General features: G+C 68.7%; 89 protein-coding genes, 2 tRNA genes and 3 pseudogenes (2 of these 94 only partly in view). 48 read left to right on the top strand and 46 right to left on the bottom strand.

The window, feature by feature from the left end; genetic code table 11:
• The 9 genes from N2652_05345 to N2652_05305 form a co-directional block, all read right to left on the bottom strand.
• Positions 1-755, bottom strand: partial view of a glycosyl hydrolase gene (locus tag N2652_05345; protein MCX7818619.1) — the beginning only. The gene continues 2233 nt to the left of window position 1, outside the view; 755 of the gene's 2988 nt are visible here — the first part of the coding sequence; the start codon lies at positions 753-755; its stop codon lies beyond the left edge, outside the window.
• Between the two features lie 37 nt (positions 756-792).
• Positions 793-2379 carry a 2Fe-2S iron-sulfur cluster-binding protein gene (locus N2652_05340; GenBank protein ID MCX7818618.1) on the bottom strand — a complete coding sequence of 529 codons (1587 nt, stop codon included), beginning with the start codon at positions 2377-2379 and terminating at the stop codon, positions 793-795.
• Positions 2376-4793 (bottom strand): NAD(P)H-dependent oxidoreductase subunit E, encoded by a 2418-nt coding sequence (locus tag N2652_05335; protein ID MCX7818617.1) that lies wholly within the window; start codon positions 4791-4793, stop codon positions 2376-2378. Before N2652_05335 ends, N2652_05340 begins: the two co-directional genes overlap by 4 nt.
• On the bottom strand, positions 4790-6514 hold the full coding sequence (locus N2652_05330; GenBank protein MCX7818616.1) for a PQQ-binding-like beta-propeller repeat protein: 1725 nt from the start codon (positions 6512-6514) through the stop codon (positions 4790-4792). Before N2652_05330 ends, N2652_05335 begins: the two co-directional genes overlap by 4 nt.
• A gap of 10 nt (positions 6515-6524) precedes the next feature.
• Positions 6525-7835 (bottom strand): 4Fe-4S binding protein, encoded by a 1311-nt coding sequence (locus N2652_05325; protein MCX7818615.1) that lies wholly within the window; start codon positions 7833-7835, stop codon positions 6525-6527.
• A complete protein-coding gene (locus tag N2652_05320) occupies positions 7828-8448 on the bottom strand; it encodes a ferredoxin (protein MCX7818614.1) in 621 nt (206 codons plus the stop codon). The genes N2652_05325 and N2652_05320 overlap by 8 nt, the downstream gene beginning before the upstream one ends.
• Positions 8449-8668: 220 nt before the next feature.
• The gene (locus tag N2652_05315) at positions 8669-9622 is read right to left on the bottom strand and encodes a hypothetical protein (protein ID MCX7818613.1); all 954 of its coding nucleotides are present in this window, start codon (positions 9620-9622) and stop codon (positions 8669-8671) included.
• Positions 9619-11055, bottom strand: a complete 1437-nt coding sequence (locus N2652_05310; protein ID MCX7818612.1) for a PQQ-like beta-propeller repeat protein — start codon at positions 11053-11055, stop codon at positions 9619-9621. Before N2652_05310 ends, N2652_05315 begins: the two co-directional genes overlap by 4 nt.
• Positions 11056-11157: 102 nt before the next feature.
• Positions 11158-11232: transfer RNA gene (locus tag N2652_05305), tRNA-Cys, on the bottom strand.
• Between the two features lie 215 nt (positions 11233-11447).
• On the opposite strand from N2652_05305, the gene glmM reads away from it, so the two are divergent.
• The 4 genes from glmM (at position 11448) to N2652_05285 (ending at position 16034) form a co-directional block, all read left to right on the top strand.
• Complete coding sequence (gene glmM / locus N2652_05300; GenBank protein MCX7818611.1) at positions 11448-12800, top strand: phosphoglucosamine mutase; 1353 nt, start codon at positions 11448-11450, stop codon at positions 12798-12800.
• Between the two features lie 25 nt (positions 12801-12825).
• Positions 12826-14670: a glutamine--fructose-6-phosphate transaminase (isomerizing) gene (gene glmS, locus N2652_05295; GenBank protein ID MCX7818610.1), complete on the top strand. Its 1845-nt coding sequence runs from the start codon at positions 12826-12828 to the stop codon at positions 14668-14670.
• A 77-nt stretch (positions 14671-14747) separates the two neighbouring features.
• Positions 14748-15497 (top strand): rhomboid family intramembrane serine protease, encoded by a 750-nt coding sequence (locus tag N2652_05290; GenBank protein ID MCX7818609.1) that lies wholly within the window; start codon positions 14748-14750, stop codon positions 15495-15497.
• Between the two features lie 48 nt (positions 15498-15545).
• On the top strand, positions 15546-16034 hold the full coding sequence (locus N2652_05285) for a dCMP deaminase family protein (GenBank protein ID MCX7818608.1): 489 nt from the start codon (positions 15546-15548) through the stop codon (positions 16032-16034).
• Here the strand turns inward: N2652_05285 and panC are convergent, their stop codons facing one another.
• From panC to N2652_05250, 7 genes are read right to left on the bottom strand one after another with little or no spacing between them, the layout of a single operon-like run.
• Positions 16035-16895: a pantoate--beta-alanine ligase gene (panC, locus tag N2652_05280; protein MCX7818607.1), complete on the bottom strand. Its 861-nt coding sequence runs from the start codon at positions 16893-16895 to the stop codon at positions 16035-16037.
• 8 nt (positions 16896-16903) lie between these two features.
• On the bottom strand, positions 16904-17707 hold the full coding sequence (gene panB / locus N2652_05275; protein MCX7818606.1) for a 3-methyl-2-oxobutanoate hydroxymethyltransferase: 804 nt from the start codon (positions 17705-17707) through the stop codon (positions 16904-16906).
• A gap of 43 nt (positions 17708-17750) precedes the next feature.
• Positions 17751-19163, bottom strand: a complete 1413-nt coding sequence (locus N2652_05270) for a succinylglutamate desuccinylase/aspartoacylase family protein (protein MCX7818605.1) — start codon at positions 19161-19163, stop codon at positions 17751-17753.
• On the bottom strand, positions 19103-20149 hold the full coding sequence (locus tag N2652_05265; protein ID MCX7818604.1) for an endo alpha-1,4 polygalactosaminidase: 1047 nt from the start codon (positions 20147-20149) through the stop codon (positions 19103-19105). The genes N2652_05270 and N2652_05265 overlap by 61 nt, the downstream gene beginning before the upstream one ends.
• The gene (locus tag N2652_05260; GenBank protein ID MCX7818603.1) at positions 20140-20718 is read right to left on the bottom strand and encodes a nitroreductase family protein; all 579 of its coding nucleotides are present in this window, start codon (positions 20716-20718) and stop codon (positions 20140-20142) included. Before N2652_05260 ends, N2652_05265 begins: the two co-directional genes overlap by 10 nt.
• A gap of 27 nt (positions 20719-20745) precedes the next feature.
• A complete protein-coding gene (locus tag N2652_05255; protein ID MCX7818602.1) occupies positions 20746-21615 on the bottom strand; it encodes a ThuA domain-containing protein in 870 nt (289 codons plus the stop codon).
• Positions 21616-21652: 37 nt separating this feature from the next.
• The gene (locus N2652_05250) at positions 21653-22816 is read right to left on the bottom strand and encodes a 4-phosphoerythronate dehydrogenase (GenBank protein MCX7818601.1); all 1164 of its coding nucleotides are present in this window, start codon (positions 22814-22816) and stop codon (positions 21653-21655) included.
• Positions 22817-22935: 119 nt separating this feature from the next.
• On the opposite strand from N2652_05250, the gene N2652_05245 reads away from it, so the two are divergent.
• The 9 genes and pseudogenes from N2652_05245 (at position 22936) to N2652_05205 (ending at position 36880) form a co-directional block, all read left to right on the top strand.
• On the top strand, positions 22936-25296 hold the full coding sequence (locus tag N2652_05245) for an alpha-N-arabinofuranosidase (GenBank protein MCX7818600.1): 2361 nt from the start codon (positions 22936-22938) through the stop codon (positions 25294-25296).
• 275 nt (positions 25297-25571) lie between these two features.
• A complete protein-coding gene (locus tag N2652_05240) occupies positions 25572-26228 on the top strand; it encodes a DUF1080 domain-containing protein (GenBank protein MCX7818599.1) in 657 nt (218 codons plus the stop codon).
• A 69-nt stretch (positions 26229-26297) separates the two neighbouring features.
• Entirely contained in the window at positions 26298-29417 is a 3120-nt protein-coding gene (locus N2652_05235; GenBank protein MCX7818598.1) for a hypothetical protein, read from the top strand.
• 18 nt (positions 29418-29435) lie between these two features.
• On the top strand, positions 29436-32408 hold the full coding sequence (locus N2652_05230; GenBank protein MCX7818597.1) for a heavy metal translocating P-type ATPase: 2973 nt from the start codon (positions 29436-29438) through the stop codon (positions 32406-32408).
• Positions 32405-33301 carry a protease modulator HflC gene (locus tag N2652_05225; protein ID MCX7818596.1) on the top strand — a complete coding sequence of 299 codons (897 nt, stop codon included), beginning with the start codon at positions 32405-32407 and terminating at the stop codon, positions 33299-33301. The genes N2652_05230 and N2652_05225 overlap by 4 nt, the downstream gene beginning before the upstream one ends.
• Positions 33301-34269, top strand: a complete 969-nt coding sequence (gene hflK / locus N2652_05220; GenBank protein ID MCX7818595.1) for an FtsH protease activity modulator HflK — start codon at positions 33301-33303, stop codon at positions 34267-34269. Before N2652_05225 ends, hflK begins: the two co-directional genes overlap by 1 nt.
• Positions 34266-34724, top strand: coding sequence for a hypothetical protein (locus tag N2652_05215; GenBank protein MCX7818594.1), 459 nt, complete (start codon positions 34266-34268; stop codon positions 34722-34724). The genes hflK and N2652_05215 overlap by 4 nt, the downstream gene beginning before the upstream one ends.
• A 358-nt stretch (positions 34725-35082) precedes the next feature.
• Positions 35083-35967: an SDR family oxidoreductase gene (locus tag N2652_05210; GenBank protein ID MCX7818593.1), complete on the top strand. Its 885-nt coding sequence runs from the start codon at positions 35083-35085 to the stop codon at positions 35965-35967.
• Positions 35968-36475: 508 nt separating this feature from the next.
• A pseudogene (locus N2652_05205) lies at positions 36476-36880 on the top strand (M14 family zinc carboxypeptidase).
• Between the two features lie 543 nt (positions 36881-37423).
• Here N2652_05205 and N2652_05200 read toward each other — a convergent pair.
• The 5 genes and pseudogenes from N2652_05200 to N2652_05180 all read right to left on the bottom strand — a co-directional run bounded on the left by N2652_05200 (position 37424) and on the right by N2652_05180 (position 46790).
• Positions 37424-41401, bottom strand: a complete 3978-nt coding sequence (locus N2652_05200) for a glycosyl hydrolase (protein MCX7818592.1) — start codon at positions 41399-41401, stop codon at positions 37424-37426.
• A 39-nt stretch (positions 41402-41440) separates the two neighbouring features.
• Positions 41441-41869: a prepilin-type N-terminal cleavage/methylation domain-containing protein gene (locus tag N2652_05195; protein MCX7818591.1), complete on the bottom strand. Its 429-nt coding sequence runs from the start codon at positions 41867-41869 to the stop codon at positions 41441-41443.
• Positions 41850-43679, bottom strand: a complete 1830-nt coding sequence (locus tag N2652_05190; GenBank protein ID MCX7818590.1) for a glycosyl hydrolase — start codon at positions 43677-43679, stop codon at positions 41850-41852. Before N2652_05190 ends, N2652_05195 begins: the two co-directional genes overlap by 20 nt.
• Positions 43676-44653: pseudogene (locus N2652_05185) on the bottom strand (endo-1,4-beta-xylanase). Before N2652_05185 ends, N2652_05190 begins: the two are co-directional and overlap by 4 nt.
• Positions 44654-45785: 1132 nt before the next feature.
• On the bottom strand, positions 45786-46790 hold the full coding sequence (locus N2652_05180; GenBank protein ID MCX7818589.1) for a hypothetical protein: 1005 nt from the start codon (positions 46788-46790) through the stop codon (positions 45786-45788).
• A 394-nt stretch (positions 46791-47184) separates the two neighbouring features.
• Here N2652_05180 and N2652_05175 point away from each other — a divergent pair, with 394 nt between their 5' ends.
• The 4 genes from N2652_05175 to N2652_05160 all read left to right on the top strand — a co-directional run bounded on the left by N2652_05175 (position 47185) and on the right by N2652_05160 (position 52861).
• Positions 47185-48783, top strand: a complete 1599-nt coding sequence (locus tag N2652_05175) for a DUF1549 and DUF1553 domain-containing protein (protein MCX7818588.1) — start codon at positions 47185-47187, stop codon at positions 48781-48783.
• Between the two features lie 82 nt (positions 48784-48865).
• Complete coding sequence (locus tag N2652_05170) at positions 48866-50215, top strand: DUF1501 domain-containing protein (GenBank protein MCX7818587.1); 1350 nt, start codon at positions 48866-48868, stop codon at positions 50213-50215.
• Positions 50216-50263: 48 nt separating this feature from the next.
• Positions 50264-52465, top strand: a complete 2202-nt coding sequence (locus N2652_05165) for a PPC domain-containing protein (protein MCX7818586.1) — start codon at positions 50264-50266, stop codon at positions 52463-52465.
• Positions 52466-52582: 117 nt separating this feature from the next.
• The gene (locus tag N2652_05160; protein ID MCX7818585.1) at positions 52583-52861 is read left to right on the top strand and encodes a hypothetical protein; all 279 of its coding nucleotides are present in this window, start codon (positions 52583-52585) and stop codon (positions 52859-52861) included.
• Between the two features lie 21 nt (positions 52862-52882).
• Here the strand turns inward: N2652_05160 and N2652_05155 are convergent, their stop codons facing one another.
• The 6 genes from N2652_05155 to N2652_05130 form a co-directional block, all read right to left on the bottom strand.
• Entirely contained in the window at positions 52883-53821 is a 939-nt protein-coding gene (locus N2652_05155) for a glucosamine-6-phosphate isomerase (protein ID MCX7818584.1), read from the bottom strand.
• Between the two features lie 30 nt (positions 53822-53851).
• Positions 53852-54682: a PIG-L family deacetylase gene (locus N2652_05150; protein MCX7818583.1), complete on the bottom strand. Its 831-nt coding sequence runs from the start codon at positions 54680-54682 to the stop codon at positions 53852-53854.
• An 11-nt stretch (positions 54683-54693) separates the two neighbouring features.
• Positions 54694-55545, bottom strand: a complete 852-nt coding sequence (locus tag N2652_05145; protein MCX7818582.1) for a sugar phosphate isomerase/epimerase — start codon at positions 55543-55545, stop codon at positions 54694-54696.
• Positions 55546-55684: 139 nt separating this feature from the next.
• Positions 55685-57079: a heme-binding domain-containing protein gene (locus N2652_05140; GenBank protein ID MCX7818581.1), complete on the bottom strand. Its 1395-nt coding sequence runs from the start codon at positions 57077-57079 to the stop codon at positions 55685-55687.
• 70 nt (positions 57080-57149) lie between these two features.
• Positions 57150-58334, bottom strand: coding sequence for a Xaa-Pro peptidase family protein (locus tag N2652_05135; GenBank protein MCX7818580.1), 1185 nt, complete (start codon positions 58332-58334; stop codon positions 57150-57152).
• A gap of 13 nt (positions 58335-58347) precedes the next feature.
• Positions 58348-59427, bottom strand: coding sequence for a hypothetical protein (locus N2652_05130; protein MCX7818579.1), 1080 nt, complete (start codon positions 59425-59427; stop codon positions 58348-58350).
• Between the two features lie 111 nt (positions 59428-59538).
• On the opposite strand from N2652_05130, the gene N2652_05125 reads away from it, so the two are divergent.
• Together N2652_05125 and N2652_05120 are read left to right on the top strand one after the other, a co-directional pair.
• Positions 59539-60558 (top strand): exosortase/archaeosortase family protein, encoded by a 1020-nt coding sequence (locus N2652_05125; protein ID MCX7818578.1) that lies wholly within the window; start codon positions 59539-59541, stop codon positions 60556-60558.
• Entirely contained in the window at positions 60555-61343 is a 789-nt protein-coding gene (locus tag N2652_05120; GenBank protein MCX7818577.1) for an EpsI family protein, read from the top strand. Before N2652_05125 ends, N2652_05120 begins: the two co-directional genes overlap by 4 nt.
• Here the strand turns inward: N2652_05120 and N2652_05115 are convergent.
• The 3 genes from N2652_05115 to N2652_05105 form a co-directional block, all read right to left on the bottom strand.
• Positions 61238-62017 (bottom strand): formylglycine-generating enzyme family protein, encoded by a 780-nt coding sequence (locus N2652_05115; GenBank protein MCX7818576.1) that lies wholly within the window; start codon positions 62015-62017, stop codon positions 61238-61240. The genes N2652_05120 and N2652_05115 overlap by 106 nt on opposite strands.
• A complete protein-coding gene (locus N2652_05110) occupies positions 62014-62799 on the bottom strand; it encodes an MBL fold metallo-hydrolase (protein ID MCX7818575.1) in 786 nt (261 codons plus the stop codon). The genes N2652_05115 and N2652_05110 overlap by 4 nt, the downstream gene beginning before the upstream one ends.
• A gap of 272 nt (positions 62800-63071) precedes the next feature.
• Positions 63072-63617, bottom strand: coding sequence for a hypothetical protein (locus N2652_05105; GenBank protein ID MCX7818574.1), 546 nt, complete (start codon positions 63615-63617; stop codon positions 63072-63074).
• Between the two features lie 104 nt (positions 63618-63721).
• On the opposite strand from N2652_05105, the gene ffh reads away from it, so the two are divergent.
• The gene (ffh, locus tag N2652_05100; protein MCX7818573.1) at positions 63722-65065 is read left to right on the top strand and encodes a signal recognition particle protein; all 1344 of its coding nucleotides are present in this window, start codon (positions 63722-63724) and stop codon (positions 65063-65065) included.
• Positions 65066-65098: 33 nt separating this feature from the next.
• On the opposite strand, the gene N2652_05095 is transcribed toward ffh, so the two are convergent.
• Entirely contained in the window at positions 65099-66334 is a 1236-nt protein-coding gene (locus tag N2652_05095) for an MFS transporter (protein ID MCX7818572.1), read from the bottom strand.
• Between the two features lie 115 nt (positions 66335-66449).
• On the opposite strand from N2652_05095, the gene N2652_05090 reads away from it, so the two are divergent.
• The 10 genes from N2652_05090 (at position 66450) to N2652_05045 (ending at position 74250) form a co-directional block, all read left to right on the top strand.
• Complete coding sequence (locus N2652_05090) at positions 66450-67241, top strand: ABC transporter permease (protein MCX7818571.1); 792 nt, start codon at positions 66450-66452, stop codon at positions 67239-67241.
• On the top strand, positions 67238-67888 hold the full coding sequence (locus N2652_05085; GenBank protein ID MCX7818570.1) for a hypothetical protein: 651 nt from the start codon (positions 67238-67240) through the stop codon (positions 67886-67888). Before N2652_05090 ends, N2652_05085 begins: the two co-directional genes overlap by 4 nt.
• Positions 67889-67903: 15 nt before the next feature.
• On the top strand, positions 67904-68878 hold the full coding sequence (locus N2652_05080) for an MlaD family protein (GenBank protein ID MCX7818569.1): 975 nt from the start codon (positions 67904-67906) through the stop codon (positions 68876-68878).
• Positions 68875-69825, top strand: coding sequence for a hypothetical protein (locus tag N2652_05075; protein ID MCX7818568.1), 951 nt, complete (start codon positions 68875-68877; stop codon positions 69823-69825). Before N2652_05080 ends, N2652_05075 begins: the two co-directional genes overlap by 4 nt.
• Complete coding sequence (locus N2652_05070) at positions 69822-70727, top strand: alpha/beta hydrolase (protein ID MCX7818567.1); 906 nt, start codon at positions 69822-69824, stop codon at positions 70725-70727. Before N2652_05075 ends, N2652_05070 begins: the two co-directional genes overlap by 4 nt.
• A 229-nt stretch (positions 70728-70956) precedes the next feature.
• Positions 70957-71286, top strand: a complete 330-nt coding sequence (locus N2652_05065; GenBank protein MCX7818566.1) for a metalloregulator ArsR/SmtB family transcription factor — start codon at positions 70957-70959, stop codon at positions 71284-71286.
• Entirely contained in the window at positions 71283-72665 is a 1383-nt protein-coding gene (locus N2652_05060) for a permease (GenBank protein MCX7818565.1), read from the top strand. Before N2652_05065 ends, N2652_05060 begins: the two co-directional genes overlap by 4 nt.
• A 139-nt stretch (positions 72666-72804) precedes the next feature.
• Positions 72805-73086: a thioredoxin family protein gene (locus tag N2652_05055; protein ID MCX7818564.1), complete on the top strand. Its 282-nt coding sequence runs from the start codon at positions 72805-72807 to the stop codon at positions 73084-73086.
• On the top strand, positions 73083-73520 hold the full coding sequence (locus N2652_05050) for a thioredoxin family protein (GenBank protein MCX7818563.1): 438 nt from the start codon (positions 73083-73085) through the stop codon (positions 73518-73520). The genes N2652_05055 and N2652_05050 overlap by 4 nt, the downstream gene beginning before the upstream one ends.
• A gap of 31 nt (positions 73521-73551) precedes the next feature.
• On the top strand, positions 73552-74250 hold the full coding sequence (locus N2652_05045; protein MCX7818562.1) for a cytochrome c biogenesis protein CcdA: 699 nt from the start codon (positions 73552-73554) through the stop codon (positions 74248-74250).
• Between the two features lie 318 nt (positions 74251-74568).
• On the opposite strand, the pseudogene N2652_05040 reads toward N2652_05045, so the two are convergent.
• The 3 genes and pseudogenes from N2652_05040 to N2652_05030 form a co-directional block, all read right to left on the bottom strand.
• A pseudogene (locus tag N2652_05040) lies at positions 74569-75084 on the bottom strand (radical SAM protein).
• Positions 75085-76212: 1128 nt separating this feature from the next.
• A complete protein-coding gene (locus N2652_05035) occupies positions 76213-77145 on the bottom strand; it encodes a TraB/GumN family protein (protein MCX7818561.1) in 933 nt (310 codons plus the stop codon).
• A complete protein-coding gene (locus N2652_05030; protein ID MCX7818560.1) occupies positions 77142-77951 on the bottom strand; it encodes a hypothetical protein in 810 nt (269 codons plus the stop codon). Before N2652_05030 ends, N2652_05035 begins: the two co-directional genes overlap by 4 nt.
• Positions 77952-78285: 334 nt before the next feature.
• Here N2652_05030 and N2652_05025 point away from each other — a divergent pair, with 334 nt between their 5' ends.
• Positions 78286-78903 carry a YceI family protein gene (locus N2652_05025; GenBank protein MCX7818559.1) on the top strand — a complete coding sequence of 206 codons (618 nt, stop codon included), beginning with the start codon at positions 78286-78288 and terminating at the stop codon, positions 78901-78903.
• 100 nt (positions 78904-79003) lie between these two features.
• Positions 79004-79327 (top strand): hypothetical protein, encoded by a 324-nt coding sequence (locus tag N2652_05020; protein ID MCX7818558.1) that lies wholly within the window; start codon positions 79004-79006, stop codon positions 79325-79327.
• Between the two features lie 30 nt (positions 79328-79357).
• Here N2652_05020 and murC read toward each other — a convergent pair whose 3' ends face one another.
• The 5 genes from murC to N2652_04995 are packed head-to-tail and all read right to left on the bottom strand — an operon-like array spanning position 79358 to position 84890.
• Positions 79358-80773, bottom strand: coding sequence for a UDP-N-acetylmuramate--L-alanine ligase (gene murC, locus N2652_05015; protein ID MCX7818557.1), 1416 nt, complete (start codon positions 80771-80773; stop codon positions 79358-79360).
• On the bottom strand, positions 80751-81860 hold the full coding sequence (gene murG, locus N2652_05010; protein ID MCX7818556.1) for an undecaprenyldiphospho-muramoylpentapeptide beta-N-acetylglucosaminyltransferase: 1110 nt from the start codon (positions 81858-81860) through the stop codon (positions 80751-80753). The genes murC and murG overlap by 23 nt, the downstream gene beginning before the upstream one ends.
• Positions 81857-83269, bottom strand: a complete 1413-nt coding sequence (locus N2652_05005; GenBank protein MCX7818555.1) for a bifunctional folylpolyglutamate synthase/dihydrofolate synthase — start codon at positions 83267-83269, stop codon at positions 81857-81859. The genes murG and N2652_05005 overlap by 4 nt, the downstream gene beginning before the upstream one ends.
• Positions 83266-84138 carry an acetyl-CoA carboxylase, carboxyltransferase subunit beta gene (gene accD / locus N2652_05000; protein ID MCX7818554.1) on the bottom strand — a complete coding sequence of 291 codons (873 nt, stop codon included), beginning with the start codon at positions 84136-84138 and terminating at the stop codon, positions 83266-83268. The genes N2652_05005 and accD overlap by 4 nt, the downstream gene beginning before the upstream one ends.
• 44 nt (positions 84139-84182) lie before the next feature.
• Complete coding sequence (locus tag N2652_04995) at positions 84183-84890, bottom strand: ComF family protein (protein ID MCX7818553.1); 708 nt, start codon at positions 84888-84890, stop codon at positions 84183-84185.
• Between the two features lie 166 nt (positions 84891-85056).
• On the opposite strand from N2652_04995, the gene eno reads away from it, so the two are divergent.
• From eno to N2652_04975, 4 genes are all read left to right on the top strand, one after another.
• Complete coding sequence (gene eno / locus N2652_04990; GenBank protein MCX7818552.1) at positions 85057-86346, top strand: phosphopyruvate hydratase; 1290 nt, start codon at positions 85057-85059, stop codon at positions 86344-86346.
• 55 nt (positions 86347-86401) lie between these two features.
• Positions 86402-86478: transfer RNA gene (locus tag N2652_04985), tRNA-Pro, on the top strand.
• 31 nt (positions 86479-86509) lie between these two features.
• Positions 86510-86995: a PTS sugar transporter subunit IIA gene (locus N2652_04980; protein ID MCX7818551.1), complete on the top strand. Its 486-nt coding sequence runs from the start codon at positions 86510-86512 to the stop codon at positions 86993-86995.
• A gap of 42 nt (positions 86996-87037) precedes the next feature.
• A complete protein-coding gene (locus tag N2652_04975) occupies positions 87038-87931 on the top strand; it encodes a DMT family transporter (GenBank protein ID MCX7818550.1) in 894 nt (297 codons plus the stop codon).
• Between the two features lie 346 nt (positions 87932-88277).
• Here N2652_04975 and metE read toward each other — a convergent pair whose 3' ends face one another.
• Positions 88278-90548, bottom strand: a complete 2271-nt coding sequence (gene metE / locus N2652_04970; GenBank protein MCX7818549.1) for a 5-methyltetrahydropteroyltriglutamate--homocysteine S-methyltransferase — start codon at positions 90546-90548, stop codon at positions 88278-88280.
• A gap of 172 nt (positions 90549-90720) precedes the next feature.
• On the opposite strand from metE, the gene N2652_04965 reads away from it, so the two are divergent.
• The 3 genes from N2652_04965 to N2652_04955 all read left to right on the top strand — a co-directional run bounded on the left by N2652_04965 (position 90721) and on the right by N2652_04955 (position 95408).
• The gene (locus N2652_04965) at positions 90721-92715 is read left to right on the top strand and encodes an ATP-binding protein (protein MCX7818548.1); all 1995 of its coding nucleotides are present in this window, start codon (positions 90721-90723) and stop codon (positions 92713-92715) included.
• A complete protein-coding gene (locus N2652_04960; GenBank protein ID MCX7818547.1) occupies positions 92715-93869 on the top strand; it encodes a hybrid sensor histidine kinase/response regulator in 1155 nt (384 codons plus the stop codon). Before N2652_04965 ends, N2652_04960 begins: the two co-directional genes overlap by 1 nt.
• 69 nt (positions 93870-93938) lie before the next feature.
• Entirely contained in the window at positions 93939-95408 is a 1470-nt protein-coding gene (locus tag N2652_04955; GenBank protein ID MCX7818546.1) for a sulfatase, read from the top strand.
• A gap of 34 nt (positions 95409-95442) precedes the next feature.
• Here N2652_04955 and N2652_04950 read toward each other — a convergent pair whose 3' ends face one another.
• The 4 genes from N2652_04950 to N2652_04935 are packed head-to-tail and all read right to left on the bottom strand — an operon-like array spanning position 95443 to position 100939.
• Complete coding sequence (locus N2652_04950) at positions 95443-96429, bottom strand: FAD-binding protein (protein MCX7818545.1); 987 nt, start codon at positions 96427-96429, stop codon at positions 95443-95445.
• Positions 96426-97025 (bottom strand): cob(I)yrinic acid a,c-diamide adenosyltransferase, encoded by a 600-nt coding sequence (locus N2652_04945; GenBank protein ID MCX7818544.1) that lies wholly within the window; start codon positions 97023-97025, stop codon positions 96426-96428. The genes N2652_04950 and N2652_04945 overlap by 4 nt, the downstream gene beginning before the upstream one ends.
• Before the next feature lie 34 nt (positions 97026-97059).
• Positions 97060-97920 (bottom strand): hypothetical protein, encoded by an 861-nt coding sequence (locus N2652_04940; GenBank protein ID MCX7818543.1) that lies wholly within the window; start codon positions 97918-97920, stop codon positions 97060-97062.
• Between the two features lie 25 nt (positions 97921-97945).
• A complete protein-coding gene (locus N2652_04935) occupies positions 97946-100939 on the bottom strand; it encodes an AIR synthase-related protein (GenBank protein ID MCX7818542.1) in 2994 nt (997 codons plus the stop codon).
• A gap of 200 nt (positions 100940-101139) precedes the next feature.
• On the opposite strand from N2652_04935, the gene N2652_04930 reads away from it, so the two are divergent.
• From N2652_04930 to N2652_04890, 9 genes are all read left to right on the top strand, one after another.
• On the top strand, positions 101140-102012 hold the full coding sequence (locus N2652_04930; protein ID MCX7818541.1) for a CAAX prenyl protease-related protein: 873 nt from the start codon (positions 101140-101142) through the stop codon (positions 102010-102012).
• 18 nt (positions 102013-102030) lie between these two features.
• Entirely contained in the window at positions 102031-105381 is a 3351-nt protein-coding gene (gene dnaE, locus N2652_04925; protein MCX7818540.1) for a DNA polymerase III subunit alpha, read from the top strand.
• Positions 105382-105461: 80 nt separating this feature from the next.
• Entirely contained in the window at positions 105462-108197 is a 2736-nt protein-coding gene (locus N2652_04920; GenBank protein ID MCX7818539.1) for a tetratricopeptide repeat protein, read from the top strand.
• Positions 108194-109264, top strand: a complete 1071-nt coding sequence (locus tag N2652_04915) for a hypothetical protein (GenBank protein MCX7818538.1) — start codon at positions 108194-108196, stop codon at positions 109262-109264. The genes N2652_04920 and N2652_04915 overlap by 4 nt, the downstream gene beginning before the upstream one ends.
• Entirely contained in the window at positions 109261-110121 is an 861-nt protein-coding gene (locus N2652_04910) for a MotA/TolQ/ExbB proton channel family protein (GenBank protein ID MCX7818537.1), read from the top strand. Before N2652_04915 ends, N2652_04910 begins: the two co-directional genes overlap by 4 nt.
• An 18-nt stretch (positions 110122-110139) precedes the next feature.
• Complete coding sequence (locus N2652_04905) at positions 110140-110565, top strand: biopolymer transporter ExbD (GenBank protein ID MCX7818536.1); 426 nt, start codon at positions 110140-110142, stop codon at positions 110563-110565.
• Positions 110562-110999, top strand: a complete 438-nt coding sequence (locus tag N2652_04900; GenBank protein ID MCX7818535.1) for a biopolymer transporter ExbD — start codon at positions 110562-110564, stop codon at positions 110997-110999. Before N2652_04905 ends, N2652_04900 begins: the two co-directional genes overlap by 4 nt.
• Before the next feature lie 19 nt (positions 111000-111018).
• Positions 111019-112359, top strand: coding sequence for a VWA domain-containing protein (locus N2652_04895; protein ID MCX7818534.1), 1341 nt, complete (start codon positions 111019-111021; stop codon positions 112357-112359).
• Between the two features lie 132 nt (positions 112360-112491).
• The gene (locus tag N2652_04890) at positions 112492-114051 is read left to right on the top strand and encodes a sulfatase-like hydrolase/transferase (protein MCX7818533.1); all 1560 of its coding nucleotides are present in this window, start codon (positions 112492-112494) and stop codon (positions 114049-114051) included.
• Between the two features lie 325 nt (positions 114052-114376).
• Here N2652_04890 and N2652_04885 read toward each other — a convergent pair whose 3' ends face one another.
• On the bottom strand, positions 114377-115129 hold the full coding sequence (locus N2652_04885; protein MCX7818532.1) for a nuclear transport factor 2 family protein: 753 nt from the start codon (positions 115127-115129) through the stop codon (positions 114377-114379).
• A gap of 43 nt (positions 115130-115172) precedes the next feature.
• Positions 115173-115343, bottom strand: partial view of a peptidase C39 family protein gene (locus N2652_04880; protein ID MCX7818531.1) — the final stretch only. Its footprint extends 441 nt past the window's final position; 171 of the gene's 612 nt are visible here — the last part of the coding sequence; its start codon lies beyond the right edge, outside the window — the gene reads right to left on this strand; its stop codon occupies positions 115173-115175.

Below are 115343 nucleotides of genomic sequence, written 5' to 3'. Positions count from 1 at the left end.
CCGTGGTGAACGGGGTCGCCGACGGCCAGAACGGAGGCGAAACGGATCACCGCCCATCGGCCGGGAGGGATTTCCCAGGTGAGGCGTCCTTCGGCGTCGTGCTTGTCGGTCAGGTCGAGCGGCTCGCCGGCCACCGGGGTGGGCGCGTTGGTGGCGGGGAGATCGGAGCGCCAATGGGGCGGCCAAGCGGGCGCTGGATGTGCGTGCACGGCCGGTGGTTCCGGTGGGGAGCTCTCGCGGAGGCGCACCGCGAGCAGCGCGATTTCCACCGCGCCTTCGCCCGGGATGGCCGGAAGCCGGCAGTCGAGCCGGGCGGGGCCGACGACTTCGGTGCCGGTCCAGATCAGCTTCTTTGGGGCGTCCGCGCCGGCGGTCGTGGGCCCCATCAGCGCGCCGGCGCACATGCTGAGATTGATGCTGACTTCAAGGCCGAGCCGGTCCGCCTCGCGCAGCGCATGTCTCATCAGTTCCCGCCAGCGTGCGCTCATATAGGGTGTGCGTTCGGGGGGCGGTGGCACGACGGCCTCATGGTAGCCGCGCACGTCAAACTGCAGCAGACCGCCAAAGCCGGCCCATTTCATCGCCTCGAGATCGCGCGTGATCGTCTCTTCGTCCACGTTGCCCTTGAGCCACCACCAGTAGGCCCATGGCCGATGTTCGCGCGGAGGTGAGCGGAAGCGCGCTTCGAGCGGCGGGGCGGAGGAAGCAACGGCAGCAACGCTCCATAGGAGCGCGGCGACAACGGTTGGGTTCATCAGGCGGCTCCTGTCAAGGGTGCGGGCAAGGCGCGGGTCATCGAGATATTCCGGAGATGGGTTCCCAAGTGCGAAAAGCGAGCGCGGCGGTGGGACAGGCGCGAACTGCTTCGTCCGCCGCGGCACCCAGCCCCGCGTCCAGGCCATTGTTGAACGCGGGCGCGACCTGTTGTTCGTAACCGCGGCGCTGGAACGTCATCGTGCCGCGAGATCGCGCGGCGAGACGCACGCAGATGCCGCAGTGGATGCACTTGCCCGGTTCGTAGACCAGGCGCGGATGGTCTCGGCGCAGGATAACAGGGGGGCGCGCGGTGGCCGCGAAGCGGGCGGGGGATGCGCGATACTCGTCGGCAAGGCGGCGCAGGCGGCAGCTGCGGGCTTTGCGGCAGTCGCAGCCGAGGCAGCGGCGCGCATCCGCGGCGGCGCGATCGTCCAGCGCGGTACCGCTCTCCGTGTCCGGCCAGCCGGGCGAGGCAGGCGAGGCATCGGGCAGCCATTGTGCCACTTCGCTGGGGTGGAGAGGACCGATGCGGCTGTCGAATCGGACGGGCCAGGGGGGGGCCGGGCGCAGCTCGAGCCAGACGAGGACCGCCTCTGCGGCAAGACGACCATCCGCCACCGCGCGTACCGCCAAGCGCATCGGTTGAACCATCGCGCCCGCTGCGAACACACCGCGTCGCGAGGTTTGCCGGGTGTTCGCATCCGCGCGGACGCCGCGGGGTCCACTCTCGAGGCCGAGCGCGGCGATGGAGCGCGCGTCCAGCGCACCGCAAGCGAGCACGACCGCATCGGCGTTTTCGATCCAGCGATCGAGCGCGCCCGGTTCGAGCACGTCGGCGCCCGGTTCGAACCGAATGCCGGCGGCGAGCACCTCGCGGATTTCCGCGTCGAGAACGTGGGCCGGCAGCCGATCGGACACCGCCGGATCGCGCAGCGCGCCTCCCGGCTGGAGGGCGCGATCGCGCAAGGTCACCTCGACGCCGGCGCGACGGAGAAACGCAGCAGCAGCGAGGCCGGCGGGTCCGGCACCGACAACCGTCACGCGGGCTGTGCGCGGCGATGTGGCGGCGGGGCGCTGCCGGGCGCCGGCCAGTTCCGGCGATTCGCCGAGCCGCCGGTGCAGCTCGCGGATCGGCAACGCAGCATCGTGCTGGGCGCGTCGGCAGCTTCGTTCGCAGGGGGCGGGGCAGATGCGGCCGAGCGCGGCGGGCAGCACAAGATCCTCCGCGGCGAGACGGGCGGCTTGGGCCCATGCACCGCGGGCGGCGTCGCGCAGCAGCTCGGGGATACGCAGGTGCGCCGGGCAGGCGCGCCGGCAGGGCGCTTCGCAGTCGCCGACGTGTTCACTCAGCAGCAGCTCGAGCACACGGCGCCGGGCCGCACGGACTTCGTCGGACGAGGCGTCCACCTCCATGCCGTCGGTGGCCGGGTACGAGCAGGCGGGGAGCAGGCGGCCGCCCGACAGTTCGCGCACTGCGCAGACCATACAGGAGGTGTAGTGAGGAAGACCGTCGCGGTGGCAAAGGGTTGGCACACGGATGCCCAGTGCGCGGGTCGCCTCCAGAAGCGTGGCGCCATCGGGCAGCTCGACCGCCCGGCCATCCACGATCACACGCACGCTCATCGCTCCGCCGCTCCGGGGGCCGACGCCGTTTGCCGGGGCACAATCCGGATCGCACCTGTCGGACAGGCAGTCCGGCACAGATCGCACCGCACACACAAACCACCGTCAATCACATGGCGGCGCATCGGGTCCGGCCGGATCGCCACGACGGGGCAGACCTGTGCGCAGCGGGTGCAGCCGATGCACTCGGCGCCGACCTCGTACGCGATGAGGTGCACGCAGCGGCCGGCAGGGCAAATGCCGCGCAGGTGCGCCTCGTACTCGTCGCGGAAGTAGCGCAGCGTCGTCAGCACCGGGTTGGGCGCGGTTCGACCCAGGCCGCAGAGGCTCTGGCGGCGGGTGGTCTCGGCGAGCTCCTCCAGTCGCGCGAGGTCGTCCGGCGCCGCGCGCCCTTCGCAGAGGCGGTCGAGGATGTCGAGCATGCGGCGGGTGCCGATGCGGCAGGGGGTGCACTTCCCGCACGACTCGCGGCAGGTGAAGGAGAGAAAATAGCGCGCGACGTCCACCATGCAGTCGGTGTCGTCGAGCACGACGAGCCCTCCGCTGCCCATCATGGCGCCCACTTCGGTGAGCGCCTCGTAGTCAACGGGCGTGTCGCCGAGCGTCGCGGGCACGCAACCACCGGACGGCCCGCCGACCTGCACTGCTTTCCACGGGCGCCCGTTTGCGGCGCCGCCGCCGATCTCCTCGATGATCTCGCGCAGCGTCATGCCCATCGGCACCTCGATCAGGCCGCCCCGCGCCACCTTGCCGGCCAGCGCGAACACCTTGGTGCCCTTGCTGTGGGCGGTGCCGATCGCCGCGAACGCGGCGGGTCCGTGCCGCAGAATCCAAGGCACCATCGCGAGCGTCTCGCAGTTGTTGACGAGCGTCGGCGCGCCACGGAAGCCGCGTTGTGCAGGGAACGGAGGGCGCAGCACGGGCGAGCCTCGGCGACCCTGAATGGACTCGATCAGCGCGGTCTCCTCCCCACAGACGAACGCGCCGCCGCCCTGCACAATCCGCAATTCGAGGGACACCCCGGAACGCAGAATGTCCGGCCCGAGCACGCCAGCGTCGCGCAGCCGGTCGATTGCGGCCTGCACGCGTCGCACCGCGAGCGGATACTCCTCACGAATGTAGAGGATACCTTCCCGCGCGCCAACCGCCCAGGCGGCGATGATCATCCCTTCGAGCACACGATAGGGATAGGACTCGAAGAGCATGCGGTCCATGAACGCGCCGGGGTCGCCCTCGTCGCCGTTACAGATGATGTAGCGGTCACCGGCCGGTGCGTCGCGCACCGCGCGCCACTTTCGGCCGGTGGGAAATCCGGCGCCGCCGCGGCCGCGGAGGCCGGCGGCCTCGATCGCGGCGATCACTTCATCCGGAGAACGGCGGGCGAGGCAGTCCTCCAGCGCGCGCAGGCCGCCGCCGGCGCGGTACTGATCCAGATCCAGCGGATGGAGCGCACCGCACGCCTCGGTGGCGATATGAAGCTGGCGGCATAGGAACGCTTGGACGGGCCCGTCACGGGGGTCGAGCACGGGGGCTGGCCCCACCGCCCCCCGCCCCCGTCCGAGCCACTCGTCCAATGCGTCCGCCGTCTGCGCCCGCCAGCGACGCCATCGCCCGGGGCTGAAGTGGCGGCGCACGATCGCTTCGACATCCGCGGCGCGGACCCGCTCGTAGCGCACGGGTTCGGCGCCGGGGCGCACGACTTCGAGGAGGGGCGTACGGTGGCACATCCCGACGCATCCGACCGGCCGGATGCGGATCGGTACGCCGAGCGATCGCACCGCCGTGCGCAGCGCTGATTCGACCGCCGCACTGCCGCCGGCGATGCAGCAGGAGCCCAGACCAATCCGGATCTCTCCGGCGGCTTCGGGCGGGTCGATCGGCGTGGCCTCGGCGAGGGGGTCCCCCTCGCGGTCGGCCGGTCGGGCGGTAAAATCATCCAGCATCTCGCGGATGTTGTCCGCGGTGCGATGGCCGTAGGTGACGCGGTCGAGCATCACCACTGGCGCCAGCGTGCAACAGCCCAGACAGGCGACCTTGCGAACAGTGAACTCACCGGCGGCGTCCGTGTCCTCCCCCGCTGGCAGTCGGAGTTCGCGCGCAATCGCCTCGTAGACCCGTTCCGCGCCCTTCACGTGGCATGCGGTCCCGACGCATACGCAGATCGAATGTCGTCCTGCGGGCCGATGTCGCAGCTGCGGATAGAAGGTCGCGACGCTCCACAGGTCCGCGGGACGGATTTCGGTGATTTCACAGATTCGGCGCAGCACTGCCTCGGGCAGATAACCGAAGCGCGCCTGCACCGCCTGCAGCAGCGGCAGCGCCTGCTCGGGGGAACGACCGATCGCGTTGACGATGCGGTCGACTTCGCTCAGGTCGGGTGGAGCGGCGGGTGGACGCTGGGCGGCCCGGGTCATGGCGCGGTGGGGGCGGTCGTTGCCTCTTCGATGGCGATCAGCCGGTGTCGAGTACGCAGGTAGAGACGGTCGCCCGCAAGTGCGGGCGTTGCGCCGCACTCCTCGCCCACCGGGTTCTCGGCGATCAGCTCGAACTGGCGCGCAGCACGCACCACCCGTGCGCGACCCGCGCGATCGAGCAAGTAGATCGCCTCACCCGCCGCCACTGGCGAGGCGTAGAACCCTTCCTCCCATTCTTGGCTCCACAACTTTTCGCCGGTTGCCGCATCGCGCGCGGTGACGATCCCCGAGCTGGCCGCCAAAACGACCAGCCCGCGCCAGACCAGCGGAGAGGCGACGTCCGGGAGATCCTCGTCGGTCTCCCAGAGTACGCGGCCGTCGACGTCGTCGGCCGCGACGAACCGCGTGTTGTCATTGCCCGCATACCAACGACCGTCCGCAAACGCGGGAGAGGTGCCGATCTCCGCCTCAAGCTCGGGGACGCGCCACAGCTCGCGCCCGTCCGCCCAGTCGTAGACCGCGAAGAACGGCTGTGCGAGCACCCCGATTCGAAGCCGGCCGTTGTGTTCTGCGGCGACCGGCGTGGACCAGCCGGGCCGAACGTCCCGGCGGGTTTCCCAAATCGTGCGGCCGGTGGCCCCGTCCAGCGCCAGCAGTCGGCCGCCGGTTTCGTCGTCGAACTGGACGATCAGGCGACCGCGCACTGCGATCGGAGAGGAGGAGTGGCCGTAGGGATTTTTCGGCGAGCCGAGATGGCGGGCCCACAGGCGGCGGCCCTCAAGGTCGCAGGCGATGAGATCGCCGGTGCCAAACATTGCGTACACGCGCAGGCCGTCGGTGGTGGGTGTTGGTGCGGCCAGACCCACTTCCTCGCTGGTCTTGGGCGGGGTGCGGGGGGATCCGGGCACATCGCGCGCCTCATGCCGCCAGAGCAGTCGGCCGGTGTCCGCGCAGAACGCGTAGAGTTCGGCGGTGGAGGTGTCCGCGCCGGTGAGAAAGACGCGGCTGTTCCAGAAGATTGGGGAACTGAATCCGGGCCGTGGCACCTCGATGCTCCATCGGACGTTGCGGCCGGTGGGTACATCCCAACGGGTGGGGGCGGGCCTGTCGCGGCCGCCGCGGCCGAAATGGCCGCGAAAGGAGGGCCACGCCTCGGCCAGTGCGGAGTCCTCGGGGAGTGCCGGCTGGTTCGTCGTGGGTGGGGGGGCGACGTCGCCGGGGGCCCCTGCCGGCCGCGCGCGGAGCGTACGGGCGGCCGCGGCACCGCCGGCGATCAGCAACGCGAGGTAGGCGGCCACGGCGCGGCGGGCCGCCCGCGCTTCGCGTTCGCCGACATCGGGGGTTGGCAACGGCGCGGGGGGCGGCGCGACGCGCGGCTCGAGCCAGCGCGCGCCCGCGATCGCACCGAGGATCAGCGCCGCACCAATCCACAGCAGGCGGCCGGCCTGCTCCGCGAGCGTTTGCGCGGAGAAAAATGCTCGGCGTGCCAGCAGGTCGAGACGTCGCGCTTCGGCGACGAGATCAGCGTTGGCCGGTTGCGACTGTGCGGCGCGGATCGCTTCAAGCCGCAGCGGCGAGTTCAACGGGTCCGCCCGACGCAGTTGCACGCAGTTGAGCAGCGCGACTGCTCCGGCGACCGCGCAGACGAAACCGGCACCGAAGAGCAGACCGCGCAGCGCGGCGGCGAGCGTGCGGCTGGCGGGAGTGCGGTCGGCGCTCATGCGGTTTTCTCTACGGGTTTCCGATCGGACCGTCGAGCCGGCCGAGCCGGACGTACTCACGGGGGCAATGCGCGAAGCACCGGCCGCAGCTGAGGCATTCGCCGCGGTCCGGCACCCAGTCGCGACGGTCGCTGCGCCGCAGCGAGGCGACGATGCGCGTGACGCCGACCAGGCCGACGAAACCGCCGGCCCAAAGGCCCGCGGAGGCGAGCCTTCCGCGGGCGGTGGCGGCCGCGGTGGTCGCCGTCTCGCGAGGGGCGCCGGAGAGGCGGAACGCGCGGGTTTCCCAAGTGAGGTCGGGCGTGCCGGCGGCCTCTTCGGCGAGCAGCTGCGCCTCAAGCGTGACGGCAGGGTGAACGTGTGGGGCGAGCGCCAGCAGCACTGTGCGCCCCGCGCCGGCGGCTGCTGCGATCAGAAGCGGCGCGAGGCTCAGCGCGCGAACGAGCGCACGGCGCGCGGCGGCGCGGTCCGGATGGGGCGGCTCGGGGGCGCGGATCGCATCGAATGGACAGGAGGTCTCGCAGAGCCGGCACTCGATGCATTCGTCCGGGGTGATGGTGAGGTGGCGGCGGGCAAGGCGCGAGCACCATCCCAGCAGCACGCCGTAGGGGCAGAAATATCGGCAGTAGGGCCGAGCCACGACGGTGCCGAGCACCAGCAACGCGATGCCGGTGGCGATCATGCCGGCCGAACCGCTGCGCCGGTAGAGCGGAACGAAGGGGTCGTAGCGGCAGATCCAGAAGCCTGCGCCGGCGAAGGTGAGCGCCAGGCCGAACGCGAGCACGGTGGGGCCCAGCATCGCGAGCGCGCGGTTCAGCGGTCGCGGCAGCCGCACCGGCCGCAGGACCACCAGGTCCTGGAGTGCGCCGAGCGGACACACCGCCGCGCAAAAGACCCGTCCCCAGCACAGTGCCGCCATCAGCGGCAGTGCGAAGATCAGCGCGGTGGTCAGCGGGATTGCATGGGTACGGTCAGCGAGCGCAAGCGCGACGTTCTGGATTGAGCCCACCGGGCAGATGCAGCCCTGGCGGACCAGACCGAACCATACGAGCGCGCCGATGGAGAGCGCCCACAGGCCCCGGCGCGAGCGCGCGCGCAGCGCTAGCCATGCGGCGGCGACCAACGCGGTGGCCAGCAACCCGACGTCCGCCCACTCACGTGCGGCGGAGCGTGCGGGCAGAGGGGGGCGATAGACGGGCTGAGTGTAGCCGGACTTGAAATCTGGTTTTGGGAACCGTTGCTCCGCGGCGACTGCGATCGCGGTGACAAGCAGCACCGCGATACTGATCCGCCGGGTCGTGCGGAGACGATACTCACGCATGCGCCGGGGGCTCCGGGTTTGTCCACGCGGCGCCGGCCGGCCCGAATTCGGCCTTCATCCGGTTCCACGCCCTCAGCGGAACGCGCTCGATCGCCTGTGCGGGACAGCGGCGTGCGATCGCACACTCATTGCACTGCGCGCAGCGGTCATGGAGGATCTGAAGCTGCAGGGAGCCGTTGCCGAAAGTGTTACAGCCCTTCACGCACTTGCCGCAGCCGGTACACAGCTGTTCGATGATCGAGTACTCGTAGTATGGCGGCTCAATGAAACGGCGACGGATCGCGCCGGTCGGGCACATCTGATTTTCCGCGGCGCTGTTGAGCTCCGCCGCGCCAGGGTCGAAATAGCCGAAACAGAACCGGCAGTACCCGCACATCGCGTAGGTGTGCACGCATTTCACCGCGGACGGTGTCAGCACACAGTTCGTCATGCAGCGACCGCACTGGATGCACTTGTGAGGGTCGATCTGCCATACCATGCGGTCGCGGGAGGCGGCACCGCGCGCGGCTGCGCCGGCGAGTGTGGCGACCGCAAATCCGGCGGCGGCGGCCGCGCCGCGCAGCAAGAACTGCCGGCGGTCAGAGGTCGGCGACGATGGAGAGTCGGAGTTCATCGAAGGGGTGCTGCTCGCTGCGCACATCGTTGTGGACTGATTCGACAGTTGGCCGCCCAGGGGCAGTGGGCGCAGCCGCTGGCCGCGTCCGGCGCGGTCGCCGGCGTGAAGGAGCGCGCGGCGCGGCCAACTATGGCCACAATCGCCGCCCCGGCGCCGAGGCGGGCGACGTTGCGAAGCCACTCGCGCCGCGATCTGGCCGATGTGGAGGGCTCCGGTCTCATGGCGCCCCCGTTTTTGCGCGGCGCGCGAACACCCGCACCGCCCGCCGGGCAGGATCGGCGACGTAGAGCCGGCCGGCCGCATCCGATGCCAGGTCTAGGCCGACCGTGTCCGGCGCAAACTGGTCCGGTGCCGCGGCGACGCTCTCCAGCGAACCGTCGGCACGGTAGACTTTCACGCGCACGATGCCCTTTTCCGCGGTGGCGACCGAGCCATCGGGCAGGAGGACAATGTCGGTTGGGTTGCAGCAGCCACAAAAGCCCTCGAGGTCCATACCCGGGCGTCCCCAACTGCGAAGGCGGCGGCCGTCGGCGGTCCATAGCTCTACGCGGAGCTCACCGGGATTGACGATCCAGGCCGAGTCGGGTCCGGCCGGTGCGACGTCGAAGTGCGGGCTGGGGATCACGAAGCCGTGGGCGTCTGCGCCGCGGACCTGCGCGCGCAGCGTGCCGGTCCGGTCGAACACCCACACGATCCGTTCGCCAGCGTCGGCAAGCCAGACGTTGCCCGTGGTCACTGCGATCGAGGTGATCCGGCTGGAGATGGAAAGGGGGGGGCCTTCTTCGGGGTCGCCGCCGGGGGGAAACGCGATCCATCCACGGTCGCGGGCGATCCACAGCTGACCGTCCGGTCCGAAGGTAGCGGCGCGGCCGGCGTCGGGCAGTTCGGTGCGGGTGTCGCGCTCCGGTGGTTCGCCGAGAGTGCCGCGGATCAGCGTTCGACCGGCCACGATCGCGAATCGGTCGTCCGTTGCGATTGCGATGGCCGTCAGGTGGGACAGATTGGTGCGCAGAGGTGATTGCTCGTACCAGCGGCGCCACTGCGGAGGCACCGTTTTGAGCGGATCCAGGTTCAGCGTGAAGGCGGGACCAGGGTCCTCGCGTGCCACCGTGGTGACCGCCGTGATCGCGGCGAGCGCCGCATACAACGCGATCGAGGGCAGGGTGTTCATCGGCGCCGCAAGTCCAGGCACACCAACCGCGTCGATTCCCGCGCCAGCAGACGGCCATCCACCAGCGCCATCGGACCCCAGGAATCCCGGGCGTTCGGCAGCACGGTGGCGCGGGCCAGCTCGTGGTAGCCATCCGCCGTCGCGCGCACCATCGTCAACGTACCCTCGTCATCCATCACCAGCAACCGGTCGTCCGCCGCGGCGATCAGCAGTGGTCCGAGTCCGAACCGTCGCTGCGGACCGCTCGACCACACGAGCCGGCCGCCGAGATCATAGCAGACCAGTTGCCGCCGCAGCGCGCCGCCGTCGTTGGGCATCACCGCGAAGAGATGGTCGCGATGGAACAGCGGCGTCTGCTGTTCCGATCCGAACGTGGTTTTGTCCGCTCGCCAGACCAGCTCGGCGCGAAAGCGGTCGCCGTCGGGCCGCAGCTGGAACAGTGCGCTGCCGGCACCGTAACCGGCAGTGATCAGCACTCGGCCGCCAGGCAGCGGCAGCGCGGAGGGCGCCTGCACGCTGGTGCGCCACTCGGAGGTTTTCCAGAGGATGCGGCCGACCTGCGGCCCGTCGGCGGCGACGCCAACGAGCCCGCCGAGCGCCGGATACACATACATGCGTCGGCCGTTAAACTCCATGGGGATCACCGACCCATGGGACATTGACCATCCGTCCTCGTTGGGCGTCTCCCACACCACCCGCCCGGAGGTGACCTCGACCCCCAGCATCAGCACGCGGCCGGCGGGCGCCAGCACCGCAACCTCTCCGTCGAGCAGCGGGCACTGGGCGGTATACCAGAGCGGTTCCTTCGCACCCTGCTCGCGCACCAGGTCCATTCCCCACAGAAACTCCCCGCTAAAGGCGTCGACGCACAGCACGTGGCAGCGAGGGCCGATTGAAACCACCACCCGCTCGGAGACCGCCGGCACCGTGCGCGAGATGCCGTGGTTGCGGCGGATGTCGACCGCATAGAACCGTCGCCAGATCTCGCGCCCGTCATCCAGCGAGAGGCAGCGCAGCACGTCGCCGCGGCGTTCTTCGTCGTAGTCGAGCAGGTAAACGCGGCCGTGCCGCACCGCCGGACCTGCATGGCCGTCGCCGACGGCCACCTGCCAGAGCACGGGCGGTCCGTTGGAGGGCCACCGAGCCGCCAATGGAACTGGCTCGCGCGAGATGCCATCGGCCAACGGTCCCCGGAACCGGGGCCACATAGAGGTCACCACGGAGGGGGTTCCGGGCCCCGCGGAAAAGCTGCCACGCAGATCCACCGTCGGCGCGGTGGCCGGCGGCGTTTCGGGTTCCGGTAGGCGCTCGGCGAGCTCGAACGGCGGTTCGCGGCGGAGCCAGTCCGCGATCCCCCACAGACCGGCGGCGATCACCAGCGCCGCCGTTGCGGTGGCGACGGCCAGCGGACGCAATTCCCGATCGGACGCCATGCGGTGTCAACCGGATGCCGAAGGTCGGTACCGCGCCGCACGCTATCGGGCTGCCGCCACAACGTCAAACCGCGCGGCTCCTTCGTGCTTCAGCGGGAGAAATGGAGGCGCGGATCGGAATCGAACCGATGCATAGAGGTTTTGCAGACCTCCGCCTTACCACTTGGCTACCGCGCCACCGTCGCGGCGGGCCCGCAGGCCCCAAAGACAGTTTCATCATACCCCGCGGCTGACCAGCCGGCAAGCGAGTGGTCGCCGTGAGCCGGCCGGCGGAGCGTGAGGGGAGGCACGCTGGAACTCGCCGGCGGCTACGGCGCCATTTCGTTGCGGCGACGCTTTGTGGTGTGATAAGTTGCAGCCGGCGGACGGGCCATCGCATCGGAGCACCAATCATGGAACGACTGTTCGGAACGGACGGAATCCGCGGGCGGGCAAACTATCACCCGATCACACCGGAGGTCGCGCTGCAGGTCGGGAAAGCGATCGCGCATGTGTTTGGTGCTTCCGGGCATGGAAGTCGCCGCGCGGTGCTGGGGAAGGACACGCGGCTGTCGGGCTACATGCTGGAAACGGCGCTGACGAGCGGGCTGGTCTCGATGGGGATGGACGTGTTTCTGGTGGGCGTGTTGCCGACGCCGGCGGTGGCGCATCTGACCCGCTCGATGGCGGCGACGGTGGGCATCATGCTGACCGCCTCGCACAATCCCTACGACGACAACGGGATCAAGATTTTCGATGGCGAGGGGTTCAAGCTCTCCGATGACCTCGAGCTGCAGATTGAGCGCCACGTGGTGAACGGTGATCTGACCGCGGAGCACATTCGCAGCGACACGATGGGAAAGGCGTACCGGATTGAGGACGCGAGGGGCCGTTACATTGAGTTCGCGAAGGGGACGGTCGGCCATCAGAACCTGTCGGGGCTGCACGTCGTGCTGGACTGCAGCAATGGCGCGGCGTATCGGATCGGGCCGTGGATCTTCGAGGAGCTGGGGGCGCGAGTGACGAAGGCCTATGCCTCGCCCGACGGCTACAACATCAACAACGGCTGTGGTGCGCTACACCCGGAGACGGTTGGCCAGCTGGTGCGGCAGCACAAGGCGGACGTGGGTATTGCGCTCGATGGCGACGCGGACCGCGTGATTTTCACCGATAGTGCGGGCGAGGTGGTGGATGGCGACCGGATTCTGGCAATGTGCGCGCTGGACTTCCATTCTCGCGGGCGGTTGGCGCGCGAGACGCTTGTCGTGACGACGATGAGCAATCTCGGGCTGCACGCGGCCATGGCCGAGCGTGGCATCCGGGTGGTCACGACGAACGTGGGCGACCGCCAGGTGATCGAGGCCATGCGGGCCGGCGGCTACAACCTGGGCGGCGAGAAATCCGGTCATGTGATTTTTATGGACCATGCGACGACCGGAGACGGCATCATCACCGCGCTGCAAGTCTTGCGGCTGATGAAAACGACTGGCCAGCCGCTGCGGGAGCTGGCCGGCTGCATGGTCGAGTATCCGCAGAAGCTGGTGAGTCTGCCGGTCCGCGCGCGCCCGCCGTTGGAGACGGTATCCGGCTTGAGCCAGCGGCTTGACGAGGCACGCCGTGCGCTGGGCACCAACGGCCGTGTGGTGGTGCGCTACTCCGGCACGGAGCCCAAGGTGCGGGTGCTTGTCGAGGGCCCCAGCGCCGAGGCCGTGCAGGAGTGGTGTGGTCGCATTGTGGAGCTGCTGAAACAAGAGATCGGCGCCTGAAGGTCGAGCCGGAGGACGGGCACACATGTGCGGGATTGTGGGTTATGCGGGGCCGCGGCCGGCTCCGGAGACACTGATCGGAAATCTGCGGCGGCTGGAGTATCGAGGGTATGACTCCGCCGGCATCGCGGTGGTGACGGACGGCGCGCTGCAGTGGCTGAAGCTGCCCGGGAAGGTGCAGGCGCTGGCGGAGCGTGTCGCCGCGGAATGGCCCGGCACCCCCGCCGAGCGGGCCGCGTGCGGCATCGCGCACACGCGTTGGGCGACCCACGGACCGCCGACCGAAGCCAACGCGCATCCGCACTTCGATGCGAGCGGGCGGCTCGCGCTCGTGCACAATGGCATCATCGAGAACTACGCGGAGCTGCGCCGCCAGCTCGAGGCGCGCGGCCACACCTTCCGGTCCGACACCGACACCGAGGTGCTCGCCCATTTGCTCGGCAGTCTGGGGTTTGCGCAGGACCCGATCGGCGCGCTGTGTGCGGCACTGCGGCAGGTGGAGGGCACGCTTGGTATCGCGGTCGTGCACGCGGATCACCCGGGTCGTATCTGGGTGGCGCGGCGCGGCAGCCCGATTGTGATCGGCGTCGGCGACGACGAAACGTTGGTCGCCAGCGATGCGGCCGCGATCGTCGCACACACGAACCGCGTGATCTATCTCGACGATGACGACATTGCGGAGCTCGCCGCGGGCTCCATCGATGTGCGGACGGTGCAGAATACGCCGGTCTCGAGGGCGGTGTCGCAGGTGGACTGGGATGTGCGCGCGGCGGAGAAGGGCGGGTTCGAGCACTTCATGCTGAAGGAGATCTTCGAGCAGCCGGAGTCGCTGGAAAACTCCCTTCGCGGGCGTCTGGATGTGAGCGCAGGCACCGCAAAGCTCGGCGGTCTGGCGATGACGCCGCGGGAGATCGCGGACGTGCAGCGCGTGGTGCTGGTCGCCTGCGGCACGTCGTTGCATGCCGGCATGGTGGGCCGGTTGTATTTCGAGGATCTCGCGGACCTGCCGGCGTCGGTGGAGCAAGCCGCGGAGTTTCGGTATCGCAATCCGATTCTGACCCCGCGCGATCTGGTGGTGGCGATCAGTCAGTCCGGGGAGACCGCCGATACGCTCGCCGCGGTGCGGGAGGCGCGGCAGAAGGGCGCGGCGCTCTGCGGGATCTGCAACGTGGTGGGCTCGACGATCGCGCGGGAGACCGGGCGCGGGGTGTACCTGCATGCGGGGCCGGAGATCGGCGTGGCCTCGACGAAGGCGTTTACCTCGCAGGTCGCGGTGTTGCTGATGATGGCGTTGAAATTTGGACGCTGTCGGCGGCTCTCCCGGGAGGCCGGCTTGGACATCATTGCGCATCTGCGTGCGCTGCCGGCGCTGGTGCGCCGGGTCCTGCAGCGCAACGAGGCGATTGCGGCGGTCGCCGCCGAGATCGCCGATGCGCGCGACGCGTTCTACATCGGGCGCGGTCTGCTCTATCCCGTCGCGCTGGAGGGGGCACTGAAACTGAAGGAGATCAGCTATCTCCACGCGGAGGGCTATCATGCGGCGGAGCTGAAGCACGGACCGATCGCGTTGCTGGAGCCGTCGGTGCCGGTGGTGGCGCTCGCGTTGGACGTGCCGGGCCGCGACAAGATGATCGGCAACATTCAGGAGTGCCGCGCGCGTGGCGCGCCGGTGGTCGCGGTGGTCACCGAGGGCGACGACACAGTTCCGGCGATGTCCACGCACACGATCGCCCTGCCGCGCTGCGCGCCGTTGGTGGCGCCGGTGGTCGCCGCGGTCGCGATGCAGCTGCTCGCCTACCATGTGGCCCGGCGGCGCGGCTGCGAAATCGACCAGCCGCGCAACCTCGCAAAGAGCGTTACCGTGGAATAGCTCTCGCCCGACGCGCCGCCCGCCGCCGGGAGCCGCTCCTTGTTCGGCGGCGGAGGCTCGAGTAGGCTTCGGCCGACATGCTGCCACTGCGCGACGAAAACCCGACCGTTCACACTTCGGTGGCGATGGTGCTGATCGTGGCGGCGAACCTGGCCGCCTGGATCTTCGTGCAGGGGCTCGGTGCGCCGGAACCGCTGGTGCGTTCGATCTGCTCCTGGGGAGTGATCCCGGGCGAGCTGCTCGGCACGGTGCGGCCGGGCACGATGATCCCGATTTCGCGCGAGTTCGTGTGCGTGATCGAGGACCATGCGAACTGGTGGACGTTGCTGACCTCGATGTTTCTGCACGGCAGCTGGCTGCATCTGCTCGGCAACATGTGGTTTCTTTGGATTTTCGGCGACAACGTCGAGGACGCGATGGGGCCGGTGCGGTTCACGATCTTTTATCTGCTTTGCGGTCTGGCGGCCGCCGCCGCGCAGATCCTCTCCAACCCCGCCAGTCCGGTGCCGATGGTCGGTGCGTCCGGTGCGATCGGTGGGGTGATGGGGGCGTACGCGATGTTGTTCCCGACGCGGCCGGTGCAGACGCTGATACTCTTCGGGTTCTGGGCGCGGGTGGTCGTGATGCCGGCGATCGTGATGCTCGGCTATTGGTTTCTTTTGCAGCTGCTCGGAACGTTGTTTTCGGTGGGACCGGCGTCGGGCGGCGTCGCGTTCTGGGCGCACGTGGGCGGGTTCCTCGCCGGCGTTGGGCTGGTGCGGTTATTTTGCGACCCGCGGCGTCTGGCCGCCTGTCGCCGACGCCGGCGAGCGGCGGTGTGGTGGTGAGTCGGCTGCGGTTGACCGGCCGCCGTCCTCTGCACACACTCGCGCACGATGCCGCGCCCGCGACGAACCTCAGACCGGCCCGACTGGGACGAGTACTTCATTGACATTGCGCATGTGGTTGCGCGCCGCAGCAACTGCCGCCGGCGGCGCGTGGCGGCGCTCATCGTCTGCGACCGGCGGATTGTCTCCACCGGCTACAACGGCACACCGCGCGGCGTGCCGAATTGCATGGACGGCGGGTGCGCGCGCTGCGCCTCCACGACGGCCAGCGGCGAGCGCCTGGGCGACTGCATTTGCGCGCACGCGGAGGAGAACGCGATCGTGCAGGCCGCCTATCACGGCATCGCGGTGCGCGGCGGAACGCTCTACTGTACGACCAGCCCCTGCCTGATGTGCTGCAAAATGATCATCAATGCCGGCATCCGCGAGGTGGTGTACGAGGAAGAATACTCATTCTCCGACGCGGCGCGCCGGCTGCTGGAGATCGCCGGTGTCACCGTTCGCCGCTACCGGCGGGCGCGGCGCCGCGCGGATTGATTAGCGAGCCGCCGGCGGCCGTAACAGGTCGTTGTCAATCAAACGGGCGGAGGGGAAACGTACCGCGATCGCCGCCAGCACGGGACGATCCACCCAGGCGACCGGCTCGAGCGTCTCGCTGTCCACGATCTCGATGTAGTCGGGCTCTGCGGACGGCGCGAGCCGTCGGATTGTCGCGTCCATCGCAGCGCGAAGCACTGCGGGGTCCCGCTCGCCGGCCGCGACGCGGCCCGCCGCCTCCTCCAACGCACGCCGCAGCGCGATGGCCTGCCGGCGTTCGTCGGGGGTCAAGTACTCGTTCCGCGAGCTCATCGCCAGCCCGTCCGGTTCCCGCACGGTCGGAGCGGCAACAATCTCCACCGGCAGGTTGAGATCGCGGACGATGCGCCGGACCACGCGCAGCTGCTGGGCGTCCTTTTCGCCAAACACGGCCACATGGGGCTGGGTGAGCATGAAGAGCTTCACCACCACTGTGCCGACGCCGCGGAAGTGGCCGGGGCGGCGGGCGCCACAGAGCCCGCGCGACAGCGCGGTCTCTTCGACCCAGACACTGTGGTCGGGCGCGTACATCGCCGCCACGTCGGGCGCGAACAGCACGTCCACACCGTCCGCCTCGCAGATTGCGCGGTCGCGCTCGAAGTTCCGCGGGTACCGCGCGAAGTCCTCGCCGGGACCGAACTGGGTCGGGTTCACGAACAGGGTGACGACGAGTCGGTCCGCCCGCCCGCGCGCGAGCCGGATCAGCGAGCGGTGGCCGTCGTGCAGCGCACCCATCGTGGGGACCACCGCGATCCGCCGACCCTCCGCCCGCCAGGCGAGCGCGCTCTGCTGCATCTGCGCCGGATCGCGGATCACCTCCATGCGCGGCCTCAATAGCAGTGTTCGGCAGTGGGAAAGCGGCCCGTTTCCACATCGTGGCGGAACCGCTGCAGCGCGGCGACCGCCTCCGCGCCGAGCTCCGCGTAGCGGCGGACGAATTTCGGGGCGCGGCCGGCGGTCATGCCCAGCAGATCGTGCAGCACGAGGATCTGGCCGTCGCAGTGAGGGCCGGCACCGATGCCGATCGTCGGCACTTTCACACTCGCGGTGATGCGCCGCGCAACCGCGGCGGGCATCCCTTCCAGCACGATCGCGAACACGCCCGCGGCTTCCAGCGCGCGCGCGTCGGCCAGCAACCGCGCCGCGTCCGATGCGGTCCGCCCTTGCACCGCGTAGCCGCCCATCGCCCGCACGCTCTGCGGCAGCAGCCCGATGTGGCCGAGCACCGGCACGCCGTTGTCCACCAGCCGCCGCACCGTCGCCGCGCGCACGCGGCCGCCCTCCATCTTCACTCCCGCGACGCCGGCCTCCTGCAGAAAGCGGCCCGCGTTATGCAGAGCCTCTTCGTCGGACACCTGGTAGGAGAGGAAGGGCATGTCCGCGATCACCAGCGCGCGGTTCGTGCCGCGCACCACCGCGGCGGCATGGTGCAGCATCGCGGACATGGTTGCCGGCAGCGTGGTCGGGTGGCCGAGCACCGTCATCGCCAGCGAGTCGCCGACCAGCACCAGTGGCAGCCCGGCCTCGTCCGCCCAGCGGGCGGTCACCGCGTCGGTCGCGGTGACGCAGGCGAACCGGCGGCCTTTCAGCGCGCGCACGCGCGCGACGGTCCACACGTCGGAGCCGCTGCTCATGGCCTCAGTGTAGCATGCGGTCGCCGTCCCTGCGCGCCGCCGCTCAGTGGCCGGGCGCCGGCGCGCTCGCGTTGGCGGCGCCTCCGGCCCACTCGATCGCCGCGATCAGTGATGCCGTCTGGCTGCTCGGCAGAACACGAAAAAGCGCTACGCGCCCGCCGCCCGATCTGATGCTCACTGCGCCGGTGGGGCTTGCGGGCGGTGCGCGGACGAACCCGAGCTCCCTGCCGGCGTCTGCGCCGGCGCCGAGCCCCACGTAGCCACCGCCGCTCCGAACGAAGTGGCGAATCCTCTCGGCGACGCGCGCATCGAACTCGGTACGCAGCGCGCCGGCCCGCGTCGTGGGTTCATCCGGCACGACCAGCACATCGAACGCTGCCAGCGCGCTGTCCGCGATCTCGGCCGCGCCAACCGGCATCACGACCCGGCCGGGGGCTTCCAGCTCAGCGAGCAAACCGCGCACCGCCGCCGGCTCGGCGCCCGCATCCGCGTACACCGCGACCCGCAGTTCGCACCCCTGGGGCGGACGAGGGCCGCGTGGCGCCAGCGGCACTTCGGGGCGGACCTCTTCACCGATCATCTCCAGCCGGCGGAGCAGCTCGTGGACCATCAGCCGGTGCTGACGAACACGCAGCGCCAGTGGATACGCCATTGTTGTCTCGAGCGTGATCGCTCGGGCGCCGAGTCGTTCCCATGCCGCGCGCATCAGCCCGCCGGTGACACCGCCGGTCGCCAGAATCGTAAACTGCAGTGAGGGATCGGTGACGGTTGTGTTCACACGGCGCCACAGCTGCGTTGCGATCGCGCGAACGTTTGCGTCGGGGGGCACGATCAACGAACTGCCGACAGTTCCGCGGTTGGTCGCGTGCACACCGCTGCCCTCGTGCAGGTCCAGCACCCAGTCCGGCGGTTCGGCGGAGAGCCACCGCCAGATCGCGGCGGCGAGCTCGCCACGCGGTTCCGGCAGCCGGCCGGTGGGGAAGTTGCGGTTCAGATTCGCGGTCGCGGAGGGCTGATCCGGCGCGGTGCGTCGTCCGGCCGCGATCGCGCGGACGTTGGCGCGTGGCAGCACGCGCAGCCGGCCGCGACACAACGGCCATCGGCGGATCTGATCGGCCGCGATGGCGCCGGCGATCTCGTCGCCGTGTGTGCCGCCGACGAGCACGACGATAGGTCCCGGGGCGTTGCCGTGGGTCTCGTACCATGGGGTCGCCGTATCGGTTGCGTCGAGCAGCACGCCAGCGGGTCCATCGTCGGCAACGGCGGAAAACAGCCGCAGGAGGAGGGCGAGCAGCACGACGGCGCGCGCGTGTTTCTGTCGGTCCAACGGTTGGAAGCGGTACGTCGGACATTTTCCAATGTTTGGACGGGCGTGGCGCAACGGCGCCATGCGAATCAGGGTCGGCGGCGGCGGGGCGCTGGCTCCGACCGCGGCGGGGCGGGCACGGGAACCCATGTGCCCAGCGTCTGCAGTTCGCGGTCGGTCAGCAGCAGCGGCAGACGGGCGCGGGCGGCCGCCTCGACCACCGCGCGGCGCAGATCGTCGCGTTCCGGGTACTCGATGGTGAAGGTCCAGCCGCCCTCCGCGCGCCAGGGCTGCAACAGCTTCAGCCGCCAGGCGATCTCGCGCGGGTCCTGCCGTCGGTGGCCGTCGCTCCACAGGTCTTCCAGCGCCACCGCATCGATCGCGGCACGGTAGTCGGCGGAAGCGAGCAGCGCCTCGCCGTTTTGCGGCACGATCAGCGCACCCGGCCGCAGTTCCCGCGCGTGAGCGGCGATGCGCCGAACCCATTCGATCATGTCAGCGCGATAGGAGCGGCCGGTCTCCGGATTGCGGCGATGGTCGATCCACTGCCGTCGTGCGGCGTCGTACTCGAACGTTTCGAACGCATCCACAATGTCGAGATAGAGACCGTCAAACCCGCTGGCGAGACAGCGGGCGAGTTCGGCGAGCACAATTGCCTGCCAGTCCGGCGACCAGTACCGCACGCGGTAGTTGCCTTCCCAGTCGGGATTCTCGGGAAGGAGCCAGCGCGGCGCACCGGGGTCGGGGCGGCCGTCGCGGTTCGCGTCCCAGGCGGGCACCCAGTAATCGCGATAGTCCTCGGCTTCGCCGATTGAGAGGTACGCGAGGAGACGGCGGCCGGGATGGGCGGCGCGGAGCGCCTCCAGCTCGGTGCGGCTCCATCGTCCGGCGGGACCGGCGCCGGTTTCCCAAGCGGGTTCCAACACGAGCCATTCCCGGCGGGATGCCGCCAGTCGCTGGAGCACTTCCTGGCGGCCGTGGCCGAGGGTCTCGTACTGCAGCACGTAGCCGACCGAGGCGGGTGGGGGGACGGTGCCGGGGGCGCCGGCGCAGTGCAGCGCGCCAAGCGCAGACATCACCAGCACGCTCTTCGCCAGGCGGCGGCCGTTGCGCAAGGGGCGAGCGCTCAGCGCCACAGCACCAGGTCCTCCAGCGGGCGTCGTCGCTCTGCGGGCGGGCGCGGCGGTGCGTCCGGGGCGGGCCGGCCGACCGTGATGACCGCGACCGGCCGTACGGTCGGTGGCCAGCCGAGAAGCCGTCGCAGCGTGCGGGGACGAATCCAGCCGATCCAACAGGTCCCCAGCCCCTGTTCGGTGGCGGCCAGCACGAAGTGTTCGCCGGCGATCCCGATGTCCACCCAGGGGTAGTCGACGCCGGCGACCCCCGCGCCGATGCGATGGGTGACGAGGTCGCGCACCATGCCCAGCACCAGCAACACCGGCGCCTCCGCGGCCCACGCCATGCCCAGGCCGGGCAGGAAGCCTTCGTGCACGATGCGCGCTCGCAACGGGGGATCGCGGACGACCGCAAACCGCCACGGCTGCCGGTTGCAGGCGGAGGGGGCCAGTCGCGCGCATTCGAGACAGAGCCGGATGGTTGCCTCCGGTACTGGCTCCGGCGCGTACGCGCGGCAACTGCTGCGACGGCGAGCCAGCTCGAGCAGGGCCGATGGGGCCGGTTCGCGGTCTGTTGCCACCGCCGCCATGGCGCAAGCGCCCCGCCCGCCGCCTGTTTACCGGGGCCCGGGGCGCGGAGTCGCGTCGGCGGGAAGGTCGCCGAGCGCGAACTGGATGCCGTCAAGGAAGTGCGTGAGCACCGTCGTGTTCCAGAAAATCTCCTCGCGATGGCCGAGCGAGCAGTAAAACACGCGGCCTTCACCGAACCGGCGCACCCATGACACAGCGAAGTCGCGGTCGGTGCGCTTAATGCCCTTCTTCGTCATGTCGATCCGGTCAGGGTCGAGGCTGATCAGCACTCGCAGCCGGCTGCGCGAATAGGGATCGCGGAACTGGTAGATTTCGTCGGTGACTTCGAACCGGTCGCGCCCGCCGAACGCGCGCAGCAGCGGGTGATCCGGCTCTTCGATGCGCAGCACGACCTTTTCGTGCCAGGGATGGCCATCGAAGTAGCCGCCCATCATCTCGCCGAACTCGGGCCACTTGTAGAAGGTGTCCGTCGCTGCGTGAATGCCGACGACGCCGCCACCGGCGCGCACCCAGCTCATGAACGCGGACTTGAGTGCCGGGTCATCGAACAGCTCGCCGGTGGTGTTGTTGAACGCGACCGCGTCGAAGCGCTGGAGCGAGGCGGCAGCGAACACCGCAGGGTCGGTGCTCTCCTCGGCGGTGTACGCGCCGGTTTTACGGCCCATCTCCAACAGCGTGAACGCGCCACACTCGACCGCCGAGTGCCGGAAACCCTTGGTCAGCGAAAACACGAGCAGGCGGCGGGGCTTTCGGGGTGCCACCTGCGGGCGGTCGGGAATCGCCGCGCGGATTTTTTCCATCTGCTCCTCGGTCGGCGGTTTGCCGGGCGCACCGATCACGCCGGCCAGCACCATCAGTAGCGAGCTCATCGTGTGGATCCGGATGTGGTTGTTCATGGTGTCTCCCTGGGTTGTGAGTCTCCCTTCCAAATTATCACGAGTTGAGGCCCTTTGCTGGCTGCACCTGGAAGCCGAGCGCGGCAAGCCGCCGGGCCGGCGGATCGTCGAGCTGGCCGGGCCATAGCAGCGTGGCGGCGGCGAACTCGCGGCGTACGGGGTAGCGCCGCCGCAGCCGCTCGAAGCGGTCCGCGAGCGTCTCGCCCGGTGGCGCGCCGTCGCCGCGCAGTGCGCGGTCATCACGCTCGATATCGTACACGGCGCGAACTGCGGCGCGCAGCGAAGCGTCGGCATCGGGCATGACCTCGATGCGTGGGGGAGGGACGCCCGGCGAAACCTCCGCCGGCCGCCACAGCGGGCGGACCTCAAAGAAGCGACAGCACGCCTGGTAGACCTGAACGGTGCCAGCGAGCTTGCCGTCCCACGAGTAGCCGGCGATGTGGGGGGTGCCGAGCAGCGCGCGCTCCAAAAGACGCGGCGAAATCGCCGGCTCGTGCTGCCAGACGTCCAGCACCGCGTCGCTGACCTGGCCGCTGTCGAGCGCCAGAGTCAGCGCGTCCTCGTCCACGACCTCCCCGCGGGAGGCGTTCACGAACAGCGCGCCCGGCTTCAGCTGCTCGAAGAAACGGCAGTCCGCCATGCCGCGCGTGGCGAACGGGCCCTGGTCGGTCAGCGGAACGTGTAACGTGACGATGTCGGCGCTGGGCAACACTTCATCGAGCGGCCGGAAGCAGGGGTCGCCCTCCGCGAGCGCGCGCGGTGGGTCGTTCAGCAATGGCCGCAGACCGAGGATTTCTGCGCGGCGAGCCACCCGGCTGCCGACTTGGCCGACACCGATCACCGCGATCGAACGGCCCTGCAGCGTCCGCTCGCGGCGCTGGGACCAGACGAGCAATGCGGCGACGAGCCACTCCGCAACGCTGGTCGCGTTGCAGCCGGGGGCGGCGGTCCACGCGATGCCGAGCGCCTCGCACGCGGCGATGTCAATGTGGTCGAATCCGGCGGTCGCGGTGCCGACGAACTTTACAGGCGTGCCGTCGAGCAGCTCGCGCGTGACGCGAGTCTTCGATCGGATCACGAGAGCGTCCGCATCCAGCAGGTGCTCGCGCCGGATGGCGCGGTCGGGCAGCACGGTGGTTTCCCCGAGCGTGGTGAACGCTTCCGCGCCGGCCAGCACGCTCTCCGCGCAGACGATCTTCACGTTGCGATGATGCGCGTTTAGGTGGCTGCTCGCAACCCGCAGGGCGGGCGGGACGGGTTCGAGAGGCTTGACGAGCCTTCGGCCCGCTGCGATGAAGGATGCCCGCACGGAGGTGTGCGATGAAGGCGAGACTGGGATTCGTGCTGGGCGTGGCCCTTGTGCTCGAGGTTGGCGGGCGGCCGCTGCCGTTGCCGGAGGGTGTGGGCGACCGTTCGGGCTTCTGGCGTACATCCGCGGCCGGCGGGGAGGCGAAATTCGACGTGGTGCGGGAGCCCGCGGGCGAGCGCCGGCTGATGGTCAGAGTCGAGACGGGGTGCACGCATGCGGTCTGGCGCCTGGCGGTGGGTGTGCGGCCGCATGCGCGCTACCGGATGGGCGGTCGGCTGCGCGCGGAGGGGGTGGAGGGAGGCGAGGCGCTGATGCGACTCCGCAACCGGCCGGAGCGGTCCGAACCGGCCGGCGGCCCGGGAGAGTGGCGCGAGGTGGGGCTAGAGTTCGACAGCGGCGCGGCGGACTCGGTGGAGCTCGAGGTCGGGGTGGTCGGCAGGCCGCTCGCCAGGGGGGTGGTGGCGGTCGAACGTCTGGCGATCGAACCGGTCGCGATGCCGCCGCTGCCGGCGGGGGCGATTACGGTGGAGGTCGCGGCGGCGGGGGCACCCCTGGACGAGCGGGTGTACAGCCAGTTCATCGAACACATGGGCCGGTGCATCTACGGGGGCATCTGGGCCGAAATGCTGGAGGACCGGAAGTTCTTTTATCCGATCCGCGCGGAGTATGCGCCGTACGGACCGGGAGTGCGCCCGAGCCCTGAGGCGCCGTTCCCGATTTTGCGGGCCTCGCCCTGGCAGATTGTGGCCGAGGGCGGCGCCTCCACCGCGGTGGTGATGGTGACGAATCGTCCGTTTGCGGCGCCGCACGCGCCGAGGCTGAGTGTGGGCGCGGCGATACAGCAGCGGTACCTGGAAATCGAGGTGGGGCGACGGTACGAGGGCTGCGTGTGGGCGCGGGCGGAGGGTCGCGGCGCACGGCTGGGGGTCGCGTTGGAGGGCGCAGTGCCCGAGCGCCACGGCACGTTTGCGATTGGCGCTGGCGATTACGAAAAGATTTCTTTCGCGTTCGTCGCGACGACGACGCTGCACGACGCAGCGTTCCAGCTTCGGGCGGACGGTGCGCCGGTGGTGATCGGGGCGGTTTCGCTGATGCCGGCCGATCACGTCGCGGGGATGCGGCGGGATACGCTGGCGCTGCTGCGGCGTCTCCGCGCGCCGATCTACCGATGGCCGGGCGGGAACTTTGTTTCGGGCTACGACTGGCGCGACGGGATCGGCGAGCGCGATCGGCGTCCACCGCGGGCGAACCCCGCCTGGACGGGTGTGGAGCCGAACGACTTTGGTCTGCACGAGTTCATTCGGTTCTGCCGCGAGGTGGGTGCGGAACCGCTGATCACGGTGAACACTGGCTTTGGCGATGCGCATTCCGCGGCGGCGCTGCTCGAGTACGCGAACGGGAGCGCGCGCGGTACGTATTGGGGGCGGCGTCGCGCGGAGAACGGCGCGCGCGAGCCGTTCGGTGTCCGCTACTGGTGCATCGGGAACGAAATGTGGGGCAGTTGGCAGCTCGGACACATGAAACCGGAGCACTACATGCTCAAACACAACTGGGTGGTGGACACGATGCGGGCGGTGCAACCGGACTTCATCGCGATCGCGTCCGGCCAGATCGGCCGCTGGGACGAACTGATGCTGCGGCAGTGCGCGGACCGCATCGACTGGATTGCGGAGCACTTCTACTGCAGGGAACAGGCGGGCGAGATGAGCCATGTCCGCCAGATTCCCGATGCGATCCGCCGAATTGCCGAGGCGCACCGGCGTTACCGAACGGAGATAGCCGAGCTGGCCGGGCGGGACATCCGCGTGGCGGTGACGGAGTGGAACTACTGGTACGGGCCGCACGTCTTTGGAGAGCTCGGCACGCGGTACTTTCTACGCGATGCGCTCGGCATTGCGGCGGGAATCCACGAGTACGCACGGCAAAGCGAGCTGATCACCGCGGCGTTCTATGCGCAAACCGTGAACGTGATCGGCGCGGTGAAGACCGACCGTTCCCGCGCGGCGATGGAGACGACGGGCTGGGTGCTGGCGATGTACCGCGAGCATTTCCTCGGCGCACCCCTGCGCACGAGCTGCGGACCGTGGATCGATGCGCAGGCGCTCAGGTCGCCCGATGGTCGGACCGTGCGGTTGGGAGTGGTCAACCCATGGAGCGAGCCGCTGCGGGTACCCCTTGAATGGCGGGGCGGCGCGGTGGCGGGCGGTGGCCGCGGATGGCGGGTCGCCGGCAACGATCCCGCCGCACACAACGATCCGCGCCGGCCCGACGTCGTGGTGATCAGTGACGTGACCGCGGTCGGGCCGGACGTTCTCGAACTGCCGCCGCATTCGGCGACGATTGTCGAGTTCCCTCTGGCGCCGGTACGTTGAGTGGCGTTGGGCGGTTCGGCGGCCGCAGGAATATCTGCCCCGCGGGCGGGTCCGGCGGTGGGGGGCCGTGAGAGGGGGCCGCCTTCGGCCGGCGTGACCCTCCATGGAGTGAGTTCACCCTCGCGCAGATGAGGGCGGCGGGAACGCGCCGCGCGTCGCGCTCGGGAGGGCCGGGAAAAGTTCGCGCACATTGGGGTTCGCGCGTATAGTGGCGCGAGAGGCGTGCCGCTTGCCGAATCGGCGCAGCCTCGGAAGGGCTAAAGGAGGTTGTGATCATGAGCCGAGTCCGTCCTCTCGCTGGAGTCTGGGGGATTTTGGCGTTCGCGACGGTCGCGATCGCCGCGCAGACGCTGGCCCCATTTGACCTGGATCAGTGGGACGCATTTCTTGCGGAGCCGTCCGCTCGAAAGGGCGACGTGTGGAGCGTGCGCGACGGTGTGCTGGTGTGCCGGGGCGAGCCGATGGGATATCTGTTCACGAAGGCGGTCTATACGAACCTCCGTCTGCGTCTGGAGTGGCGCTGGGCGCCGGGCAGTGCGCCGGGCAACAGCGGTGTGCTGTTGCGAATCAATGGCGAGCCGCGGCCGCTGCCGCGCTCGATCGAGGTGCAGCTCAAGAGTGGCGATGCCGGCGCGCTGTACGGTTTTCACGGGATGGCGCTTCGCGGTCCGGAGGACCGAACCTTTCGCCGCGAGGGGCACCCGATGGGCGGCACCCTCACGGGCGTGAGAAAGGCGGAGGCGGCGGAAAAGGAGCCGGGCGAATGGAACTCGATGGAGGTTGAGCTGCGGGGCGGGATCCTTCGTGTGATGGTGAACGGCCGGCAGGTGAATGCGGCAGAGGACTGTGAAGTCGTACCGGGGCCGGTGGGCCTGCAGTCGGAGGGTGGTGAGATCCATTTCCGCAATGTGGTGATTGAAGCGCTGCCATGAATTGCACGAGAACGCCGATGAGAGATCGGCCTGAGGTGACGGCACGGAGGTAGCGCGGAGGGTGTCGATATGAGCCGGTGGCTGCGACGATGGGCGCCCCTTGCTGTGGGCGCGGTGGCGCTGGCGGCGATGGTGGCGGCGGCATGGTCGGCGTTTGGCGCGGAGGCCCGCGCACGGGTGGGGCGGCGGCGGACCGTGGTGGGGGGCGGCAGCGGTGGTGCAGAGGAGGCGCCCACCACCTCGCCGCTTCCGGCGGCCGGCCTGACCGTGCTGCGGGTTGAGTTCGGCAGCCGCGGCGCGGCCGGCCGAAAGGAACCGACGGTGTGGGACGGCTCGCTTGAAGTCTCCCCGGGGCGAGTGGTCGCGATTCGCAGCTGGTGGCGGGATCCGCGCGATCTGGTCACCGGGGCGACCTGGAAGGTGACCACGCGGCGGTCCATTCCGTGGAATCGGGAACAGCGACAGCGCGGCCATGAGACGATGCCGCTGCAGGACTCGGCGCTGCTGATCGAGCTGGCCGATACCACCGCGGAGACCGAGCTGCGGTTCCGCACCGCGCAGGGGGACTTTCAGGTGCGGCTCAACGAGCTGGACGGTGGCCGCGCGGTCTGGCGGATGGATGGGCTGGTGGCCGTGTCTCGAGCGGCCGCGGCCACAACGATTCTCTCCGCACCGACCGAGGACGACTGGCCGGCCGTCGCGGTGGGGCCGGACGGTGGGCTGTATGTCGCGTATGTAGCGTTCCGGCACGGGGAGAAGTTCCGGGTGCGCAATGAACCAACCGAGATGCCGGATTCATTTGCGGATCTCGCGGAGCCGACCGGCGGCGACCAGGTTCTGCTGATGCGCTGGAAGAACGGCCGCTGGGATGGCCCCTGGGAGGTTACGCCGGCCGGTGGCGACGTGTTCCGGCCGGCTGCCGCGGTGGATGGACAGGGATCGGTGTGGGTGTTTTGGACCGCAAAACAGGATGGCCGTTGGGATCTCTTCGCGAGACGGCGCGCGGCGGACGAGTGGTCGCCGGCGCAGGCGCTGACGAAGTCGGCCGGCCCTGATCTCTTGCCCGCGGCAGCGAGGGATCGGGAGGGGCGGGTGTGGGTGACGTGGATGGCGTTCCGCGAGGATGGCCATGCGGACATACTGGCCGCGCGGCAGGAGGGGGAGCGGATCGGGTCGCCCCAGGTGGTGAGCGACCGGCCGGGGAACCAGTGGGGGCCGGCAATCGCGGCATCGGAGGACGGTCAGGTCGCGATCGCGTGGGATTCATACGAACATGGCAACTACGACGTGTTTTTGCGGCGATGGGCGGCCGGCCGTTGGGAGGAGATCGTGCCGGTGGCCGCGTCGGCGGCGGGCGAGATGCGGCCCAGCATGGTCTTTGACCGTGATGGGCGACTGTGGGTGGCGTATGAGAAAAGCCCGGAGCTCTGGGGCAAGGACTTTGGTGCGGCGGTGCGGGACAAGGGCGTTGGCTTGCTGATGGAGCGGTCCGTCGAGGTGCGCGTGTGGGATCGTGGAAGCTGGGCGGAGCCGGTGCAGCCGGCGGCGGAGGCGTTTGCGCCGCCCGCGCTAGCCTCGCGCCGGCCGGCGGCGGGCAGCCGAGGAGCCCGACGCCGGGGCACGCTTGCGCTGCCGGTGCTGGCGTATGATCCGGCGGGGCGGGTGTGGCTGGCGGTGCGGACCGCCCGCGCGGGCGGCCGGGTAGGGGTCGGTACGGTATGGCTGACGCATCTGGCCTGGTACGAGGGGGATCGCTGGTCGGACGAAATCATCTGCGACCGCAGCGATCACCTGCTGGACAGCCGGCCCGCGTTTGCGGCGCTTTCGGATGGTGCGCTCGCGATGGTGTGCGCATCCGACGGCCGCATCGAGACCGCGGCGCGTCTGCCCGACTGGTTTGTGCGGGAACTGCGCCGGGAAGGGCAAATGGTGGCAGAGCCGGTGCTAAAGGCTCGTTGGCCGGATCCGGTCAACAGCGAGCTGGTGGCCGCCCGGCTCTCGTCGCCCTTCCGGCCCGCGGCACCGCCGCAACTGCGACCGTTGGCGACGGCGCCGGCGGTGGCGGGCAAGGACGAGCGGGCGCGGAAAGAAGAGCGCGATGTGGCCGCGTTGCGCGCGGCGCGGGTGACGGTGGGTGGGCGGACGTACCGGCTGGCGCGCGGCGAGTTCCACCGGCACACCGAAATCTCCAGCGATGGCGGCGGCGACGGTATGCTGATGGACATGTGGCGCTACGGTCTCGATGCGGCTGCGCTGGAGTGGATCGGCAACGGTGACCACGACAACGGCGGTGGCCGGGAATATCCGTGGTGGATCATCCAGAAAACGACGGATCTATTCCGAGTGCCCGGCGCATTTGCGCCGGTCTACTCGTATGAGCGGTCCGTGAGCTATCCCGATGGGCACCGCAACGTGGTGTTCGCGCAGCGGGGTGTGCGCACGCTGCACCGGCTGCGCGGAGGGCTCGGCAAAGCGATGGACGATCTGCCGGAGGATGCGGACCGGCCAAGCTCGCCGGACACACAGATGCTCTACCGCTATCTGGCGGAACACGACGGGATTTGCGCCAGTCACACCAGCGGGACCGACATGGGCACCGATTGGCGCGACAACAACCCGAAGGTGGAACCGGTGGTGGAAATCTACCAGGGTTGCCGTCAGAACTACGAGATGCCCGGCGCGCCGAGGGCGAACACCGCGGAGCACTCCATCGGTGGCTGGCGGCCGCTTGGGTTTGTGTCGCGCGCGCTGAAGAAGGGATATCGGCTCGGTTTCCAGGCCTCGAGCGACCATACCTCCACGCACATCAGCTACTGCAACGTTTGGGTGGAAGACCTCACGCCCGAGGGAATCGTCGCCGGGATGAAGGCGCGGCGCGTGTACGGCGCCACCGACAACATCCTTGCGGACGTCCGCTGCGGAGAACATTTCATGGGAGAGGAGTTCTCCATTCGCGGCCGGCCAACGTTGCAGGTGAGGCTGCGGGGTACCGCGCCGTTCGCGCGCGTCCACATCATCCGCGATGGCGCCTACGTGCACACCGAGGAACCGAATTCGGCAGACGTCTACTTCCAGTGGACCGACATGTCGGCGGAGCCGGGGCCGGCGCGTTACTACTATGTGCGGGGAGAGCAGGCGGACGGCGAGCTCGTGTGGGTTTCGCCGATGTGGATCACGGTCACCCCCTAGTGTGCGCGGCGGCTGCCGATGCCCCGTCCGGTTGAGTTTTTGATCCGGCCGCGTGCGCGGGGTGCGATTCGGCTGGCGCTGGTCGGCGCAGGGCTGCTGGCGTATTTGACGGGACGCTGGCGCGAGGTCGCCGGCTGGGATGCGGCGCTGGTGGTGGCGCTGGCCGGCGGCTGGCCGATCTACTGGCGCGCGGCCGCGGAGCTGCTGCACGGCCGGCTGTGCGCGGACCTCGCGGTGGCCCTGGCCGCGTTGGGCGCGCTCTACGTCGGCCAGCCGCTCGCGGCCGCGGAAGTCATCTTCATCATGCTCCTCGGGGAGTTTCTCGAGGAGACCACTGTCGCCCGCACGCGGGCGGGCATCTCTGCGCTGCTGCGGATGCGTCCGGAGACCGCGCGGGTGCTCCGCAACGGTGTGGAGGTGATCGTCCCGGTCGGGCAGTTGGTGCCGGGCGACCGGGTGCGGTTGCGGCCCGGCGAACGCGTGCCTGCCGACGGCCGCATTGCTGCCGGCGCTGCGGCGGTCGATGAGAGCGCGCTGACGGGCGAATCGGTCCCCGCGGACAAGACCGCCGGAGATCCGGTGTACGAAGGCACCACGCCGCTCGATGGCGCGCTCGACGTGGTGGTCGAGCGAGTGGGCGCGGAGACCACGCTCGGTCGGTTACTGCATCTGGTGGAGGAGGCCGCCGCCGCACGCGCGCCGATCCAGCGCCTCGCGGACCGATGGGCGTCATGGTTTGTCCCGATCGTGCTCGTGATCGCCGCGGTGGTGGGCTGGCGGACCGGCGACCTCGTGCGGGCAGTCTCGGTGCTGGTGGTGGCCTGTCCCTGCGCGCTGGTGATGGCGACGCCCACCGCGGTTGTCGCGGCAATCGGCGCGCTGGCCCGGCATGGCGTGCTGGTGAAGGGCGGCGCGGCGCTGGAGACCCTTGCACGAGTTCGAACCGTGCTGTTCGACAAAACAGGCACGCTGACCCAGGCGCGGCTGGTGGTGACGGAGGTCGTCGCGGAGCCGGGTGAGTCGGAGGACTCGGTGCTCGCGATCGCGGCGGCGGTCGAAGCCGGCTCCGCGCATCCGCTGGCACGCGCGATCACCGCTGCGGTCGAGGCACGCGGCCTGCAGGTGCCCCCGGCGACGGACTGGCGTTCGCAAGCGGGCCTCGGCGCGGAGGCGGTGGTGTCGGGCGGGACCGCGCGGGCCGGCAACCGACGATGGTTCGAGCAATCCGGTGTGGCGGTCACGCGTCAGCTGGACGAGCGGGGCCTCGCGCTCGCGGAGCGCGGTCTGACGCTGGTCTGGGTTGCCCGCGGAGAGCGTGCGATCGGCGTGATCGCGATCGCCGATGTGGTGCGTTCCGAGGCCGCCGCCGCGTTGCACGAGCTCGAACATCTTGGCATCCGCCGCCTACGGATGCTGACCGGCGACCACGAGTCGGTGGCCCGCGCGGTCGCGCGCGCGCTCGGCCTCACCGAGGTGCGCGCGCAACTGCTGCCGGCGGACAAAATTGCGGAGGTACGCCGCGCCGCCGCGGAGGGCGGGCCGGTGGCGATGGTTGGCGATGGCCTGAACGACGCGCCGGCGCTGCAGGCCGCCGATGTTGGGATTGCGCCTGCGGATATCGGCTCCGACCTCGCCATGGAGTCGGCCAGCGTGGTGTTGGTGGGGGGTGATCTGCGAAAAATCCCGCGCGCGATCGCAACCGCGCGCCGCGCCCGGCGGACGATCATTGAAAACGTGGCGCTGTTCACGTTTGGCTTCAACGTGATCGGCATTGCGGCGGCGGCGGCCGGATGGTTGCCTCCGGTGGCGGCGGCGGTCTGGCACCAAGTGGGTTCGCTCGCAGTGGTATTGAACTCGATGCGGCTGCTCGTCGAGCCGGGCGCGTGGCGACATCGGCTCGAGTGCTGGGCGGAATGGGCGAGAACGCACCGGCGGGGCTGGGTGAGGGCTGTGTGCGCGCTGGGGCTGCTGGGATGGGGGACGAGTGGCCTGGTGGTGGTCGGGCCTGGCGAGGTGGCGATCGTGCGCACATTCGGCCGTGCACATGCCTCTCCGCTGGGGCCGGGCCTGCATCTGCATGCGCCCTGGCCATTCGGGCGGCGTGATCGGTTGCGGCCTCTGGAAGTGCGTCGTGTGGAGATCGGCTTCCGTGCAGATCTGACCGCTGCGAACACCGAACCGCCGGCGTACGAGTGGAACGTGCAGCATCGGGGCGGCCGGTACAGCCGCGTGCCAGCCGAGGCGGAGGTGTGGACCGGCGACGAAAACCTCGTGGACGTCAAGGCGGTCGTGCACTACTGCATTCGCGATCCCTACGCTGCGCTGTTTCGCCTCGGCCGAAACGATCGGGAGGGGCGCCCGCTCTGGGACGAGCTGGTCCGGCGGGCGGCGGAGTCGGCGCTGCGCGCGGAGGCGGCAGCCAGATCGGCAAGCGAGCTGATGGCCGAGCAACGCTCGGAGATCGAAGCGCGCGTGCGGGAACGGCTGGAGCGGTTGCTGGCGCAGTACGCGAACGCGTTTGAAGTGCGGGACGTGCGGTTGGCGGATGTGCATCCGCCGCTGGAAGTGGTGCCAGCTTTTCGCGAAGTGGCGGCGGCTCAGGAGGCGCGCGAGGCGGAGATCAACTCGGCGCAGGCGGACGCGCTGGCGCTGCGCGCGGCCGCGCGCGGCGAGGCGGCGGCACGGGTGATCGGCGCGCGGGCGGCGGCGACCAGTCGCTGGACCCGCGCCGCGGGCGAAGCGCGCCGGTTCACTGCGGTCGCCTCCGCCTATGCGGTGGCGCCAGAGGTGGTTGCCGCGCGTCTGCGCTGGGAGGCGGTGGAGTCTGCACTGGCGGGCCGCCCGAAATGGATCGTGGACGCCGGCGACAGCGCAGGCCGGCGCGTGCTCTGGCTGATGGCGGATGGTCGCCTCGAGCCGACACCCCCGGCGGCCGGCGCGGAGCGCGGCCTGGCGCCGGCCGCTGAGGAAACGAGAGGGTCACCGCAATGAAACGGTCGAGGTTCCTTGAGGCGCTGGCCGCGGGCGTGCTGGTGCTCGCCGCGGTGCGCACACCGGTCTTCGTGGATGAGACGGAATACGCGATCGTCACGCAGTTCGGCCGGCCGGTCCGCGATCTGCCCGGCCCGGGACTGCACTGGACGGCGCCATGGCAGTCGGTGCTGCGGCTCGATCGCCGGCTGCAGTTGTACGATCCGCGGCCGTCCGAGTTTCTGACCCGCGAGAAGAAGAATCTCGATCTGGACCTGTTTGTGATCTGGCGGATTGTGCAGCCGCGCCGGTTCCTGGAGACCGTGATTGACATGGGCGGCGCGGAGGCGCGGCTGCACGATTTGGTGTGGTCGGAAATGGCGGCGGAAGCGGGGCGCAATCCAATGGAGGCGTTCGTTTCGACGAACGCGGCGGAACACCGGCTGGACCGGATCGTTGCGGCGGTCGCGGAGCGATGCGCGAGGCGCGCCGCGGAGGCCTATGGGATTGAGATCGCCGATGTCCGCGTGAAACGGGTGAACCTGCCGGCGCAGGTGCGCGAGAACGTGTTTCAGCGTATGCGGTCGGAGCGCGCGCGGATCGCCCGCCAGTACCGCGCGGAGGGCGAGGAGGAGGCGATGCGCATCCGCGCGGAGGCCGACCGCGAACGAACCGTGCTGCTGGCGCAGGCCGCGGCGGAGGCCGAGGAGGTACGAGGGCGGGCTGAGGCCGAGGCGACCCGCATCTACGCGGAGGCGCATCGGCGGGATCCGGTGTTCTACCAGCTCGTCCGCAGTCTCGAGGGGGCACGGCGGTTTCTTGACCGGCAGACAACGCTACTGCTGGCATCCGATTCGCCGCTGCTGCGGCACCTTTTTGAGGCGGGCGCGATGGCGCCGGAGTCGCCGCGGTGATGCATCATGACCATCCGCCGGCCGCGCGCCCCGCCACGCCGCTGGTCCCGCGCGCCGTGCGGGGCCGCCGCCCAGCAGCCGCCGCGATCGTTCTGGCTATGGTCGCATGGGGGTTGACGGGGCTCTACACCGTGCAGCCGAACGAACAGGCGGTGGTTCAACGGATGGGCCGCATGCTGCCGGAGCTGCGCGGCCCCGGCCTCCATCTGGGGCTGCCGATCGGTCTGGACCGGGTGCGGCGCGTGCGGCTGCAGGAGCTGCGACGCGTGCCGATCGGGCCGCTCAGCGCGGTGCGCGATGCAGGACGCCCCGGCGCCGCGCTCGAACATCTGACGGGTGATCGGAACCTCGTCCGACTGGCGGGCGTGGTGCAGTACCGGATCGAGGATCCACGGGCATTTTTGTTCCGGGCGGCTGTGCTGGAGGCGATGCTCGGCGATCTGGCCGCCGCCGCGTTGGGTCGTGAGGTGGCGGTCATGGATGTGGACCGGCTGCTGACCGTCGCGCGACCCGAACTTCAGGAGGCGTTGCGCGCGCGCACACAGCAGGCTGCGGACGCGCTCGGGCTGGGTGTGCGGGTGGTCGCGGTGACGATGGAGGAGATCGCCCCCCCTCCCGAAGTGGCCGACGCTTTTCGCGACGTCGCGGCCGCGCGCGAGGATCGGCAGCGGGCGATCAACGAAGCGGAGGGTTATGCGAGCCGGCTGCTGCCCCGGGCAAGAGGCGAGGCCGGCCAGATCCTTGCGGCTGCACGTGGTGAGGCGGGCGACCGTGTGCTGCGTGCCCGTGGCGAGGCGGCCGCATTCCTCGCGATGTGGGAACGGTACCGCGTCGACCCGAGCGCCACGGCGCTACGACTTGCGATCGAAGCCGCGGAGGAGGTTCTGCCTCGCCTGCGAATGATCGTGCTGGACGAACGCGCACGCCGGCGGGTCGACCTGGTGCTGCCGGAGGCGGTCGAACGGTGAGATCGGCCTTGGAATGGATCGGCCGCGGGGCGCTCGTCGCGACACTGGCGGCCTTTGGGGTCTGGGTGGGCCGCCGCAGCTCGCCGGCGACGCCCGAGCAGGTTGTGACCGCCTGGTTTGATGCGGTCGCGCGCGGCGATGCGAACGCCGCAATGCGGCTGGCGGCGGGGCCGCTGAGGCAGTCCCTCGACGCCCTCCGCAGCGAGGCCCGCCCCTCCGGTGCGGACAACGGGGTGGCCGGGTGGGTCCGCGGGCTGCGGGGAGTGGCGGTGAAGACGATGGGCGGCTCGCCGGACAGCTTCGCGGAGGCCGAGGTTGAGCTCGTATTCGAAGATCGGAACGAGCGACAAGTGGCTCGACTGCAACGGCGCGGCCGCGGATGGGTGATTGTCGGCTTCAGCCAAGCCAATCGCGTGGTCCCGCCCGTCCAATACGGCACACCGGCGTTCGATTGATCTGCCGCGTCGGCCGTTGTTCCGTTCCGATCCGCGCGCGGCGCCGGTGGAACGGCGCCCTCCAGGCATGCGGCATGCATTGTGGATGCATCTGGAGGGCCGGGTTCCCCCCCCCGGGCCGCGGTTCTTCCTCGCTTGCGTGGAACGGTGAACCAACACGCGTCGTAGAAACTGGGCACGCAGGACCGTACCTCTCTCATGTTGGCGTCTTGCGCGGCGCCGGTGGAACGGCGCCCTCCACGGACATCGTACGTGCTGATTTCGTCAGACCGCAGAACCGTCACGGCGGAGGGCGCTCTACACTTTCCCTCGGTGGGAGCTTGTCTGAGCATGGGGCGCGGGGGATAGTGTGTCGGCAATGAAGCTGCTGATCACAGGGGCGACAGGTTTTCTTGGCCGCGAGGTGACGCGCCGGCTGGCGGCGGAGCATACGGTGATGCCGGTGGGCGGGCGTCACGCGCCGGAGGGGGGCATTGCGCTGGACTTGCGCCGCCGGGGCGTCTGGCGGCCTCTGCTGGCCGAACATCGGCCCGACTGGGTCGTGCATCTGGCCGCGTACCGCGAGCCGGACTTCTGTGAGGAAAACCCGGAAGAAACGCGTGCGCTGAACACCGCGCCCGTGATCGAGCTGATGCACGAGCTGCCCGCTTCCACGAGGGTGCTGTTCGTGAGCACCGACTATGTATTTGACGGCGACTCGCCACCGTACCGCGAGGACAGCCCCCGCCGCGCAGTGAATGAGTACGGCCGCAGCAAGATCGAGGCGGAAGACGCGGTCTTGACCCGGCCGGACTCGATCGTGCTGCGGATTCCCTTGTTGGTGGGGTCGGGACCGACATTTGAGTCGTCCGGTTTCCTGTATCAAATCGTCTGCGCGCTGCGCTCGCCGGCGCCGCAAACCGCCGATGCGGTGCTGCGGCGGTTTCCCACCTGGATTCGCGACGTCGCAGAAGCGATCGGGTTTCTCATTGGCCAGGGGTTTGCGGGGGTGGTGCACTACAGCGGCGAAGAGGCCATGACCCGCCATGACATGATTCGTGCTGCCGCCGACGTCCTTGGGTGGAGCGCTGGGCACATCCGCCCGTCCTCGGAGGTGGTACCGCGTCGTGCGGCTCGACCACGGGACTCGCAACTGGCGACCGACCTCATACGGCGGTTGGGCTTCTCTCGTTTCACGCCGTTTGCGGAGGTGGTGCGTTCCTTTGTAAATGACTTTCCGCAGGCTGCGGGAGCCGGCCGCTAGGGCCACCGCCTGCGTGGTTCGGAAGGGGGGCTGGAGGGGGGCGGCGCTGAGCCGAACGTAGAATGACGCATGAGTCAGAAAGACGACAATGGGAGCTTGTGAGCGCGGCGCGCGAATGATCTCTCCGGCCGTGCGAGCCCGTGCAGGATCGGCTTGCGTGGCCCTCGTGTTCATCGCTGCGGTATTTGCGGATGACGGCGCCGCCAACGGTCCTGCGACACTTCCCTTCCTTGAAACCACGATTGAAAACGGTTCGCCCCTGTGGTGGGAGCCAGTGGGGGAACGGGCGCTTCGTCTCCATTTGCTGTATGACCACGAACGCGGCACGTCGAATCGCGCGGCGGGGCACATCTATTTTCGATTTCACGCGCCGGCGGGTACGACCTGGATGCTCGAGTTCACGAACCTCCTGAACATCTGGAACGGGCGCCCCGGCTCGGTCGCCGTTGAGCTGAAGCGGTTGGTCGTCTCCGCGGATGGTCAGAACTGGACTTCTGTGCCCACCGAAATGGTGCACTCGAACTTGGTGCGGGCAAAGATCGGAGTGGTTTCCTCGCCGGTGTGGGTCGCGCGGGTCGAGCCCTATCGCCTTTCCGATCTGGCGCAGCTGCTCGATGGGCTGCGCGGCCGGGACGGTGTTCGGGTTGAAACGATCGGCCAAACGGTAGAGGGGCGGCCGTTGGAGATTGTCTCGGTCGGGCCGGCTCGCGCCCGCCACGCGTTCCTTGTGCGCGCCCGCGCACACCCTTGGGAAGCGGGCGGGAGCTGGGTCGTGCAAGGTTTGCTTCGGCGGCTGGCGCAGGGTGATGAGGGCGTGCGGCGGCTGATGGCGCGCGCGTCCGTGCACGTGATGCCGATGGCGAACAAGGACGGCGTTGCTCGCGGTATGACGCGTTTCAACGTTCTGGGTGCCGATCTGAACCGGCGCATGGACCGGCCGGCGGATCTCCAGTTGGCGCCGGAGAACCGGGCGCTGGAGGAGTGGGTCGAGCGCCGCATTCGCGACGTGGGCCCGCCGACGCTCGCGCTGGATCTACACAACGACGCGGGGGGGCGGCTGCACATCGCCCGACCGGCGGGCGTTGCGGCGGAGGGCTACCTCCGTCGCATCGCGCTATTCGAGCGCTGTCTCCGTGCGCGGACGTGGTTCACTGAGGGCACCAGCGCGCCGTCGTTCTCGAACCCCGGTTCGTTCGGAGAGGGTTGGCTCGTCCGTTACGGAATCACCGCAGCAGTTCTTGAGCTCAACGCGAACTGGATCGCCGGCCGCACCGCACCACCGTCCGCCTCTCTTTGGGAGGAGTTTGGCGCCGGTCTGGTGGAGGTGTTCAACGACTATTGCGAGGGTATTGAGCGCTCCTCAGAGCAGTCGCCGACAATACAGGGCGAATCGCCGCCGCCGGTGCGGCGCACAGGACGCATGCAGTCTTGGCGGCGAACGACTGGCTGCGCGCACTCACTCCGGCCGGTGCAAGATTGGTCGGAGTGCCGGGCGGAGGAGGACCGGTCCAATCAGGCCAAAGGGTTGCAGCGGGCTGTCTGCATTCAGCTCGCTCGGCCGCGGGGGTCTGGCCAACCACGGACGCTCGTCATCGTCGCTGGCGCCGGGAAGACCCTCGGGATGTCGGAGATGGCCGATCACGCGATTGCGCCACGTGCCTGCCACGCGCACTTCTAGCTCGTTGCGGCCCGGCCGCAGGCGGCCGGTGACCTCCAGCGCGTAGGGCGGAGTCCACAGCACGCCGAGCCGTTCGCCGTTCAGCCGGACCTCTGCGACCGACTCCACGCGGCCCAGGTCGAGCCAAACCTCGTCCGCGCGCAGCGGTGTCCAGTCGAAAGTGATCCACCAGGTGGCGCGGCCGGCACAGTATCGCAGCAGCGGGTTCGTGTGTTCGTTGAGCGGCATCAACCGTTCCAGCTCGACCGGCCCATGCGCCGCCGTCCCACCTTCCAGCGCGACGCGCCAGCCACAAGAGAGCTCCAACGGCGGCGGCAGCTGCACCCGCGTGGTCGCGCAAAAGCCGTCCTGCCACTTGACGCGCCACTCTCCGGGCGTGAAGACCCGCAACCGCGCGCGGCCCTTTGAATCGAGAGCATCGACGGTCGGCGCCAGATCACCCTCGGGCTCGTTGACGATCGGCCGCGCCGCGATGAGGCGGGCGATCTCGTTGGATTCCAGCGGCCGAGGCCATGCGAACCAGGGGCGGCTGTCGCCGCGATATTCCGGCGGCGGCGGCGTCGGGCGTGAGATCGACGGGAGCGGGAACTTGTCACCGGTCAGTCCCCGTCGTACGAGTCGCCCATCCAGCCATAGCTCCGGCCGACGGTCCCGGTACACGACCGCGATATGGACGAGGTCGGTTATCGCTGCCGGATGGACCAGTACCGGCACGAAGTAACTGGCGCCATGTTCCCAGAGCACCACGCCATTGGTCCCGACCGCGACACCGACGCCCGCGTGCGTTCCGGAGGTGTTGTCCGGCGACAGGTGATCACCGTGCCGCGGGACCACCGCCTCATTGCGCGGGACTTGCAGATGAATTCCCGTGGCGGTCTCGGAGGGCAACCCGGTCGCCGCGGTCGGTCGTGCCCAACCGGCGAGGGTAAAGTTGCCGGCGGTGGACGCCGGCGCGAAGTCGGCGGGTGCGTCCGGTCCGGTGGGGGCGTTGACGGTCAGCCCTCGGTGAGCATCGGACTCCACGGCGTTCAGCGCCAGTGCGGGGTGGGGAAGTGAGTGCCGAAACACAATCAGCCGTGAGCCGCGTGGCTCTAGCCGCAGCGCGACCCGCATGCCCCCATTTTCCACGCGCCAAACGGCCGCGGTTTGCTGTGTGCCGCGCAGGGGGTCCCAGATTTCTGGCAGCCGCAGGCCCGCGCGGAACCAGGGCGACACCATCACCGGATCGTTTCCGCCGTGGCAAACAAAGAACACCTCGCCGCCGGGTGTTGTGCGATGGGTCCAAAGCAACGGGCCGGCGTTTGCGATCGCCGGCGGAACGCCGAGAAGCGTGAGCACCTCCGCCAGCGTGCCGCCCTCGATGACCCGACCGCGACCGACGGTACGTGCGCGAGGCGCGCTGCCCGCCGCGGGCGGCGGTTCGGGGCCCCAGAGCTCCTCCGCGAGGCGCCGGACCTGCTCATCGCATTTTGGCCAGCCCGCCAGACTGGGTGAGCGGACTGGGCGTGGCCCCCACAGCACGCCACCGTCCCGCACCAGCTCGCGCAGCCGGGCGAGTGTTTCCGGTCGCATGGCGTCCCAGGGGGGGAGAGCCAGCAGCGCGTACGTTGCACCGGAGCGCAGCGTCCAGCGGCCTGCGCGGATCCGCGCAGCGGCGAGCGCGTCCGCGTTCACAAAGTCGTAGTCGAAGCCGGCCGGCATCTCGCGCGCACGCGGGCCGGTCATCACGGGCGCGTCGTCTCCGATGAAGAGCGCGACGTCGGCGACCCGCCGGCCGCTCTGCATCAGCGCGTGGATGCGTCGCCAGTAATCGATCCATGGCCCCAGATGCTCGAACCAGGGTGTGTGCCGGTTAAACTCGGTGCTGAACCAGGCGTTGACGCCGGGCCGCCGTTCGTCCCACGGTTGGTGGTTGTAGACGTGCAGCACCCAGTGGTTGATGCTGTGGGTGACCGCCCAGTCGCCGCGCGCCTTCAGCGAGGCGGGCGTGCTCTCGAACTGCAGGATGCTGGTGAACGCCTCCGCGGAGACCCGGCGCCGGCCGTACACCGCCGCCGCGGACGATGCCGCGCGCAGCTCCGCCTCGCCGGTACCGCCGGGCTGTGCCCAGAATTCACCGCCGATCTCGTGGGACTCGCGGCCGTACAACAGAAACTCGGAGGGGAATCCCCAGTGGCCGTAGTTTTCCAGCCACAGCCGCAGCCCATACCGCGCGCACTCATCGCGCAACGCGCCGACGTACTCCGTTGCGATTCGGTCCGCAACGAGCCGACGCAGGTCCCACAGAAAGCGATCCGAGCGGTCCGGTGTGCCGACCACCTCGCCGAGCAGCGTCGGCAGCCAATGCAGCGGATCGTAGCGATAGCGTCGGACGAATTCGTCCCGGAAACCATCCGTCCAGTTCTGCGCACCGGTTTCGTAGCTGTCCGCGACGATCCATCGCAGCGCGCGGCGCTCGCGCGGCCTCATCCGCTCGAGCAACCGGCCGACGTAGGCGCGGAAGTGATGCCGCGCGTGCGCGCGGTTCATCTTGTCCACCTCCAGCCCGCGCGCCTCCGGTGCGGCGGGATGATTGCTGACCATTGTCGGCGCAAGGCCGAAGCGGACGATCCGCCACTCGCCCGGCGGTGGAGTCCACCGCAGCCAGCCGTCCGGGCCGAGCCGGTCGGAAATGTTGGTGATCTGCGCAGTGTCTACTGCGCCGTCCGTTTCTGCCGCGGCGGGTTGCGGCCGCCATCGATAGTGGCTCCACGGTGGGACGGGGTCGGGGCACATTTTCGCGAGCTGTTTCTCGACGAACCGCTCGACGACCGGCCCGCTGCGCAACTCCACCTCCGCGATGCCGGCGGTCGCGGAGAGCGAACTGAACACCACCCGGAACGAAGTCGCAGTGACGGGGGCACACGCGATCGCGATCGGACCGGTGGTCCAGTAGCCGACGATCGGCCGCAGGTGGTGTCGTGCGATGGCGGCGCGCGCCTGCGGAACCCAGCCGAGGCCGCTCTGCCAAGCGTGAAGCTCGAGGTCGCACCGAAACGGCATCGGCGCGGGATGGATCTGCAGCGAGCGCACCACGGCCGGCACCGCCGTGGTCACGGTGATCGCCGCCGATGGTCCCGGCAGCACGATCGCCGCAGTGTCGAGCCGACCGTCCATGGTCAGCTCTGCGTTCGTCACGGATGGCGACCCGGTCACGGTGGCGAGGGGATCGCAGAGGGGCGAGGAGGAATCGGAAGTGACCGGCCAGGCGAGCACCGCGATGTCCTGAAAGTGTTCATGCGGAGGGGGGAGGGGGCGCTCGATGGGCTGCGGGCCGCGCGCGCGCAGTTCCGACCAGGCGACCCGCCGCATCGCCTGCGTCGGTGCGATCCAGGGCCCGCCGGACTGGCTCCAGCCAGGACAGTTGAACATCCCGATCTCCACGCCGAGTCGGCCTCCTTCTCGCACGGCGTGTTCGACTGCCGCCCACCACTCCTCCGACAGCATCCGAACGTCACCGCGGGCGGTGTCTTCCAAAAAGATGTGGCCCATCAGCGCGCCGCGGATGCCCACACGTGCCATCGCTTCGAGGTCGCGCGTGAGGCCGGCGGTGGAAACGTTGTCGCTGATCCAGTACCAGTAACACCACGGCGCCGTGGCCGGCGGCGGCGATCGAAAGGCGCGTTCGAGATCGTCTGCGCCGGTGAAGCCGGCAAGCAACACCAACAGCAGAGCGGGGGCACGCCAATTGCGCAGATGTCGATGCCGACCCCTCATTGTGCACCTCTGTTGCGGAGACCGGGATCCGGGGTCTGTTTACCGGCGCGCTGCGCCATCCAACCAAAGCCGCGTACGGGTGGAGGGGCGCTCCACGGAGCTGAGCTCCCACAGCGCCCATTCCACCGTGTCAGGCCCCGAGCCGTCCCGCACTATGCGGTACTCTGCCCGAACGCCTGCGGGTTGTCCATTGGACCAGGCGGCCGAACCCGCCCACCGCCGAGCGGTGGCAACGGCGCGAGTCGCCCGGGCAAGATCCTCGGTGAGCGATGCCTGACGGTCGAGCCGAACGACGAGCATCAACGCACCGGCGGCCGCGCCCGCCAGCACGGCGGCGATCGCCACCGCCACCAGTGCCTCGACGAGCGTGAAGCCACTGCGCGCCGCGCCCCTGCGCGGCTTGCGAGGCGGCAAGCGGCACCCCTGCGCCGCGTCGCCGGCATGTGGATCAGTTGCCGGGCAGCTCACGGTACACGCCGAGCTCATACACGGTGTAGCCGCCCCACTCGGTTCCGCGACGTTCGCAGTTCAGTCGTATGTGGCGCGCCCGCACCGGCGCGAACCGGACAACGTCGGTGTGGCCGAGGAACTCCCGCTTGTTTGGCTGCGCATGCATCGCGCGCCATGTGGTCCCGTCGGTGGATACTTCGATCGACCACTGGCGCGCGTAGGCCTTCCACCACGACACGGCAACCGCGCCCACGTCCACCTCGGCACCCAGATCCACCGCCAGCCACTGGTCGTCTCGTTTGTCTCCCTCCCAGGCAGTGAACAGGTCACCGTCGCCCGCGCGCGCGGCGCTGGCCGCGCCGGACGAGGCCGTCCACGTGCCTCGCCGTGCGAGGTTTTCCGCTCCGACCGTCACTCGTGCGCCGTTGGAGAACGTCCGGCGTCCGGAGCGATCGGTCGCTCGCGCCCCGAGCGTGTACATCCCCGGCGCCGCGGGCCGCCAGTTCACCGTGTAGGGCTGGGTCGTCACAACCCCGACGATCGTTGCACTCGCGAAGAGGTTGGTCCTCTCCGTTTCGCTCATCATCCAAAGATTTTTCCATCGCCCTGGGAGGGCGAAGAATTCAACCTGCTCAACCGGTGCGCCGCCGGCGCGGGTCTCCGCGGCGAGCGGGAACTCGGCCGCCGGCACCTCCGCGCCGTCGGCCGGCGCGACGAGCCTCACGTCCGGTGCGGCCGCCGCGTTGAGCACCGGCAAGCGGTCGAGCGTGACGAGGTAGGGGTGAGCGAGCACGCGGCGCGTCCAATCGGGCGGATCGGGAAACCAGGGCAACACGTAGAGCCAGCGGGGTCCCTCCCGTTCCAGCTGCGCCGGATCCAGCAGCCCTCGGCACTCGCACAGCGCGATGAGCTTCGTCGGCGCAATGTTCGTGACCATCCGCCAGGCCGCCGGATAGGTGTCCCGGTCCGGCGGGCCGTACCCTTCGGCCTGATGGGGGTAGATGTGGCGGCCCTCGATCGGATAAATGTCGATGCCGGCGATGTCGACGAACGCGTCGCCCGGCCAGTAGCGGCGACGAAACGCGATTTCCTCCTCGAACGAGCCGGTGCGTTTCTCGCGACGGAGCAGATCCGCATAACCGCCCGCGCGGAGGCCAGCGCTCCACACCCAGATCAGGTTGTGCAATCGACGCTGGTGCACCAGATACTCGAACATCAGTCGCCACGCTGCCGCGGTGTGCTCCGGCGCGGAAGTGTCGGTCCACCAAAACCAGCCGCCGTCGATCTCGTGAAATGGTCGCCAGAGCACCGGCACGCGGGCGGTTGCCAGCCGTTCAAGGTAGTCCGCATGACGGGCCAGGTCGCGGATGAAGGCCTCGTGTGCGGGCGTCCCGGTGACGGTGACGGACGCCATGTCGTAGGTGCCGCTGGCCGGCCGGCCGCCGTGTGGTCCGACCCACGCGCTACCTTCCGGTTTTTGCGGATGCTTCCAGTGGAACTGCATCGCCACGATCCCACCGCGCGCCCACCACTCCATCGCCTCCGCAATCGTACGCTCAACGACGGGCGTGTACGTCGGGCCCCACGTTGGACTGTTCCAGCCGCAAAGATCGAAGGAGACGATTGCGGGTAACCGCCCGCTCGTTTCGCGCAACCAGCCGGCGTTGTCGGAGCCGGAGATGCCCAGCAATGTCCGTCGCCCGTGTACGGACACCAAGTACTCCAGCACCGCGCGCGCCTCCGGGATCAGCTGCGGATCTGCCGGTTCATACGCGGCGGCGCCAGCCGCGATCACCGCCGCCGCGCTGCGCCATAGTGCACGACTCATGGTGGAGTTCCTCGCGATTGCTCATCTGATTCCCGCTGCGCGTCGGCGTGCCAGCTCATCCTCGAGCGCACGACGAACCGCGAAAAAGCGGGTTTTGTTCGACCGGTCTTGTCGAACAAAGATGGACGCGATGCCCGCCGGCGGGGTGACGGGGCCGGATCCATTACACCCCAGAGCTTGATGCCGCGCGCGCCGGGCTCGCGCAGACACACCTCGAATGCGCGGCGGTACACCTCGGCCTGACGTTCCGGTTCATTGTCCAGCGGGCGGTCGGGGTGCAGGTGCACGGAAATCGTAGCCATTTACACCTCGAGGCGGAGCGAGGCAAATCGACGGCTGTTGCGGTCCATGTACTGAAGGTCGGCATTGTCGTCCTCCCGGGAATGGGCGCCCAGCTCGAGTGCGACCCGCCTCCACTGTTGGCGTTTGTACTCGGTGTTGATGTGCATTTGAAACCCTCCTCCGTGCAGCGGTCGGCCCGGGTAGCGCAGCCCACGGCACAGCTCGAACATCGTGTCGCTTTTGGGAGAAGCAATCTCGTCGTTGAAATTGAGCAGCACCAGCCGCGCGTCGGGATCGGCCTCGTGGGCGAGGCGGAGCGTCACCTCGTACCAACGCCGACCGCGCTCGGCGTCGCGCGGATCTATCGGGTCGGTCTTCCAGTAGTCGCGCGGCCCCTCACGAGGGTTCCAGATCAACCATCCGCCACTGCGGTGGAGCGGAGCCAGATGTTCGTGGCAGGCGTCCCACATGTGGAGCCGCCCGCGCAAACGCGCGGCGGTGTCACGAACGTAACGTTCGTGGGTTTCCCCTGCCCGCGCGCGCTGCTCTTCGGTTTCAACAGGAAGCATTGGGAACTTCCAGCCGTCGCGGAACATGTACCCGAGGCCATGTCCGTGGAAAAGGATACCGTTTGCGCGGCACCGGTCGATGTGGCGGTCGGTGCCATCGAATAGATGCTGTCGCCTTTCCACGAGTGGGCGGGAAACATCTCCCAGCTAGCGGTCATGATGGTGGAATGGTCGCGAGCGATTCGCGCCGCCGGCTCGAACCGCCCCGGACCGACCTGACTGGACGCGACCCCCTGGCGGTCGAGGTTCACATGAAATTTCAGCCGTTCCGCCAGCTCGCGCAGTGTCGAACCGGCGGGCCGTTGGGAGGTGGTTGGGCTTTCGCCGGCCGCAAACAGGGAAAACTCCAGATCCCGGTAGGTGTCCACATCGGGAAACCCGTCGGTGGTGGGGGGGATCGCGTACCGCGCTTCGCCGTCCGGAAACAGCGATTCGCGCAGCAGCGGCGTGGGGTCAGACGGTGGGGCGGGACCGGGGCGCATCGTCGGTGGTAGCGTGCCGTCGCCCTCACGGCGGATGGCCCAACCGCCGGGGTAAGGGTCGCGGGGATCGTCCAGTCGCGGCGGCGCCGGATCGCCCGCAAGGTTGCGGTTCGCGAGGGTGAATCCCCGTCGTTCGCCCGCCTGCTCGAAGCCGACCAAAAACGCGTAGCGGCGCCCGGCGCGGCACTCGAGCCGGTCATCACCGGTGAGTCGCCAAAGCATGTAGACCAAGCGCCCACCCTCTCCCTCCTTCGCGAGGTCGGGCATCACGCCGCCCCGTACGAACTTCAGCGGTCGGTAGCGGACGCCCCGAATCACGTCGTCGCAGCGGTGGTTGGACGAGAAGCCGTGGGTTGCGCGTGTGCCGGGGGGGGTGTGGTTGTCGTCCAGCTGCGGCTGGCCCTCGACCTCGAAGAACTGCACGAACACCGCCGCGCCGGCGCTGCCCGGCTGAAAGGCGGCGTCGGCCGGACCGGTGCGCAGCACGATGGCTTCCAGCACGAAGTCACGCGGCGCGGTGAACACCTGGCCGAGATCGCGGTTGCGCTGGAAGTAGCCGGCTGCCTTCCATTCCGGTGGTCGGCGGTTGCGCACGGAGGTATTGCCGCTGGTGTCGAATTGGGACTGTGCGACGATCGCCCGCTGGGGCGGCGGCCGCCAAGTGCGACCGAGCGCGACGACCTCCAGCGCCGCATGCGCGGGCGCCGCCATTGCGCATGCCAGCGCGATTTTCGCAGCGGAACAAACTGTGTCGGAAGATTGTCGCCGGAACATCATGAGCCATCTCCTGTGAGACCTCGGCCGGTCCACCCCGCAAACGGATGGGTCGCGAGCAGGTCGCGAATTGCGGTGTGGACGGCGGCGGCGTTCTCGGCGGTGATGGGGAACATCTCGCCGCCATCGTGGTAAGGGTCGGGACCGTAAGCGTCGCGGTTGTTGTACAGGCGCCAGTCGAGGCGATCCGGCGGCGCGTCGAAAAGCGCGCAGAAGAACAGCGCTGCGACGGTGTAGCGCGGCAGCCCGAAGCGAAGATGTTGCACATCGGTGTAGAAGTCGCGGATGTCGCGGCCGCCCGGCACGCGGCCCTCCCGCATCCGGCGGTCGAGCTCCATGAACAGATCTCCAGCAGGAATCATCTGGAGCCGGCCGGTGGCCGCGAGTTCGGGAAAGCGTTCCTGCAGACCACGGAACACGCGGATGCTGAAATCCCGTGTGCGGTGAACGCAGCCGGTCCACTGGCCGGGTTGCGGCGCGTACGGTTGCAGCCACCGGGCCGCGTAGTCGAACGCGTTCCGGTTGGGAAACTCCGCCGCGCGCAGGTTCTGCATCGCTCTCGCCCACGCCGGCTGTTCCTCTGGTGGCGGTATGCGGCCGGCGTCCATAGGGGGCCAGACCTGATAGATGAAGACGCGGCCGGTGGCGTTTCGCTGGAGAAAGATGCGAATCAGGTCGGTTGCTGCACCGAGGTCGCCGACGTCGCGGTCCCCGCCGAGCTCGCGACCCCACATTCGGTTGGTGACGAGGCTCACGTGGGAAGCAAAGAGCTGCAGCACGACCGCATCCCACTGCTCGCGGAGAAACCGGCGGGCGTGGTCGGCGGTGGGCTGGAGCAACGATGCATCAATCGTGAGGTCCCCCTGGGTGCCCGCCGTGAACAGCGAACGTCCAGAGGTGAGCTCTTCGCGGTGCTGCCAGAGCTGCCAACCCGCGCCGAGCCACGCCGTGCACAACCACCGAACGCCGGCGCTGGCTCCCAGCGACTCATGCCATTTGGGCATCGTGGCACCGGTCAGGCTGTTGCCGAAAGCGAACACCCGAACGGCTGGACGTTCCCCTGCCACCGACCCCGCTGTTCCGGACGCTGCCAGGAGAACGACCGCCCCAATCGTGCTTCTGAACATGCAACAACCCCAACCGTTGTTGCGGGCCACCGGAATCCGGCGCCCCATAGTCCGGCACGCAGCGTAGGGGTGCGAGGGGAGATTGGTCAAGCGTCGGCTTCGTCGACCATGCGGTTCCAAGGATGGGACGAGTGGTTCGCGTCGCCCTCCAACGCCCGGATCCTTGTTGCTCCGCCGGCGAACGGCTGGCCGCCTCCCGGCGCGCTCGACAATGCCCCGACGCGGTGTAGGCTCTAGAGCATCACGGTGCGACCGTGAACCAAGGAGCCAGATGAACGGACGCTGGATGCCACTGCTGGCGGCGGCAAGCATCGCCGTCGCGGATGAGCCCTCACCCCTTCGGGCGATTTTTGAGGATCCCGCGCTCGATCCGCCGCCCACCGAGATTGACCGCCGCGTGTACCCCGAGCTCGAGAAGCTTGGAATTCGGCCGGCGCTGTGTTCCGACGCGGTTTTCATTCGGCGGCTGTATCTCGATGCTGCGGGTATCCTGCCCAGCGCTGCGGAAGCGGCCGCGTTTCTGGCCGACACGAACGCAAACAAGCGCGCGGCCTGGGTCGACCGGGTGCTCGAGCGGCCGGAGTTTGCGGACTACTGGGCGATGAAGTGGAGCGATTTGCTCCGTGTGAAGGCCGAGTTTCCCGTGAACCTCTGGCCGAACGCCGCGCAGGCCTTTCACCGCTGGATCCGCGAGTCGCTGCGGGCGAACAAGCCCTACGATCGCTTTGTGCGCGAAATGCTGACGACGAACGGCAGCAATTTTCGCGTCGGGCCGGTGAACTTTTATCGGGCGGTGCAGAACCGCAATCCGGAGGGGTGGGCAACGGCGGTCGCTCTGCTGTTCATGGGGTCGCGGGTGGAACACTGGCCCAGCAACCGGCTCGCCGGGATGAGCATGTTCTTCACGGAGCTTGCGATCAAGCCCACGAAGGAGTGGAAAGAAGAAATCGTGTTCTGGGATCCCGACCTGCCCGCGAAGGTCGCGGCCACCAGTGGGGCCGCGGTGGTACAGGGGCCGCGAATTGCGGAGTTTCCCGACGGCACAAAGGTGGAGCTGCGCGGCGAGCGGGATCCGCGAGAGATTTTCGCAGACTGGCTAATCACGCCGACGAACCAGTGGTTCGCGACGGTGATGGCCAACCGGGTATGGAGCTGGTTGCTCGGGCGCGGCATTGTGCACGAGCCGGACGATTTCCGGCCCGATAACCCCCCCTCCAATCCGGCGCTGCTGGAGTACCTGCGGGCGGAGTTTGTCCGCACCGGATTCGATGTGAAACATCTCTTTCGGTTGATCCTAAACTCGCGGACCTGGCAGCACACCTCCGTTGCCACTGCTGAGCAACTCGCGAAGACGGAGGGCAAGTTTGCGTTCTATCCGATGCGGCGGTTGGATGCGGAGGTGCTCATCGACGCGATCAACAAGGTCACCGGTTCGACGGAGCTCTACACCAGCCCGATTCCGGAGCCCTTCACGTTCGTGCCGGAGACCAAGAGCGCGGTCGCGCTGCCCGACGGCAGCATCACCAGCCCGTTTCTGGAGCTTTTCGGCCGGCCGGCGCGCGCCACCGGCATGGAAAACGAGCGCTCGAGCCGTCCGATTCCGGCGCAGTGGATGCACCTGCTCAACTCCAGCCACATCCAGCAGAAAATTCAGTCCAGCCCGGTTCTGGGGGCCATTGTTCAGCCCAACCGCAAAATGGCCGATATTGCGGAGGATGTGTATCTGGTGACGCTGAGCCGTCGGCCGACTGCGTCGGAAATAGAGCGGCTGCAAGCATTTGAGAAAAAGGGCGTTGTGCGTGGCCGCGAGCTGTGGAACGACGTCGTCTGGGCGCTGATGAACAGTGACGAATTTTTGTACCGTCACTGAAAAGAAATGGCCCGGAAATCCGTTATAATGACGTCATTCGGCCGTGTCTATACGCCGGCCGGGACGCAGGATGGGCAAGACGATGAAGGCGAACGCGGTGAATGAGTCTGTGCGGGGCGGCGGCATTTCCCGGCGCGAGGCGCTGCGGCGTACGGGCGCAGGGGCGGCCGCGCTGCTGGCGGGCGCAGCGCGCGGCGATGCACCCGCGGCGAAACCACCGGCGAAGGCGCGGTCGGTGATCCAAGTGTTTTTGTGGGGCGGCATGTCCCATTCCGACACGTGGGATCCGAAGCCCGACGCCGGGTATGACTATACCGGCACGTTCAACAAGGCGATCAAAACGAACGTGGACGGCATCCTGCTGAGCGATCTGTTTCCGATGCTCGCGAAGCAGGCGGACAAGTTTTCGTTGATTCGCAGCATGACGCATGGCAACAACGGGCATGAGACGGCCGCGTATTTGATGCAGACCGGCCACATGCCCGGCGAGCGGCTGGCGTATCCGTCGATTGGTGCGGTGTTTGCGCTTTTCAAGGGGTACCAGGCCGGCTACAAGGGGCTGATCCCGCCCTACGTCGTGCTCACTCGGCCGCAGGGGCGGTTCTCCGAGGCCGGCTTTTTGGGTTCGAAGTTCAAGCCGTTTGCGACCGGCGGCGATCCGAACGCGCCGCGGTTTGAGGTGGAGGGGGTTGTCGCGCGGGGGATCACGGACCAGCGGCAGGCGGCCCGCCGCGATTTGTTGAATGAGATGAACGCGCTGGCGGGTGTGGCGCCCGATCACCCCGAGCTGGCGCATTCCCGCGAGTGTCGCGAGCAGGCGTACAACCTGATCCTGGGCGAAGGCAGAGCGGTGTTCGACCTCTCGAAAGAGGACCCGAAGCTGCGGGACCGTTACGGCCGCCACACGTTCGGGCAGTCGTGCCTGGTGGCCCGCCGGCTGGTGGAGGCGGGCGTGCCGTATGTGACGATCAACTATCCCGGCGGCTGGGACACTCACTCGAACCACTTCGCGACCATGAGCCGGCAGTGCCCGCAGCTCGACCAGGGCCTGGCGACGTTGCTAGCGGACCTGCATGACCGCGGATTGCTGGAGTCGACCATCGTGTGGTGCTGCGGGGAGTTCGGCCGTACGCCGAAAGTGGACTGGCAGCCGCCCTGGAATGGCGGGCGCAACCACTTCGGCAAGGTCTTCACCGTGCTCGTCGCGGGTGGCGGCTTCAAGGGCGGGCGGATCGTCGGCGCAACTGATGAAAAGGGAGAAGAACTGAAGGAACGGCCCGTGTATCCGATTGATCTGCTCGGCAGCATCTACCATCTGGCTGGCATTGATGCCGATGCGAAGCTGCCGCACCCGCTCGGCTACGATGCCCGCGTGCTGGCGAGCACCGAGGCGGGTGCGAAGTCGGCGGGCTTGCTGACAGAGATCATGTAGGCCGCGGGGGCGCCGGGCAGCGGCGCCGGCAGGCCCAGGGGAATCGATATGCACGTACGCGGTCTCGCGCGCGCTGGCGTGGTGGTGGTGGGTGTGGCGCTCGCCGCGGTGGCGCCCTCACCCGCGCAGCAGGCCTACATAGGCTTCGTGTATCCCGCCGGTGGGCGCCAGGGTACGACCGTTCGCGCGACGATTGGCGGCCAGGCGATCGAGTTTGCGCGCGCGATCGTGGTGTCCGGGGAGGGGGTCGCCGGACGTGTTGTCGAGTACAACAAGCGCATGAATCCGCAGGAGGTCCAGCTCCTGCGCGAACAGCTCTTTGAACTGCGGCGACTGCCGCCGGAACGGCAGGCGGAGCCCAGGATCACCAACCTGATCGTCCGGCTGACGAAGTTCATTGACGAATGGACCGACCTGCCCCAGTGCGATTCGATCGCGAACTTGGTGGTCGCCGAATTCGTCATCGCCTCGAATGCGCCGCCGGGCCCGCGCGAGATCCGCGTGATCGGGGATCGCGGCCCGTCCAACCCGTTGGTGTTCATGGTCGGTGAGCTGCCCGAGTATGGCGCCCCGCCGATGCCGACGTGCCGCCGGGCCATTCTGGGCAAGGAGGGCGAGAGCCTCCGGCGTCGCCGGAAAACCACGACCGCGGGCAGCGAGATGATGAACATGATGATGGGCGGCGGGGGCGGGGGCGACGAGCCCGGCGCCAGTGACCTGGACGACGACGAGATGGTCGTGGAGATTCCCTGCGTCGTGAACGGCCAGATCGGCCCGGGCACGATTGACCGGTTTTGCTTCCAAGCCCGCAAAGGGCAACGCCTCGTCGTCGCCGCGCAGGCGCGCGATCTGATCCCCTACATTGCGGACGCGGTGCCCGGCTGGTTTCAGGCCGTCGTCGCGGTGTTTGACGCGTCGGGACGCGAGATCGTGTACAACGACGATTACCGTTTTCGGCCCGATCCGGTCTTGTTCTGGGAGGTGCCGGCCGATGGCACCTACCGGCTCGCCGTCCACGATGCGATCTTCCGCGGCCGCGAGGACTTCGTCTACCGTGTGACGGTTGGCGAAGTGCCGTTCATCACGTCGGTGTTTCCTCCCGGCGCGAATCGCTCGTCGCGGCCGAAACTGACGATTGACGGGTGGAACTTGGAACAGACGGAATGGGACTTCCCCCTTGCGGATCCGGAACCCGGGGTGCATTTCATCTCCTTCCGGGGTGCGGGGGGACGGACCTCCAACCGCGTCCCGTTTCTGGTGGACGAGCTGCCGGATGTGGCGGCGGCCGAGCCGAACGATTCGGTGCGGCAGCCCCAGGCCGTGACGCTGCCCGTGGGCGTGAACGGCCGTGTTGAGCGCCCGTCCGATGTGGACGTGTTCGCGTTTGAGGGGACGGCGAGCAACCGCGTCGTCGTGGAAGTATGGGCGCGCCGGCTGGACTCGCCGCTCGATTCGCACGTGAAGCTGACCGACGCCACCGGCACGCCGATTGCAGTTGCGGACGACTGGGAGGACCTTGCGTCCGGACTGTACACCCATCACGCGGATTCGTACCTCGATGTGGTGCTGCCGTCGAACGGGACCTATTACGTGCACATCCGGGACACGCAGCACCGCGGCGGTCCGGAATACACCTACCGGCTTCGCATCAGCCCGCCCATGCCGGACTTCGTGCTGAGGTCCGAGCCCTCGCGCGTCGTGTTCCGCGGCAGCGCGACCGCCTCGTTCAACGTGCACATTCTTCGTAAGGATGGCTTCGCGGGTCGGGTGGACCTGCAACTGAAGGATCCGCCGGAGGGATTTTCACTGCAGCCCGCCTCGCTCACTGGAACGCAGGCGACCGTGCGGGTGACGCTGCGGACGACCCATGTGGGGACCAATCCGCCGGTGCGCCTGGAAATCGTCGGGATCGCAACGAACGAGGGCAAGGTGCTGACGCGTCGCGCGGTGCCCGCGGAGGACCGCATGCAGGCCTTCTTCTGGCGCCACCTGGTGCCAGCGCGCGAACTGCTGGCGATGACGATGATTCCGCCACCTCCGCCGAAACCGGCCGTGACCTCCCCGCCGCCGGTCGCCGCAAAACCATCTGCATCCCCGCCGGCTCCGGCTGCCCTGCCGCCCGCCGGCGGCACGAACACGCCGACGAAACCCGCCGTCACGTCGGCACCGGCGGCCGCGGCAACGCCGCCCACGCCGCCGACCGTGACCAACGCGCCGGCGGCCGCCACCACCAACGCGGCTGCACCCTGATGCGCTCGGCAGACCGCGGTGCCACGCGCGGGGCGCTCGTGGATCACTCATCAAGAGGAAACGCGCGCTTGTTCAAAGGCGAATAATTGTGCCCGACTCTGCCGGACCTCGATCACGATGAACCGGGATCGGAACACGATCTGGTCGAAGCTGAAACGCAACCTGGTCACCTGCTGGCTGCCGGTGGCGCCGGGACGGACGGGAGGGTGTCGGGCGTGTGGGGCCTGTTGCCGGCTGCCGTATCGGTGTCCTGCGCTCCGGATGTCTGCTGACGGCCGCAGCCGGTGTGCGATCTATGCGGTTCGCCCGCCGAGCTGTCGCGTGTACCCTCGCACGCCGCGGGAGCACATTACGGCCGAGGTGTGTGGTTTTCGATTCGCGCCCTTGGAGGAGTGAACGACGCGCGGGCCGCCTCGTTCAGTGCATCTCCACCGCGCAGCTGCCCAGGCCGCCTCGGTAGTAATGGAAGCGCACGTCGGGGTGGTCGGCCAACAGGGACATCGGCACCGCGGTGTCCACGATCCGTTTGGAGATCATGTACGCGGTCAGCCGCTGTCCGAACGGGTTGTCGTGACGGCCGGCCTGCCAGATGGAGACGCGCTCGGCGAGCCAGGTTTCGACCGGGCCGACCGTGATCGCCATCGTCGGGACCATCGCGATGTTGCCGCCGCCGCTGGTCCGGGCGTTCTGCGCGATCGTCAGCGGGTGCAGTTTCACGATCCGCGTGCCGAGCGCGCGGTACTCGGCGGGAGAGGGCGGGGCGTCGCGCCAGCGTCCACGCCGTGGCATCGGATCGTTGAACGCCCAGTGTTTCACGTCTCCCTGACCGCCCTGCATCACCGCGCAGCGGACGCCGGCATGCCATGACCGGCGATAGGAGGAGGTGTTCGCTTTCGGAAAATGGAGATGGGTGTCGGGCATACGGAGCTTTGGCGCGATGCGTGAAAAGCACAGTTCCCGATCCGCTCGCTCAAACGAGAGGGGGTGTGTCGGCGGTACTTCGCGGCCGGTGGCCGCATCGTACCACTCATCCATCGCCCAGAAGTGCGCGGAGCGGACGTCGAGGTTCAGTTCGTTCACGAGCCGCGCGACGAGCGGCAACTGTTCCGTGGGCCCGATGGGGCCGCAGATGCCGACCGGATTGTCGTCGGTGCTTTGCCGCCACGCTTCGATGTACTCCAGCGCCTCGGCGAGGTAGAAGTCCTCCAGCGTGTCGTGCAGGATCACGCGAAACCCCGGTCGCGACAGGCGCTCGAGATCGCGGGGGGTGAGGCGGGCGACCTCCGCGATCAGGTCGTCGTCGAGCGTGGTGTAGTCCCACCAGTCGGGCGCGATTGCGCTGAGCTTGCGAGCCATGTCGGTCCCTCCCATGCGTCGCGGTGCACCTCACCTCCAGGCGGTGTGCCACGCCCGTCGCCGGCGGGGTTTCACGTGGCAGGCCGGCCCGAGCGCCTCGCGCAGGGGGTCGAAGTTCTCGGCGCCAAACCCGTGGTGCAGGTGGCGGCGCCACCCTTCCGCGAAGCGAAAGCGACCGGACATACGGCCGACCGCTCGCGCGAGCCGGTCGAGCGTGGCGAGGTAGTTGTTGAGCTTCTGGGTTTCGGCGAGCCACGCGTGCTGGCTGCGGTGTGCGGCGAGCGCGGCGCGCTGCGTCGTAAACACCGGCGTGGTATCCACGAAGAGCTCCGGCTCGATCGGCACACGGAGCGGATCACAGAGGCCGACGGGCATTGCGTGGTAGATCGCGACGTCGCCGGTGACCGGTGGGCGCGGTGGGCGGGTCCGCAGGTTGCGCATCCCGCGCACGAAGGCCGCGGAGACCGCCAGCCGGCAGGTGTTCGTGTGGTCCTCCATGTAGTCCTGCGGGGAGGGAACCAGCAGAATGGTCGGCGCGACCTCCCGGATCACCGCGGCGAGCCGCAGCAAGGTGTCGAGCTCATAGAAAACTTCGAGGTCGCGCACCAGCGGCGGGTGATGGACCGCGCCGAGGATGCGGGCGGATGCCCGTGCCTCGGCCAGCCGGATGTGGCGCAGCCGCACGGGGGGATGCACCTGGCTGCCGAGACAGCCATCGGCGACGTTCATCACGTGCAGCTCGTAGCCGACCTGGCCGAGTCGCAGCAGCGTGCCGGCCATGAGAAATTCGACGTCGTCCGGATGCGCGCCGATTGCCAGCGCGCGCGGCGCCGTGGGGCTGGGCGGAGGCCGGAGCGACATCAGCGGCCGCCTCAGCTGGCCAGCAGCCGTTCGATGAACTCGCGGCCCTCGCGCAGATCCTCGACCCGGCGGCTGTCTGCCTCCCGCTCGAAACACAACCAGCCGTCGAAGCCAATCTCATCGAGCGCGCGCAGAAACGCCGGCCAGTCCACCTGTCCCCGACCCACCGGCAGCTCGGTTCCCCAGGTGCCGGGCACGTCGGTCACGCGGGCGTCCTTCATGTGGACGCCTCGGACCCATCGGCCGACCAGCCGCACCGCTTCGATCGGGTCGCCGTTGCCATAGAGCAGCATGTTGGCGGGATCAAAGTTCACCGCGACGTTCGGCTCGCCGAGCGCTTCGAGGAAATTCCGCAGCGACTCGGCCGTTTCCTGACCGGTTTCACATCCGAGCGTCAGACCGTGGTCTGCAAAGAGCCGCGCGATCGTGCGGACCCGACCGGCGAGCTTTTCGAACGACGGATCCGACGTGTCATGCGGCAGGAATCCCGCATGGAACATCACGAACTTCAGCCCCAGCCGCTGCGCGTTGCGCGCGGTCACCCGGGCGTTGGCGAGATTCTGCGGCCACGTGGCATCGGGGACGATGCCCCCCGTGCGCCGGATGGTTTCTAGTGTGGAGTAGTCCTCGCCGACCGTTCGAAACATGCCCGAAACCGGCTGGATCCCGTGCTCCTCAAAGATGCGCGGCGCCGCGCCCCAGACGGCCGGATTTTCGCGGAACGGGTCAAGGTCCAGCTGCACTCGTCGAAAGCCGGCGGCCAGCATTCGCTGGACGAGCGTCGCGGGGTCGGATGCCTGCAAGGACCAGCCGCACACCGCGATTCGAGAGAGGAACCGTTGGGGATCAGTGACCACGCTCATGGGCCATCTCCTCGTTGTGCGCTGTGTCGCGCGGCACGACTATGAGACGGCACCTAACCTCGCGTCAATCCGGCTCGCACGACCGCTCGCGCAGATAGCGAATCCACTGCGAGGGCGGCAAAGCCCCGCGCCAGCGCGATCAGAGCGGGCGACCGTTCAGCGTGCCGGTGTTGCGCTTCAGCATTGCAACGATCGCCTCGACGTCCGCCTCGGCGAGCGGTCGACGGTTCAGCGGCGGCACGAAGTGGTCATGCATCAGCCGCACAACGTTGCGAAGGTCGGTCTGCGAGCCGTCATGAAGGTAGGGGAACGTTAGCGCGAGGTTCCGCAGCAGCGGCACTTTCATTTTGAACCGGTCCGCCTCGTTCTGTGTGACGTTGTAGCGGCCGTAGTCGTCCTTTTGCGGTGCTCGCCCGAGCGCGCGATAGAACGCAGCCGGATCGTGCGGCCGCTCAAATGAGCGTCCGCCCATCGACTCACCGGTGTGGCAGGTTGCGCAGCTGTGAGCTTTGAACAGCTCGAGGCCGCGGGACTCCGTCGCGTTCAGCGCGGTGCGGTCCCCCTTCAGGTAGCGGTCCACCGCCGAGTCTGGCGTGATGAGTCCCTTCTCGAATTCCGCGATCGCATCCTGCGTGTTCGCGGCGGTCCAGGCGGCATCCGCGCCATAGACCTCGCGGTAGAGCGCGGTGAGCGCCTCATCCTTCGCGAGCTTCGCGAGCACCTCGTCCCACTTCGCATCCATCTCGATGGGGTTCACGACCGGCTGTCCGGCCTGGTCGGCGAGATCGCGGGCGCGCCCGTCCCAGAACTGCGCGAGGTTGAAGGCGGCATTGAACACGGTGGGAGCGTTGATGCTGCCGACCTGGTTGCGCACACCGACGGAGAACTGGAGCTGGTCGGTGCCGCCCTTGGCCAGGTCGTGGCAGCTGGCGCAGGCGATGGTGTTGTCGCCCGAAAGGCGCTTGTCGTGGTAGAGCTTGTCGCCGAGCTCAACCTTGCGGGGGTTGAGCGGCTCCGGCCAGCGCGGGGGCAGCGGCTGCACCGGGAACACCGCGAACTCCGCGGCGGCAAGCCCGCGCGTGAACTTCTGGGTACGCACCTCGTGCACCCATGCGATCAGCGCACGTTGCTCCGCCTTCGAGAGCGCTGCGTTCCAGTGCATCGCCAGATACGGCAGAATCGGCATCGTCCCCAGCTCGACCGACTGCTCGAGCTTTGCCATCGCCACCTCATCGGCGCCGTGTTTTTGCAACAGCCGCTGCGCGTCCCAGATCGCAGTGCCGTCGGTGACGTGGCGACGGATCAAGGACGAGGCGATCGGGAACCCCGCATAGAAGGGCAGTCCGGGATCCTCCATGTGGCACATCACACATTTCGCCTCGAGAATGGACTTCGCCGTCGCCTCCGCGGCGCTCGCAGTCGGAAGATTGCGGAACGACTCGCGAACGGGGACGGGTACCACGAGATTGATCAGCGGGAACGCCAGTCCAATCAGCGCCAGCACCACGATGACGAGCCCGACCTTCTTTTTCATCTGCCGTCTCTCCGACTCGGTTCAAGCCCGCCCAGACCCGTCCGCATCATAGAGTGGGCGAGCGCGAGGATCAACTCCGGCCCCGCCGCCGAGCCCGTGCCGGTTGGTCTGCGACGAGGGCTTCGGGGTCCCGCGGCGTCTGGGTCAGCACCTCCGCGCCCCGGTCGGTCACCAGCACCAGGTCTTCGATGCGAACGCCACCTTCTCCCGGCAGGTAGACACCGGGTTCGATCGTGACGACCATTCCGGCGGCGAGACGATCGGTCGAGGTCTGGCTCAGTCGCGGCGATTCATGGATTTCCAGCCCGACGCCATGCCCGAGCCCGTGTCCGAAAAACCGGGCGAGGCCCGCGTTGCGGAGGTGGCGCCGCGCGATCGCGTCGACCTCGCGTGCGCTGACACCGGGCCGCACGGCTTCGATCGCGGCCGCTCGGGCATCGTTGACGCGGCGCCAGAGATCGCGCCAGCGCCGCGGCATCCGGCCCGCCCAGACCACGCGCGTCATATCCGAACAGTAGCGTCCGACCACTGCGCCCATGTCCACCAGCAACACTTCACCTTCGGCCCAGCGGCGCAGTCCGGGCTCGTGGTGGCAGCGGGATGCATTTGGACCGGTGGCGACGATCAGCGGGAAGGATTCGCCCTCGCTCAGTTCATCCAGCCGGGCTCGCAGACGGCGGCGGATGTCCCATTCCGTGCTGCCGGGCCGCAGCTCGCGAAGCGTTCGCGCGAAGGCGAGGTCGGCGGCGGCGGCGGCCTGACGAATACGATGGAGCTCGTCGGGAGACTTAATCGCGCGCTGTTCGGCGATCGCCGCGTCGAGCGCCCGCCACGTGCGCACGTGGCGGCACAACTGGCGCCAGTGTTCTGCGCGTTCCCAGGGGACCCGTGCCGCTTCGAAGCCGATGGACCGCCAGCGGCGACGTTCTTCCCGCGTCATCCAGATACTGCCCCGCCGGGGCATTGGGCGCACTTCGAGCAACATCGCTGCCGCGGCCGCTGCCTCGCGGTAGCGGAAGTCGGTGTAGAGGCGCGGCCGCCCCTCCACTGGCACCACCAGCACGCCGTTGCTGGTCAGTACGCCGGTGTAGTACAGCCGGTTCACGGGGCTGACGATCCAGGCTCCATCGAGTTTCAGCCTCGCGAGAATGTTGCGGAGGGCTTCCAGACGCTGGCGGCATTCCTCGGGGGGAGAGCCCTGCGGCGGGCCGCCCGCCGGGGTTTCGGCTTGAGCGGTGGCAGAGGGCGGACGCATCAGATGCCTTCCTTCAGCCGTTCGCGAGCCAGTGGTCCAGTTCGGCGCGCACGCTCTGCCAAGTTGAGCCGACCGTGCGCACTTCCAAGAAGCGGCGATAGAGCGCGACCCACAGCCGCCGGAACTCGTGCAGCTGCCGGGCGCGGTCCTGGAAGCGGCTGAGGGGATCCCGCAACTCTGGATCGTCGGCCGGTTGGAAGGAACGAAAGCCGAAGGAACGACCGTCCACTACACAGCTCCATTCGCGCGCACCGGAGGCCAGTCGCAGTGTTGCGCGGCGCAACAGCTTGCCGGCCCGCAGCGCGGCGCGCGCCTCCACGCCGGCGATCGGTTGACCCCGCCGCACCACCGTCTCCAGCGCTCCCTCGCCCTCCTCGGTGCCGAGCACCAGCGGTCCCTCCAGCACGTATGCCGCCCGCCCCTGGCCCGGTACGTCGATTTCCGATTCGCCCTGCTCCATCGCAAACCACAGCCAGGTCAGAAATTCGCAGCCGGGGTCCGAGTCCCCGATGTGGCGTTCTGCGAACGGCGGCCACTCGCGGGGGTGAGGCGAGCGCAGCTCCCTCGCCAGCTCCATCGGATCGAGGGGGTCCAGCCGCCGTCCGAACGAGCGCTGCCACCAGACCGTCACCCGGTCGGCCAGCGTGTCGGACAACGCGGACGCATATGCGATTCCCTCCGCCGGATCCGCAAGGACCTGCACCACGCTCAGCGACGGTAGCGACTCGCGGCAGAGGCGGTCGGTCACCTCCTTGCGGATCTTCGCTCGGGTGCGGCGGTCGAGAAACGGGCGGTTCAGCGCGGCTTGCAGCGCGGCTTCTTCTGCCCGGATCGTCGCGGCCAGATAGCTGCCGGGCGGACGCCGGAGCGCGCGCACAAACAGCATTCGAATCCAGCCTCCATGGGTGAGGTGCTCCGGCACCACCGGCAGATCGAGCGGGTGACGCCCGCCGGTCCAGCCCTGCGCCGGCTCGGCGCCGACCGTGGTCGGGGGGGGGCACGCGTGGCGGCGCACACAGTCGGCCCAGTCGGCGGGCAACTCGCCGCGCCAGCGGAAAATCCGGAAACTGATGCGTCCCTGTTCGAAACTCATGATTGGCTTTGCGTCAGGGCGCGCACTATACCGGCCGCTGGCCGCAGATGCCAGCGGTGTCCGCCGCCACCGGTTGACGAGCGGGCCGGGGCGGGTAAACTGAAGCGGCCTATGAGCGCACATCCTCCATCGCGGCCAAAGGTGCGGCTGATCAGCGAGCGGTGGCCTCTGGCGGCGCTGGAACCGGCCGAGTGGATGCAGATTGCAGTCGCCGCGGCGATCGCGGCAGGGCTCTTCGCGCTGTTCCACTTCCTGGGCAACACGGTCGCCGATGCGGGCGGACGGTCCGCATTTTTGTGGATGTTTGCTCGCTGGCAGGACAAGATCTCGTTTGGCGGTGCCGATTATAGCCATGGCTACGTGATTCCGTTCGTTAGTCTGTGGGCGCTCTGGTACAAGCGTCACGACTTGATGGCGGCGCGGCGTGCGGTGGCCCGGGGCGGGCTGGCCCTGATTGCGTTGGGGCTGGCGATGCACTGGGTTGGCGCCAAGATGCAGCAGACCCGAGTGTCGCTGATGGCGCTGATCCTGCTGCTGTGGGCGTTGCCGTACTACTTCTACGGATGGGACTTTGCGCGGCACCTGCTCTTTCCCGTAGGTTACCTGATCTTTTGTATTCCGATGAACTTCCTCGACGTGATTGCGTTCCCGCTGCGGATGTTTGCGACGACCGCCTCGGTGGCGATTCTGCGGGGGCTGGGCGTGGACGTGACGCAGACGGGTTCGGCGATCCGCGCGCTGACGCCGCTGGGGACGGAGCGGTGGGGGGTCGACATTGCGAACCCCTGCAGCGGGTTGCGGTCGCTGCTGGCGATGACCGCATTGACCGCGGCGTATGCATTCGCGACGCAGCGAACGCTGTGGAAAAAGCTGGTGCTGTTCTCCGCGAGCATTCCGCTGGCGATCGCGGGCAACATCGTGCGGATCGTGGTGATCGGACTGATCGCGGAATCGTTCGGGGAAAAGGTCGCGGTCGGCCTGATCCACGAGTATTCGGGCTACGTCGTGTTCATCGTGGCGATCGCGTTGATGGTGACCTTCGGTTCGGCGTTGAACTCTGATCCGGCGGCGTGGTGGAGGGGGCTTCGAGAGCGCTGGTTCGGCACCGCGACGGCGCCCACGGCTTCGTGAAACGGCAGCTGCTCACGGTGATGCCGGTGCTGGCGCTGATGGCAGCGGCGGCATGGGCGCTGTCCGCATTTGTGGACGTCTCGCTGGTGGATCAGCCGGGCGTGCGAATGGAGCTGCCCGCGGAGCTGGCGGGCTGGACCGCGCACGAGCTTCGGTTCTGCCACAACCCCGAGTGCAAACGCGAGTTCCGGCTGGATGAGCTCGGCGGGCGTGACGCGCCGTGCCCGGTCTGTGGTTCGCGGCTGCACACGATGACGCTGGAAGAGTACGAGCAGCTTCCGAAAGACACGGAGTTCCGCAAGGCGATTTATCAAAACAGCGCGGGCGAGGCGGTGCAGGTCTCGATCGTGCTGACCGGGCGCGAGCGCGAGAGCATTCACCGACCCGAACGCTGCCTCGTGGGGCAAGGGTTTCACATTATGGGGGGCGGCGCGGAGCGCTTTCAGCTCGCCGACGGCCGCCCGCTCGACGTGATGGTCTTTCTCACTCGCCGCGAGGCGGTCGGCGGTGCGGGAGAGCAGACCGGCTACTACGCCTACTGGTTCGTCGGCCAGGGGCGCGAGACGCCGTGGCACCTGCTGCGGATGTTCTGGCTGGCGTGGGACAGGGTCGTGCACGGCGTCGCCCACCGTTGGGCATACATCTCGGTGGCCGGTTGGCGGAACCCGGAACGGGAGGATTATCGGCGGCAGCTCGCGGCACTGATCCCAGAGCTGCATCGCGCGCTGGTGCTGCCCGCGCCCAGCTCCACCGCGACCCGGAACCCAACATCCGGGCCGGAATAGTCTGATCGGAAGACCGGCCGTCGGAACACCGCACAAGCTCGGGGGGACCGTTCGGACCAGGCGCCGCCCAGCGCGAGCCGGCCAGCGGGGAGGCGGTCCGCACACCACTCGAAGACGTTGCCCGCCATGTCGTAGAGGCCGAAGGGGTTTGGGGGATAGCGGCCGACCGGCCGGGTGCCGGCCAGATTCCACGCCATGCGCCCTCTGGGGGGCCCCCAGCCCCATGGCCATGCCGCTCCGTGAATACCGCCGCGGGCAGCCGCCTCCCACTCGTCGGCGGTTGGCAGGCGGCAGAGCCGCCCGATCTCACGCGAGAGCCAGCGGCAATATGCTTCCGCTTCGGCCGCTGTGACGGACGCAATCGGGTGGCGTGCACGACCTGCGGCCGGACGCCATCGACCGCGTTCGCACAACAGATCTGGATGCGGCATCTGTTGGGGGCGCGTGCCGGTGGCGTTGAGAAACCTCGCAAATTCTTCCACCGTCACCTCGAACGCGCCAAGATGAAACTCGGACAGCACGACGATGTGCGGCGGATTTTCCGGCCCGGCTTCCCGGCTTCCGAGGCGATACTCTCCGGCCGGGATTTTCACCAGCACCGGCGGCTTCGCCGGTCCGCACCCCGCCACGGCGGCCGCCACAATCTTCAGCGCGGCGGAGCACCACTTCGTCATACGCCCGGCCAGAGCTCGGCGGGTCGATCGGGGTAGGTGGGTCGCAGCCGGATGTGATGATAGCCGGCTCGCCGCAGTTCTTCCTCGATGGTCTGAAGAGCGAAGTCCGGCTGGTTGCACTCCTGGGAGAGGTGGGCGAGAAACACGTCGGTCAGCGTTGGGCCTGCGGCCTCCAGCAGCAGCGCCGCCGCCGCTCGGTTGGAGAGGTGCCCTTGCCGGCTCAGGATCCGCTGCTTGAGCGGCCAGGGGCGGCGCGAGTCGCGCAACATCCGCTCGTCGTGGTTCGCTTCCAGCACCAGCGCCCGACAGGCCTGCAGCCGCGTACTGACCAGGGTGGTGCCGGTACCCAGATCGGTCGCGATGCCGATGGTGGTGCCGTCATGGGAAATCAAGAAACCCACCGGGTCATACGCGTCGTGCGGCACCGCAAATGGCGTGATCGTCAGGTCCCCCACCTGAAAGGCGTGGCCGGTCTGAAACAGCGTCCATCGCACCTCGGCGAACTCAGGGGCCTGAAGTGCCCCCTCGCGCGTGCCTTCGTTTGCGAACACCTCCACACCGTGGCGGCGCTGCAGCCGCGGTATCCCCGCGATGTGGTCGCTATGCTCGTGGCTGACCACCACCGCTCGCAACGATGCGGCGCTCTGGCCGATCGCGGCGAGTCGTTCCTCGATCGTGCGGAGGCTGAAGCCCGCGTCCACCAGAATCGCGGTCGTCTCCGACGCCACCCATGTGGCGTTTCCCGCGCTGCTGCTCCCCAGAACACAAAATCGCAACGCCATCGCCCCAGTATACTTCGCCGCCAGCGATGCCGCCATGACTTGTTTTCGACCACCCGTCCGGACCGCAGGGTCATTGTTCTAGCCGGGCAAGCGCGCCCGGCGGACGCGCACCCGGGGGCTGCGGCGCGGGTGAGCGGTACCGGGCGGGCGGCTGCGGCACTTCGAAAAAAAGCAGCGCAGACCCGGCGAGCGTCGGCGACGGTGCGCACCATCGAAGGGTGCTGCGCCTCAACGCGCGTCCACCCGCCTCCGCGGGGCGGGGGGCTATCCGCTCAGATGGCGGCCGCCGGATCCACGTCCGCCGGTCCGGCCAGTTCCGCCCGCAGGCTCTCGTAGGCGAGGCGGTGTCGCTCGATCGCGGCGTCATCGAACGTCTCGCGGGCGCTCTGTTGCAGCGCCCGGTAGGGAATGTGCAGCAGCCGCAGCATCTGCCAGAGACCGGCCAGCACGTCCGCGGAGAGCCGGCGGTAGTTCACCGCGGCCAGCTCGACCTCCTCGCGTGCGACCTTCAGGTATTCGCGCAGAAAGGTCTGCTCGCGAGACTCGAACTGCGCGGTGCTTTTCAGAAACGCGGCGGCGGACCGGACATTCTCGAGAATCAACTGCAGAAAGTGCACGAAGTCCCGTTCCATTGCGGGCGCGTCGCCGGCTCGGTTCGCGAGCGCGCTCTCGCGCAGTGCGCGTTCGAGCAGCGCGATGATTCGCTCCACATGCACAATGCGCGCGCCGAGATCGAGCGAATCGGTCGGCGCCGACAGCAGCGCGACCGCGCGCTCGACCAGCGCATCGCGCCGGCCGATGTGCACGGGCCGGTTCATCCGAACCGGATCCAACCCGTTCGCGCACGTGTTCATGCCCCCATCATGCGCCGGCCGCCGCGCAACTCAAGCCGCGAGGTGTGGTTGCGGGGCGGACGCGGCGCGTGGATACTCGGGCGCCAATGTTCGAGGCGCTGACCAGTTCGCTACAGACCGTGTTTCGGCGATTGCGCGGCCAGGGTACGCTGACCGAGGCGAACATCGAGGAGGCGTTGCGCGAGGTCCGCACCGCGCTGCTTGAGGCGGACGTGAACTACCAGGTCGCGCAGCAGTTCATCGACGGGGTGCGGAAGCGATGCGTCGGCGAGGAGGTGCTACGCGGAATCACGCCGGGACAACAGGTGATCCGCCGGATTCACGAGCAGCTGGTCGAGTTGCTCGGTCGCGCCCGCCGGGACGTGCGCTGGGGCGGTCGGCCGATGAACGTGATGCTCGTCGGTTTGAACGGCTCGGGAAAGACGACGACCGCTGCGAAGCTGGCGAAGCGCTGGAGCGCGGAGCGGCGAAAAGTGCTGCTGGTCGCCTGCGATCTGAAACGGCCGGCGGCGGTGGAGCAGCTGCGCATTCTCGGCAGTCGGGTCGGCGTGGACGTGGCCGGCCCGGAGCCGGGTGACACGCCGTCGACGCTCGCACAACGGGCGGCCCGGAAAGCCCAGCGCGAACTGTACGATGTGGCGATCTACGACACCGCCGGCCGGCTCGACGTGGACGACGAGCTGCTGGCGGAGCTGCGCGAGCTCCGCGGGCTGATCCGCCCCCACAACGTCATCCTCGTGCTGGACGCGGCGGTGGGCCAGTCGGCGGTGCGGGTGGCGCAGCGGTTTCATGAGACGGTGGGCCTGACCGGGTTCATTCTGACGAAACTTGACGGCGACGCTCGCGGGGGCGCGGCGCTATCGGTGCACGCGGTGACCGGCTGTCCGATTCTGATGATCGGGACCGGCGAAAAACTGGACGATCTGGAGCCGTTTCATCCCGACCGCATGGCGTCGCGCATCCTCGGCATGGGCGATGTGGTCACGCTGGTGGAGAAGGCGCGCCAGGCGGTGGACGAGGAGGCGGTGAAGAAGCTGGAGGAAAAGCTGCGCGGGGACGGTCGGCTGAACCTCGAGGACCTGCTCGAACAGTTGCGGCAGATGAAGCGGCTCGGCCCGTTGCACCAGCTGCTCGATTTGATGCCGGGTGCCGCGCAGCTGCCGCCACATCTGCGGGAGCAGGCGTTGCAGCAGTCGCCGCAGCAGCTGAAGCGGACTGAGGCAATCATCCTGAGCATGACGCCGCGCGAGCGCCGGAATCCCGAGATCATTGACGGCCGTCGGCGCCGTCGCATCGCAGCGGGCAGCGGAACGAGCGTCACCGAGGTGAACGATCTGCTGCAGCGCTTCAAAATGATGCGGGAGATGATGAAGCGCGTCCGGGGTGGCCGCCTGCCGTTTCCGCCCCGCTAGCGCGGCGGCCGCCGCACCGCTCGCAGTAGGAGGTCAGAGGGAAGCCAGCGGGCGTGTCGAGACCTCCCGTCGGGTGAGCTGGCACCCGAGGAACCAGAGCGTGCCGGCGACGCCGAACGCAAAGGCGACCCGCAGGTTGAGTCGGGGCGACGAGCGCCAGAGCAGCGCGCCGCCGAACGCGGCGGCCGAGACCACCACGTCGCGCACCAAGTAGTACAGCCCGAACATCGCTGCCGCCCGCTCGCGCGGAGCGAGGTCCAGAATGAGCGCCTTGCGGGAAGGTTCTCCGAACTCCTTCAATCCGCGCAGCACGAACGCCGCCGCGAGCGCGGCGGGCGACTGCGCATGCAGCAGCGCGAGCGGGAACAAAGTGAAAAACCCGAAGGTGACCACGACGAACGGCCATTTACCGAAGCGATCGGCCAGCAGCGCGACTGGCAGGTACACCACCAGCGCCGTGAGATGTTCCAGCGCCGAAAGGGTGCCGAACCCGAGTTCGGAGACCGGTTGGGCCACGGTCCTTGTCGCCCAGACCACCACGAAGGCGTCTGGGATGCGTTCGCAGAACCGGATCAGCACGTCGGCGGCCAACAGGTGCCGCAGCGGCCGCGGCATCTCGCGCCACAGGCGCAGTGGGTTCGGCTCCGCGCGGCGGTCTCGAAGCTCGCGAGCGGGAAGCCAGCGCTGCTGCGCGATCGCGGCGAGGCACGCCAGCACCATCGCCGCCCCGAAGGCGATGCGCACGCCGCGCTCGACGCCCCAGGCCGCGATGCATGCGCCCCCGGCGACCGGCCCGAGCATTTTGGGTACCCGGCGGGTGAGCGCCAGCAGCGAGGCGCCGAGGGTGCGCCGGTTTACCGGCATCAACCGGCCGAGGAGTTCCATCGTTGCGGGCAGCGAAATGGCGGACCAGGAGATGAACAGCGCCGCGCCGGCCAGCACCGCCCACCACCGGCGGATGCCGATGACCATCGCGTAGCCGGCCACCGACAGCGCATTGAACAGCAGCAGTGCGCGGCGCGCGCCCAACCGGTCGGTCAGATAGCCACCGGGGAAGGAGTACAGAGCCGAGAGCAGGTCATCCATCGCGGCGAGCGCGCCGATCGCCATCGCCGCACTCGCCGCCGGTACCAGCTCGTGCAGGTAAAGCGGCAGGAAGCGCTCGCCCATGTGCTCGCCCGTGCCGACCAGCACCACCATCGCCAGTAGCCCGGCGAGACCTGCGCGGGCGGAGTCGCCCGAGGGGCGGCCATCCGTTGCGGTGTTCATCGGCAGGCTGAGTCTGTCACGGTGGGAGAGCAGCGACAAGAACCCGCGGCGATCGGCATGGCCGCGTCAGCCTTGCTCTGAGGAGAGGCGGGGGGTACACCTTGCGGCCGATCCGATGAGCGCGTGGCTGGCCAGGCTCGGCGAGGGGGTGCTGCGACGGCTGCGGCGCCACGTGCGCGTTGCCGCCACCGTGGCGGCGGTGGTCGTGCACGCGCTGCGCCCGAGCACGTGGCGGCGGCCGGTGCGCGCGGTGCTCGCCCGGCAGGTTCTGTTCACCGGCGTGGAAGCGCTGCCGTTCGCAGCGATGGTGGCGGTGGTGATCGGGCTGGCCGTGGTGCTGCAAACCCAGGTGCAGCTCTCCCGATTCGGGCAGACCGCACTGATCGGGCCGATCCTCGCCGCGGTCGTGGTCCGCGAGGCGGGGCCGCTGCTGGTCAATTTCGTCGTGATCATGCGCAGCGGTACCGCGATCGCATCCGAGCTGTCCACCATGAAGCTCACCGGCCAGCTGCGCGTGCTCGACTCGCAGGGGGTGGACCCGTTTCCCTACCTCGCCGTGCCGCGGGCGATCGGTGTCGCGACCGCGGTCAGCGCGCTGGCGATCGTGTTCGTCGGTATCTCGCTGGCCAGCGGTTACCTCGTCGGCCTGCTGATCGGCGCGCCGATGGAACCCTGGGACCGGTTCGTGGACGGCATCGCCGCGGCCGTGCTGCCCTCGGATGTGGCGAACGTGCTCGCGAAGACGTGGATTCCCGGCCTGTTGACCGGCGTGATCTGTACGCTCGAAGGGCTCGACGTGCAGACCGCATGGACAGAGATTCCGCAGGCGGCGACGCGCGGGGTGGTGCGGTCGGTCGCCGCGCTGTTTCTGGTGGTGGTGATCGTTTCGCTGGTGACGTACTTGTGAACGGTGATGCGGCAATCCTCACGCTCGATCAGGTGGCGGTGCCCGGCGCGGCGGCGCGCGCGGTCTCGTTGCAGCTGCTGCCCGGAGAGTGGGCGCGGTTGATCTTCCCAAATCCCGACGACGTTCCGACCTGGGGGGATGTGATGCTTGGGCTCGTCGAGCCGGCGACCGGCCGTGTGGAGTTCCGCGGTCGTGCGTGGGGGGAGATCGGCCCGGAGGAGCAGGCCGCGATGAGGGCGGAGGTCGGCCGAGTGTTTGCGGGCACCGCCTGGGTGGCGAATCTGGACGTGGACGAGAACGTGCTACTGGCGGCGCTCTACCACGGCCGTCGGCCGGCCTCCGAATGGCGCGGTGAGGCTGCCGCGCTCGCTCGTCGGTTCGGCTTGGCCGGGCTGCCGGCGGGCCGGCCAGCCGTGGTCGGCGCCGATGAGCTCCAGCGGGCGCAGTGGGTCCGCGCGCTGCTGCAGCGACCCCGGCTGCTGGTGCTGGAGCGGCCGCTGCGCGCCGCGGTCGCGGCGGCCGGCGAGTTCGGCGAGGCGATCGCCCAAGCGCTGCGCGGCGGCGCCGCCATGGTCTGGCTCGAGGCCGAGGGCGACCGGCCGCCGCCGTCCGCATTGCCGGCGGCGTCGTTCGAGGTGAAACTCTAGTCGAGGACGCAACGCATGCCCCCCGTGCCGTTCAAGTTTCGATATGTGCACGAGATCGTCGGCGTGTTCGTGCTCGTTGCGCTCGCGTTGCTGTTGGCCGGCCTCGTGCTGATGGGGCGGGCACAGCGATGGTTCGAGCGTGAGGTCGAGCTGCGCACCGTTTTTCCGGCGGAGGGGACCTTTGGTGTGCAGCGGGGTACCCGCGTCGAGATTCTCGGGGCGACCGCCGGTCGCGTCGAAGAGGTTCGCGTGCGGGACGACGCGACCATTGAGGGCCGTCTTCGCTTGCGGTCGGACTTTGCGCGCTTCCTGCGCTCCGATTCCCAGGCGGTCGTGAAAAAGGAGTTCGGCGTCGCCGGCGCCGCGTACATTGTGATCGAGCTGGGCGCCGGCGCTCCGCTGGTGGCGCCGGATGGCGCAACGATTCCGATCCGCAAGGACACCGAACTATTGGAGATCGTGCAGCTGGTCGTCGAACAGATTCAAGAGGCGGTGCTGCCGGTGTTGAAGGAAGTGCAGGCGACGCTCGCCGAGTACCGAGGGCTGGCGGCGGACCTGCGCAGTCCGGAGCATGCGTTGCAGAAAATCTTGGTCGATCTTCAGCGGATCACGGATGGCCTGCAGGCGGGTCAGGGGACGATCGGCCGGCTGCTGACTGATCCGGCGATGGCGCTGGAGGCCGAACGGGCAATGGCGGAAACCCGCGCCTTGCTCGCGGAGGTGCGCGCCGCGGTCGCGGAGGTCCAGCGGATCCTTGAACATCTGCGCGGCGCGTCCGAGCACTTGCCGCAGTTGATGGGCACGGTGGAAGGGGAGCTGCGCAACGTGCCCGGTCTGGTGCTGCAGGTGCGGGCGACGTTGCAGGAGACGGAGCGTCTGCTGGCGGGTCTTCAGCGTCATTGGCTGTTGCGCGCCGCGATGACGCCCGATCTTTCGATCGCGCCGCTGCCCGCCGCGGCGGCGGGCACGCCCGCAGCGGAGGCGCGATGAACGGGTGGGCGACCGTGGTTCGCGGTGGTGACCGAGCCGTGGCGGTCGGTGCGGCGGCCGTGATGCTGGCGATGTGTTTGGGTTGCCGTTCGCCGCAACCCCTGCCGCCGGCGGTGCCCGATCCGGAGGTGCGCCGGCTGGCTGGCGCCGCCCGGCGGGTGTGGGAGCTGGGCGATGCGGAGGCCGCCGCGCGGCTGTATCGCGAGGCGCTCGCGCGAGCACGTGCTCTGGATGAGCCGGCTGCGATCGCGGGGACGGCGGGGAGCCTGGCGGTGTGCCTATACGAGTTGGGGAACGCTGCGGCGGCGGCGCCGTTGGTGCGCGAGGCGATCGTGGCAGCGGGCCGGGCCGGTCGCGTGGAGCCAGATCTCATGGTGCTGGACGGTCGGGTCCGGCTCGGCGTGGGTGATCTCGATGGTGCGGCAAGGGCGGCCGAGGCGGCGCTGCGCGCGGCGCAGCCCGGCACGGAGGGCCGCACAGCGGCCCGGTTGCTGGCTGCACAGATTGCGATCGCGCAGTCGAACATCGCCGTGGCGGCAGAGTCGCTGGCGGCGGCGCGCCGCGAGCTTCCCCAGAGCGCATCCGCGCCGCTTCGGGCATGGGCCGAGGAGGTCGCCGCGGCGGAGCGGGAACTGGCCGGAGATCCGGCCGGCGGCGGTCGGGCGTGGCTGGAAGCGGCGCACTGGCGGGGTCGTGCGTCGCAGCCGGCGCGGGTCGCCCGGGCACTGGTCGCCGCGATGCGTGCGTTCGAGCGGGCTGGCGAGCCACTGGCGGCGGCCGACGCGGCACTTCGGGCCGCGCGCGCGCTGGCGGCGACACGGCCCGCGGAGGCGCGCGCGCTGCTCGAACGGGCCGGCGATCTGATCGCCGACCGTGACGCGGACGGCCTGCGCGAGCAACTGCGGGCGCTGCAGCGGGAGCTCGCCGGTCCGACCCACGGTCCATGAGACCGGCGGTGTCCGCCGCACGCGTGCTGGGTCGCCTGATCGTTTCGTTGTTTCGAATTGCGGTCGGCGTGGTGCTGGGGCTGGCGGCGGTGCTGGCGGGGATGGGCGTGACCGGCGGCGTTGAACGGCGCTTTTTTTACCCGGACCGTCGAAACTACGGCAGCCCCGCGACGCTCGGGCTTCCGTATCGGGATATCGAGTTTCGCAGCGCCGATGGCACGCGACTGCACGGTTGGTTCGTTCCTGCGCGGGGTGCGCGGCGCGGCACCGTGCTGCACGCGCACGGCAATGCGCAGAACCTGACCGCGCACTTCGCGTTCGTGGACTGGCTACCCGCCCGCGGCTACGACGTATTCGCGTTTGACTATCGCGGCTACGGTCGCTCGGAGGGGCGTCCAACGTTGAGGGGTGCGCTCGAGGACACCCGCGCCGCGCTCGCGACGGTGCGGGCGCTGCCCGAAGCGGATGCGAACCGCCTGTTTGTGCTCGGCCAGAGTTTGGGCGGCGCGCTCGCGCTGGCGGCGCTCGGCCGTGAGCCGACGCCCCCGGTGCGCGCGGTCGTTGTCGACTCCGCGTTCAGCTCGCCGCGCGCGATCGTACGGGATGTGATCGGCGGTCTGCCGGGTCTCCAGTTCTTTGCCGGGCCGCTCTCCCGGTGGCTGGTGTCCGACGAGGTCAGCGCAGAGGCGGTGGTGGGCCGGCTGTCGCCGGTGCCGCTGCTGTTCATCCACGGTGAGGCCGACCGCGTGATCCCGGTCGGTCATTCCGACCGGCTCTTTGCCGCCGCGCGCGAGCCCAAGATGTACTGGCGGATTCCGGGCCTGGACCATACGGAAGCGCTGACGCTGCGGGAGTGGCAGGACCGGCTCGTCGCGTTTTTCGAATCGGCCGCGGCCGACTGAAGTCCCTCGGCGCTGACGACGCTCCGCGGCAGGGGCTTCGCGGGTTCGTCCGCACCGCGTTGGAACGCGCGCGCTCGCGGCCGGCCCGGCGGGGGGTTCGTCGCCGACCGTGTGCGGCGAGGCTGATCCCGCTCCAGCGAAGGCAGCCGAGTTGGGCAGATTCCCGAGACGGCGAACCGAGGCTTGCCTTTATTTTGCATGTTTGTGCAAAATTGCATAAGATAACCACATGACCGTGGCGCAGCGTGAGGAGGCCGCGGAGCTCGTGGCGCTGGCGAGGGCGATGAAGGCGCTCGCGCATCCGGCGCGGTTGCGGATTGTGCTGGGCCTGCGGCGCGCGGAGCGGTGCGGCTGTGAGTTTGTGCGGGAGCTGGGGTTGGACCCGTCGGTGGTGTCGCGGCATCTGGCGCAGCTGCGCGACGCAGGGCTGGTCGCGGAGCGTCGCGACGGTGCGCGGGTGATGTACCGGCTGGCGTGGCCCTGCGTACTGGAGGCGATTCGCTGCATGCGGCAGCTGATTGGTCGGCGCGCGTCGGTGGGGAGAAGGCGTTCCAGATGAGCCGAACGGAACTGCGGCGACTGCTCGCGATCGGCGGGGTGTTCGCGTTGCTGTACTGGTTGCCGGTGGATTCGCCGCGGCTGCAGAGCGCGCTGGTGGAGTCGCTGCGGCTGGCGCGCTGGTATGCGCGAGAGCACGTGCTGCTGTGCCTGGTGCCCGCGCTCTTCATCGCGGGCGGGATCGCGGTGTTCGTGAGCCAGGCGGCGGTGCTGAGGTATTTCGGGCCGACCGCGAACCGATGGCTCGCCTACACGGTCGCCTCGGTCTCCGGCACGGTGCTGGCGGTGTGCTCGTGCACGGTGCTGCCGCTGTTTGGCGGAATCTACCTGCGCGGCGCGGGGCTGGGGCCGGCGATCGTCTTCCTTTACTCCGGCCCGGCGATCAACGTGCTGGCGATCGTGCTGACCGCGCGGGTCTTGGGCGCTCCGCTGGGCGTCGCGCGCGGGATTGGGGCGGTGCTGTTCAGCGTGGTGATCGGCCTGCTGATGCAGCTCATGTTTCGTCGGGAGGAGGAGCGCAGAGGCGCGGTCGCAGCGTCGGGGCCCCCGGGGGAGGGTAGCGGACCCGGGCGACCGCTGTGGGCGGTGGCGGTACATTTTGCGGCGATGGTGGGCGTGTTGGTGTTCGCGAACTGGGCGAGGCCCCCGGCGGCGGCCGGGCTCTGGTGGGCGGTCTATCGTACGAAGTGGGGGTTGAGCGCGGTCTGCGCGGGGCTGCTGGCAGTGAGCCTCTGGCGCTTTTTCGGTGTGCGCCCGTGGAAGCTGTTGCTGGCCGCAACGCCATCGGCGGTGGCCGCCGCTGTGTGGCCACATCGGCCCGTCCTCGCGTTCACGTTCGGTGTGGCGGGGCTGACCGCGCTGCTGTTTGGTCCTCACGCGGAGCTGCGGGCGTGGCGCGACGAGACATGGGGGTTCGCCCGGCAGATCCTGCCGTTGCTGCTGGTCGGCGTTTTGGCGGCGGGCTTTTTCCTCGGTAGTCCCGAACACACCGATGCGGGCATTATCCCGAACCGATGGGTTCAAGCGCTGGTGGGCGATTCGCCCTGCGCGGCGCTGGCGCTGTTGGGTGGCGACGGCGCGGTCTGTCCCCGCTGGCTTGAGATCATCTGGCCCGTGTGGACGAACCTGTTCGCGTCGGTCGCTGGCGCGCTGATGTATTTTGCCACGCTCACCGAGGTGCCGATCCTGCGGGGGCTGATCGACAGCGGCATGGGGCAGGGGCCGGCGCTGGCACTGCTGCTGGCCGGCCCGGCGCTCTCGTTGCCGAACATGCTGGTCATCAACTCGATTCTGGGGCCGCGAAAGACGCTGACATACATCGGGCTGGTGGTGGCAATGGCATCGCTGAGCGGATTGCTCTTCGGTATGCTCATGGGATGAGTGGGAGGGACCGCGGGCAGCGGCCCGGCCGGGGTGCGGTCGGGGCGGTGGCCGCTGGCCGGACAGCACGGGCTGAAACCGTGGCGAATGATCGGCGGCGAGACAATGTGCGGGATGAACCCGGGGGGATAGAACGATGATCACGGTGCAAATTCTAGGTACGGGATGCGCGAAATGCCGCCAGTTGGCCGCGAACGCGGAAGCGGCGGTCACTGCGCTCGGCCTCGACGCGCGGATTGAGAAGATCGAGAGGCTGTCCGAGATCTTGAAGTTTGGCGTGATGATGACGCCCGCGCTCGCGATCAACGGAACGGTGAAGAGCGCCGGTCGGGTACTGTCGCCGGAGGAGATCGGTGCGCACCTGCGCGCGGTCGCCGGCGTGCCGCCGGCTGGGCGCTCGAACGGAGCGGCGGGTGCATGAATCGCGCGCGGGTGCTCGTCGCGGTGGCCGGCGCGGTGGCCGTCGCAGTGCTGGCGCGTCAAGTCCGGCTGAGCCGGCCATCGGTACGGCTCGGAGAGATCGGCTTCGTTGCCGCAGGTCCCGCCGTCCCGCCCGGCGAGCTGCCGCCGCCGGCGGGGTGTCCTCGCCTGCTCGACTTCGGTGCAGGTCACTGCGTGCCCTGCAAGATGATGATTGCGGTTCTGGACGAATTGCAGCGTGAGCTCCGCGGAAAGCTGGTGGTGGAGGCCCACGACGTGATCACGGACAAGGCGACCGCGCAGCGGTATGATGTCCGGATCATTCCGACGCAAATCTTTTTGGCGCCCGACGGTCGGGAGCTGTTCCGACACGAGGGGTATATGGCGAAAGAGGAGATCCTGCAGAAGTGGGCGGAGCTTGGGTACCGCTGGTAGGCCGTCCGCGCGATCTCGATGGGAGTGAGCGGTGCTCGAGCGGCTGTTCACCTCGTTGAGCGGGGCGGTCCGCGGCTCGCCCGTGCCGGCGCTGATGGCCGCGGGGGTCTGGGGGGTGCTGAGTGTACTGCTCAGCCCCTGTCATCTGGCGAGCATTCCGCTGGTGGTGGGTTATCTTGGCCGGCAGGGGGCGGTGGGCACGCGCCGAGCGTTTGCGATTTCCCTCTCGTTCGCGCTTGGCATTCTGGTGACCATTGTGCTGGTGGGCGTGGTGACCGCGGCGGCGGGGCGCATGCTGGGCGATCTCGGTGGCTGGGGAAACTGGCTGGTGGCAGCGATTTTCCTCGTGATCGGCCTGGCGTTGCTGGACGTGATCCCGTTGCCTGCGCCGGCGATGTCAGCGGGGAAGGGGCGGAGGGGGCTGGGCGGCGCGCTGCTCTTGGGGCTGGCGTTCGGGGTCGCGCTGGGGCCCTGTACGTTTGCGTTCCTCGCGCCGATGCTCGCGGTCGCGCTGCAGACTGCCCGCTTGCGTCCGGCGTACGGCGCGCTGCTGCTGCTGGCCTACGGGATCGGCCACTGCGCGGTGATTGCGGCGGCGGGAATCGGCTTCGGGTGGGTCGAGCGTGTTCTGGCGTGGAATCGGGACTCGAGCGCGTCGCAAGTCGTGCGGCGGGTGTGCGGAGCGCTGGTGATTCTGGCCGCGCTGTGGTTGATCTACACCGCGCCGTGATGCGGCACGAGGGCGGGAGGGTTTTCCCCGGCCCGCCTGGGGCGGCGGCAGCCAGTTGCGTGCCGGCACATCCAGGCCCACGCCAAGCATCCAGTTGTAGGTGGCGCGCCGTAGCCCCTCGCCGATCGCGTTCCAGTCCGGCGCGCCGGGCTCTTCGAACGGGACCTCGTTCCGCGCGAAGCCGCCGAACCGCTCGCGACAGCGCAGCCCCAGCTCGCGCGCGCGGCGATAGAGCGGGCTGTGGCAAGTCAACGCGAACCGGTGCCAGTAGGCCGACTGGATCCGGCCGGTCCGAAACAGCATGCGGACAAACTCGAGCGCTTCGACCGCCTCGGAGTACTGCTGGCCCGGATAGCCGTACATCAGGTACAGGTGAACTTGAATGCCGGCGCTCGCGAGCGCCTCACATGCCGCGGCGGCCTCCGCGCAGGTGATTCCTTTGCGCATCTCGCTCAGCAACCGGTCATGTGCGCACTCCAAACCGGCGGTGACTGCGATGCAGCCGCCCCGGGCCATCTCGCGGGCGGTCTGCGCGTCGAAGTGCGCTTCCAGCCGGACGTTCGCCCACCAGCGGTAGGGCGCGCCACGCGCTGCGAGGCGGTCGGCCAACGCGCGCAGCAGCGCCGGTGGCGCGGCCTCATCGGTGAAGTGGAAATCGTGCCGCCCGGTCTGAGCGGCAACGTCGTCCATCCAGCGCTCGACGGTGGCAGCGTCGGCCGGGTCGAACCGCGCGATGTAGTCGAGCGAGGTGTCGCAGAAGGCGCAGCGGCGCCAGTAGCAGCCGTGCGCGAGCGTCAGTTTGTTCCAGAAGCGATCGGTCCACAGCCGCAGCATTGGATTGGGAGTTTCGGCGACCGAGAAGTACAGATGCAGAGGCAGGCCGCGATAGTCCGGCGCAGGTCGGTCGCGATGCGGGAGCACCTCGCCCTGGCCGCCATTGGCCAGTGTGACGGCTGGCGGGCGGTCGCGGGTGGCCACACGCGGGGGTGGGGACCCCCGCCGACCGGCGGCGAGCCATTCGGCCAAGCGCAGCAATGGAATTTCACCGTCGTCGTAGACGAGCGCGTCCACGTGCTCAAACAATCGCATATCGCGTAGATCGCGAAGCTCGGTGTTCACGTACCCGCCGCCGAGCACCACCCAGGTCGCCGGTGAGACCTGCCGCGCAACGCGCGCGATGCGAAGCGCCCCGTACAACGTCCCCGGGAACGGCACTGTGAGGCCGAGCAGCAAGGGACGGTGGCGCTCGAGTCGCTCAGTGGCGAGTTCCTCTAGCATTTGCTCGATCGGGCCGGGCGGTTTGGCGAGCGCGCGGCACAGGGGGGTGAAGGAGCCGGCCGTCGCCGCCAGCCGCTCCGCGTAGCGCGAGTAGCCGAACTGGTGATCCGCGCCGGCCCGCAAGAAATCAAACAGATCGTCAAAGAAGAGACTGGCCAGCAGCTGTTCGTCCTGCTCCGCCCGCGTGGCCAGCGGCGAACCGGTGCGCCGCAGCTCCTCCAAAAACTGAAAACGGGGGCCGCGCGGCAGCGGCGGCGGATGGGGGCGGCCACCGGCCAGAAACTCGCGGGCGGGCTCAATCGCGGCGAGGTACTCGGACCGTCGTTCGAGCCAGCGGCGCACAGCGGGATGGTCCGGACGTCCGCGGGCGACCCGCTCGGCGACCACCGACAGTCCCTGCCGTGAGAAAAGGCGCACCAGAAGCTCAATCGAAAGGTCCGCCTGTTCCGCGTGCCATCCCGCGCGCCGCAGGAAAGCGCACAGCTGCGGCGTTGCCGGGTACGGCGCGTTCGGCGCGATCAGCGGCGGCGTGACGAGCAAAATGGTGGAGTGGGTCGCCACAAACACCATCCTAGGACGGTGAAGCGGTGAGGGGCAATGGGCGAGGTGGGCTGAGCGCGCCGAGGGGGGAAAGGGAGGGCCGGCTCGGTCCCACCATGCCTCACGCTGTTTCGGGGTGCCCCCTTAGGGGGCGGAGGAAGACACGGGGACGCGTGGCGCGGAGAGACGTTCGACGCGCCACCCTCGCTGCCCGAGCATTGCGGGCAACCCGTCGGGCCCCACAAAGTGCAGCGCACCCACTGCAATCAGAGGGCGCTCGCCACCTTCCGCCGCCCGTTCGATCGCGCGGATCATTTCGGGATGCCGCTCTGCGAACAGCCGGCGGAAGAGATAGCGGTCCGCCGCCCGGTTGCGCCGCGACAGCTCGTGGAAGAGCGTTTCCAGCGCGGCGAGATCGCCGGTGTTGCAGGCGGTCACAATCCGGCGGATTTCGCGCGCGGCCTCGCCGGACTCGATATCCTCGAGCGCCTCGATGAGCATCGCGATCTGGATGTCGGGCGGTGCGTCCGCAAAAATTCGAAGCTGACGTTCTACGCCTTCGAGCTCGATGATCGGCCGCCGTTCGTTGTACGCGCGACGGATCAGTCGCGCGTCAAGCCCCTGGTCGGGATGGAACCCCTCGCGAACCAGATGGGCGACCACGAGCGACTGAGCGACCAGCCACGGCCGCATGTGATGCGCGTCCGGAGGGAGTTCGCCGAGCGCATTTCGCAGGCGTTGCTGCAGCGCGGGGTTCCAGTGTTCGCCCCAGGTCGCAGTCGGGTCCTGGGTGAAGCCGTAGCGCCGAGTCAGAGCCCGGATCGCGGCCTCGTCGGAGATGTTCGCCTCCACCGCCAGTGCGGTCGTCGCGCGCCAGCACCACTCGACTTCGTCGGGCCATGGCGAGGCGGCCTCGCCGGCGTGCACCGTGCCGATGAGGTGCAGCACGGCGTCCCCTTTTCGCGCGATCCACGCCAGCGCCCGTGGAGGAGGTGGTTCCGTCGCTCCGACTGTGAGCGCACATAACCCCACGCTCGCAAGCAGCCGGAACGGAGAACGACGCGCCGGCCGGCTCACGCGATCCAGGGCCGGGTACGCCCGGAAAGCTGTGCGAGGACCTCGTTGGCGACGACGACGTCCTCCGTGATTTGAAAATCGAACATGCCGACCACGCAGAAATCCGCTCCGCTCTGGAACGCGTAACGGAAGCCGTCGCGCGGTCGGATCGCGCCGGCAGCCAACACTTTGTACGCGAGCCAGGGGCGCTTCACCGAAGCCATGAACTCGATGGTTTCCTCCGCGTCTTTGCACCAGTAGTTGTCCACCGCGTAATTGTCGATCACGTCCTTGGTCTGGTCCGGCCGTCGCGCGGAGAAATACTGATTGCCATGGAGAGTTTTCATATAGAAATCGGGCGCGATGCCGGCCGCCTCACAGACCTTTGCGGTCCGAATTTCGTGGCCGGCGACACCGGCCAGCACGCCGTGCGCCTGGACTTTCGCGACGAAGTCCCGGATCTGCGCGATGCCGGCCTCTCCCTCGCGGGACCACTTGTCGCCGAGGTTGCCCACCAGCAGCATTGCAATTGCCTCGGACTCGACCGCCTCTTCGATGCACCGATCCATGCCGTTCGGCTGGCCGTCGAGCTGGGCGATGTACTGGATGCGGCCGCCGTTGCGGCGATAGGTGCGGTAGAGTTCCAGAGCGCGGCGATCGGAGGGGTTCATGATCATCGTGTTGATCCCATGCCGTTCGCAGATCGCCCAGGTTTCCATCACCTTCTCATCGGTGAAGTACGCCTTCAGCAGTCGTGAGACGTAGATCAGGTCGCGGCTGTGCGCGTAGCCGCTGATCAGATTGCCGCCGCAGATGAGACGGCTCACGGTCGTAGAGCCGAGTTTCCCAACCGGACATTGCGGGAGGTTTCTGGTCGCGGGCGGCGTGGAAGGTGGCCGGGCCGCCAACAGGTGGCGCTCTTCGGCGCTGATGACCAGTGGCGTTGCGAACGCACTGGCGACGGAGGCTTTCAGGAATCCTCGACGGCTGGGGTGGTGCGTCATCGCGTCTGACTCCTTGGTGACGCTGATGAATCTGCCACAGATCCGCCTGCGATGCCAGTACCGTTGCCCTCCAGGTCTGCGCGATGGTTGCGGGCATCTCCCTTGACAATCTCGTGCGAGAGGGAACGGTCTTTGGTGAGCGAAAAGGAGAGGAACGATGAACCCGAGAAGGATGCGTGTAGGTGTGCTTGGCCTCGTCGTTGCGACGGCGGTCGCTGCGGGGCCCAGGGTCTACGACTTTCGTGACCCCAAGGGCGTGAACGGTCTCCACATTCTGCTCGATACCGCGGTGGAACCGATCGTGGGTCTTGCCGGCGGTGTGAGCGGGGAAATCGAGTTTGATCCAGGCGCGCCGGAGAAGACTGCGGGGTACATCGAAGTTGAAACCCGCTCGGTGCGGTTCGTCAATCCGACGATGACACGGGTGGCGATGGGAGCGGACTGGTTTGACGCGGACCGACACCCGGCGCTGCGTTTTGAGATCCGGAAGATCGCATCGGCGGTGTCGGAGGGGGAGAACCGTTGGCGGCTTCGGGCGGAGGGGATGTTCCGGTGCCGCGGGGTGGAGCGGCCGTTGACGATCGAGATTGTGGCCACTCATCTGCCCGGCCGTCTCGGCGAGCGGATGGAGGGAGCGACGGGTGATCTGCTCGTGCTGCGCACCGCGTTTTCGGTGCGACGGACCGAGTTTGGGATGACAAAGGATCCGGAGTTTCGTCAGGTCGCGGACGAGGTGCAGATCCGGGGTGCGATTGTGGGACAGTCGCCGAGGTGAGGCGGTGGGGTAGGCTCCGGCGTTGGATGGTGTGAATAATCGGGCAAGGACGACGTCCTTCAAATTGGCGGGTTGTACGGACGCCGAAGGAGGCCGTCGAATGATGCGGTCACGATGGTGGCTGGCGGTTGTCGTGGTGGGGGTGCTGAGCGGTTCCGCGTATGCGGGCGGGGTGGTGGTGCGGCTCCGGATCGGCTCGGAATGGCGCGGTCACCCACCTCCGGCGGTGATGGCGCCGTGGTGCGCGGAGGTGCCTGTGCGGCCGGTGATCGTCATACCTGGCTGGGTGCTGGTGCCGGGCCGCGTCGCGGCAGGTGACCGTTTCTGTGGGAGGCCGCCCGTTTGGGTGGTGTATCCGCCGTGCGCGCCGCCCGCGTTTTCGCGCCCGCTTCCGCCGTTTCCCTTCTGTGGGCCGCGCCGCTGAGCAGAAGGGCGGTGTCGCGCGGGTGGCGGACTATCGGGCCATCTCGCCGCCCCACTCTCGTGCCGCGCGGTCGGCCAGTTCCTCGATATCGCCAGCGCCGACGAACAGGACCAGATCGCCGGGCCGCCGCTCGCGCTCGAGCGCCGCCCACAGGTCGTCCAGGCTGTTGGCCAGACGGACGTCGGTACGGCCCTGCCGGAAAAACTCGGCCTGCAGGTCTTCCGCGGTACCGCCGGCTAGAACCGGCTCCGAGGCCGCATAGACCGGCGCCAGCCACAACCGTTCGACCGCGCGGAACGCGGGAGGAAACTCGTTGCGCAGCGCCAGAGTGCGCGTGTAACGATGCGGCTGGAATGCGACCAGGAGCGGCCGAGCGGGCCACGTTTCTCGGACCGCTTCCAGCAGCGCGCGGATTTCGGCCGGATGGTGGGCGTAGTCGGAAACGACCAACAAATCCGGCCGTTCGACGCGCACGTCCATGCGCCGGCGCGCCGGCCGGAACCGGGCGAGCGCCATCAACGAGGTCGCAGGCGGCACTCCCGCGGCCGTGGCGGCTGCGATCGCGCCGAGCGCGTTCCGCAGGTTGTGCACACCGGGGACGGGCAGTTCCAGTTCGCCTTCAAATCGACCGCCGATCGATATCCCAGCGCGTTGTCGTCCACCGCCGGCTTTGCGGTGACCGGCGCGGACGTCGGCACGGTCGTCGAGCCCGTAGAGCACTCGGCGGGGCGCGATAGCGGCCAGCGCGGCGGCACCGGGGTCGTCGGCACAAAGGCAGGCGACCTCGCGGGTCTGACGCACAAACCTCTCGAAGACGCCGCGGAACTCGGCGAGGTCGCGGAAATGTTCGAGATGGTCGAGGTCCACGTTGGTGACGACCGCGATGGCGGGCGAGTAGAACGCGAGCGTGCCGTCGCTTTCGTCGGCTTCCACGATCAGCCAGTCAGACTGACCGCCGCCCGCGACGCCGCCGAGTGCCTCCACTTCGCCACCGATCGCGAAGGACGGAGCCACGCCGGCGGCGTGGAAGATCTGGACGAGCATGGCGGTGGTGGTCGTCTTGCCGTGGGTGCCGGCAACTGCAAGTCCGCGGGCGCGGTAGGTCAGTGCGGCGAGCGCCTCGCCACGCCGCGACACGGGAATCCCGAGACGGTGCGCTTCGGCGATTTCCGGGTGATGGGGGGGGACCGCGGCGGACCGGATGAGCCAGTCAGGCGGCGGCTGCAGGTGGGCGGGGGCGTGGCCGGCCGCCACGGAGATGCCGGCGGCGGCCAGCGCGCGGGGGAGTCGGGTCGCCGCCGGATCGCACCCCGACACCGAGAAGCCCTGGGCGGCGAGAAGGTGGGCGAGACCGGCGACGCCCACACCGCCGATACCCATCAGGTGAACGCGGCCGCCGGCCTCAAGCCGGGCGAGTGCCGTCTCAATCGGGGTGGCCGCGCTCATGGTGGGCGACCGCCTCCACGAGGTCTGCGAGGCGCTCGGCGGCGTCCGCGCGGGCAAGCCGACGCATCGCGGCCCGCATGCGGTCGAGCCGTTCCGGAGCGCGGGCCATGCCGGCGATATAGTCGGCGAGCCAGCCGCTTTCGAGGTCGCGTTCCTCGACCACATGCACGCCGTTGTGGCGAGCGAACGCGCGCGCGTTCGCCAGCTGATGGTTTCGCGCCGCGTAGGGATACGGCACCAGCAGGGCGGGCGTGCCGAAGAGCGCAAGCTCCGCGCAGGTGGTCGCGCCGGCGCGGCAGATCGCCAGATCGGCGGCCGCATACATCGCGGCCATGTCCAGCGTGAACGCCCGAGTCTGGTGGTCCAACCCCATGCGGTCGTAGGCGGTCCGGACGGCGGCTTCGTCCGCGCTGCCGGTGAGATGGAGGAATCGCATAGTCCGCGCTGCGGGGCCGAGCCGGCGGACTGCCGCGACCATCACCTCGTTTAGCCGGTGCGCGCCGCGGCTGCCGCCCATCACCAGGACGGTGAAGGGAGCGGGTGGCCGGGCCTGGCGCTGCAGCTCGAGCGCGCGGCGGACGATGTCGCGGCGCAGCGGCAGCCCGGTGACGGTGATCTCGAGCCGTCGAAGGTGGTAACGGGTTTCTTCGAACGAGGCGGCCACGGCGGTGGCGATACGGGAAAGCCACATCACCGCGCGTCCGGGAATGACGTTGGCCTCGTGCAGCACGACTGGCCGGCCGAGCGCGACTGCGGCGCGGATGGGCGCAACGCACGCATAGCTGCCCATGCCCAGCAAGACATCCGGCGGCGAGTCCCTCATCCGGCGGCGGCACCGCAGCACCGCCAGCAGCAGCCGCCATGAGGCCCGAAGACTGCGCCAGTCGAGCAGGCGTCGCGGAAAGCCGTCTGCGGCGACGGACATCACGGGTCCTGTCCATCCCTCCACGGCCGCCGCTTCGATGTCCTTGCCGGCCAGCCACAGTGCGACGTCGTGGCCGCGTTCGCGCAGAACCTCTGCGGTCGCCAGGCCGGGGAAAATGTGTCCGCCGGTGCCGCCACAGGCGATTTGGATGTGCAGGCTCACCGCGGCGCGGGAGGGGGGTCGAAGAGATGCTCGCCACCGCGGGCGGCGAGCACCTCGCCGGCGAGGTAGAGAGAGCCGGTGATCAACAGGCGGCCGCTGCGAGCCGCCGCCCAGGCGCGGCCTCTGGCGATCGCCTCCTCGAGGGAGCCGGCGGGTTCTGCGGAGATACCGCAGGCGACCGCGACGCGCGCCAGCTCCGCGGGTGCGGCCGCTCGTTCGTTGGCGACCGGCACCGTCCAGGCGCATGCGACCTGCGGCGCGAGCGCGTGAAAAAAGCCCGCGGCGTCCTTGTCGGCCATCATGCCGGCGACCACCGCGGTGGGCCGGGGACCAAGCTCCGCGAGCGTGGTTGCGAGCACTCTGGCCGCCTGAGGATTGTGCGCGCCATCCAGCCACACTTCGGGCTCGGTCTCCAATCGCTGCATCCGTGCGGGCCACACGACGGACTCGATCGCACGGCGGACGGCGGCGGCGTCGGGGCGGGTGGGCCAGTCCGGCGGTCCGCCGTCTTCCGCGATGCGGCGCAACAGTAGCTCGAAGGCTGCCATCGCCGTCGCCAGATTGTCCGTCTGGTGGGGGCCCAGCAACGGCAGGCGGGCGCGCAGCTCAACGCCGCTGACGCCGTGAAGTTCGACCAGCTGCCCGTCCGGGCCAGTGCCGAGCCGGTGCCCGCGGACAAGATCGGTCGCGACGTACAGCGGCGCGCCACGCTCCGCGGCGGTGCGTTCCACCACCTCGCGGGCGTCCTCTGGCAAGGGTCCGATGACGACGGGGGTACCGGGCTTAATGATGCCGGCCTTCTCCCGCGCGATTTGGGCGCGGGTGTCGCCGAGGTGGCGAGTGTGATCGAGATCGATGCCGGTGATGACCGCGACGGTGGGCCGCAACACGTTGGTTGCGTCCAGCGCTCCGCCCATTCCAACCTCGATCACGCGCACGTCTGCGCCGACGAGGTCGAAGTGGCGGAACGCGACGACGGTGGCGACCTCGAAAAAGGTCGGTGCGCTGGGCGCCTCCGGCCAGAGGCGGTCGGCGAGCTGTTCCACCTCCAGGATATGCGTGGCGAGCGCCGCGTCGCCGATGGGTCGGCCGTCCACGCGGATGCGCTCGTGGAACCGCACCAGGTGCGGTGAGGTATACAAAGCGGTGCGTCGGCCGTGCTCCCGCGCGAGCGCCTCGATCATCGCGCAGACCGAGCCCTTGCCGTTCGTGCCGGCGACGTGCGCGAACGCGAGCGGCGGCGTTGTGCGATGCCGCAGCTGGACACCGAGCTCGTCGAGCATGCGGGCGACGCGCTCGGTGCCCGGCCGGATGCCGAACGTCGCACGACGGTAGAGGCGCGCCAGCGCGTCGGCCGTTGGCAGGCGGGCGGCGCCGGCCGCGGGTTCCGCGGCGCCGCGGTCGCTCATTGTGCCGGCGGCGGGGCGGAGGCGCCCGCGGGAGAGAGGTAATCGAGCAGACGGACCAGCACCGTCTTCAGGTCGCGGCGGTGCACGACCGCGTCGAGCAGGCCGTGCTCGAGGAGGAACTCCGCGGTCTGGAAGCCGGGGGGCAGCTCCTGCTGCGTGGTTTCGCGAATCACGCGGGGACCCGCGAAGCCGATCAGCGCTCCGGGCTCCGCGATGATCACGTCGCCGAGCGTCGCGAAGCTTGCCATCACACCGGCGGTCGTCGGGTTGGTCAGCACCGCGATGTAGGGCAGCCCTGCGTCGCGGTGGCGCGCGCAGGCCGCGCTGGTTTTCGCCATCTGCATCAGGCTGAGCATGCCCTCGTACATTCGCGCGCCGCCTGATGCGCACACGATCACCACCGCCCGCCGTGCGGCGGTGGAGCGTTCGATCAGGCGGGTGATCTTTTCGCCGACCACCGACCCCATGCTCGCTCCCAGAAACGCAAAATCCATCACACCGAGGCCGACCTCGTGCGGGCCGATTCGCGCGGTTCCACAGCTCACCGCATCGAGATGGCCGGTCTTGCGGATGTTCTCCTCGAGCTTCTCGCGGTAGGAGGCGGTGCCGGTGAACTCCAGCGGGTCTGCGCTGCGGAGGTCCGCGTCCCACTCGCGCCAGGAGTTCGGTTCGGCCAGCAGCGCGATGCGTTCCGCCCGCGACATCGGGAAGTGATACTGGCATTTCGGGCAGACCTGCAGCGCCTCCGCGAGCGCGTTGCGGTAGACGATCTCGCCACAGCTGGGACACTTGGTCCACAGGCCGTCGGGGATGTCGCGCTTGCGGACCGTCACGCTCGTGTAGCGGGCTTTTTTGCCGAACAGGGCCATCGCGATGTCGAAGCTCCCAGGCCGGCGCCTGCCGCGGGCGCTGCTCACCCGCGCGAAACGGTGATCACCGCGATGCTCGCGGCACCACCCTCGCGCAGTGCGCGGGCGCAGGCGTGTGCGGTCGCGCCGGTGGTCATCACATCGTCCACCAGCAGCACGCGGGCGCCGCGCCATCGGCGCGCGTGCACCGGCCGGAACGCGTCCCGCACGTTAGCAGCCCGCTCCGCGAGGGTCAACCGGGTCTGAGTGGCGGTGTGGCGAATGCGGGCGGCGGTGCCTCGTGCCGGCAGTCCGAGACGCGCGGCGAGCTCGCGGGCGAGCTCCGCGGCCTGGTTAAAACCGCGTTCGCGACGGCGAGCCGGGTGCAACGGTATCCACGACACCAAATCGAACTGCATCGCCGCAAAGTGTGTGCGCACACCCGCCTCCAGCAGGTCGGCGAGGTCCGCCACCAACCAGAGATGGGCGTGATATTTCAGGTCGCGGATCGCCTGGGCGATCACACCCTCGTGGCGAACGACCGAGCGCGCCACGTCGAATCCCTGCTGGCGGTCCTCGCACAGCGCGCAGAGGAAGGGCCGGTCCACGCGGCCGCCGACCGGGTCGCCGCAGCGGTCGCAGTAGGGCGGCTGGATGAAGGAGGCGGCGGCGCGGCAATCCCAGCAGAGGTGGCGAGCCGGCTCAGAGACATGGCCGCCGCAGCCCGCGCAGAAGCGCGGGTACAGCCAGTCGAGCCAGCCTTGCGGCACCATGCGGGGTTGCTCCTGGAGGGGGATTGTCGTTGGCGCGGACGAGGGGCGCAACTGTGGAGGGTCGGCGTGCCGTTCCGGCTTGAATCCGGGGGCTGTGCGGGGCAATCTCGTATGTCCTTTCCGCGCGGGCTGCGGAGGGCGCAACACGAAAATGGAGACTCAGACGATGTCCGAAATCATGGATGTGTTTGCGCGGGAGATTCTCGATTCTCGTGGAAATCCGACCATCGAGGTCGAGGTGACGCTGGCCGATGGCACGACGGGTCGGGCCGCGGTGCCGTCCGGCGCCTCCACCGGCGAGCATGAGGCGGTGGAGCTGCGGGACGGCGACAAGAAACGGTATCTCGGCAAGGGGGTGCTGAAGGCCGTCCAGAACGTGAACGAGACGATCGCGCCGAAGCTGCTGGGCTTTGATGCGCTGGACCAGGTCGGGCTGGATCGGCTGCTTCGGGAGCTCGACGGCACGCCGAACAAGTCGAAGCTGGGCGCGAACGCGATTCTGGGCGTTTCATTGGCGACCGCGCGTGCGGCGGCGGAAATGCTGGGGTTGCCGCTGTTTCGGTACATCGGCGGGACGTCCGCGCGCGTGCTGCCGGTCCCGATGATGAACGTGCTGAACGGTGGCGCGCATTCCGACGCGCCGGTGGACGTGCAGGAGTTCATGATCTGCCCTCGCGGCGCGCCGAACTTCCGCGAGGCGGTCCGCTGGGGCGCGGAGGTCTTTCACGCGCTGAAGAGCGTGCTGCGCAAGATGGGGTTGAGCACGGCGGTGGGAGACGAGGGTGGGTTTGCACCGAACCTGCCGAGCAACGTCGCCGCGCTGGACGCGATCATGTCCGCGATCGAGCTGGCCGGCTACAAGGCGGGCCGGGACGTTGCGATCTGCCTGGACCCGGCGGCCAGCGAGTTTTACGACCCCAAAAAGCGGCGATACGTGTTCAAGAAGAGCGATGGCTCACAGAAAACCGCGGAGCAGATGGTCGAGTACTGGGAGTCGTGGGTCCGCCAGTATCCGATCATCAGCATCGAGGACGGAATGGCCGAGAGCGACTGGGAAGGCTGGAAGCTGCTCACCGAGCGGCTCGGCTCAAAGATCCAGCTGGTCGGCGACGACGTCTTTGTGACGAACACCAAGTTTTTGAAGAAGGGCATCGAGATGGGCGTCGCCAACTCGATCCTGATCAAGGTGAACCAGATCGGCACGCTCACGGAGACGCTGGACGCGATCGAGATGGCGAAGCGCGCGGGCTACACCTGTGTGATCAGCCACCGGTCCGGGGAGACCGAGGACGCGGTGATCGCGGACATTGCGGTTGCGACCAACGCCGGTCAGATCAAGACCGGATCGATGAGCCGGACTGACCGCATCTGCAAGTACAACCAGCTGCTGCGAATCGCCGACGTGCTCGGCGAGGACGCGGTGTACGGGGGGCGGATCTTCGGCGACCGCGTGTGAGCGGAAGGCTTGAAGCGGTGGGGGCTGGCGCATAGACTCCACCGGCTTCGGGCATCGGGGCGTAGCGCAGACTGGTAGCGCGTTTGGTTCGGGACCAAAAGGTCGTGGGTTCAAATCCCACCGCCCCGACCACGGCCGGCGTTGCCGCAGGGATGGTGCAACAATGAATTTGCGGCGGATCCTCCCGGAAGAAACGATACGCGTCGGCCTGCGGGGGCGGACGAAGCCGGAGATCATCGAGGAGCTGCTGGATATTCTCGTCGGATCGGGCGTGGTGCTCGACCGTGCGGCCGCGCTGAAGGCATTGCGGGAACGGGAAGCCCGGATGCCGACCGCGCTGCAAAACGGCATTGCACTGCCCCATGCGAAGACCGACGCGGTCGACCGGCTGATCGCGGCGCTGGCGACCAAACCGGAAGGGGTCGAGTTCGGTTCGATTGATGGCAAGCCGACGACGATTTTCGTGATGACGCTCTCGCCCCTCAATCGGGCCGGTCCCCACATCCAGTTTCTGGCGGAAATCGGGCGCCTGCTGGGCGACGAGCAAATCCGTGCGCAGGTGTTGGCCGCGCGCACCCCGGACGAGATCGCGCGGGTATTGTACCCGGCCGGTGGGCAGACGGCGGACGATCGGAATGGCACGATGTAGGCCCGGGGCGGTGCACCGCGCCGGCCGGGGCGCTGAGCGGCCGTGACCCGGGCGGGCGAGTGGGCCGCGCTGCTGACTGCGGTCTGCTGGACGGTCAGCGCCATGTCCTTCTCGCTGGCGGGCGAGAGGATCGGTTCTATTCCGGTCAATGTGCTGCGGTTCGCTGTGGCGTTGCCGCTGGTGATCGGGCTGGTGGCATGGCAGACCGGCTCGCTCCTCCCGCTCGAGGCACCGCCGCGCAGCTGGGCGCTGTTGTTGCTCTCTGGTGTTGCCGGTTACTTCTTCGGCGACCTTTGCTTGTTTCGTGCGTTGGTGGAGATCGGACCGCGGCACAGTCTCTTGGTGATGTCGCTGGCGCCGCCGCTCACCGTGGTGCTGGCGGCGGTGCGGCTGGGCGAACGGCTTTCAGTTGGACAATACGGCGCCATGGCGGTGACGCTGGCGGGCGTGATGACGGTGGTGACGGAGCGCGAGGAGGCAACGGGGAGGCGGCGTGGAACGGCGCGGGGCTACGCGCTGGCGCTCGGTGGCAGCATGGGCCAGGCGTTCGGCATGGTGCTGGCCAAGGAGGGGTTGCCGGGGTTCGGCTCCGTATGGGGGGCCTCGGCGCTCAGGATGTTGGGGGGGGCGACCTGTTTTGCGCTGCTGGCGATCGCGCGCCGGGAAGGGGGGCGGCTGAAACGAGCCCTGCGGGATCATCGCGCGCTGGCACTGGTCGCGCTCGGCGCACTGATGGGGCCGTTCCTCGGGGTGACGCTGATGCTTTACGCGTTAAGCCGCATTCCCGCCGGCTTGGCGCAGACCTTTGCGGCGACCACCCCCGTGCTGATTCTGCCGCTCAGTCGCGCGGTCGGGCGGGAGCGGATCACCAGCCGCGCGTTGATCGGAGCGGTGCTCGCCGTGTTGGGGGTAGCGCTGCTCTTCCGGCGCTGGTGAAGACGTGCGACGGTCGGCGTGAGCGGTCGTATCGAGCACTCGTTTGACGCGCACCGCGTCTGAAGATGCCGCTGCCGGTCAAGCAGAGGCGGAAGCCGAGCGGTGGCGGGGTGGAGCAGTGCGCGACCCGCGGCACCCGAAGGATGCGGCGCGGTGGTTTGACACCGAGGTTTCACCTCGGCCGGACACCCTCGAACGTAGTGCCGGCCGGGCTGGTCGTCTGTGACCTTCGTCGCGCGAGGGGAAGAATTCCGGACCGCCTCGCCAGGCGCTAATTTCCGACCGTTCGGGCGGCCGCCGTGTTCCGGGGTGAAGGTAGCGGATCGGGAAGGACGGCCGGCGAGGTTCAGCGCTGAAGCTCGCGACGCAACCGCTTAGCCGCTGCGACCATGTTTCGCAACGACGCGGTGGTCTCGGGCCATTCGCGGGTTTTCAGACCGCAGTCAGGGTTCACCCAGAGCCGTTCTGGCGGGATCACCTCCAGCGCACGGCGCAGCAGCTCCAGGATCTCTTCTTCCGAGGGTACGCGCGGGCTGTGAATGTCGTAGACCCCGGGGCCGACGTCGTTCGGATAGCCGTGGCGCCGGAAGGCGGCCAGCAGCTCCATTCGGCTGCGGCTGGCCTCGATGCTGATCACGTCCGCGTCCATCTCGGCGATCCACGGCAGGATCTCGTTGAACTCGCTGTAGCACATGTGGGTGTGGATCTGCGTCTCGTCCCGTACGCCGGCGGCTGCCAGCCGGAACGCCTCCGCCGCCCACTCGAAATAGGCCGGCCAGTCTGACGTGCGCAGCGGCGCGCCCTCGCGGAACGCGGGCTCGTCAATCTGGATCACCCGGATGCCGGCACGCTCGAGGTCGAGCACTTCGTCCCGGATCGCGAGCGCGATCTGCCGGCAGGTGTCCGCGCGGGGCTGGTCGTCGCGCACGAAGCTCCAGCACAGAATCGTGACGGGCCCCGTCAACATGCCCTTGACCGGGCGCGAGCTGAGCGACTGCGCGTAGCGAATCCATTCGACCGTCATCGGGCGGCTGCGCGCGACGTCGCCATAGATCACGGGCGGCTTCACGCAGCGGCTGCCGTAGCTCTGCACCCAGCCGTTGCGGGTGAAGCAGAAGCCGTCGAGCTGTTCGCCGAAGTATTCGACCATGTCGTTGCGTTCGGGCTCCCCGTGCACGAGCACGTCGAGGTCCAGCTCCTCCTGGCGGCGGATCACGTCGCGCACAAATCCGCGCATCGCGGCGGTGTAGTCGGCCTCGGAGAGCGAGCCAGAGCGCCACCGCGCGCGGGCGGCGCGGATTTCCGCGGTCTGGGGAAAGCTGCCGATGGTGGTCGTTGGCAGCAGCGGCAACCGGAGCGCCTGCTGTTGCGCGCGGCGGCGGACGCTGAAGGGTGAGGCGCGGCGGGCCATCTCCGGTGTGATCGCCGCAAGGCGCGTACGGACGTCGCTGCGTACCGCGCGCGGGCTTGCCCGGCGCGACGCCCACGCCGCGCGGTTCGACTCGAGCGCGTGCGGGTCCGCGCGTCCCTCGAACGCGTCGGCGAGCAGTCGAAGTTCCGCGCACTTCTGTTTCGCGAACGCCATCCAGGACCTCAGCTCCGGATCAAGTGCGGTCTCTGCGTCGAGATCAATCGGCACATGCAGCAACGAACAGGAGGTGCCGAGCATCAACCGCTCCGCGCCGATCTGATCGGCGGCGCGGCGAATCAGCGCAAGCGCGCGATCTGCCTCGACGCGCCAGATGTTCCGTCCGTTGACGATGCCGAGCGAGACCCACATCCGCTCGGGCAACCAGCCACGCAGCGCAGCCACCTGATCGGGCGCCCGAACGCAGTCGAGGTGCACCGCGTCCACCGGCAGAGTGGCGACGGTATCGGTGTGGGGTCCCAGCCCGCCAAAATAGGTCGCCAGCAGGAGGCGGGCGCTGCCTGCCGCCGCCTTCAGTTTCGCATAGACGGGAGCGAAGCGGGCCAGGATGTCCGGCGATAGGTCAAGCGCGAGGACCGGCTCGTCGATCTGAATCCACTCCGCACGGGCCTGAAGCCTGGCGAGCACCTGCTCGTAGACCGCGACCACCGCCGCCAGCAGCGACCAGCGATCGAACGTCGGCTCGACGGATTTGCCGAGGTGCAGGAACGTGATCGGGCCGAGCAGCACCGGCTTCGGGCGGACACCCGCCGCGAGCGCCTCGTCGAGCTCATCGAACAACCGCGTGGTGGACAGCCGGAACGTCATCCCCGGCCGGAACTCGGGCACGATGTAGTGGTAGTTGGTGTCGAACCACTTCGTCATCTCCATCGCCGCGGCGTTGTGGTCGCCCCGCGCCATCCTGAAATACAGCGTGGTGTCCACGCGGGGGGGCGGCGGGCCGAAGCGCTCCGGCACCGCGCCAAGCATCGCGGCGTGGTCGAGCACGTGATCATAGAGCGAGAAGTCGCCGACGGGCACCAGGTCCACGCCGGCCGCCTGTTGCAGTTGCCAGTGCCGGAGTCGGAGCTCGCGCGCGACCTCGAAGAGGCTTGCCTCGTCGAGTTCGCCCTTCCAGAAGGCCTCTTGGGCACGTTTGAGCTCTCGGTGAAGGCCGATGCGTGGGAAACCGAGCGTGTGCGTCAGCATGATCGTGCTCCCGATGCGGCAACCTTCGCGGCGGCCGGGCGCACAACATTCGCGAGGAATCGGGTTGTGTCAAGCCCCGACGGGCGAGGCGGGCGCGCGGCGCCAGCGCAGCGGGGGGGCTGGCCGGGCGGCTCGACAAACGGGGCGGACTGTCGGACGTTGTTTCGGCGCGATGAAGCCCGGCAGCCAGTTGATCCGGACGATCGGCGAGCGGTGCCGCGTGTGCTACACCTGCGTGCGCGACTGCCCGGCGAAGGCGATCCGCATTGCGGGCGGGCAGGCGCAGGTGCTGCCCGAGCGCTGCATCGGCTGCGGCAACTGCTACCGCGTGTGCAGCCAGAGCGCGAAGCAGGTCTACGATTCCCGCCCCGATGTTGAGGCGTTGCTGCGCTCCGGCCGGCGCGTCGCCGCCATTGTGGCGCCGAGTTTTCCGGCCGAGTTTCCGGAGCTCGACGGCGCGCAGGTCGCGGGCATGATCCGGCAGCTGGGGTTTTCGCTGGTTTGCGAGGTGGCGTTTGGCGCGGATCTGGTCGCGGCGGAGTACCGGAAGCTGCTCAACGAGCCGGGCGACCGGCGCTGGATCGGGACGACCTGTCCAGCGCTGGTGGCGTACGTGGAAAAGTATCTGCCGGAACTGGTTCCGCATCTGGCCCCGATCGCCTCGCCGATGATCGCGGAGGCGCGCGCGTTGCGCCGTCTGTACGGGGATGATCTGGCGATCGTGTTCATCGGCCCTTGCCTTGCGAAAAAAGTGGAAGCAGATGGGGACGGCCGGCCGGAGGTGGATGCGGTGCTCACGTTCATTGAGCTGCGCAGCATGCTCGAGGCGGCGGGCATCCGCCCCGGCCCGAACGGCGCGGGGTTCGACCCGCCGCACCCGGGTCTCGGGACGCTGTTCCCGATCAGCCGGGGCCTGCTGCAGGCGGCGCGGGTGGTGGAGGATCTGCTGACCGGCGACGTGGTCGCCGCGGACGGGCGGCCGGCGTTTGTTCAGGCGCTGAACGACTTTGCAGCCGGTGCGCTCGAGGCGCGGCTGCTGGAGATCCTCTGCTGCAATGGCTGCATCATGGGGGCCGGCATGAGCGTGGAGACGCCGCTGTTCCGGCGCCGTACGGCGGTGAGCCAGTACGCGCGGCGTCGGGTCGCGGAAACGGATCCGGCGCGCCAGGCGGAAATTGCGCGCCGACTTGAGGGGCTGGACCTCAGCGTCCGCTTCCGCGCGCAGAATCTCCCCCCCTCGGCGATTCCGCCGCTGGAGCTCAAGCGGATCCTCGAGATGATGGGGAAGCTGGCGCCGGAGGATGAGCTGAACTGTGGCGCGTGCGGGTATCCGACCTGCCGTGAACACGCCGCCGCGATTTATCTGGGACTGGCGGAAAGCGAAATGTGCCTGCCCTATACCATTGACCGACTGCGCGAGTCGCTGAAGGAGCTGTCCGAGTCGAACGCGGAGCTGGCCAGCGCGCGGCAGGCGCTGATCAACGCGGAGAAGCTCGCCAGCATGGGGCAGCTGGCGGCCGGCATCGCACACGAGATCAACAACCCGCTGGGGGTGATCCTGCTTTACGCGAAACTGCTGCTCGACGAATTGCCAGCGGACAGCGAGCGCCGGGAGGATGTTGCGCTGATTGCGGAACAGGCGGACCGGTGCCGGAAAATCGTCTCCGGGCTGTTGAACTTCGCGCGTCGGAACAAGGTGGTGCGGCAGCCGGTGGACGTGGTGCGGCTGGTGGACCGCTGCCGGCGGGGCGTCATCATCCCGGACAACGTGCGCGTCTATGTGCAGCACCAACTCGATGATCCGATCGCGGAGCTGGACGAGGACCAGATTCTGCAGGTGCTGACCAACCTGATCGTGAACGCGGTGGAAGCGATGCCGCAAGGCGGCGATCTGACGATCGCGACGCGCGGCACGCGCGACGAGGTCGTGATCGAGGTTCGCGACACCGGTACCGGCATTCCGCCCGCGAATCTGCCGAAGATTTTCGAGCCATTCTTCACCACGAAGCAGCTCGGCAAGGGGACCGGCCTCGGCTTGGCGGTCGCGTATGGGATCGTCAAAATGCACCGGGGTCGGATCGAGGTGGTTTCGAACGCTGACCCGACCCGCGGTCCGACCGGCACCACGTTCACCGTGACGCTGCCGCGCGCGGATCGGGAGGTCTGATGGACACGCTCCGGGTGTTGGTGGTGGATGACGAGCCGGGCATGTGCCTGGGGGCTCAGCGGGTGCTGCGCCGGCACATGGTGCGGCTGCCGGATCTGGGGCTTGAGGCGGGGTTCGAGACGGACACCGCCGGCACGATGGCGGCGGCGCGCGAGCTGCTCGGCCGCTCGCGTTACGATCTGGTGATCCTCGACTACAAACTGCCCGACGGCTCGGGACTCGATCTGCTGCGCGAGATCCGCGCGATGCGGCTGGATCTGCTGGTGATCATGATCACCGCGTTTGCGTCCCTCGAGGTGGCGGTGAGCGCGACGCGCAACGGCGCGTTCGACTTTCTCTCGAAACCCTTCGGGCCGGAGGAGCTCGAGAGCGTTGTCACGAAGGCGGCGCGCGCGCTGGTGATCGAACGGCGGGCGCGCCGGCTCGAGGAGGAACGGCGAAAGACTCGGCTGCAGTTCCTTTCGGTGCTCGCGCACGAACTCAAGGCGCCGATCGGCGCGGTCGAGGGCATTCTGAAGCTGCTGGAGCAGCGCGTGCTCGGCAACGACCTCTCCGCGTATGACGCGCAGATCCGGCGAGCGCTGGCGCGGCTGGAGGGGATGCGAAAGCTGATCTTTGACCTGCTGGACCTCACGCGCATCGAGGCGGGCGAACGCCGGCGGGACCTGCAGCCGGTGGATGTCGCGGAGGTCGCGCGGGCCGCAATCGAGACAGTTGCGACGGAGGCTGCGGCGCGCCGGATCACGGTGGTTCTGCGCGCGGACGGACCGGTGACGATGACCGCCGACCGCGGCGAACTGGAAATCATTCTGAACAACCTGCTCACGAACGCGGTGAAATACAATCGGGATGGCGGACGCGTCGAGGTGCGCCTGAGCCGGCGCGACGGCGGGGTCGCGATCGAGGTGGAGGATACCGGCATTGGCATGACCGCGGCGGAGGCCGCCCGGCTGTTCCAGGAGTTCTCCCGCATCCGGAACGAAAAGACCCGGCACATCTCCGGCAGCGGGCTCGGTCTCTCGACGGTAAAAAAACTCGCGCAGCTGTATCAGGGGGACGTCACGGTGCGAAGCGAGCCAGACGTTGGCTCGACATTCACGGTGACGCTCGCAGACGCGGTGCTTCCGGCAACGGCGCGCGAGCCAGCGGCGTAGGTGGGAGGTGCGGCGATGATCCGACGGTGGAGCGCTCCGGCGGGAGGTGCCCGAATGTACAGAGGGTTCATGGGCTTGTGGACGGCGGTGTGCGCGGCGGCGAGTGCAGCAGCGCCGCAATGGAACGTGCTGTTCGTCGCGGTGGACGACCTGCGGCCGGAGCTCGGCTGCTATGGCGCTCCCCACGTGCGCAGCCCCAATCTCGACCGGCTGGCGCGCGAGGGGATGGTGTTCCGCCGCGCCTACTGCCAGCAGGCGGTGTGTTCGCCATCGCGGACCAGTCTGATGACCGGCGCGAGGCCGGACAGGACCCGGATCTACGATCTGGAAACCCATTTTCGCCGCACGATGGGCAAGGGGGTGGTCACGCTGCCGCAGCTCTTCAAGAACCACGGCTGGTTCGTGCAGGGTATGGGCAAGCTCTATCATGGAGGGCTGGACGACCCGGCATCGTGGTCGGTGCCGTGGAGCTCGCCGAAGGTACCGCACGGCACGTACGCGCTGCCAGAAAACCGTGCGGTGGTGGCGCGGAAGGTCGCGGAGCGAGAGGCCCGTGCGGCGCGGGGACTGCCGCCGCTGCGCCCGCGCGACTACGGGCCAGCCTACGAGTGCGCGGACGTACCGGATTCCACCTACCATGACGGCGCGCTGGCGGACCTCGCGATCGCGGCGCTGCGCGACATCGCACGGACCAACCGGCCGTTCTGGCTCGGGGTCGGCTTCATTCGGCCGCATCTGCCGTTTGTCGCGCCGAAAAAGTATTGGGACCTCTACGATCGCAATGCGATCGCGCTGGCGCCGAATCCCTTTCCGCCGCGCGGCGCACCGCCCTATGCGGTGCCGCCGGGCAGCGAGCTGCGCGCGTATGAGGGAATTCCCGGCGATCGCGTTCTGCCGGACGAGCTGGCCCGCACGTTGAAACACGGCTACTACGCCGCGCTCAGCTATATGGATGCGCAGCTCGGCCGCGTGTTGGACGAGCTCGAACGTCTGGGGCTGCGGACCAACACGATCGTGGTCGTCTGGGGGGATCACGGCTGGAAACTCGGCGAGCACGCCGCATGGTGCAAGCACACGAACATGGAGCTTGACACCCGCGTACCGCTGATCGTCTCCGTACCGGGCATGCGATATGCGGGGACCGCCACTGACGCGATCGTCGAGTTTGTGGACATCTATCCGACGCTCGCGGAGCTGTGCGGTCTGCCGTTGCCGGACCACATCGAGGGCACGAGTTTCCGGCCGGTGCTGGAGGACCCGACCCGTCCCTGGAAGCGCGCAGCGTTCAGCCAGTACCCCCGCACGCACGAGGGCCGCCCGCTGATGGGATATTCGATGCGAACGGAGCGCTATCGGTTCACGCTCTGGGTGGACCGGCGGGACACGAATCGGGTGGACGCGGTCGAGCTCTATGACCATGCGACGGATCCGCAGGAGAACGAGAACATCGCCGGCCGTCCCGAGACTGCGGAGCTGGTGCGCGAACTGACCGCTCAGCTCCGGGCGGGGTGGCGGGCGGCGCTGCCGCCGGCTCAATAGACGTTCCCGCTTCGCGGTCGGGGCGCACGACCGGTCATGGTGTGCCACACTCCCTCGCCGGCCGGTCGAACTCGCCCCATCGGCGAACCTCGGGAATCAGTTCGATGCCAAACCGCTCGCGCACCGCGGCGGCCATGCGCAACGCGAGCCGGTGCACGTGTGCGGCGCGACAGCCGGGGCCGTCGGCGACGATGATGTTCGCGTGGCGTTCGAACACACGCGCGCCGCCCTCCCGGAAAGTTTTTGCACCGGCCTGTTCGAGAAACCAGCCGGCGGCCTGACGCTGTTTTGCGGCAGAAGTCGGTTCGATGTTGCGGTAGAAACTGCCTGCGGTCGGCTGGATGTGCCAGTCTGGGTGTTTTTGGCGTCGCAGTGCGAGAATGCGCTCGCGTTCGGCCTGCAAGCGAGCGGGGTCACCGTCGGCAACGGCGAGCCGCGCGCGCAAGATTACCCAGCCGGTCTCGGCGAGCGCGCTGTGGCGATAGCGGAAACCGCACTGAGCGGGGCCGATTTCGTGCACGCGACCGGCCGGGTCTGCGATCATGAGCGAGCAGACGCGGGAGCCGATGTCGTCGCCGAACGCGCCCGCATTGCCCGCGATCGCTCCGCCGATGGTTCCGGGAATGCCGTTCGCAAACACGAAACCGTCCCAGCCCAAGCGTGCGCACTGCGCGGCCAGGTCGTCGAGCCCGGCATGGGCGGGGACGTCGAGCACGTCGCCGTCCCGCCGGAGGTTCAACGGGCCGTCGGCGAACCGCAGGACCACCTCGGGGATCCCCTCGTCGGCGACCAGCAGGTTCGAGCCGCCGCCGAGCAAGCGCCAGCGGACCCGGTGCGCCGCGAAGATCGCCAGCAGCTCCGGTAGCGGTTCCGGCGAGGTGCAGTGGACCAGTGCCGTACAGGGTCCGCCCAGCTGGAACGTTGTCCAGCGGGCGAGAGGGGCGTCCCAATCGATCGTAATACCGGCCAGCGAGGAGGTGGCGGCCGCCCACGGAGGAAGCGGATCGCGGGGGCGGTTCATCTCGAGGGGGAGGTCGGCGGGGTGTGGCGACGCGCGCGCTCGTCGAGCAGGTCCGGCAACGGTTCGACGGCTCGCGCCAGCAGCCAGAGGTAGTCGGATAGCCGGTTCAGCGCGGCGCTCATCGCGACAGGGGGGGGAGCGTCCGCAGCTAGCGCGCTGACACGCCGCTCGAGCCGGCGGGCGGCGGCGCGCGCGCTATCGAGATGGGCGCCGATCGAGGTGGCGCCGGGCAGCACGAAGCCCGCGGGCCACGCGACCGTTTGCTCGAGCTCCTGCGCGCGGCGCGTCCAGCGGCGCAGTAGCGCCGCCGCGGCTGTGCGGGCCCGGCGCGCACCGGCGAGCTGTGCGCCGAGCCGGAACAACTCCCGTTGCAGTCGCAACAGCTCGTTCCGCAGCTCCGCCGGCGCCTCGGGCGTTGCACGGGCCAGACCGAGCGCGCAGACCAGCTCGTCCAGCGCGCCGAGCGCCTCGACGAGCGGATGGTGCTTGGGGAGTTTGCCGTGGCCGGGCAGGTGCGTGGTGCCGCGATCGCCGCGTCGCGTGGTGATCGTGGGTGCGGCGGCGCGCCGAGCCTGCGCGTGAGGGGCAGCGGTCATCCGGGGGCGACGATATCCTGATGTGCGTCGTGCCTCACATCAAACCGAACTCGCGCAACCGCCGCTGGTCCTCCTCCAGCGCGAGTCCGCGGCGGGGCTCCGGCCGGCGGCGGCGGGGGTGATCGAGCACGTGCAGCACCCTCATGCGCGCGTACCAGTTCAGGTGCGGATACGGCCGGCGGCCGGGCAGCGTGCGGTCCAGATCGAACTTTCGCAGGTCATGCGCCTCGTTGAACTCTTCGATCGCGGCCAGCTCGCCGCACCACCGGTTCGCGGTGAACATCGCGACGTCGTCGAGGTACACGCTGACGGCCGGCAGGTATACCGCCGGGTCGTCGGCCTCAAAGACCCGCAACGCGGGAACGGTGGAGCTGTAGAGGTCGACATCCACCGAGACGAATCCGAGCGGGCACTCGGGGGTGAGCGTGCGCACGAACGAGCCGACCGTGTCCGTGATATTGCCAAGGATCAGTTCGGCCCGGCCGTGAAGCCGCGCGCGCAGGTCCGCGTGATCGGGCATCGCAAAGTCGCCTTCGCTCCAGAGCTCGGGATGGTCGCGGTGGTCGCGCGGTGGCGGCAGCCCCTCGGCGGTATCGAAGCCGACCACTCGGACCTCCACGCCGGTCTCCCGCCGCACGTGCTCGGCGGCCTCGACCATCGCGAGCAGGCCGCTGCCGCTGGCGACGCCGAACTCCACCGCGGTGACCCGCCCGCACCCACACCAGCGCGCCAGATCGGCCGCCCGGAAAAGTCCGTACGCATACATCGGCCGCCCGGTCAGCAGCCCGAAACGTTCTCGTGCGCGCGCCGATCCGACGCACTGGACGACCAACGCGAGCAGCACCATGTGCAGCGGTTGATTCAGCAACCGCACCCGATCCAGCCATCTGCCCATTGTCGTCCTCCGACCTCAGCGCCGCCTACATCCGGTCGAACGTTCGCTGCCAGACCCGCCGCATTTTCGCGACCGGAAGGTTCACGATCTGGCGGCCGCCGACACCGCGGACGCGGAGTTGTGGCTCGGCGGTCACCTCACCGACCCAGGCGAAGGGCACTCCCCGGAAGATCGCCTCGAGCTCCGCCGCACGATCCGCGGGCGCTGTGAGCACGAATCGGGCCGGACTTTCGGAGAAGAGCCGCGCGTCGTCGCCAAGACCGGCTTCCGTTGGCACCATCGCGAGGTCCACGACCGCGCCGACGTCGCCCCCGATCGCCGCCCAGGCGAACGCGATCGCCAGCCCGCCGAGCGTGGGCGTGTGTGAGGAGTGCAGCAGGCCGGCGGCGATCGCCCGCTCCATCGCCGCGTACAGCTTCAGCGCGCTGGCCGGTTCCGGGCACGGTACGCGTCCGCCGAAGGCGCCCGGCGTGCCGCGGCGGGCGGCGAGCCAGCGATGAAATTCTGAAGCGCCCAGCTCATCGCGCGTGAGACCGGCCACCGCGATACGGTCGCCCGGGCGTTTGAAGTCCATCGTGACAATTCGCCGGACATCCGCAATGCGGCCGATCACTGAAAACAGCACCGTCGGCGGGATGGAAATCCGCCGGCCCCCCCGGATCGAATCATTTTTCATGCTGTCCTTGCCCGAGATGCAGGGCACGCCGTAGGCGGTGGTGACGTCGTAGAGGGCGCGGTTCGCGCGCACCAGCTGCGCCATTTTGTACTCCGCATCCGGGTTCGTCGCGGACGGTACCGGGTCGGGCCAGCAGAAATTGTCGAGCCCGGCCAGGTGCGCGAGCGTGCCGCCGACGCTGATCGCACGACGGACCGCTTCGTCCACCACCGACGCGACCATCGCGTAGGTGTCGAGGTCGGAGTAGAAGGGGTTGATGCCCTCCGCGAGCACGATCCCCTCGTGAGAGCCGTGCTCGATCCGCATCACCGTTGCGTCCGCGGGCACGTCCGAGCGCCGTCCGACGAACGGCTTGCCGACGCTGAGGCCCTTTACCTCGCCGTCGTAGGAGCGCGCGCTCCACTCTTTCGAGGCGATGTTGAGCGAGGCGAGCAGTTCCAGTAGTACACGGTTCCGCGGACCCGGTCGCAGCGGACAGGGTGGCGGCACGCTCGGCGGCGACCAGCGTGCGCGCAGCTCCATGCGCGGGCAGCCGCGGTGCAGGAACTCCAGGTCCAGCCGTCCCACCACCCGTCCGTGGTAGCGGACCACGAACGCGCCGGAGTCGGTGAAGGTGCCCAGCGCGGTCGCCTCGACATCACGGCGGCGCGCGAGCTCGAGCAGCTCGTCAAGCCGCTCGGGGGGCACTGCCAGGCTCATGCGCTCCTGCGCCTCGCTGAGCAGGATCTCCCACGGATCCAGTCCCGCATACTTGAGCGGCGCGCGGGCCAGTTCAAGGTCGGCGCCACCGCTGAGCGTGCACATCTCGCCGATCGACGAGCTGAGGCCGCCGGCGCCGTTGTCGGTGATCGCGCGGTACAGGCCGCGGTCCCGCGCTTCGATCAGGAACTCGTAGAGTTTGCGCTGCGTGAACGCGTCGCCGATCTGCACCGCTTGGGCGGGCGACTCGTGCCGGAGCTCTTCCGAGGAAAACGTTGCGCCGTGGATGCCGTCCTTGCCGATCCGTCCGCCCGCCATCACGATGACGTCGCCGGGTCGAATTTCTTTTTCGTGGGCAGGGCGGCCCGCCACGACGTGCGGCAACCGCCCAACCGTCCCGCAGAAGACCAGCGGCTTGCCGAGAAAGCGCTCGTCGAAGCGTTCAAAACCTCGCGCCCAGGGGATGCCGCTCTGGTTGCCGCCATCCACCACACCGCGATGCACCCCGTCGCGGATGCGGCGTGGGTGCATCAGACCGGCCGGCACCTCGCCCTCGTAGAACGGCGAGGCGAAACAATAGCCCCACGTGTTCGCGAGCAACTCGCAGCCCAGCCCCGTACCCATCGGGTCACGGTTCACGCCGACAATGCCGGTGATCGCGCCGCCGTACGGATCGAGCGCGGAGGGACTGTTGTGCGTTTCCACCTTGTAGGCGACCAGCCAGCGCTCGTTGAAGCGGATGATGCCCGCGTTGTCGCGGAAGACGGACACGAGCCAGTCGCGGCGGCGGGCGATCTCGGTGGTCGCGCGCCGAATGAACGTGTCGAAGAGGGAGTCAATCATTTCGACGCGACCGGGCGTCTCCTCGTAGAACACTCGCGCGGCGAAAATTTTGTGTTTGCAGTGCTCGGACCACGTTTGTGCGAGGCATTCGAGCTCGACATCGGTGGGACGGTCCGCCGGCAGCCCCAGTTGCGCGCGCGCGGCGCGGACGTCCGGCCGCCGGTAATGGTCGCGGATGGCGCGCATTTCCGCGAGGCTGAGGGACAAAATGCCCTCGCGGCTGATTCGCAGCAACTCTTCGTCAGAGACCTCGAGCGAGATTTCGCGGACGGTCGGCTGGTGCGGGTCGCGAACCAGTGGCAGCTCCGCGGCGGGAGGAGCTGCGCGCCACTCCTCGGGCGAGTAGATGCGGACAGTCTGAATCAGTTCGTTGGCCAGCAGGTCCCGCGCAAGGCGCTCGGCGTGCTCGCGGCGGAGATCCTCTCCGGATACGAAGTACTGCGTGGCGCTGAACACGGGCCCCACCTCGGAGGTCGAGCGGTCCAGCACATCTGCCAGCACGGTGCGCGCGGTTTGGCCGACGTTGTCGGTGACGCCGGGCCGCAGGCCGATTTCGATGAGCCAGTCGAACGGGGGCGGTGGAAGGCGTCCGACCGCGGCGCGGGCGGTGACGGGATCTGCGAACTCCTGCGCGACGCGCTGCTGCAGAGCGGCCGATACGTCGTCCGCGACGAGGTAGACATCGCGCGTGACGATGCGGCGGACGGGCAGGCGGAGGAACTCGCGCGCGAGGCGCGCCGCCCGTTCGCCGCGCGGATCGCGCAGGCCTCGCCGCAGGCCGATTTCTATGCGGAAGCTCACGTCGGGCTCTCTCGGAGTCGCTGCAGTATATCCGCGGCGGCACGCGAACGCACACCGGCAGCGGGTTGGGCGCGCTCGCAACCGGCGGCACGACCAGCGGGGCAGTGGGGGCGCGGCGCGGTCGTGCCCCTTGCGGCGGGCCGTCGGCCGCAGCGGGTGGTGCAGCTTGGCAAATCACCGCGAACGTTTATGGTGGGCGCATGGGTGAGGTTGCAACCCGCGGGGAGACCGTGACCGCGCCGGTGCCGGGGTGGGCACACCTGCTGCCGTTTGTGCTGTTTCTGTTCGTCGCGCATCTGCTGGGCGACGATGCCTGGTGGGCTCGGCTGGCCGGGCTGGCGGCGGCGGTCGGCGCGCTCGCGTGGCAGCGGCCCTGGCGGGACGCCGCGACGTGGGCGCACATCGGCCCGTTTGCGACGTGGTTGACCGTGATGTATGGCGCCAGCGAGCCGTCCGCGGCCAACTACACGTTGCGCACGCTGCTGGCGGGCGCGATGCTGCTGGGGACGCGCCCGTGGCGGTGGTACGAGCGGCCTGGCTGGCGCGACCTTCCGTGGGCGGTCGCCGCGGGGCTCGGCGTGTTCGTGTTGTGGGTGGGTTTTGAGAGCGACGCGTTCCGCGCGCTGGCGCCACGGATCGCCGAGTGGTACGAACGCTATCTGGTCGGCCCGCTGCCGGGGGGATTTGGCCGGTTGCGTGCCCCGATGAGCAGCTACCCCTATCTGCCGGCGCGGACCGGCTGGATCGCATTCGGGATCCACATGCTGGGCACCTCGGTGGTCATCGCGACGGCGGAGGAGTTCTTCTGGCGGGGTTTCCTCTACCGGTGGCTGTGCGCGCGGGACTTCCGTTCGGTCTCATTGGCCCATCGCGACGTGCCGATGTTCCTGGTGGTTGCCGTCCTGTTTGGCCTGGAGCACACCGAGTGGTTCGCGGGGGTGTTGACCGGCCTGGTGTACGGCGTGCTGGTGCTGCGCAGCGGCCGGATCTGGCCGGCGGTGTTTGCGCACGGACTCACGAACTTTCTCCTCGGCCTTCATGTGCTACGGGCGGACGCGTGGTGGTTCTGGTAGGCGGCGGAGCCGGCCGCGATGTCGGGGTTCGTCCATCTCCACGTCCACACCGAATACAGTCTGCTGGACAGCCTCGTACGGATTCCGGAGCTGATGGTCGCGGTCGCTGACGCCGGCATGCCCGCGGTCGCGATGACCGACGCGGCGTCGCTGCATGCGGCGCCGCTGTTCATGCGCGAGGCACGCCGTCAGGGGCTGCGGCCGATCTTCGGCGTCGAGTTCGAAATGGCGCCACGCGCCGCGCTGGCCGCCGGCGCGACGGGGCCGGATCTGGTGGTGATCGCGGAGACCGCCGAAGGGTGGCTCTCGCTGGTGAGGCTGGTGAGCGAGTCGCAGCTGCAATCCGCGGCGCACGGCCGGCCGGTGTTGAGCGAGTCCACACTGTTTCGGCACACGCAGGGGCTGATCCTGCTGACCGGCGGCAACAACGGCGAAATTTCCCGGCTGTGCCGCGCCGGTCGCGCGAAGGAGGCGGTGGAGACGCTCCGGCGGCTGAGCGAGGCGTTTGGGCGGGACCAGGTGTTCGTCGAGCTGCAGAACCAGCGGTTGGCTGGCCAGGCCGAACTGATTGCGTCGCTGCGGGAGGTTGCGCGGCAGGCGTCGGTGCGGTGCGTCGCCACCAACAACGTTCACTACCTGCGCCGCGACCAGGCCGAGGCTCATCGATGCCTGCGCTGTGTCCGCCGCGGGATCGCGCGGGCGGAGGACGGAACGTCGTACTCTTCGGAATTTTACCTCAAAGGGCCCGAGGAAATGGCGGCGGCGTTTGCGGACGCGCCGGAGGCGCTGGAGACGACGATCGAGATTGCGCAGCGATGCCAGCTCAATCCCTGGCCACCCGACACGTCGCGGTTTCCCCGCTACCGTCCGCCGGATGGCGCGGCCGTCGGCGGTTCCGCCGACGAGCTGCGACGGCTAGCCTGGGCCGGGTTTCGGCGGCGGTGGGCCGCTGTGGTTGCATCACCCACCCGCACAGCTGCGGCCGAGCGGCGGCTCGATCGGGAGATTGAGGCCGCGATCCGCGCGCGCGTCGCCAACTACCTGCTGGTGCACGCGGACCTGGTGCGTGCGGCGCGGGAGCGAGGGCTGGCGGTGACGCCCTCCCGTGCGGCGGCTGCTTCCAGTCTGCTGGCCTGGTCGCTGGAGCTGACGGATGTCCTTGCGCTGCGCTGGGACCTGCCGCCAGAGCGGTTTTTGAACCCGGATCATCCCGCACTGCCGGAGCTTTCGCTGGATGTCGCGCCGCATCATCGGGCCAGCCTGATGGCGTTGGTCCGCGAGCGCTACGGTGAGGACTGTGTTGTGCATGCGGGCACCCGTGTTGTGTTCGGCGCGCGCTCCGCGGTCCGCGAGGTCGCCCGGGTGCTGGGCGTGCCAGCGGACCAAGTGGAAGAACTGATCGCGATACTGGGCGACACTGTTCGATCCGAGCCGCGGTTAGATCGGGCCGACGTTCGGGACCGGCTTTTGGCGAGGGCCGGCCGATGGTCCGAGCTGGTTCATTTTGCGGCGATGTTCGAAGGCCTCCCCCGCACATGGGCGGCCCATCCGACCGCGCTGGTGCTGGCGGACTCCCCGGTTGGCTCGATCGTGCCCCTCTACCGCACTGCCGATGGCGATGCGGTGACCCAGTTTGAGGTTCGCGATCTGCCGCGTTTTGGATTGGTGCGCACTGATGTGCCGGCGAGCCGTACCGCGGCGCTGCTGGGCGAGGCCGGCGCTGCGCTTCGCGCCAGCTCGCCGGAGCAAGCGGGCGCATTCGAGCGGGTGGATGGTCGCGAGGTGGACGTCGCGCAGCTGATCCGGCGGGGCGACGTCGCGGGGATCCCAGGGCTGGAGCTGCCGGCGGTCGCAGAACGGTGCCGAAAATGGGGTGCCCGCCGCGTGGAGGACCTGGCTCCCTGGCTGGCGATCCTGGCGGCGGAGTCTTCGGCGCTGGCCGCGGAGCTGGAGGCGGCACTCGAGGGACGCCGTCCGCCAGAACGGGTCGACGCCTCGGTGCAACCGCTCCTGGCTCCAACGGGCGGAATGCTGCTGTACGAGGAGCAGGCGGTGCAAGTGCTCCAGCGGCTGGCGCGCCTGCCACCCGAGTTTGCGGACCTCGCGCGCCGGGCAGAGTCTGCTCGCGACGAGGAACTCCGGCGGCGGGTGTGGAAACAGGTTCGGAATGGCGCACGTGGGCGGGGTCTGCCGGACAGGGAAATCGAGGCGGTGTGGGCGGCGGTGTTGGACTGTTTCCACCGGCGCGTGTCGCTGGCTCGGGGTGCGGTTCTCGCGACCCATGCTTGGCGGGCCGCCTGGCTGAAGGCGCGCGAACCGCTGGTGTTCTATGCCGCCGCGCTGGCGGCGGAGGCGGGCGACCCGGAGCGGGCACGGCCGCTGCTGCGGGAGGTGATCGCGCGCGGCGTTCCGCTGCTCGGACCGGATGCGAATGAAAGTATGGTCACTCCACGCGCGACCGCGGGCGCGATTCGGCTGGGGTGGATTTCCATCCGTGGTGTCCGGCCGGAAGCGGCCGCGATGTGGGTCGCCGAACGTGAACAACGGGGGCCGTTCCGCGACCTTGCGGATTTCGCGCAGCGGCTGGCCGGGGTCGCCCTCGGTCGCAACACGCTGGCCCACCTGGTGCGCGCGGGAGCGTTTGACTCATTCGGCGCTCCTCGCGCGCAGCTGCTCGCGGAACTCGACGCGATCTGGACGGCCGCGAGTGCCGCGCGTGATGTTCGACACGGCCAGACATTGTTGTTCAACGAGACCTGCGCCACTGGATCGCCCCCTTCGCTCACCGACGTTTTGGCCGACCGGTGGGCCGCGGAGCGGGAGTTGCTGGGGGTCGTCATCTCGCCACATCCGCTGCGGCCGTGGGAGTGGTGGCTGCGAACCGCGGTGCCGGCTCAGGGAGAGTCGGACGGGATGAGCCTCGCCACAGGGGTGCCGCTCCGCGTTGCGGACGAGCTCGCCCCGGGCGTGACACTGGACATGTTCGACGGGGTCGAGCAAATCGGCATTCCGCCCGGATGGCTGCCCACCACCGCATGGCCGGCCGAGCCCGTCGTGGTGCCCGTGCGGCGCGAACGAGGTGGGCTGACTGCCGTCGGCAGATGGTGGCCGCTGGAGGCGGCGGTGCGACGGGTGGTCGAAGTGTGCGTGAGCGTGCCGGCCGGTGGTGAGGGGTCGCTGCTCCACGAACTTGTGGCTGCTGCGCGGGCGCATCCAGGACCGACGCCGCTGCGGCTGCTCGGTGCGCCGCTTCGATCCGCTCGGCCGCCGCCGGTGGGTGTCGGCGCCTCGCTGGTGCGGGCGTTGGAGCGATGTGCGGGACCTCGGAGTGTGCGGCTGGTGGTTGATTTGTCGGAACGGCGTACCTAGAGTTGGGCTCCAGAATGATCCGCGGTTTGTCTTTGCCATCCCCGGCGGGGCGGTCGGTGCGCTGCGTCTTCCTCTGTGCGGTGGCGGTCCTCTGGCTCGGGGGGCGGGTGGCGAGCCCGCAGGACACGTACAAAGAAACGCGCGCGGCGGCGGCGGCCGCGCTCGCGCGGGGTGCCTACGAGGACGCGATTCCTCCTCTGCGCCAATTGGTCGAATGGTTTGGCGACACCGATCAGCCGAGCATGCGCGCGGAGATGGAGGACGTTTTTTACCATCTCGGACTCTGTCATATGTTCCTGGCGCAGTTCGCCGAATGCCGCAACGTGTTTGACACATACCTGAAGAAGTTCCCGTACGGCGCGAACGCCCATCTGGTCGCGATCTTCATCGCTGACACATGGCGGTACGAGGGCCGATTTGCGGAGGCGCTCGGAGCCTATCAGAAGGCGTTGAAGACCTACGAATACTCGCTCGACTTGCGCATTGACATTTTCGTCTCGATGGCTCGCTGCCACCTCGCCGAAGAGAAGTGGGAGCCGGCGGAGCCGCTGCTGCTCGAAGTCTACCGCACCGCGCCCGATCTCTACCGCCGCAACTGGGCGGCCGCGATGCTGGCGACCTCCTACCTCAAGGACGGTGCGGTGGACAAAGTGTATCCAATGGTGCCGCTGCTGCTGCAGCGCGGCTCGTTCGCGTCGCGCAGCGTCGCGTTGAACATGGCCGCGCTCGAGGCGGGCGACGAGCTCTTCGCGGACGACAAGTACCGCGATGCGCTCTGGATCTACCGGCTCGTCTATCCGCACGACCTGCTGCGACTCAATGCGCAGGAACAGCTGGAGCTCTGGCGGTTGCGCGTGCGCCGGCTGCAGCGCCATCTCGGACTTGCCCGCGAGCTGTTGCGCGCGCAGGAGACCGTCGCGGAAATCGAGGCCGAGCTGGAGGCGATCGAGAAGATCCCGAACTACGATGTGGAGCTGATGTTCCGCATCGCGCGTAGTTACATGGAGACGCGGCGACTACGGGAGGCGTCGGACCTATTCTACCACCTGCATCTCGACGCGCCCGCGGACAAACAGGAGGAATGCCTCTACCTCTCGTTTCTGTGTGCGGTGCGGGTGCGCCCGCCAGACCGGTGTCTCTCGCGCGGCCACGAGTATCTGGATCGGTATCCCGGCGGGCCCCACTACGACGCGGTCTCGCTGATGGTCGGCCAGGTGTATGCAAACGAACAGAACTGGCCGAAGGTGCTGCAGGTGCTCGGCCGGGCGCTCGAGGTCAGCCCGAAACACGAAGACATCGCGGAGGTGCTGTTCCTGCTGGGGTACGCGTCGTTCATGGAGGAGAAGCTGGCCGATGCGCAGGCGCACTTTGGGCGGATCCTGCGCGAATTTCCGGGCAGCGAGCGCGAGGTCGACGCGCTCTACTGGCTGGGCATGTCGTTCCTTTTCGATCGCAAGTACGAGGAGGCGCGCCCGAACTTCGATCGGTTGCTGCAGGATTTTGCCGCCTCGATGTACGCGGAGGACGCACTGTTCCGTTCCGCGACCTGTGACTATGCGCTGGCGGCCTATGAGCCGGCGGAGCGCAAGCTGCTGCGCTTTCTGGATCAATATCCGGGGAGCAAGCTGCTGGGCGAGGCGCACGTGCTGCTCGGCGACATCTCCGGTGCGCTTGGCGAGCTGGAGGAGGCGGTCCGCCGCTACACGAAGGGGATGGAGTCCGAGAACCTCAACATCGAGCTCTACAACCACGCCGCCTTCCGCACTGGCGAGATGTTGCGGGAGCTCAAGCGCTACGACGATGCGATCCGCCACTTCGAGGCGTACATCGCGCGCGCGCGACCCGAATCGAACGTGCCGCTGGCGATCTATTGGATGGGGGAGTGCTACTGGGACAAGGGAGAGCCCGAACGCACGTTGGCGCTCTTCCTGGACGCGGTGGCGCGCTACGGCGGTGACCGTTCAGAGCTGGGCGTGGACCTGATCCTGGAGAAGTTCGTGGACCGCAGCCGCGCGGCGGGCCGCCCGCATGGCGAGGAAGCCTGGGCCCGGTTGCGCGACATGCTGAAGCGTGCGCTTGAGGAACGTCAGTACACGCTTGCCTTGCGGCTCGAACGCGTGCTGATGTACGACGCCGGCACGTCCGATGCGGAGAAGGCCGCGATGGCGAAGTTCATGCTTCGCGAAGAGAACCTGCGGTTCGCGAGCGCCGGCGTGCTCGAGTGGATCGTGGACGCCGCCTCCGCCGCGAACCAGCCGAAGCTCGCGCGCGCCGCGGCGGAGGCGCTGATCCGCGACTTCACGGAAACCGACTACGCGCTGGCCGCGCGCCGGCTGATCGCCGAGCAGGCGGTCGCGGAGGGCGATCTGGAACTGGCGATTGTGCAGTACAACATCATCCGTGAGGTGTACGCGACCAGTGACGCGGCCGCGGACGCTCTGATGAGGCTCGGCCGCCTGTATGCGCAGACGGGGCAGTACGACCTCGCCGACGCGGCCTATCGCGACCTGCTCGGCGCGAAGGAGTGGAAGGACCGCTGGCCCGAGGCGCTCTATGCGCGCGGCCAGCTGTGGATGGCGCGCCGCAAGTTCGAGGAGGCTTCCGCGTATTTCGAACGCATTTACGTGTTGTACGGCGGGCACAAAGCGTGGGTCGGCAAGGCGTACCTCGCACGGGCGGAATGCCTGGCGAAGCTCGGCCGTGTGCGGGCCGCGACCGAAACGCTCGATGAGTTTCTTGCCCGCAGCGATCTCGCCGACCTGCCGGAGTTCGCGAGCGCGCGCGAGCTCCGCCAGAAGCTGGGGGGCCGGATGTGACGCGTATCGCGGCGATCCTTGTCGCTGCCGCGCTGGGGAGCGGGGCGGCCGCCCAAACCGCGCCGCCGGCGACCGGTACCTCCGCGCGCGTGGTCGAGCCAGGCGTGCTCACGCGCCTGGTGAAGGAAGAGAAAGCAGTCCGCGAGGTGGTGCTGGTGCGCCGGCAAGGGCCGACCATCTTCTTCCGCCTCACCAACTCCCCGCCCGGCGTGTACTCGCAGTTCACCGCCGATGAATTTGACGAGGCGGAGTTCCGCATTCAGATCCCCGAACAGGCGGCCTATGCGGACATGGTGGCGCGGCGGTGGCTGAACGCGGCTCGGCGCCTGCACGCCGCGGTCGCGCCCGCGCTGCCGTTCTTGGACCTCAAGCAGAACAACGCATTCGAGCCGACCGTCCGGGCCGCCTGGTGCTATGTGCGTGCGGCGCAACAGGCCAACCGGCTCGGGGGTACCGGTCAGGTGGACGCGGCGAAATGGCTGGCGGAAGCGCACCGCCTCTTCGCCGCCGCCGGCGCCGCCGCCGGCTGGCACCCGTACGGTGAGTCGGCCGCGATCCGCGCCTGGATGTGCCTGGCCGACATCGGCCGGCTTGACGAGGCCGAGGCCGGCCTGGTGCGGCAGCGCGAGCCGGAGGTCGGCGACGCCGCCTGGGGAGTGTACTGGTTAGCCCGAGCGCAGCTGTTGTACGCTCGCGAACAGCCCCGGGGGGCGCTGGACGCCGCGATCCGCTCCTATTTGCACGAGACCAAGGACATCGAGACATTTCCCGACGCGCTGATGCTTGCTGCGCAGTGCTATGAGGACCTGAACGAGGTCCATCGCGCCCGCGATGTGTACTACGAAGTCGCGCGGCTCTTCCCCGGGACCGATTGGGGTGACGAAGCTCGCATCCGGCTGAAGACCATGATGGAGGCCGGCATGACCGCTGCGCCGGAAGATCCGAACATCACCGGCATTTTCTTCGGGACCGAAGAGAACATGAACGAAAAGGTTTTGAGGTACCTCAGGGAAACGGAGACCCATCCCCCGACGGCGCCCTCTGCGCCAGGAAAGGCCACACCATGAACCGAACGACCCGCGCAGCTGTTGTCCTTAGCGTTGCCCTCGCACTGGTATTGGGCGCCTTACCGGTGCTTGCGCAGCAGCCGGCTCCCGCGTCGCCCGCGGCTGGCGCCGCGCCGCAGGAGCAGGCGATCACCCTTTGGGGCCTCTGGAAAACCGGCGGCTGGGCAATGTATCCGATCGCACTGCTCTCCATTGCGGGCACTGCGCTGACGATCTTCGGGTTTCTGTTCACGCGTGAACCGAAAATGGTGCAGTCCTCGCTGGTACCGCTGATCCAGAGCCAGATCAGCAACCTCGACTTCCGTGCCGCCAGTGCCACCTGCGCCGCCTCGCCCGGTGTGCTGACGAACATCATCAATGCTGGGCTGCTGCGCCTCAGCGACGGCATCACGGAGGTCGCAGTGCTCGAAAAGGCGATGGAGGAGGCCGCCGTGGAGGAGAACACGAATGGGTTGCGGCCGATCAGCTACCTGTCCATCATCGCCTCGGTCGCGCCGATGTTCGGGCTCTTGGGCACCGTCAGCGGAATGATCAAGGCGTTCCAGAAAATCGGCCTGGGGATGATGGGCAGCCCGGAGAAGCTCGCGAACGACATCGGCGAGGCCATGATCACGACGGCGTTCGGGCTGATCGTTGGCATTCCTTTCATGTTCTTCTACTTCCACCTGAAGTCCCGTTTCCAGGGCAACATGGCGCGCGTCGGCCGGCTCGCCGGTAACGTCAGCCATCACCTGTCCGCGATCTTCGACCGGCTCCGCAACGGGGAGCTGCCGCTGGACAAGGTCACGCTCCCCGAGGCGACCGCGCCGATGCCCGCGCCGGCCGCCACCGGCGCCCCCCCAGCGGCCCAGGGCTGATTGCGGCGGAGACCGGGCATGCGCATCGTTCGCGAAGGACCCGAAGAGGCCAAGTTCCAGATGGCCCCGATGATTGACATGGTCTTTCTGCTGCTGATCTTCTTCATGTGCGCTTCGTCCATTAGCCAGACCCGGACGCTGAAGCTCGAGCTGCCCACCGCGACGAAGGGCGTTGTGCCGAAGGAGCGGCCGGATCGCTGGACAGTGAACATCTTCTCCGATGGCTCGCTCTACAGCGGGGACCGGCCAGTGAGCGTGGAGGAGCTGAAGGCGGAGGTGCAGCAGCGTCTTCGCGAGACTCCATCCACGAAAATCTACCTTCGCGCCGACGCGAACGCAGAGCATCGGCACATCAAAAAGGTGCTGAACGCGATGGCCGCCATCGGGGTGGACGATTTCATTTTCGCGGTGTTCAATCCCTCGGAGACCGGAGGCGAGCCGTGAGAGCGCCGGCCTACGAGATCGATGATCCGGACGTCAACGTCTCGTCGCTGATCGACATGGTGTTTCTGCTGCTCTCGTACTTCATCGCGACCGCGAGCCTGATGAAGTCCGAAGCGGACCTCGGCATCCGGCTGCCGGGCATGCTGGCGCAGGCGCAAACCGTGGACATGGCCGATGAGCAGGTGATCGAGATCCGCGAAACCGGCCGTGTCGTACTGAACGGCCTCGAGTATGACGCGCCCGACTCGACCGAGCTGCCCCAGCTGGTCCAGGTGCTGGTGCGGTATCGCCTCGCCTCCCAGGCGGCGAAGACCGAGCCGATGATCACGCTGCAGCCGGACGACAAGACCCGCCACCAGCGCGTGGTTGACGTGATGAACGCGTGCGCGCGGGCGGGTATCAAGAACGTCACTTTTGCGGCGGGGGGAGACTGACGATGCGCGGAGACCGCCCATGAGACCGAGGCTGGACCTCGGCGTGCTGCTGTCGGGGCTGGGCTACCGCAAACTCAGTGAGGAGAAGCGGCGGGTGCTGCTCATCGTTGGCGGCATCAGCCTGGGCTTGCATGTCGCGGCGCTGCTCGTGTTCGGCTCCTGGGTGGTCATCCGCTCCTTCCTCGATGAGCGCACGGTGTTCACTGCGCCGCCACCGATCAAAACGTATGAGCCGCGCAAGCTGGAGCATCAGATCAAGGTTTCGAAGCGGCAGCGCAGCTCGAGCCGACCGGCGGTGATGCCGCGCCTGGTCGCGACGCGACCCTCGACCCTCGCGATGCCGGAAATCAAGGTGGATCCGAAGGTCGTCCGCACCAGCTTCCAGCCGAAGTTCAAGGCGATCACTGGAATCGGTCTGGGGGCCGGCCTGGGCACCGGCTATGGGCTGGGAGGGTTCGGCGAGGGCGTCTCCGCGTTCGACTTCTTCGGCATCCGCGGGCGCGGTGAAAAGATCATGATTTGCGTAGACGTCTCGATCAGCATGATCGAGGAACAGCGCGGCGGATTCGAAGGCTTCGAGCGCGTGAAGAACCGTCTCGGTCAGGTCATTGACGCGCTGAGCGAGCGGACGCTGTTCAATGTGGTCGCGTTCGCGGACGCCGCGCAGACATTTCGGGACGAGATGGTGCCCGCCACCGAACAGAACAAGCGCGAGGCAAAGAAGTTTCTTTCGCCGCTCAATACGAAGAACAACTATGGTTTGACGCAGGGCAACGTCCGGGCGGTGGATCTCGGCCGCAAGGCCGGCGGCGGCACCACACGACTCGATCTGGCGCTCACCGCCGCGTTTCTGCAGGGCGCCGACACGATTCTGATCATCTCCGACGGAATTCCACGGGTGCGCAAAGAGTTGACGGCGGATCAGCGGTCCGCCTGGGAGGCACAGCTCGAACAATGGCGGCGCCAGAACGCGGACGCGATCCGCGCCTACGAGACCGCGATGGCGAACATGGAATGGAAGACGGAGCGCGTGTGGGTGCCGCCACAGCCGGCGCGGCTCACCGAAGACGGTATGCGCCCCGCGACCGAAGGTCACTGGGAAACCCGCCGCACGCCGGCTCGCCCGCATCCACCCCGGCCGGAACCGCCCCGTATGCCGGATCACCTGCAGTGGTGGACCATAGAAGACTTTTTCGAGCACTTCTCGCTGCTGCACGAGCAGTGCTACTCGAAGAAGGGGAAAAAGCCGCCCGTCGTGCATGCGATCGGCTATGGCATCGACAAGGAAGGGGCGGATTTTCTGCAGGCATTCACCAAGAAGTACAACGGCTCGTTCCGTCGCATCAGCCGGATCAACTAGCGTGAGTCTCCCATCGGATCGCTCCGGGCGCCTTCGTCATTGGGGGGCGGGCACGGGCGGTGGCGCCCCCCCATCGATGGAGGAGAGGGTTCGCGGCCCAGCGCCCGCTTCGTGAGGGGAGGATGAGAGCCGATGTGGGGGAGTTGGAGTCGCGCGCCGGCGCTACTGGCGGCCGCGATGCTTACAGCGCGGGCGCTCGCGGCCGGCACCGCGCGGCCGGTCAATGTGGTGATCGTACTTGCCGATGACCTGGGCTGGGGTGATCTCGCCGGATTTGGCAATGATGTGGTGGCGACACCAAATCTCGACCGGCTCGCCGCCGAGGGGCGCCGGTTCCGGCACTTCTATGCCAACTCGCCTGTATGCTCGCCGACCCGCTGTGCCATTCTGACCGGTCAGTATCCCCAGCGGTGGCGCATCACCTCCTACCTCGATTCCCGCGAGAACAACCGCCGGCGGGGCGTTGCCGATTGGCTGGATCCCGCCGCTCCCTCGCTTGCCCGATTCTTTCGGGCGGCGGGCTACGCGACCGGCCACTTTGGCAAGTGGCATCTTGGCGGCCAGCGAGACGTGGGCGACGCACCTTCGATTTCGGCCTATGGATTCGATGAATCGCTGACCAATTTTGAGGGCCTTGGCCCGCGGCTGCTGGGTCTGTGCGACACCGCTGATGGTCGGCCGCCCCGCCCGCATGCGCTCGGCAGCGACCGGTTGGGGCGCGGGCCGGTGATCTGGTATGACCGCGCCTCACTGACCGCGGGATATGTTGGCGCCGCGGTGGCGTTCATCTCGCGGGCGGCTGCAGAAGGTCGGCCGTTCTACGTCCACGTGTGGCCGGATGACCCCCATGGCCCATGGTATCCCCCCCGCGAACGTCGCGGCGACGGATCAAAGCGGGCTCTGTATCGCGGAGTTGTCGAGACAATGGACGAGCAGCTCGGGCCGCTGTTCGAACGGCTTCGCGAACCTGACCTTCGTGACCAGACAGTGTTGCTGTTTTTCTCCGACAATGGGCCGGAGCCCGGCGCAGGCTCTGCCGTTCCGCTGCGAGGATCCAAGGCGACGCTCTACGAGGGCGGCATCCGTTCCCCGCTGATTGTCTGGGCGCCCGGGCTGATGCCGGCGGCAGCAGTGGGTGGCCGGGATGAGGAGTCGGTGATCTGTACCGCGGACTTGGCGCCCTCGCTGTTGCGCATCGCGGGCATCGCACCTCCCACCGAGGTCGTATTCGACGGGCTTGATATGTCGGAGGCGCTGCTCGGACGCCGATCGATGCCGCGCTCCGAACCGATCTGCTGGCAGCGGCCACCCGACCGCAAGTACGTCGATGGTCGTACACCGCCGCCGTTGCCGGATCTGGCGATCCGGCACGGGCGATGGAAGCTCCTCTGTGAGCAGGACGGATCCTCCGCGCAGCTCTATGACCTCGTGGCGGATCCGGGCGAGACAACGAATCTGGCAGCGCTACACCCCGATCTCGTACTGCAACTCAGCCAGCTGGTGCGGGCATGGAGCGCCGAGATCGGGGATGGCGGGAACTCATCCGGCTCGGGCATGCGCCCCGCCCGGCTCCGGCATGAGCTGATGGCAAGCAGGGTTGATCCGCCGGCATCCGTTGACCTGGCCGAGTGCGGTGAGAAACCTCCGGCAATTGGACCGTCAACGGTCTTGCTCCGCACCGACGCACGGTGAGAACGGCCAGTGCGGCTTCCCCCAGCCTCACTGATCGCTCTTGCGAAATCACGCGGAGGGAGGTGAGCGCGGTGCGAACGCACCGGGCAGCCTCACCCGCAGCGCCCAGCGAGGGGGAACCAGGGACGCTCGACGGCTGCTTCCGAAGCATCGTAGCTTGCTTGTGCGTCCCAGTACCGCTGTGAGGTGGAGGGCTCAGTGCCGAGTGCATCGCTACGATTTTGAGGCCTGCCTGCAACGCCGGCGGCCGGCAGTCCCTGGCGGTTCGGCTCGTGGCTCTCCCCCCCCCACCTTGGAGAAGGGTTTTTGCCGTTGCGACTTCGGCTCACCGCCCGCTGCCGGTCCCGTGCAGATGCTCGCCGGGAGGTCCCGGCTTTGCGAGGTCCGGAAACAGCGCCGCCGCACAACTGGGGCACAGACTGTGCGAAAACTTTGCCTCCGAATGTTGTGTGAGGTACGCCTCCAGTTGCGTCCAGTACCCTTGGTCGTCACGGATTCGCTTGCAGCGGGCGCAGATCGGCAGCAGACCGTGCAGCGTTCGTATCTCTGCAAGGCGATTGCGCAGCTCCTCGTTCGCGTGCCGGAGTTCCTCGGTTTTCCGCGCCACGAGCCGCCGCAGCGCCACCGCCCTTCGCTCCATTTGCATCGTCGGGTAAGCCTCGCCTTCAGTATGGTGGGCGGTCGGAAGGGAGAGGTGCATGTGTGCGATCCGCCAGGTGCCACCCCCTCGAACAAAGACCAGACTGAGACGCATGCCCAGAAACGCGACTTCCTGATCCGCAACGGTCGCCCGCATGTTGAGCACCGCCGCGACCACTCCCATCTCCTCGGTCAGAGGAACGACCGCGACCCGAAGTACTTCGTACGAGACGGGGGAGGGGACCTCCTCCAGATCGCGCCGGTATAGTCGGACCATGTCATGCTCAGTCAGCGCGACTTCATCGCGGCCGGTGCCGAAGCCGGTCGTTTGGGCGGTCACCATTTGAAGAGTCTGCTCGACACTCCGACGCCCCCAGTAGACCTCAAGATACCTCCGGAACGCGTCTTCAATTTCGTTCCGCACTTCGGCCGCGTTCATCGCCCACCTTGTCGGCCGTTATCATCCCACGTGCGGCGCACAGTCACAAGCCGCCACTCGCGCGAGCGCGACCCGACGGACCAGGTTCGATAAACAGATAATACCCCGTCGCATTGTCGGGAAGCAGTTCGCTTTGGAGGGGCCGCCTCGTGTTTCTGCCGTCGGCTGGGTCAAGCACCACCAGGTCGTTGTCGTTGCGTCGGACCAGCAGATA

Source organism: Kiritimatiellia bacterium, assembly GCA_026417735.1.
Classification (GTDB): domain Bacteria; phylum Verrucomicrobiota; class Kiritimatiellia; order PWTM01; family PWTM01; genus CAACVY01.
The sequence above is the reverse complement of the archived record's forward strand: the minus strand, read 5'-3'. Positions and strand labels throughout refer to the sequence as shown.

Excerpts from the sequence above, each read along its gene's own strand:
- N2652_05340 (MCX7818618.1), bottom strand. The coding sequence starts at position 2,379 with ATGAGCGTGCGTGTGATCGTGGATGGCCGGGCGGTCGAGCTGCCCGAT.
- N2652_05335 (MCX7818617.1), bottom strand. The coding sequence starts at position 4,793 with ATGACCCGGGCCGCCCAGCGTCCACCCGCCGCTCCACCCGACCTGAGC.
- N2652_05330 (MCX7818616.1), bottom strand. The coding sequence starts at position 6,514 with ATGAGCGCCGACCGCACTCCCGCCAGCCGCACGCTCGCCGCCGCGCTG.
- N2652_05325 (MCX7818615.1), bottom strand. The coding sequence starts at position 7,835 with ATGCGTGAGTATCGTCTCCGCACGACCCGGCGGATCAGTATCGCGGTG.
- N2652_05320 (MCX7818614.1), bottom strand. The coding sequence starts at position 8,448 with ATGAACTCCGACTCTCCATCGTCGCCGACCTCTGACCGCCGGCAGTTC.
- N2652_05315 (MCX7818613.1), bottom strand. The coding sequence starts at position 9,622 with ATGAACACCCTGCCCTCGATCGCGTTGTATGCGGCGCTCGCCGCGATC.
- N2652_05310 (MCX7818612.1), bottom strand. The coding sequence starts at position 11,055 with ATGGCGTCCGATCGGGAATTGCGTCCGCTGGCCGTCGCCACCGCAACG.
- glmM (MCX7818611.1), top strand. The coding sequence starts at position 11,448 with ATGGAACGACTGTTCGGAACGGACGGAATCCGCGGGCGGGCAAACTAT.
- glmS (MCX7818610.1), top strand. The coding sequence starts at position 12,826 with ATGTGCGGGATTGTGGGTTATGCGGGGCCGCGGCCGGCTCCGGAGACA.
- N2652_05290 (MCX7818609.1), top strand. The coding sequence starts at position 14,748 with ATGCTGCCACTGCGCGACGAAAACCCGACCGTTCACACTTCGGTGGCG.
- N2652_05285 (MCX7818608.1), top strand. The coding sequence starts at position 15,546 with ATGCCGCGCCCGCGACGAACCTCAGACCGGCCCGACTGGGACGAGTAC.
- panC (MCX7818607.1), bottom strand. The coding sequence starts at position 16,895 with ATGGAGGTGATCCGCGATCCGGCGCAGATGCAGCAGAGCGCGCTCGCC.
- panB (MCX7818606.1), bottom strand. The coding sequence starts at position 17,707 with ATGAGCAGCGGCTCCGACGTGTGGACCGTCGCGCGCGTGCGCGCGCTG.
- N2652_05270 (MCX7818605.1), bottom strand. The coding sequence starts at position 19,163 with ATGGGTTCCCGTGCCCGCCCCGCCGCGGTCGGAGCCAGCGCCCCGCCG.
- N2652_05260 (MCX7818603.1), bottom strand. The coding sequence starts at position 20,718 with ATGGCGGCGGTGGCAACAGACCGCGAACCGGCCCCATCGGCCCTGCTC.
- N2652_05255 (MCX7818602.1), bottom strand. The coding sequence starts at position 21,615 with ATGAACAACCACATCCGGATCCACACGATGAGCTCGCTACTGATGGTG.
- N2652_05245 (MCX7818600.1), top strand. The coding sequence starts at position 22,936 with ATGAAGGCGAGACTGGGATTCGTGCTGGGCGTGGCCCTTGTGCTCGAG.
- N2652_05240 (MCX7818599.1), top strand. The coding sequence starts at position 25,572 with ATGAGCCGAGTCCGTCCTCTCGCTGGAGTCTGGGGGATTTTGGCGTTC.
- N2652_05235 (MCX7818598.1), top strand. The coding sequence starts at position 26,298 with ATGAGCCGGTGGCTGCGACGATGGGCGCCCCTTGCTGTGGGCGCGGTG.
- N2652_05230 (MCX7818597.1), top strand. The coding sequence starts at position 29,436 with ATGCCCCGTCCGGTTGAGTTTTTGATCCGGCCGCGTGCGCGGGGTGCG.
- N2652_05225 (MCX7818596.1), top strand. The coding sequence starts at position 32,405 with ATGAAACGGTCGAGGTTCCTTGAGGCGCTGGCCGCGGGCGTGCTGGTG.
- hflK (MCX7818595.1), top strand. The coding sequence starts at position 33,301 with ATGCATCATGACCATCCGCCGGCCGCGCGCCCCGCCACGCCGCTGGTC.
- N2652_05210 (MCX7818593.1), top strand. The coding sequence starts at position 35,083 with ATGAAGCTGCTGATCACAGGGGCGACAGGTTTTCTTGGCCGCGAGGTG.
- N2652_05200 (MCX7818592.1), bottom strand. The coding sequence starts at position 41,401 with ATGAGGGGTCGGCATCGACATCTGCGCAATTGGCGTGCCCCCGCTCTG.
- N2652_05190 (MCX7818590.1), bottom strand. The coding sequence starts at position 43,679 with ATGAGTCGTGCACTATGGCGCAGCGCGGCGGCGGTGATCGCGGCTGGC.
- N2652_05180 (MCX7818589.1), bottom strand. The coding sequence starts at position 46,790 with ATGCCCAAATGGCATGAGTCGCTGGGAGCCAGCGCCGGCGTTCGGTGG.
- N2652_05175 (MCX7818588.1), top strand. The coding sequence starts at position 47,185 with ATGAACGGACGCTGGATGCCACTGCTGGCGGCGGCAAGCATCGCCGTC.
- N2652_05170 (MCX7818587.1), top strand. The coding sequence starts at position 48,866 with ATGAAGGCGAACGCGGTGAATGAGTCTGTGCGGGGCGGCGGCATTTCC.
- N2652_05165 (MCX7818586.1), top strand. The coding sequence starts at position 50,264 with ATGCACGTACGCGGTCTCGCGCGCGCTGGCGTGGTGGTGGTGGGTGTG.
- N2652_05160 (MCX7818585.1), top strand. The coding sequence starts at position 52,583 with ATGAACCGGGATCGGAACACGATCTGGTCGAAGCTGAAACGCAACCTG.
- N2652_05155 (MCX7818584.1), bottom strand. The coding sequence starts at position 53,821 with ATGGCTCGCAAGCTCAGCGCAATCGCGCCCGACTGGTGGGACTACACC.
- N2652_05150 (MCX7818583.1), bottom strand. The coding sequence starts at position 54,682 with ATGTCGCTCCGGCCTCCGCCCAGCCCCACGGCGCCGCGCGCGCTGGCA.
- N2652_05145 (MCX7818582.1), bottom strand. The coding sequence starts at position 55,545 with ATGAGCGTGGTCACTGATCCCCAACGGTTCCTCTCTCGAATCGCGGTG.
- N2652_05140 (MCX7818581.1), bottom strand. The coding sequence starts at position 57,079 with ATGAAAAAGAAGGTCGGGCTCGTCATCGTGGTGCTGGCGCTGATTGGA.
- N2652_05135 (MCX7818580.1), bottom strand. The coding sequence starts at position 58,334 with ATGCGTCCGCCCTCTGCCACCGCTCAAGCCGAAACCCCGGCGGGCGGC.
- N2652_05130 (MCX7818579.1), bottom strand. The coding sequence starts at position 59,427 with ATGAGTTTCGAACAGGGACGCATCAGTTTCCGGATTTTCCGCTGGCGC.
- N2652_05125 (MCX7818578.1), top strand. The coding sequence starts at position 59,539 with ATGAGCGCACATCCTCCATCGCGGCCAAAGGTGCGGCTGATCAGCGAG.
- N2652_05115 (MCX7818576.1), bottom strand. The coding sequence starts at position 62,017 with ATGACGAAGTGGTGCTCCGCCGCGCTGAAGATTGTGGCGGCCGCCGTG.
- N2652_05110 (MCX7818575.1), bottom strand. The coding sequence starts at position 62,799 with ATGGCGTTGCGATTTTGTGTTCTGGGGAGCAGCAGCGCGGGAAACGCC.
- N2652_05105 (MCX7818574.1), bottom strand. The coding sequence starts at position 63,617 with ATGAACCGGCCCGTGCACATCGGCCGGCGCGATGCGCTGGTCGAGCGC.
- N2652_05095 (MCX7818572.1), bottom strand. The coding sequence starts at position 66,334 with ATGAACACCGCAACGGATGGCCGCCCCTCGGGCGACTCCGCCCGCGCA.
- N2652_05090 (MCX7818571.1), top strand. The coding sequence starts at position 66,450 with ATGAGCGCGTGGCTGGCCAGGCTCGGCGAGGGGGTGCTGCGACGGCTG.
- N2652_05080 (MCX7818569.1), top strand. The coding sequence starts at position 67,904 with ATGCCCCCCGTGCCGTTCAAGTTTCGATATGTGCACGAGATCGTCGGC.
- N2652_05075 (MCX7818568.1), top strand. The coding sequence starts at position 68,875 with ATGAACGGGTGGGCGACCGTGGTTCGCGGTGGTGACCGAGCCGTGGCG.
- N2652_05070 (MCX7818567.1), top strand. The coding sequence starts at position 69,822 with ATGAGACCGGCGGTGTCCGCCGCACGCGTGCTGGGTCGCCTGATCGTT.
- N2652_05065 (MCX7818566.1), top strand. The coding sequence starts at position 70,957 with ATGACCGTGGCGCAGCGTGAGGAGGCCGCGGAGCTCGTGGCGCTGGCG.
- N2652_05060 (MCX7818565.1), top strand. The coding sequence starts at position 71,283 with ATGAGCCGAACGGAACTGCGGCGACTGCTCGCGATCGGCGGGGTGTTC.
- N2652_05050 (MCX7818563.1), top strand. The coding sequence starts at position 73,083 with ATGAATCGCGCGCGGGTGCTCGTCGCGGTGGCCGGCGCGGTGGCCGTC.
- N2652_05025 (MCX7818559.1), top strand. The coding sequence starts at position 78,286 with ATGAACCCGAGAAGGATGCGTGTAGGTGTGCTTGGCCTCGTCGTTGCG.
- N2652_05020 (MCX7818558.1), top strand. The coding sequence starts at position 79,004 with ATGATGCGGTCACGATGGTGGCTGGCGGTTGTCGTGGTGGGGGTGCTG.
- murC (MCX7818557.1), bottom strand. The coding sequence starts at position 80,773 with ATGAGCGCGGCCACCCCGATTGAGACGGCACTCGCCCGGCTTGAGGCC.
- N2652_05005 (MCX7818555.1), bottom strand. The coding sequence starts at position 83,269 with ATGAGCGACCGCGGCGCCGCGGAACCCGCGGCCGGCGCCGCCCGCCTG.
- accD (MCX7818554.1), bottom strand. The coding sequence starts at position 84,138 with ATGGCCCTGTTCGGCAAAAAAGCCCGCTACACGAGCGTGACGGTCCGC.
- N2652_04995 (MCX7818553.1), bottom strand. The coding sequence starts at position 84,890 with ATGGTGCCGCAAGGCTGGCTCGACTGGCTGTACCCGCGCTTCTGCGCG.
- eno (MCX7818552.1), top strand. The coding sequence starts at position 85,057 with ATGTCCGAAATCATGGATGTGTTTGCGCGGGAGATTCTCGATTCTCGT.
- N2652_04980 (MCX7818551.1), top strand. The coding sequence starts at position 86,510 with ATGAATTTGCGGCGGATCCTCCCGGAAGAAACGATACGCGTCGGCCTG.
- metE (MCX7818549.1), bottom strand. The coding sequence starts at position 90,548 with ATGCTGACGCACACGCTCGGTTTCCCACGCATCGGCCTTCACCGAGAG.
- N2652_04965 (MCX7818548.1), top strand. The coding sequence starts at position 90,721 with ATGAAGCCCGGCAGCCAGTTGATCCGGACGATCGGCGAGCGGTGCCGC.
- N2652_04960 (MCX7818547.1), top strand. The coding sequence starts at position 92,715 with ATGGACACGCTCCGGGTGTTGGTGGTGGATGACGAGCCGGGCATGTGC.
- N2652_04955 (MCX7818546.1), top strand. The coding sequence starts at position 93,939 with ATGGGCTTGTGGACGGCGGTGTGCGCGGCGGCGAGTGCAGCAGCGCCG.
- N2652_04950 (MCX7818545.1), bottom strand. The coding sequence starts at position 96,429 with ATGAACCGCCCCCGCGATCCGCTTCCTCCGTGGGCGGCCGCCACCTCC.
- N2652_04945 (MCX7818544.1), bottom strand. The coding sequence starts at position 97,025 with ATGACCGCTGCCCCTCACGCGCAGGCTCGGCGCGCCGCCGCACCCACG.
- N2652_04940 (MCX7818543.1), bottom strand. The coding sequence starts at position 97,920 with ATGGGCAGATGGCTGGATCGGGTGCGGTTGCTGAATCAACCGCTGCAC.
- N2652_04930 (MCX7818541.1), top strand. The coding sequence starts at position 101,140 with ATGGGTGAGGTTGCAACCCGCGGGGAGACCGTGACCGCGCCGGTGCCG.
- dnaE (MCX7818540.1), top strand. The coding sequence starts at position 102,031 with ATGTCGGGGTTCGTCCATCTCCACGTCCACACCGAATACAGTCTGCTG.
- N2652_04910 (MCX7818537.1), top strand. The coding sequence starts at position 109,261 with ATGAACCGAACGACCCGCGCAGCTGTTGTCCTTAGCGTTGCCCTCGCA.
- N2652_04905 (MCX7818536.1), top strand. The coding sequence starts at position 110,140 with ATGCGCATCGTTCGCGAAGGACCCGAAGAGGCCAAGTTCCAGATGGCC.
- N2652_04895 (MCX7818534.1), top strand. The coding sequence starts at position 111,019 with ATGAGACCGAGGCTGGACCTCGGCGTGCTGCTGTCGGGGCTGGGCTAC.
- N2652_04890 (MCX7818533.1), top strand. The coding sequence starts at position 112,492 with ATGTGGGGGAGTTGGAGTCGCGCGCCGGCGCTACTGGCGGCCGCGATG.
- N2652_04885 (MCX7818532.1), bottom strand. The coding sequence starts at position 115,129 with ATGAACGCGGCCGAAGTGCGGAACGAAATTGAAGACGCGTTCCGGAGG.